The sequence below is a fragment of the Halomonas icarae genome (genome assembly GCF_009901955.1).
Classification (GTDB): domain Bacteria; phylum Pseudomonadota; class Gammaproteobacteria; order Pseudomonadales; family Halomonadaceae; genus Halomonas; species Halomonas icarae.
The window spans coordinates 2,766,172-2,880,903 of record NZ_WUTS01000001.1; the positions used below are offsets into that span (position 1 = coordinate 2,766,172).

Consider the following 114,732-nt stretch of genomic DNA (forward strand, 5'->3'; position numbering starts at 1 on the left):
AGCGGACCGGACGGGACTCGAACCCGCGACCTCCGGCGTGACAGGCCGGCATTCTAACCAACTGAACTACCGGTCCGCGTGGTGGGTGATACCGGATTCGAACCAGTGACCCCCAGCATGTGAGGCTGGTGCTCTAACCAACTGAGCTAATCACCCACGTAAATCGCACTGGATACTACACTTGCCTGGAACTGTACTTACCTGACACTGTCTGCCTTGATGGCGGACCGGACGGGACTCGAACCCGCGACCTCCGGCGTGACAGGCCGGCATTCTAACCAACTGAACTACCGGTCCGCTGCGTGTTGCCTACGTAATCGGGACTGCCGAAGCAGTGGTGGGTGGTACTGGGTTCGAACCAGTGACCCCCAGCTTGTAAGGCTGGTGCTCTCCCAACTGAGCTAACCACCCCCGGTACGTGGCGCTGCATTCTACAGAGGCCGGCCCGAATGTCAACGCCTTTTATCGAACGGCGTCGACTCCATCATACTCACCCATACTCGCCCATGAAGCCGGCAATGGCAGCGGCCGCCTCCTCGATCAGCCGTATCTGGGTCGTGCCGCTGGCGCGTCGTGGCCTCCAGTCATGGTCGCCATCCTCCAGCCAGTGCAGGTGTGCCACCTCGGGCAGCGCATAGCCTGCCACCTCCTTACGGGTGCCGAAGGGATCACGACTGCCCTGCACCACCAGGGTAGGGCAGGCGAGTTGCGGCCAGTGCTCGAGGCGCAGCCGCTCGGGTTTCCCGGGCGGGTGGAACGGGTAACCGCAGAGTACCAGCCCCGGGGCGCCATCGCGGACGGCGAGCAGACTGGCCACCCGCCCCCCCATGGACTTGCCTCCCAGCCACAGTGGTGGCAGCTCTGGGTGTGACAGAAGGTCGCACCAGGCCGCCATCTCCTCCACCAGGGTATTCATTCCCGGTGGCGGACGACGGCGCCCCTCCCGGCGCATCCGCTGAAGATAGTCGAATTCGATGGCCAGGGTCTGGACGCCGGCCACGGCGAGACCGTCGCGCAGCCGTTGTAGGAACGTGGAATCCGGGCCCGCGCCGGCGCCATGGGCCATCAACAGACGACCGACGCGTGCCTCACCCCGCACTTCCAGGGGCCCCTCCGGCAGCTGCCAGAGACCACACTCGCCTCCCAGCAGACGCTCCCGACACTCGGACGAAGCGATCGCCTCGGCATGCTGGTGGATGAGCTCTGACACGATATCTCCTCTGCAAGTTCTCCAAATACGCCCATCGGCGTGTTCAGGATATTGCCCGGCTGGGGTAGAATCCCCCGCGAATTGACCTGCATCATCCTCAGGGAGGCCGCGTCCGTGACACACTGACGCAGCTTTATCTCCTACCGCGTTCGATGGGAACCCGACATGAGCACAGCATTTGAACACCCGACCTACAACTACAAGGTAGTTCGGCAGTTCGCGATCATGACCGTGGTCTGGGGCATCGTGGGCATGACACTCGGTGTCACCCTCGCCGCCCAGCTGGTCTGGCCGCAACTGAACCTCGATCTACCCTGGACCAGCTTCGGCCGCCTGCGCCCGCTGCACACCAACGCCGTGATCTTCGCCTTCGGCGGCTCGGCCCTGATCGCCACCTCCTACTACGTGGTACAGCGGACCTGTCAGGTGAGGCTGTTCTCGGACAGACTCGCCGCCTTTACCTTCTGGGGTTACCAGGCGGTCATCCTGCTGGCGGTGATAACACTGCCGCTGGGCTACACCACCACCAAGGAATATGCCGAGCTGGAGTGGCCGATCAACATCCTGCTGGCGGTGGTCTGGATCGCCTACGCGATCGTCTTCCTGATGACCATCAAACGCCGCAAGGTGTCGCATATCTATGTGGCCAACTGGTTCTATGCTGCGTTCATCCTCACCATCGCCGTACTGCATATCGTCAACAACGCGGCGATTCCTGTCACCGCCTGGTACTCCACCTCCATCTACGCCGGCGCCATCGACGCCATGGTGCAGTGGTGGTACGGCCACAACGCGGTAGGCTTCTTCCTGACCGCTGGTTTCCTGGGCATGATGTACTACTTCGTACCCAAGCAGGCCGAGCGTCCGGTCTACTCCTACCGCCTCTCCATCGTCCACTTCTGGGCGCTGATCATGGTCTACATGTGGGCCGGTCCGCACCATCTGCACTATACCGCCCTGCCCAACTGGACCCAGTCACTGGGCATGGTGCTGTCGATCATCCTGCTCGCACCCTCCTGGGGCGGCATGATCAACGGCATGATGACACTCTCCGGCGCCTGGCATAAGCTGCGCACCGACCCCACCCTGCGCTTCCTGGTGGTCGCCCTCTCGTTCTACGGCATGTCCACCTTCGAGGGTCCGATGATGGCGGTGAAGACCGTCAACGCCCTCTCCCACTATACCGACTGGACCATCGGTCACGTCCATGCCGGCGCCCTGGGCTGGGTGGCGATGATCACCATCGGCTCCATGTATCACCTGATCCCGCGTCTGTTCGGCCGCACCGAGATGTACTCGGTCAACCTGATCGCCGTGCACTTCTGGCTGGCGACCATCGGCACCGTGCTCTACATCGCCTCAATGTGGGTCAACGGTATCCTGCAGGGCCTGATGTGGCGTGCGATCAACCCGGACGGCACCCTGATGTATACCTTCGTCGAGGCCGTCGAGGCCAGCGGCCCCGGTTACATCGTGCGCCTGATTGGCGGCCTGTGTTGGGTCACCGGCATGCTGATCATGGCCTATAACGTCACCCGGACCATCAAGCGCGGCGAAGAGGCCCATCAGCCGCTTCCGCAGACCGCCTGAGCCTACAGGGAACGAGACATCCAATGAGACACGAGATCGTCGAAAAGAACGTCGGCCTGCTCGCCGTGCTGATTCTGGTGGTAATCAGCTTCGGCGGCCTGGCCGAGGTGGTGCCACTGTTCTTCCAGAAGCAGACCACGCAGCCGGTAGAGGGGCTCAAGCCGCTGTCGGCCCTGGAGCTCGAAGGACGCGACATCTATCGCCGCGAGGGTTGCGTCGGCTGCCACTCGCAGATGGTGCGCCCCTTCCGCGCGGAAACCGAGCGCTATGGCCCCTACACCGTGGCCGGTGAAACAGTCTACGACCACAACTTCCTGTGGGGCTCCAAGCGTACCGGGCCCGACCTCGCTCGGGTAGGCGGCCGCTACAGCGACGACTGGCACCGCGCGCACCTCTACAACCCGCGTGATGTGGTACCCGAGTCGGTGATGCCCGCCTACCCGTGGCTGTTCGAGAACACCGTCGATGGCGAGGCCACGCCCAAGAAGATGCGCGCCCTGCGTGCCCTGGGCGTGCCCTACACCGACGAGCAGATCCAGAACGCCACCAGCGAGGTGCGTGGCGAGCAGGAGATCACCGCGCTGATCGCCTACCTGCAGCAGCTGGGCACCGTTCTCAAGGACAACTGATCATGGACAGCGGCACCGTAAGCGGCATCGTCACCGGTATCTTGATCGTGACCTTCATCGGTATCACGGTGTGGGCCTATTCGAAGCGTCGCAAGCCAGACTTCGACGAAGCGGCCAATCTGCCCTTCAGCGACGATGACGAGACACCGAACCATGACACGAGCACCTCGCCGAACGGGGTCGATTCCCGCAAGAGCGATTCTTGCAAGAGCAAGGGAGACAGGAACACATGAACAATCTCTGGGGTGACTCCCTTTCCGGGTTCTGGAGCGCCTGGATCATCGTCATCACACTGGGCTCCATCGGTATTGCCTTCTGGTTGCTCTATGCCAACCGCAAGACCGACAAGACCCCCGATGCCGAAGGCAATGTCGATACCACTGGCCATGCTGCCGACGGCATCGAGGAGTACGACAATCCGCTGCCGCGCTGGTGGTTTCAGCTCTACGTCGGCACCGTGATCTTCGCGCTGGGCTACCTGGTGCTCTACCCTGGTCTGGGCAACTTTGGCGGTCTGCTCGGCTGGAGCCAGGAGAGTCAATGGGAGCAGGAAGTGGCACGTGCCGAGGAACGCTTCACACCGATCTTTGCCCAGTACGAAGAGATCCCGATTCCCGAACTGGCCAAGGACACGGAGGCCATGCAGGTCGCCGAGCGTATCTTCCTCAACAACTGTGCGGTATGTCACGGCTCGGGCGCCAAGGGCGGCTACGGCTTCCCCAACCTGACCGACGACGACTGGCTGTATGGTGGCGAGCCGGAGAACATCCTGGCGACCCTCAACAACGGCCGTAACGGCCTGATGCCCTCCTGGCAACAGCTGGGCGAGGAGAACATCGAGAACGTCACCCAACATGTCCTCGCGCTCTCCGGCAACGAGCATGATGCCGAGCGCGCCGAGAGCGGTGCGGCAACCTTCGCCTCGGTGTGTGCCGCCTGTCATATGCCCGACGGCACCGGTAACCAGGCGCTCGGCGCCCCCAACCTGACCGATGATATCTGGCTCTATCGGCAGTCGGGGCAGAGCGTGGCGGATGCCGTGCGCCAGACCCTGCGTAACGGTCGCAACGGTCATATGCCGGCCCAGGCCGCTTACATCGGCGAGGAGCGCGTTCACCTGGTGGCTGCCTACATCTACAGCCTGCGCAATCAGGAGTGAGACACCTCATCCGATAGACCTAAAAGGGTGCGTCCTCAGGTCGCACCCTTTCTCGTTTGTGCGGCGCATCGATACAATAGCCGCATCATGCCCCAAGCGACCCGGGCCCCTCCTACTGCCGTGAGCCAGCCATGAGCGACAAGATTCCTACTCGCGATGTCACACCGCAATCCGTGCAGCACCATACGCCCCAGGAAGCGGTTACCCAGGAGATGTATGCCAGCCGGCGACATATCTATGTGCGTGAGATCAAGGGCTTCTTTCAGCGCCTGCGCCGCGCCTCCAACTGGTTGCTGATGCTGGCCTTCTTTCTGTTGCCATGGGTGCCCTGGGGCGACCGTCCCGCCATCTGGTTCAACCTGCCCGGGCGCGAGTTCCATATCTTCTCGGCCACCTTCTATCCCCAGGAGTTCATGCTGCTCTCCTGGCTGCTGATCATCTGTGCCTTCGGACTGTTTTTCATCACGGTATTCGCAGGCCGCGTCTGGTGCGGCTACACCTGCCCTCAGAGTGTCTGGACCTTCCTGTACATCTGGGTCGAGCACCGTCTGGAGGGTTCTCGCAACCGCCGCATCAAGCTCGACAAGCAGCCGATGAGCGCCGACAAGCTGTGGCGCAAGACGGCCAAGCACGCTATCTGGCTGATCATTGCCCTGGCCACCGGCGTTACCTTCGTAGGCTACTTCACCCCCATCCGTGACCTGGTGGTCGAACTGCCGACCCTGGAGGCCCACGGCTGGTCCTACTTCTGGACCGGCTTCTTCCTGGTCTTCACCTACCTCAACGCCGGCTGGCTGCGTGAGCAGGTGTGCATCTACATGTGCCCTTATGCCCGTTTCCAGTCGGTGATGTTCGACCGCGACACCCTGATCGTCTCCTACGACGCCGCCCGCGGCGAACCCCGCGGTCATCGCAAGAAGAGCCTCTCCCATGAGCAGGCCCGCGAGGCCGGCCATGGCGACTGCATCGACTGCGACCTCTGCGTGCAGGTCTGTCCCACCGGCATCGACATCCGCGACGGCCTGCAGTACGAGTGCATTACCTGCGCGGCCTGCATCGATGCCTGCGACAGCGTGATGGACAAGATGGGCTACCCCCGCGGCCTGATCCGCTACACCACCGAGAATGCCCTGGAGGGCAAGCCTACCCATATCCTGCGGCCACGCCTGATGGGCTATCTCGCCGCCCTGCTGGTGATGATCGGCCTGTTCGCCTGGACCGTCAGTGATCGCACGCCGCTCTCCTTCGACGTGGAGCGTGACCGCAACCGGCTGTTCCAGACCACGAGCGAGGGCAATATCAGCAACAGCTATACCCTGACGGTGCGCAACATGGACGGCGAGCCTCACGTCTATCGCCTGGAGGCCTCGGGCCTGCCCGGGCTGACACTGGATACCGAGAGCATCCGGGTCCCGGCCAGTGACTCTCGCCAGCGGGTGGTCACCATCACCGTGCCGGGCGACGTCATCGAACAGCCCAGTCACGCCATCACCCTGCGATTGACCGCCGAGCGGTCCCCCGATATCAGCCTGGAGCGCGAGGCACGCTTCCTCGGCGAACTGCGGAGATAACATGCGCGAAGATCTCAAGCCCTGGTACAAGCAGTTCTGGCCCTGGTTTCTGATCGGGCTTCTACTGTCGTCGATCACCTTCAGCCTCATCTACCTGGTCGTCTCGATTCGCTACTACGACGGCTCGGTAGAGGGCGACTACTACAAACGCGGCCTGGCCATCAACGAGCAGCTGGCCAAGCAGGAACATGCCCGGGCACTGGGGCTGGAGGCTCAGGTGCTCTTCGATAGCCGCACCGGCGATGTCGTGGTGGACCTGGAGGGTGACAGCCGCCCGGAGAGCCTGGCTCTGGCATTGGTCTTCCCTACCGATAGCGACTTCGACCGCGCGCTGACCCTGAAGCATGTGCATGAGGGCCGCTATGTCACCACCCTGGAGGAGCCCCTGCGCTATCGCTGGTACCTGCAGCTGCAGCCGGAGACTGGGGAGCAGGCCGAGTGGCGACTCACCGGCGAAATCAGCTTCCCGAGCGATGCTCCCGTCACCTTGAAGCCTGGCCTCTAGCTCGGCGCCCCGACATGAGCGACGACACTGCCGAGAGCCTGAGCATCACCTGTTATCACTGCGGCAACCCGGTACCCACCGGTGCCCCCTGGTCAATCGCCCTGGATGACACTCGCCACCCGCTCTGCTGTCCCGGTTGCGAAGCGGTGGCCCACGCCATCGTCGAGGGCGGGCTGGCCAGCTACTACCGCTTTCGCACCGAGCTGCCGGAGCGTCCCGATGAGCGTGGTACAGCCCAAGCCGAGACCTGGACGGTCTTCGATGACCCCGGGCTGCAACAGCAGTTCGTCCACCCCGAACAGGACGGCAGCGGCCAGGTGCATGTCACCCTGGCGGTGGATGGCATCACCTGTGCCGCCTGCGCCTGGCTGATAGAGCATCGCCTCAATGCTCTACCGGGCATCACCGCCACCGCGGTAAACCTCAGCCATCACCGTCTGAGTGTCACCTGGAATCCCGAACGGCTTCCCCTGTCTCGCATCCTGGCCGAGCTGGCTGCCATCGGCTACCCCTCCCAGCCCTATGAACCGGATGCTGCCCAGCTTCGTCTTCAGCGCGAGGAGCGGGTTAGCATCCGCCGTCTGATCGTCGCCGCCGCCGGCATGATGCAGGTGATGATGTTTTCGATCCCTCACTACTTCGCCGGCGAGGGCGAGATCAGCGCTGACTTCAGTGCCCTGTTCCTGTGGCTGTCCTTTGCCCTGACTACACCGGTGGTGCTGTTTTCGGCGCAGCCCTTTTTCCTGGGTGCGCTGCGCGATATACGCACTCGCCAGCTGGGCATGGATGTTCCGGTATCGCTGGCCATCGGCTCGGCCTATATCGCCAGCGCCTGGGGGGTATTCGTTGGCGGCGATATCTACTTCGACTCGGTGGTGATGTTCACCTTCTTCCTGCTGTTTGGCCGCTATGTGGAGATGCGCGCGCGCCGGCACAGCGGCCGCATCGGCAATGCCCTGGCTCAGGTGCTGCCGCTTTCGGCGACGCGACTGGACGATGGTGGACTGGCTCGGATCGTACCCGCCAGCGACCTGCACGAGGGCGACCGCGTACTGGTCAAGCCCGGCCACGGGGTACCCGCCGACGGTATCATCGAGGACGGCGAGTCCAGCCTCGATGAATCCATGCTGACCGGCGAGACCCTGCCGGTCAGTCGCGCGTTCGGCGACAGCGTGACCGGTGGCAGCCAGAACATCACCAGCCCGCTGATCATCCGTGTGACCCGCGCGGGTAAGGACGCCAGGGCCGCCAGCATCGTCGACCTGACCGACCGCGCCTTCGCCCACCGCCCCAAGATTGCGGAGCATACCGCCCGCCTCGCCCACCACTTCGTGCTGCAGGTGCTGATCCTCTCCGTGGTGGTCGGTACCGTGTGGTGGTTTATCGATCCTCAGCGCGCCTTCTGGGTAACCCTCTCGGTGCTGGTAATCACCTGCCCCTGTGCACTGGCCCTGGCTACCCCCACCGCGCTGACGGCGGCCCATGGCCAGCTGCGTCGACGCGGCGTACTGATCACCCGCGCTGACGCCCTGGAGACGCTGTCGAATCTCGACCGAGTGGTTTTCGACAAGACCGGCACCCTGACCGCCGGTGAAATGACCCTGGTCGAGGTCCGGCGAGTCCGGGACAGCGAAGGTCTTGACACCAACCACCTTGACGAGGAGGCGCTGACCCGCATCGCCGCGGCTCTGGAAGCCCAGTCCGAGCATCCCATCGCGCGGGCCTTCGCCCCCTATCGCGATCACCGCCTGAGCGCCGATGCGATCGTCAACCGTCCGGGCCTGGGGCTGGAGGGCACCCTTCACAATCGTCGGTGGCGACTCGGCAAGCCGGAGTTCGCCGCCCCCGACCAGCCCCTGTCGCTCCCGGGTGATGGCCAGTGGCTGTTGCTAAGTGAAGCCGGAAGCCCCCGGGCCTGGTTCAGCCTGAGCGACCGCCTGCGCGACGACGCCACCGACACCATCACCGCGCTGAGGTCGCTGGGATTGAAGGTGGAGCTACTCTCCGGCGATACCGCTGACGCCACCGCCCGCATGGCCGACAGGCTGGATATCGCCCAGTGGCACGGCGGGGTCAGCCCGGAAGGCAAGCTTGCGCGCCTGCGCCAGCTGCAGGCCACGGGCGAGCGCGTCGCGATGGTCGGCGACGGCATCAACGATGTGCCGGTGCTGGCGGGTGCCGATGTGGCCATTGCCATGAACGGCGCCACGGACCTGGCACGCACCCGCGCCGATGCCGTGTTGCTGGGCCCGCACCTGATGCGTATCGTCGAGGCCGTCGCCGTCAGCCGCGCCACGCGCCGCATCATCAAGCAGAACCTCGGCTGGGCTCTGGTTTATAATATCGGCGCCCTACCGCTGGCCATGATGGGCTTTGTCACGCCCTGGATTGCGGCCATCGGCATGTCGGCAAGCTCGCTGGTGGTGGTCGGCAACGCACTACGCCTGACTCGCCATACCCCCCTGCCACAGGCGGTGGCTACACCGCCGGAAGCCCGCACCGCATGATTATTCTCTACCTGCTGATACCGCTGACGCTGATCCTGCTCGGTCTGGCCTTGTGGGCCTTCTTCTGGGCGGTGAAAAACGATCAGTTCGAGGATCTGGAAGGGCCTGCCTACCGCATTCTGTTCGACGAGGACGAGAATGACCGTCCCCCGGAGGAGCGCAGAGGCGGCGGCAAGGATGACGACGCCCCATCATCGACTTCCGGGCCATCGGACGAGACGCGCTGATGGACCCGACCGCACTCGACCTGCCGCCTTTCGCCGCCGCCTTCGTCTTCGGCCTACTTGGCGGCGCCCACTGCATTGGCATGTGCGGCGGCATCATGAGCGCGCTCTCCTTCGCGGTACCGCCCAGCATGCGCTCCCCGGCACGCCTCTCGGGCCTGATGCTGAGCTACAATCTGGGTCGCATCGCCAGCTACATGATCGCCGGCGCTCTGGCGGCCTCTCTGGGCACCCTGCTCTCGTTGACCGCCCCCGCTCGCTTCATCTTGCAGGGGCTCGCCGCGCTGATGCTGATTCTGATGGCACTCTATATCGCCGACTGGTGGAAGGGGCTGCTCAGGATCGAGGCGCTAGGCAGGCGCCTATGGCGCCACCTGGAGCCATTGGGGCGCCGCTTGATACCGGTGGTCAAGCTTCCCCAGGCGGTGGCGCTGGGGGCCGTTTGGGGCTGGCTGCCCTGCGGGCTGGTCTACTCCATGCTGACCTGGAGCCTGGCCATGGCTGACCCGCTACGCGGTGCCTTGCTGATGGGCGCCTTCGGGCTCGGCACTCTACCGGCGCTGCTGGCCACCGGCTTTGCCGCGCGCCAGATGAGCTGGCTGATCCGCCACCGGGCCACCCGCACCCTTGCCGCGCTCTCCATCATCGCCTTCGCGCTCTGGCAGCTATGGTTGTTGGTTCCCGGGGGTGGATCCTCCCATACCGGCTGAGGACTATTCCACCCGGGGTTGACGCAGCTCAACGCCGGTCTCGGTACCACGTCCTAGCATGGGAGTGGAACCATCAGCGGAGTCCCCCCATGCCCGTTCCTGCCAAGCACATCGTCCCCGCTGGGGTCTCGAGACCTGCTCGAGATCCGTTGCCCGGCGCGGGCGATCTGGTAACGGCCGCGGAGGTCGCCTACCCCGCCCCACACCACTATCGCGACGACATCGGCGCACAGGCACTGGAGATGGCCCTCGCCGAGCGTTCGGTCGAGGTCCCCCTGGCGATCCAGGTGCGCCTGCCCTTCTGCCGCCATGCCTGCCACTTCTGCGCCAGCCAGTGCATCTCTGCCCAAAGCAGTCACCAGGCGGTTCCCTCCTATCTGACGCGCCTCGACCGCGAAATGGTACTGGCTCGGCGCCGGCTCAGCGGCCTGCCGGCGGTATCTCGCCTGCACTGGGGGGGCGGCCCCCCGGCCTTTCTTGCCCTGGACCAGATGAGTGACCTCTTTGATCGCCTGGATGCCCGTTTCGGCCTCTCCGGTGCCAGAGAGCGGGACTTCAGTATCGACCTCGACCCACGAGAGGCCGATATGCTGACCCTGCGCCATCTTCAGGCGCTGGGCTTCAACCGCCTGAATCTGGGTGTGCAGGAGCTGGATCCACGCGTCCAGCAGGCCATCAACCGCGTACAGCCGAGAGCCCTGACCGAGTCGCTGGTCGACGAGGCAGACCGTCTCGGTTTTCGGGAGCTGACGATGTCGCTTATGCTGGGGCTCCCCTTCCAGACGCTTCGAGGCCTCGTCGATACCCTCGAGCAGGTCATTGGCATGGCCCCGGCTCGCATCCGTCTCTATCGCTACCGGCATCGTCCGGAGCACCATCGGGCCCAGCGTGCCATCCACCGTGACTGGCTACCCGATGCGGCGACCCGGCGACAGCTGCTGGCCGAGGCTCGAGCACGCCTCGACGCCGCCGGCTACCTCCATATTGGCCTGGGTCTCTACACCCGCCGCAACGATCCCCTGGCACAGGCCCAGGCCAACGGCACTCTGAGGCACGGCCCGCTTGGCTTTACCCGGGGGCATGCGGGTGACTTGCTAGGGCTCGGCATGAGTGCCACCAGCCGTATCGGCAACCTCTGGGTTCGCAACGCCGATACGCTGGGGACGTACGAGTCGGCCCTGGATGACAGCCATCTGCCAACCGCACGCGGCGCCCGACTGACAGCCGATGAACGACGCCACCGCGCGACCCGCGAGACTCTGCTATGTGGACGTGGCGCCGACCCTGCCGACCTGCCGCCAGGCCCACGCCTCGAGAGTCTTCACGCCGAGGGGCTGATCGAGCTGACGACAGGGGGCGTGTCGCTGACCGCAGAGGGACACTGGCGACTGCCCTATATCATCGAGGCCCTCGCCCTTCCCTAGCCCCCGAGCCCCGGATAGTTTGCCCTGCCTGCACTTTGCTCCATAATGGGACCATGACCACGATCAAGAAGGAAAGGGCCATGGCGGACACTCTTATCGGTCGGCGGCGATCCATACTACAGGAGACGCGCTGTCAGACGTGCAGTCTCAGCTCTCTCTGCCTGCCTCTGGCACTCGAGGTGGACGACATGGACCAGTTCGACGCCATCATCCGGCGTCGTGCACCACTCAAGAAGGGCGAAGCGCTATTCCGCCAGGACACCCCCTTCTCCAGCGTCTTCGCGGTTCGCTCCGGCAGCCTCAAGCAGGTCACCACCGAAGGCAGTGGCGAAGACCAGTTGACCAACTTCTATCTGCCCAGCGAACTGGTGGGCCTCGACGGCATCGACGAACAACACTACCCGGGTACCGTGGTGGCACTGGAGACCACCACTGTCTGCGAGATTCCCTTCGACCGCCTGGACCACCTCGCGGAATCGATGCCGGAGCTGCGCGGACAACTCTACCGCAGCATGAGCAAGGAGCTGCGTGATGACCGCCGCATGATGCGCCTGCTCTCGCGCAAGACCGCCGACCAGCGCCTGGCCAGCTTCTTCACCAGCCTCTCCGAGCGTTTCCGCCGCCGCGGCTACTCGCCCTACAGCTTCCGCCTCTCCATGGCACGTGCCGATATCGGCAACTACCTGGGCCTGGCGGTGGAGACGGTAAGCCGCATCCTCGGCCGCTTCCAGACCCAGGGCCTGGTCGCCGTCTCGGGGCGCGAGGTGAACATCCTCGATCTGCCGGCGCTCACTCGCCTGGCCGAGGAAGAGGGGGCGCACTAAAGCTGGAAGCTGGAAGCTGGAAGCTGGTAAAGCAGCATGACTTTGCTGCCAAAGGCGTCAAGTCCTGTTCTTCAAGCTTGAGCCAGCGAAGCAGGTGCTCTTCCAGCTCCGGCCGAAGCCCGGCTCTTCCAGGCGCAAAGCGCCGCTCGTCAAGCTTATAGCTCTTGCTGGATATCGATCCGGCTGGCCTGCATCCTGGCCTGCTTCTCCTCCAGCCCGGCGAAGTCAAACAACTCACGGTCGGCCAGCTGTGAAGGCGCCACGTTGGTCACCGCCTTGAACATGCTTTCCAGGCGCCCGGGATGCTTCGCCTCCCACTCCGCCAGCATCTCCTTGACCACCTGACGCTGCAGGTTGGGCTGAGAGCCACACAGGTTGCAGGGGATGATCGGAAACGCCATCTGCCGAGCAAACTCGGCAATGTCCGCCTCCCGACAATAGGCCAGCGGCCGAATCACCATGTTCCGGCCATCGTCGGACAGCAGCTTCGGCGGCATCGACTTGAGGCTGCCGCCGAAGAACATGTTGAGGAACAGGGTCTCGAGGATATCCTCGCGGTGGTGCCCCAGGGCGATCTTGTTGGCACCGATCTGCTCGGCGAACCCATACAGGGAGCCGCGGCGCAGCCGCGAGCAGAGCGCACAGGTGGTCTTGCCTTCCGGGGTCTTCTCCTTGACCACCGAATAGGTGTCGCGCTCGAGGATATGATAGTCGACCCCGGTAGTCTCCAGGTACTCGGGCAGCACATGCTCGGGAAAGCCGGGCTGCTTCTGATCGAGATTCACCGCCACCAGCGAGAAGTCGACCGGGGCGTTGCGCTGCAGATTGCGTAGGATCTCGAGCAGGGTGTAGCTGTCCTTGCCACCGGACAGGCACACCATCACCCGATCTCCCTCATGAATCATGCCGTAGTCGATGATGGCATTGCCTACCTGGCGCCGCAGCCGCTTCTGCAGCTTGTTGAATTCACGCTTATCCTGGGTCGCAGGCTGCTGCTGGGGCGTGGCTGGCCGGGGGTAGATAAAGGGCGCGCTATCGCGTTCGCAGGGGTCGAAGGTCACGGCGTCTTGCATAGGTCTTGGCGCTGCCAGTGCGGGCAAAAATGGAAAGGCGCCCATCCTACCATCGGCGACCGCGCCAGGCGACGCCAGATGCCACTCGCGCCGGCTAACTCCCGGCGGCGACAGTACGCTCCAGGCGCAGGAACATCAGCGCGGTGGTCACCGCATCCCCCAGGGCGGTATTGCGTCCCATGACCGGCACCCCCAGGCGCTCGGCGGCACTCTCGAAACGCGGCAGGCTATCAATTTCCGGGTGCCGACGTCGCAGTCGGCGCCGCCACAGCTGGGCCACGTCCACGGTGGCGTTGGGCAGCTCGAAGCCGAAACGCGGGCGCAGCTCACGGTTGAGAATCGCCAGGTCAAAACCCAGATGCCAGCCCACGATAGGGCGATTGCCGACGAAGTCGAGCAACCGTGCCAGGGCGCTGTCGATGCTCTCGCCATTGTCGAGGTCCATGCCACGCAGGCCATGGATGCGGATGGAGTCGCCGGTCAGCGAGTCGGGGCGGCGAAGACGCAGATCCAGGGACTCACTGGTGAGAACATGGTCACCACGCACCCGCACCGCGGCGATCGACACCAGCTCGGCGCTACGGGTATCCAGGCCGGTGGTCTCGGTGTCGATCACCACCATCTCGTCACCGGTATAGGGGCGAAACAGCCAGGCGTACTCGCCGTTGGCATGGCGCCGCTGATCCGCGACGCGCCTCAACATCTTGAGCATGACGGGCTCCTTGTGTCGTTGTCGTTCCGTCGGTTCATGAGTACTCCAGATGAAAGCGGTGGGAGAGGCGCTGTTTGAAGTCCTTGACGATATGCAGCGCCTCGCGCAATAGGTCGCGCTCGAGCGACGAGAGCTCCTGCACCACGACCCGGTCGGTGCTGTGCTGCTCGCCCTCCTCCTCGCCCTCACGCCTCGCCAACTGCTGCTTGAGGCGCAGCTCGGTGAACAGCGCCAGCGCCTCGGCCAGATCCTCGGCGAAGCGTGGCTCCAGCCGGCCATCGGCAGCCAGAGCCTCCAGGCGCTCCAGGGTCGAGGTGGGGCGGATGCCACGCTCCAGCGCCATCACCCGTACGCCATGCACGATGGGGAAGATGCCCCCCTTCTTGATGTCGATGCCGTGCTGGGGTCGCTTGAGTGAGCCGAACAGGGTCAGCGGTGTGGAGAAGCGCAGGATGATGCGAGCGAAGTAGGAGAGCAACAGATCGTTTCCACTGCACCGGGCAAAGAGGTCGTCGCGTACCCGGTCGAGAAGCGCCGGGTTGCCCGCCATCGCATGGGAGTCGAGCATGATCGCCAGCCTCATCAAGCTATCGCCATCCCGGGCCTCGGCCCAGCGCGCGATGCGCTGCTTCCACTGGCTGACCGTACCTACCCACTCCGGGTTGGAGACCATGATATTGCCCGGGCAGAGTGGATAACCCAGTTTAACCAGGGTCTCGGTCAGGCCCTGCATCTGCTCGGCGCAGTCGGGCCACTCGAGATCATCGGCCAGGATCAGACCATTATCCTGGTCGGTCTTGAGGATCTGCTCACCACGCCCCTCGCTGCCCATCACCATCAGGCAGCTATCGGCATGGTAGCGTTCGTCGATCACGAAGCCCCAGGCCTTGTTGATGATCCGACCATTGAGAGCCGCCAGCAGGCCCATGGAGAAGCGCAGCTTGACCCCCTGGGCCATCAGCGCACTGACCAGCTCGGGGGTACGCTTGCTGGCGGCGATAAGAGCAGCGAGGCTATCGGCCTGTTCAACTTGCAGACTGACCACATAGCTACGACTGGAGAAGTAACTGAGCACATCGGTCAGTTCCACCACCCCCACCGGTTGATGCTGATCCATCACCACCACCCGCTCCACCTTGTGCCGGGTCATGATCACCAACGCCTCGAAGAGGTACTTTTCCGGTGTCACGGTGATTAGCTCGGCATGCCCCAACTCCTCGAGCGGAGTGTCTCGGCCACGTTCGTCCACCACCAGGGCATTGAGCAGATCGGTCTTGGTGATCATGCCGTGACGACCACTATGCTTCACCAGCAGCGAGTCGGCATGCCGCTCGTTAATGGTGACCACCGCCTCGGCGATGGTGGTGGCAGCCGGTACCTCCAGGGGCTCACGCATGCACTCCTTCACCATCGCCAGCATGAAGCCGGCCATGGTCACTCCGCCCTCGGCACGCTGCTCGGTCAGCAGGCGTGCCTTGTGGGCCAGGCTCTGACGGAAGAACTCGGCAAAGGGGAGATAGGCGTCGCACAGCTCCAGGAACAGTGCCTTGGGCATCAGATAGCAGAGGCTCTCCTGCTCGGCACGAAAGCGATAGCGACTCTTTCCGTTGAGAATGCTGATCGCCCCGAAGAGATCCCCCTGGGTGTAATGCCCGATCCGCTCCCTGGCCGCCGGCTGGGTGGTATCGATCTCGGCCACCTCACCCTTGTGGATCAGGAAGACATACTCACCAGGCTGGCCAGCCTCGAGAATGATCTCGTCACGGTCGAAGTAGGCCAGATCGACCCCCTGACGCACGCGTTCGCGACCGGGTTCATCGAGCAGCGTAAACGGTGGCTGAGAAAGATCGAGATCGATCATGGCGGGCCCTCACGGATCACCCTCACTTGAAGGAGCGTCCCGGCACCGGAGTTTGCCCATCGGTCTCAGGGGGGACACCTTCGGCGAAGACATTGTTATTGGTTTCCGCAGGCGTGATCGGCAGACGACAAGGCCGACGACACATCGGTGCTCCTGTGGAGCATAACAACGACCATGCCTCGCCGATAAGCTAGACGAACGTATCGATTCAGGACCGCTTAGACCATGGTCCTATCCGACGTCACATCACTAGACAAAGGTCCAAGATGAACGAGATATACCATGGTGTTAACCAGCCGCCTTTGTTCTTGGAACCCCACAGAATTACCTAACACAGCACATTGATTTTAAATATTTTTTCTATCAAAGCTGAATCACTTTATTCTCATGATACGAAAGTCTGGGATTCATTTCTTGCACTCATTGACCACTATTCACCTGCATCATGCAGGGCAATCGCACGCCACCATGGCGTCTGCCCGCCCGGAGACATGCGATTGCCCTGATGATTTCACTATCAACGACTGCACAAGTTCCCTATCTCAACAACAAGTGGAGAACACGACATGGCAGAAGAGAAAGTCGACACAACCGAGTACTGGAAGGCCAACGTACGCCTGATCGTAGGCTGTCTGGCCGTCTGGGCCTTTGTCTCCTACGGCTGTGCCATCCTGTTCCGCCCTCTGCTCGCCGGCATCCCGGTAGGCGGAACCGATCTTGGCTTCTGGTTCGCCCAGCAAGGGTCGATCTTGACCTTCATTTGTCTGATCTTCTTCTACGCCTGGCGCATGAACAAGCTCGACAAGAAATTCGGCCTCGGGGAGTAACCAAGAATGAGTCAATTTGCCATCAACCTGCTATTTGTAGGGGCGTCATTCGCTCTCTACATCGGCATAGCGATCTGGGCCCGCGCCGGCTCGACCAAGGACTTCTATGTGGCGGGCGGGGGTGTCCACCCAGTCACCAACGGCATGGCCACCGCCGCCGACTGGATGTCCGCCGCATCGTTCATCTCCATGGCTGGCCTGCTGGCCTCCGGTGGCTACGCCAACTCAACCTTCCTGATGGGATGGACCGGCGGCTATGTCATCCTGGCCATGCTGCTGGCCCCCTACCTGCGCAAGTTCGGCAAGTTCACGGTGCCCGACTTTATCGGTGAACGTTTCTACAGCAATACCGCTCGCCTGGTAGCCGTCGTCTGCCTGATCGTTGCTTCGGTGACCTACGTCATCGGCCAGATGACCGGCGCCGGCGTGGCCTTCTCGCGCTTCCTCGAGGTCTCCAACACCTGGGGCATCTGGATCGCGGCCTTTATCGTGTTCCTCTACGCGGTATTCGGCGGCATGAAGGGCATTACCTATACCCAGGTGGCTCAGTATGTCGTGCTGATCGTCGCCTACACCATCCCGGCGGTATTTATCGCCCTGCAGCTGACCGGCAACCCGATCCCCATGTTCGGCATGTTCAGCACCCACACCGAGTCCGGTGTGCCTCTGCTGGCAAAGCTGGATAGCGTGGTCAATGCCCTGGGCTTCCGCGACTACACCGCCGACGTGGACAACAAGCTCAACATGGTGCTGTTCACCCTGTCGCTGATGGTGGGTACCGCGGGTCTACCCCACGTCATCATCCGCTTCTTTACCGTACCCAAGGTGGCCGACGCACGTTGGTCTGCCGGCTGGGCCCTGGTCTTCATCGCCCTGCTCTACCTCACCGCACCGGCAGTTGGTTCCATGGCGCGACTCAACCTGATGACCACCGTCTACCCGGAGATGGCCGGTGAGGTGGAGGACTATACCGACGAGCTGAACAACCCGATTCTCTACGAGGAGCGCCCGGGCTGGATCCGCACCTGGGAAGAGACCGGTCTGATCAACTTCGAGGACAAGAACGGTGACGGTCGCATCCAGCTCTATAACGACAACAATCCCGAGTACGCCGAGATCGCCGAATCCCACGGCTGGGAAGGCAGCGAGCTGACCGTCAACAACGATATCCTGGTACTCGCCAACCCCGAGATCGCCAACCTGCCACCCTGGGTCATCGGCCTGATCGCGGCCGGCGGTATCGCTGCGGCACTCTCCACCGCCGCCGGTCTGCTGCTGGCCATCTCCTCAGCGATCAGCCACGATCTGATCCGCAACATGATCAACCCCAACATCACCGAGAAAGGCGAGATGCTGGCGGCGCGGATCTCCATGGCCGGCGCCATTCTGCTGGCGACCTACCTGGGTCTCAACCCGCCGGGCTTCGCTGCCCAGACGGTGGCCCTGGCCTTCGGCATCGCCGGCGCCTCGCTGTTCCCGGCGCTGATGATGGGGATCTTCTCCAAGCGGGTGAACAACAAGGGCGCGGTCGCCGGCATGCTGACCGGTCTGGTCGCGACCCTGCTCTATATCTTCACCTACCTGGGCTGGTTCTTCATTCCCGGCACCAACATGCTGCCCAACACGCCGGATAATTGGGTCCTGGGCATCTCGCCGCTCTCCTTCGGCGCGCTGGGGGCGATCTGTAACTTCACGGTGGCCTATCTGGTTTCCAGCGCCACCGAGGAGCCCCCGCAGGAGATCCAGGACCTGGTGGAGAGCGTCCGCTATCCCAAGGGGGCTGGCGTGGCGACCGGCCACTGATCTCCAGGCCATTCTGGGTCATAATGGCCCCCTGGCCCGGTTCGCCGGGCCAGGCGACTTTCTACCCATCGGGCTTCCTCAGGGAAGCCCGATCGCTTTGCCACCGATTTATTTACAAGATGTCTTACAAGGGTGAATCATGATTTGGCACTTGATTGCGGCGATCTTCGCCGGCCTCGGTGCGGCGGGCATCGGGCTTCTGCTGCGCACGCTCAGTGGCAAGCGGCTGCCACGTTGGATCATCCCGGTCCTCGGCGGCCTGGGGATGCTCGGTTATCAGATCAACGTCGAGTACAACTGGTACGAACACAAGCGCTCGTTGCTGCCGGAGACCGCCCGTATCGTTCAGGTACAGGAGGACGCCATGTTCTGGCGCCCCTGGACCTACCTCTTTCCGATGACGACCGCCTTCAGCGTGGTCGATGAGCAGGGCATGACGACCCGGGTGCAGGAGGGCGAGAAGCATGTCGAGTTTCTACTCTACCGCTTCGAAAAACAGCTTCAGGACAGCGTCAGCCACCAGACCTGGCTGATGAACTGCGCCACCCGCGAAACCCTGCCACTGGAGGGTGAGGAGCGCCGGCCCCGTCTGGATGCCATGCGCCGACTGTCGTCTGAGGCGCCGCTCTATCGTGCTGTCTGCACCGAGGCCTGATAGCCCATGAGCCTGCCCCCGAGCGCGTCATTGCCCTAGAATGGGCGGCGACACCGAGGGAGGAAGTTCATGTTTTCAGGCTGGCTGCTGGTCGCCGCATCGCTGCTCTACATCGCCATACTGTTCGGCATCGCCTGGCGTGGTGACCGTCATGCCCGACGCCACGGCGCCAGCCAGCGACGGCCGATCATCTACTCCCTGGCGCTGGCCATCTACTGCACCTCCTGGACCTTCCATGGCGCGGTAGGCCAGGCCGCCAATGGTGGCTGGTCATTCGCCAGCATCTTCGTCGGCCCGATCCTGACCTTCCTGCTGTTCTGGCCGGTGCTGGCCAAGATGATCCGCGTCGCCAAGCATCAGAATGTCACCTCCATCGCCGACTTCATCGCCTCGCGCTACGGCAAGACCCAGTCGCTGGCGGCCTTTGCCAGCCTGGTGGCCCTGATCGGCACCCTGCCCTATATCGCTCTGCAGCTGAAGGCCGTATCCACCTCCTTCAGCCTGCTGACCGTCGATAGCGATATCACGCGGGCGCCCCTCTTTGCCGACACCGCCTTCTATGTGGCGCTGGTGATGGCGATCTTCGCCATCCTCTTCGGTACCCGCCATACCGATGCCACCGAGCACCATGAGGGAATGATTCATGCCGTGGCCTTCGAGTCACTGATCAAGCTGATCGCCTTTCTCGTGCTGGGGGCCTATGTCACCTGGGGAATGTTTGACGGTCTGGGTGATCTGCTGGTACGTGCCGAGAGCCATCTGGAGCTCCAGCAGCAGCTGGCGGAACAGGATTTCGGCCAGAGTTTCTGGGCCCAGACTCTGCTGGCGATGCTGGCGATTCTCTGCCTGCCACGCCAGTTCCATGTGGCGGTGGTGGAGAACACCCATCGCGATGATGCCCGTACGGCACGCTGGCTATTCCCCCTCTACCTGCTGGCCTTCGCCTTCTTCGTGGTGCCACTGGCGGCCGCCAGCCTGACCCTGTTCGCCGACAGCCAGGTGGCACCCGACAACTTCGTGCTGGCGCTCCCCATGGCCGCCGACAGCGCCTGGCTGACCCTGCTGACCTTTATCGGCGGATTCTCGGCGGCGACCGGCATGGTGATCGTGGCCGCCGTGGCGGTCTCGATCATGATCTCCAACGAGATCGTGATTCCGGCGTTGTTCCGGCTACGCTGGTTCGATACCAAGGCCCGCGACTACGGTCGCCTGGTGCTGCGCGCGCGTCGCATTACCATCGCAGCCGTACTGGCCATGGCTTATGGCTTCTATCATCTGATTGGCGAGTTCGCCTCACTGGCCTCCATCGGCATGCTTTCCTTCGCCGCCGCGGCCCAGTTCGCCCCAGCGTTGATCGGCGGGCTCTACTGGAAGCGCGGCAACCGCCTCGGCGTGATCGTCGGCATGAACGCAGGCTTTGCCATCTGGGCCTACAGCCTGCTGATGCCGGCCATGATCGGCGCCAGCGTGCTGCCCGCCGACTGGCTGTCCGGCGGCCCCTTCGGCGTCGCCTGGCTCTCCCCCACCTCACTGTTCGGCCTCAACGTCGGTGACAGCTTCACCCACGGCGTGATGCTCTCGCTGGGGGTTAACCTGTTCTGCTACATCTTCGTCTCCCAGGTCACCCCCCAGCGAGTGGTGGAACGCATCCAGGCCTCTCTGTTCGTCGATAGCGTCGAGACCCGCCAGACCTCGGTCAATCGGCCCTGGACCGGCGCCACCACCGTGGGCGACCTCAAGGTGCTGTGCGAACGTTTCCTGGGCGCCAGCCAGGTAAGCCGAGCCTTCGATGACTATGCCCGGCGCAGCGGCAAGCCATTGGAGGACGGCACCCGTGCCTCCATCGACGTCATCCAGTTCACCGAGCGTTTTTTGGCCTCGGTGCTCGGCGCCTCCTCGGCGCGCATCGTGGTCAACTCAGCGTTGCAGGGGCGCGGCATCGGTATCTCCGATGTCATCTCCATTGTCGACGAGGCCTCCCAGGTGCTGGAGTTCAACCGCGCCCTGCTCCAGGCCACCATCGAGAACATCAACCAGGGCATCAGCGTGGTCGACCAGAACCTGCGCCTGGTGGTCTGGAACCAACGCTATCTGGAGCTGTTCCGCTTCCCCGATCACCTGATTCGCGTCGGTGCGCCGATCGACAAGATCTTCCGCTACAACGCCCATAACGGTGAGTACGGCCCCGGCGATCCCGAAGAGCATGTCCAGTTGCTGCTCGACAATATCCGTCAGGGACAGCCCCATCGCTACGTCCGCTATCGCCAGGATGGCAGCGTCCTGGAGGTGCAAGGCAATCCCATGCCGGGCGGCGGCTTCGTCTACACCTATCAGGACATCACCCAGCAGAAGCGCATCGAGGAAGCCCTGATCCGATCGGAAAACAATATCCGCATCTATACGGATAACGTGCCCGCGCTGATCGCCTACTTCGATAAGGAGTGCCGCTACCTCTTTACCAACCGCGCCTACGAACAGGCCTTCGGCATCGATCGCAACGCGGTGATCGGCAAGCGAATCCACGAGGTCATCTCCCCCGAGATGAGCCAGGAGCGGGAGCAGTGGATCGAGCTCGCCCTGGCCGGCGAGCGGGTCAGCTTCGAGGTCTCGTTCAGACTACCCGAGGGGCGGCGCTACATGCTGGTGACCTACACCCCCCACTTCGGCGACAGCAGTGCGATCCTCGGGTTCTTCGCCCTCTATCAGGACATCACCGAGAGGCGCCTGGCGGAGGTCGCCCTGAAGGAGACCAACGAGACCCTGGAAGAGCGCGTTCGCGAACGCACCCAGGCCCTCTCCGAGGCCAACGCGGCACTGCGCCAGGAGAACCGGGTACGCGCCGAGGCGGAGCAGGCCCTTCGCCAGGCCAAGCAGGTGGCCGAGGATGCCAACGCCTCCAAGACACGCTTCCTGGCCGCTGCCAGTCATGACCTGCTGCAGCCACTCAACGCCGCTCGCCTGTTCACCTCGGCCCTCGCCCAGGAGATGGACGCCGCGGACATGAAGCGCACCATCGGCCATATCGATGGTTCGCTGCAGGCCGCCGAAGAGCTGCTCGGCACCCTGCTCGACATCTCCAAGCTGGATGCCGGCGCCCTTACTCCAAGACGCAGCCACTTCGCCCTGGCCGATATCATCCGGCCGCTGCGTGCCGAGTTCGAGGTGATGGCCGAGAATCGTGGCCTCGACTTGATGGTGGTGCCGACTGCCGTCTGGGTCGACAGCGACCCTCAGATGCTGCGTCGTATCGTGCAGAACTTCCTCTCCAACGCCATTCGTTACACCCAGGAGGGTCGGGTGCTGCTGGGCTGCCGACGGCACGCCGGCCGACTCTCCATCCAGGTGTGGGACTCCGGCCCCGGCATTCCCGCCTCCAAGCAGGCCGAAATCTTCCAGGAGTTCCGCCGCCTCGACCAGGCCTCACGTCACAAGGAGAGCGAGAAGGGGCTCGGCCTGGGCCTATCCATCGCCGACCGCATGAGCCGGGTGCTCGATCACCCCATCACGGTGCACTCCCGGGAGGGGTACGGCACCATGTTCGCGGTCAGCGTGCCGGTGGTCGCCGCCCAGACGTCGGCCCAGCAAGGCGAGGAACCGACGCCAACGCGCCGTGCCGGCAACAAGCTGGCCGGCACGCGAATACTCTGCATCGACAATGAAACCCTGATTCTCGAAGGCATGAAAGCGATGCTTACCGGTTGGGGCTGTGAGGTATTCACGGCCACCAGTATAGGCGGTGCCAAGTCGGTGTTGCGCCATCTCGACGGTGATCCGGATGCGATTCTTGCCGACTACCATCTGGACAACGAGGTCACCGGGCTGATGGCCCTGGAGGCTCTGGGCGAGCGGCTCGAGGGTGAGGTGCCCGGCATCGTGATCACCGCCGATCGCACCGAGGAGGTGGCCGATGAGGTTCGGCGCACCGGCTACCAACTGCTGCTCAAGCCGGTGCGACCCGCCGCCCTGCGCGCCCTGCTCACCCGTACCCTGCAGGCCAGCCGCGCGCCTGGCGGTTAGCCGTAAGCCGTAAGCCGTAAGCCGTAAGCCGTAAGCCGTAAGCCGTAAGCCGTAAGCCGTAAGCCGTAAGCCGTAAGCAAAGCAGCATGACGTCATGACATGAATAGCAAAGCCCCACGATCGCATGATCCGTGGGGCTCTATTCTTATAGCTTACAGCTTAAGGCTTACAGCTCCTGAACCGGCTCAGGAGTGGACCTTCGGCGGCTCGACCTCGAGCTTCTGGGCAGCAATCACCGCCTGGGTGCGGGAGTGCACACCGAGCTTGCGCAGAATGGCGGTAACGTGTGCCTTGATGGTGGCCTCCGAGACATTGAGCTCATAGGCGATCTGCTTGTTGAGTAGCCCCTCGGTGAGCATGTTGAGCACCCGGAACTGCTGGGGGGTCAGCGAGGCGATGGCCTCGGCGAAGCGGGTCTCCTCTTCGTCGGCATCGCCGATGACATCGGCCAGTTCCGGCGGCAGCCACACTTCCCCGTCGAGGATCTCGCCTACCGCCTCGGCGATCAGCTGAAGCGAGGAGGACTTGGGAATGAAGCCCGAGGCACCGTAATCGATGGCCCGACGAACCACATGCGGCTCATCGCTGCCCGAGACCACCGCCACCGGGATATCGGGGGTCTGACCACGCAGCTGGATAAGCCCCGAGAAGCCATGGGCCCCCGGCATATGCAGATCGAGCAGGATCAGGTCGGCGTCGGGGTGGCGGGTCACCACCTCGGCGGTTGCCTCCATGGTATCGGACTCGACGATCTCGGCCTGAGGCGCCAGCTGCCGCAATGCCTGGGTCAAGGCTGCACGGAACAGCGGATGATCATCGGCAACGATGAATTTCTGGGCAAAGGCCATGGATTCTCCTCCGGTTCCTCTGGCAGCGGATCAAGGGCCGCCACTCGGGCTCATCTGCGTTTCATTGCATGTTACCCCATGGCGGACGAGATCCCCAAACACCATCACAAGCATTGTCGACAACACTGACACAACTCAAAAAGAAGCCGGCCCCTCGGGGCCGGCTCGGTAGACCATACAGCGTCAGCTGGGTTGCAACACCTCAGCGGTTGGCACGATGCTCGATCAACTCATCGACTACACTCGGATCCGCCAGGGTGCTGGTATCACCCAGGCCATCGGTCTCGTTGGCGGCGATCTTGCGCAGGATACGCCGCATGATCTTGCCTGAGCGGGTCTTGGGCAGGTCGGCGGCCCACTGAATGACGTCGGGAGAGGCGATGGGGCCGATCTCGGTGCGAATCCACTTGACGAGCTCCTTCTGCAACTCCTCGCTGGGCTCGTGTCCTTCGGTGAGGGTCACGTAGATGTAGATTCCCTGCCCCTTGATATCGTGGGGGAAGCCGACCACCGCCGCCTCGGCGACTGCATCATGGGCCACCAGCGCCGATTCGATCTCGGCCGTCCCCATGCGGTGGCCGGAGACGTTGAGCACATCATCGACACGACCGGTGATCCAGTAGTAGCCATCCTCGTCGCGACGGCAGCCGTCCCCGGTAAAATACATCCCGGGGTAGGTGGAGAAGTAGGTCTGGGTGAAGCGTTCGTGATCCCCCCAGATGGAGCGCGCGATGCCCGGCCAGGAGTCGAGAATCACCAGGTTACCCTCGGCCGCACCCTCCAGCAGATTGCCATCGTTATCGACGATGCCCGGCCGCACACCGAACAGCGGCAGCGTGGCGGAGCCAGGCTTGAGGTCGGTGGCACCCGGCAGAGGCGCGATCAGGATGCCGCCATTTTCGGTCTGCCACCAGGTGTCGACGACCGGACACTTGGAGTTCCCGATCACACGGTAGTACCACTCCCATGCCTCGGGGTTGATGGGTTCGCCCACCGAACCGAGCAGACGCAGGCTCTCCCGGGTGCTCGAGGCCATGACATCATCGCCATGGGCGCGCAGGGCGCGAATCGCGGTGGGGGCGGTATACAGGATATTGACCCGGTGTTTGTCGACGACCTCTCCCATCCGGCCGGGTGTCGGATAGTTGGGTACTCCCTCGAACATCAGGGTGGTGCCACCATTGGCAAGCGGTCCGTAGACGATATAGCTGTGCCCGGTGACCCAGCCCACATCGGCGGTGCACCAGTAGATATCGCCGTCGTGATAGTCGAAGACATACTGGTGGGTCAGGGAGACGTAGGTCAGGTAGCCGCCGGTGGTGTGCTTCATGCCCTTGGGGGCACCGGTGGAGCCGGAGGTATAGAGGATAAATAGCGGATCCTCGGCCCCCATCTCCTCGGCGACACACTCGGTGGACTGGCCGTCGACCTGCTCGTGGTACCAGAGATCGCGCCCCGCGTGCCAGTCGATTTCGCCACCAGTGCGTTTGACCACCAACACCTTCTCGCACACCTCGGCGCCCTGGCGGGTCAGGGCCGCATCGACATTATCCTTGAGCGGCACCTGCTTGCCACCTCGCACGGACTCATCGGCGGTGATGATCAGCTTGGACTGCGCCCCGATCACGCGCTGGGCCACGGCATCCGGAGAGAAGCCACCGAACACCACCGAGTGCACCGCCCCGATGCGGGCACAGGCCAGCATGGCCACGGCTGCCTCGGGGATCATCGGCATGTAGAGCGTGACCACATCTCCCTTGCCGATACCAAGCGCCTTGAGGGCATTGGCCAGCTGACAGGTTCTGGCATGCAGTTCACGATAGGTGATGTTCTGGGACTCGCTCGGGTCGTCCCCCTCCCAGATGATGGCGGTCTGATCTCCCCGCGTCTCCAGGTGACGGTCGAGGCAGTTGGCACTGGCATTGAGGGTCCCGTCCTCGAACCAGCGAATGTCGACACTCTTTGGATCCAAGGAGGAGTTCTTGATCTTGGTCGGCGCCTTGATCCAGTCGAGGCGCTTGGCCTGCTCCGCCCAGTAGCCTTCAGGGTCCTCGATCGACTGGCGATAGAGTGCCTCATATTTTGCCTTGTCGATCCAGGCATTCTTCGCCAGCGCCTCGGGAACCGAGTAGGTGTTCTTGTGCAGCTCCGTCATACAAAAGACCTCTTGATCAGGGAGAGAGTCGGGCAAACCGTCTCCAATCGCGTGCGAGTTGGGTGTGCCGGCTCCATGAAAACCACTTCCAGCATATAGGTCTCGGCGCGGCCTTCCATTTAGACCTTGGTAGAAATAAAAAACTCTTTAATTACATTGACTTAAATGACAATTTTGGGCGAATCGCCCGAAAGATAGACCAACGTCTGAGCACAGTGGCGGCAGCGATATACTCGTCCGCCACGCGCCAGGGCGTGGCGTCGAGGCGTGAAGCGGTGTTCGCGACAACCACAGCCATAACGGTAGGGAGCGGGGCTCGACCGTCCGGTATCGAAGCGGTGGGTGGTGCGCGGCTCGAGCCCAAACAGGCGACGCATCACCGTCTGCCACTCCCGGCCATGAGGCCGTGCCCGTGGGCCATCCTTCAGGTGATGAACCAGCCAGTGGGCCATCTCGTGAGGCACCACCTCGACCAGAAACTCGACACGATTCTCGGCATACAGCACCGGGTTGAAGCGAAGCCCACCGCGACCGAAATGCGCCTGACCCGCACTCCTGCCGCGCAGATCGAGCCACACCCGGGGCCTGGGCAGTTCGGGGTGGACCTCGCGGCACAGCGAATAGGCCTCCTCGACCCGCTCCCCCAGTACGCAGGCGAGTTCAGGCTCAGCCAGGGAGGCCAATGTTTCGGGGTCGGGATGGGGCAACGCGGCGTGCTTCATGAGTGCTAGAATGGCGTCTTGTCCCCGAGGCGTAAAGCCCCTGGCTGCCAGCGCAAGCCCGTGAATCAGTGTGAGAGAGCCACGATGTCCGACACCCCACTGCCCGAACCCCTGCTCGACGATGACCAGCTCGACCGGCTCGACGACTTTCTGGCCTCGGAGCGGGTTTCCGAGGATGCCCTGGACCTGATCGGCACCCATGGCTTTCTGGTAGCCCTGGCCGTCAGTCCTCGTGAAGTGCCGCCGGCGACCTGGGTGGCGGAGCTGTTTCAGGGGGAGCCATCCTTCACCGATGACGGCGAGCGCGAGACGATCCTCGGGCTACTGGAGCAACTGCGTCATAACGCCATCGCCGCCCTGGAGCAGGGCCTGCTGCCGGAGCTGCCCTTCGAGCTGAGCCTGGATGATATCTCCCCGGAGGAGACTCCTATCGGCGACTGGTGTGCCGGCTTCATGGAGGGGGTATTCCTCGATGAGCCTGGCTGGTTCGAGGAGGACGAGGAAGCCGCCGCCACCCTGTTGCTGCCCTTCATGGCGCTCTCGGGGCTGTTCGACGATGAGCCGGACATGGCCGAGTTCACCACCGATACCGCCCGGCTAGAGGGACTGGTCCGCCAGCTGCCGGAGCTGGTGCTGGACCTCTACCTTCACTATCGCGTCCCCCCGGAGACCCCAAAGCCGATGCCGCGCAAGAAGAAGCCCGCCGGCCGCAGAAAAGGCGGTAAGCGGTAGCCACAAGCCCATGGGATCAGACACTGGCCAAAATTCCGCCGGGGTCTGCCCCCTGAAGGTGACCCTTGAAGGCGCAACCAGGCTCCTGCCGCTTATCCAAGTTACCTAAGCCGGGTCAGCATGCCGTCGAGGGTGCCGAACAGCCACTCCTTGAGGCGCTGCAGCAGGGGACGACGTGACCACTCCCGGGGCTCGATCTCGTGACTATCGGCGAAGTGCTGCTCGAACAGCAGCGCCACTTCGCCGGCAAAACGCCGATCACTCACCTCCTGGTTGGCCTCAAGATTCCAGTGCAGGCTCCAGTGGTCAAAGTTGCAGGACCCCAGACTGACCCAGTCATCGACCAGCGAGAACTTGGCGTGGATAAAGGTCGGCTGGAACTCATGGATATGCACCCCGGCCTTGAGCAGACGACCGTAGAAGCGCTGCCCAGCATAGCGTACCCCAGGGTGGTCATGGCGCTTGCCGGGCAGCAGCAGGCGTACCTCGACGCCCCGGCGCGCCGCCCGTGCCAGACGCAGGCGCAGGCTGAAGGTGGGCGCGAAATAGGGAGTGCAGATCCAGATGCGCTGACGAGCGGATGCCACACGATCATGCAACGAGTGGCGAATCGCCTGGTAGCGGTAACCCTGGCCCCAGATCGCCCGACCGCGCATGCCACGATAACCGCTCTCCGCATGAGCCGCGGTGGAGAGCCCGCGCACCAGCGACGCCGGCCCCCGGCCCCGGGTGAGCGGAGAGTCCCACAGGCGGCAGAACAGACGTACCCAGTCGGCCACCACGGGCCCCTGGATGCGCACCGCCACCTCGTACCAGGCGTCGAGAAACTCGTCCACGGCTCCGAAACCGCCGGTAAAGGCGACCCGACCATCGACGACCACCAGCTTGCGGTGGTCGCGAGTCAGGTTTCGGGTCAGGGAGTGCAGCCCCAGCGGATTGAAGAAACGCAGGGCAACCCCGCCCTCCTGCAGGCGCTCGCGATCATGACGGGAAAGGCCCATGGCGCCATAGCCGTCGAGCAGTAGCAGTACCGTCACACCGCGCTGGGCGCTACTGACCAGCGCATCGATCAGGGCCGTGGCCAGCCGTCCCGACTCCATCAAGTAGAGCTCGATCAGTATCGAGGCGCGTGCCTGCTCGATGGCCTCGAACATGGCCGGAAGGAAGCGGCTCGCCTCCGGCAGCAGTTCGAAGTGATTGCCGTCTCGCCAGTTCCCGTGCATGGCCATATCCCTATCCGCGTCACTACATCCCCCCGAAACGGTTGCCGTGACACCGAACCGCCACTGACCCGAGGACTCGCGACGACTATACTGGCGTTTCCTTCTTCTTTCCCGCGTTCGAGGCAAACGGATGGCCTTGCTGCACACCCTGACCACTCCCCTGCGTGCGGTGATGACCCGCATGATCGCCGCCTGGGTCCGGCCGCGCCTGATCGAGCCGCTTCCCGCCGAACTGGGGATCAACGCCGAGCTGCCGGTATTCTATGTCCTGCCTCGCACCGCCTGGAGCGATACCTGGCTGCTCGGTTCCCTCACCTCACGCCATGGCCTGCCCGCCGCCGACAGCCGCCGCCGCTTCGCGGGCCTGAGTCTCCCAGGCTGTCTGGCGCTGCCACGCCGACGCCAGCGTCATCCCGCAGGCCACGCGCCCCCCTTCGAGGCGCTGATCGAACGCCTCGAGGCCGATCCGGCGCTTGCGGTGCAGCTGGTGCCGGTCAGCATCTTCTGGGGGCGTGCTCCCGGCAAGCGATTCGGCTTCTGGCGCATGGTCGCCGCCGACAGCTGGCAACTGACCGGGCGCCTGCGCCGGCTGCTGGCGGTACTGGTCAATCGTCGCAGCGTGGAGATCCACTTCGGCGCCCCGCTGATGCTGCGCGACCTCTGTGACGGCCGCGAACCGGCCCTCACCAATCGCAAGGCGGCCAGACTGCTGCGTGTACACTTCCGCCGGGTGCGTAGCCGGGTGCTGGGCCCTGACCTCTCCCATCGCCGCACCCTGATCGAGGGCGTGGCGTCGAGCCCGCACGTAGGCCAGGTGATCGATGAACTCGCCGGCGAAGGGCGCCAGTCGCGGCCTCGCCTGGAGCGTCGCGCCCGTCGTTATGGTCACGAGATAGCCTCCAACATGACCTATCCGGTGTTGCGGTTCATGGATGGCTTGCTGCGCCGGCTGTGGAACCGCCTCTATGACGGTGTCGACGTGCGCGGACTCGAGGCGATCAAGCCACTGGCCGAGGACCATACCCTGGTCTATGTGCCGTGCCACCGCAGCCATATCGACTACCTCCTGCTCTCCTACGTGCTCTATCAGGAGGGGCTGATGCCGCCGCATGTCGCCGCCGGACGCAACCTGGACATGCCCCTGGTCGGACCACTGCTGCGGCGTGGCGGCGCCTTCTTCCTGCGCCGCAGTTTCCGCGACAACCGGCTCTATGGCGCGGTATTCAACGAATACCTGCATCGTCTGATCGCCCGTGGGCATCCGCTGGAGTACTTCATGGAAGGCGGTCGCTCCCGCAGCGGTCGCATGCTGCCCGCGCGTCCTGGCATGCTGGCCATGACGCTGCGCTCCTTCCTGCGCAGCCACGCCGCAGGCCAGCCCCAGCCGCTGGCCTTCATTCCGGTCTATATCGGCTACGAACGGGTGATCGAAAGTGCCAGCTATCAGCGCGAGCTGCGCGGCGGCAGGAAACGCAAGGAGACCCCGCTCTCCCTGCTTCGAGTCCTTGGCAAACTACGCCAGCCCTTCGGTCGCGTGAGCCTTAACATCGGCGAGCTACTGCGTCTGGCCGACTACCTGGATCATGAACTGGGCAGGCAGTGGCGAAGCGAGCCCGGCCCTCAGCCGGCATGGCTCAACGACCTGGTACCACGGCTGGGAGAGACGCTTAATCGGCGCATCAATGCCACCGCCGCCCTCAATCCGGTCAATATGGTGGCCCTGGTGCTACTGGCCACCCCTCACCATGCCATCGAGGAGCGGCTGCTGGTGCGCCAACTTTCGCTGCTGGCCAAGCTGCAGCGGCGAATGCCGGGTCCCACACGAGCCAGCCTGCCGGAGGGTGACCCCGAGGCCTGGGTCGAGCAGGCACTGGTGCTGGGCATGATCCAGCGCCGTGATCAGTCACTCGGTGATATCCTGCTCGCCGACACCCAACAGGCCAGCCAGCTGGGCTGGTATCGCAATAACGTGCTGCACCTCTTCGCCCTTGCCGGGCTCACCGCTTTCGCCTTTCGCCACCAGCCGAGACACTCCCTCGATGAGCTCGAGGCCCTGTTGGCCCCCGGCTGGCCGATTCTCGCCCGCGAGCTGATGGTGACCCCGCCCCCCGATCTGCGCGAGGCGCTGGCGGCGATGCTCGAGGTGCTGGTCGAGCAGGAACTACTGGAGCCGGATGGCCAGGGGGGTTGGCAGCGCTTCGAGGAGCGCCTGGAGGCGGGCGAAAGCCTCGACCTGCTGGGTCAACTGATGCAGCCATCACTGGAGCGTGGCTACCTGCTGCTGGCGGTGCTGATCCACACGGGCACGGGCCGTCTGACGGCCGAATCGCTGGCCGAACACAGTCGGCTGCTTGCCGAACGACTGGCGGTGCTGTCGGGACTCGACGCACCGGAGTTCTTCGATACCCGGCTGTTCGTCAGCCTGGTGGAGAGCCTGGAGCTGGAGGGCTGGCTGTGGCGCGACCCCGAAGACCGACTCACCTTCGATGATCGACTGCGTGACGCGGCCAGGCGCTCAAGCAAGCTGTTCGACCCGGCCCTGCGTCACCGCCTGCAGCTGATCACCCGCCGCACGGAGTGATCATCCTGTCTTCAAGCTGCGATGCACATAGAGGTCATAGCGACTGGTCTTGCCCTCGATCACATGGCGCGGCGCGGGCCCCTCGATCGCCGGTGCCTTCCTGGGTCGCTTGACCACCACCCGGTGGGTAGCGACATCCAGCGCCGCCTCCAGCAGACGCGGCGCATCCGCATCGTCGCCCGCCAGGGTGCGGAACAGGCGCATCTCCTTCTTGACCAGCGCCGACTTCTCGCGATGGGGAAACATTGGATCCAGATGGATGACCTGAGGCGAGAAGCCCGATTCGGCTACCCGGGCCTCGAGATCACGGACGGCATCGCCATGCACCAGCTGCATGCGCATGGCGATCTCGGCGGTATCGGCATCGGCCAGGGCCCTGGCGAGACCATCCTCGAGCAGGGCGAAGATCGCCGTGACTCGCTCCATCATCAGCACCCGGGCGCCCAGGCTTGCCAGCACGAAGGCATCGCGACCCAGGCCAGCGGTGGCATCCACCACCGTCGGCGTCACACCCTGGGTGAGCCCGCAGGCGCGAGCGATCAGCTGTCCGCGCCCACCGCCGAAGCGTCGCCGATGGGCGGCGCGCCCGGCGGTGAAGTCGACCGCCAGCGGCTGGCCGAAGCGCACGGGCTCGCCCTCCAGGACCAGGCGAGCCTCTCGCCGCGCCAGCAGGAGCTCGGCATCCTGTGCGAAGGGAAGGCCCAGGCGCTCGGCCAGCGTTGCCAGCGCCGGGTCACTTACCGCCACCGGCAAGCGCTCACTCATTTCGCCGCGCCTGCATCCATCTTCTTCCAGGCCACCTCGTTGCGCAGGTAGACCGGCTGGGCGAGGTGGGCCGGTTGCCCCCTTCCCGCCTCCAGCTTATGCATGGCCAGCAGCGCCATATCGGCGGCATCTGCCTCCATCTCGGGCAGTTGCCGACTGACCCCTGCCTGCACCTGGGCAGGCATCCGCTCGCTCAGGCTCCAGCCGGACCCCACGCCGACCCAGCCATGGTCATCTTCCCTCACCGGCAGGCAGAACCGCTCGGGGGCCATCACGGCCTCGTCGAGAAGCGGCTCCGGCAGCCCCTCGACGCACTGCCAGGCGGCCACGTAGATCTCGCCCATGCGGGCATCCAGGGCGGTAACCACGCTGCGAAACTGGTAGCGACGATAAGCGCCCAGCGCCAGGGCCGCCAGGGTCGAGACCCCGATCAGCGGGCGGTCGAGGCCGAAGGCGAGTCCCTGGGCGGCGCCAGCGGCAATGCGCAGGCCGGTAAAGGAGCCAGGACCGTGCCCATAGGCCACGGCGTCGAGCTCGCCGGGACGCACCCCCGCCTCGGCCAGCACCTCGTCGACCATGGGCAACAGGCGCCGGGTGTGCTCTCGGGGAGTCAGGGCGAAGCGGGAAATCAGCTCATCATCGGCACCGGAGCGCCGACGCAACAGGGCAGCAGAGCAGGCGCTCGAGGAAGCATCCAGGGCCAGCAGGATCGACATGGCACCACCATCTCGGGTAAACGGGTCGCCATTATACGCGCCCGGCCCCCAGACGACGATGGCCCGCTTTACGCGGGCCATCTCTCGGCGGAAACCACCCACCACCTACAACGTGTGCGACGCTTTCCCGGCGACAGGCCTACAGGGAGGCGCTGTAAATCCCTCCCTGGACGCTACCTCGGCCCTCCCTGGTCCTCGGACCTCCCTTTCGACCTGCCCCCGGCGCGCCGCTGTGGGTAGCTCGATCAGCCCTCGAGTGCCTTGATCACCTGGGCCTTGATCTCGTCGACGCTGCCGACGCCTTCCACCCGATGGTAGGTCGGCGCGCTCTCGGCATCCTGCTCGGCCCAGGCCTGGTAGTAGTCGACCAGCGGCGCGGTCTGCTCATGGTAGACCGCCAGACGGTTGCGCACGGTTGACTCGCGATCGTCCTCACGCTGGATCAGCGCCTCGCCGGTCACGTCATCCTTGCCCTCTTCCCTGGGCGGGTTATGGTCGACGTGGTAGACGCGTCCCGAGCCCGGGTGCACACGACGGCCGGCCATGCGGCTGACGATCTCCTCGTCATCCACGGCGATCTCGAGCACATGATCGAGCTTCACCCGGGCCTCCTTCATGGCGTCGGCCTGGGGGATGGTGCGCGGGAAGCCGTCGAACAGGAAGCCGTTGGCGCAGTCCGGCTGAGCGATGCGCTCCTTGACCAGGGCGATGATGATATCGTCTGAAACCAGGCCGCCGCTGTTCATGATCTCCTTGACCTTGACGCCCAGCTCGCTGCCCTCCTTGACGGCAGTACGCAGCATGTCACCGGTCGAGATCTGCGGAATCTTGAAGCGTTCGCAGATGAACTGGGCCTGGGTGCCCTTGCCGGCACCGGGGGCGCCCAACAGGATCAAACGCATGTTAGTGTCCTCGTGTTCAAGTGGTTGTCAGATTTGAAGAAATAGTGGGGGAGGAACGATAACCGCGGCCCACGGCCAGCACAAGCGCCGGACATTGCCGAGCCCCCTTCGCCACAGGAAAGCGCCTTTTATTTCAAGGGCATCGACTCAAGTTGCACTTTGGTCTTGGCATTCCTGCAGAGAGCGGAAATGACGACGGCGCCCGCAGGCGCCGTCGTGTGGCGGGTCGCAGTCTCCGCCCTACAGCAGCAGCCGACGGATATCGGTCAAAAGCTGTCCCAGCAGTGCGGTAAAGCGTGCCGCATCGGCACCGTTGACGGCCCGGTGGTCATAGGAGAGGCTCAGCGGCATCATCAGTCGCGGCTGGAAGCTGGCGCCATCCCAGACCGGCTTCATCGATGCCTTGGAGACCCCCAGGATAGCCACCTCAGGCGCATTGACGATGGGGGTAAAGGCGGTACCACCGATGGAACCCAGGCTGGAGATGGTGAAGCAACCGCCGGTCATCTCCTCGCGCTTGAGCTTCTTCGACTGCGCCTTCCCCGCCAGCTCCACCGACTCCTTGGCCAGGTCGATCAGCGATTTCTGGTCGGCATTGCGAATCACCGGCACCATCAGACCATCCGGGGTGTCCACGGCGATGCCGATATGCACATACTTCTTGTGCACCAGGGTCTCACCGTCGCTCTTCAGGCTGACATTGAACTGCGGGTACTGACGCAGCGCGAAGGCACACGCCTTGATCAGGAAGGGCAGCGGCGTGAGCTTGGCCCCCTGGGCCTCCGCCTCGGCCTTCATCGACTTGCGGAAGGCCTCCAGCTCGGTGATATCCGCCTCGTCGAACTGAGTGACGTGGGGCAGATTGACCCAGCTGCGATGGAGGTTGGTGGCCCCCATCTTCATGAGGCGCCCCATGGGCTTCTCTTCCACCTCGCCGAACTGACTGAAGTCCTGATCAGGAATCGGCGGAATGCCTGAACCAGCCGCCGCCGGGGCGGCGCTACCTGCCTCGGCCTTGCCCTGGTTGGCCATCACCTGCTTGACGTAGGCGTGGACATCCTCCTTGAGAACTCGCTTCTTGGGTCCGCTAGGCTTGACCAGAGCGAGGTCGACGCCCAGCTCGCGGGCCAGCATACGCACCGCGGGACCGGCATGTACCAGCTTGCCATCGCGGGGTTGGTGGGCCGCCATCTCGGCTTCCGGGCTCGGCGTGCCTGGCGCCGTCGTCGCGGGCTTCTCGGCCTTGGGCGATTCGCTCCGGGTGGACTCGGGGCTCTTCCTGGACGCCTGGCTGGTCGCGGGCTTGGTGGCAGCCGTCTCGATATAGCCGATCAGGTCGCCCTCGGAGACGCTGTCGCCCTCCTTGACCATGAGCTCCACCAGCTTGCCCTTGAACGGGCTCGGCACATCCATGGAGGCCTTGTCGGACTCCAGGGTGATCAGTGGCGCCTCTTCTTCCACCTCATCGCCGGCGGCCACGGCCACCTCGATGATCGGCACGTCGCTGGCACCGCCCAGATCCGGAACGCGGACCTCCTGACGCTCGGGCTCACCCGAGGAGGCCTGCTCTTCCGACTCCTCCGGCTCTTCGGCAGTCTCGCTAGCCGCGGCCGTCGGAGTGGCATCACGGGATGAGTCCGCTGCCGCATCGCCCGCCTCGCCGGCGATCTCCATGGTGCCGATGACATCGCCCTCCGAGACGGTATCCCCCTCCTTGACGGTCAGGGACACCACCTTGCCCTGGTGCGGGCTGGGCACATCCATGGAGGCCTTGTCGGACTCCAGGGTGATCAGCGGTGCCTCCAGGTCGATCTCGTCGCCCTCGGACACGGCGACGTCGATCACCTCGACATCGCTGTCACCCCCCAGGTCGGGCACGGTGATGTCCACGATGCGCTTGCCACCGCCGCTGCCCGCCGGCTTCTCGGCGGCGGGTTCCGGCTCCTTCTCGGGCGCCGGATCGCTCTGCTTCTCGCTCTCGGCGGCCGGCTCTGACTCGCCGCCACCCTCGAGTTCCAACTCGACAATAGCGTCTCCCTCGGAAACGGTATCGCCCTCCTTGACCAGCACCTTGGCCACCTTGCCGCCCTTGGGCGACGGCACATCCATGCTGGCCTTGTCGGACTCCAGGGTGATCAGGGTGTCCTCGGCCTCGATGACGTCGCCTTCCGACACCGCGATCTCGATGATCTCCACATCGGTATCGCCGCCGATGTCCGGTACTTTGATGATTTCGCTACTCAAGGTCGCGCTCCTTCCAAATCGTGCCTGGAAGGGGCGGGCATCCGCCCGCCCCACCGGATCAGTCGGTCAGCGGATTCGGCTTGGCCGGATCGATGTTGTACTTGCTCAGCGCCTCGCCGATCACCTTGCGATCGAGCTCGCCGCGCTCGGCCAGCGCCTTGAGCGCCGCCACCACCACGAAGTGACGGTCAACCTCGAAGAACTCGCGGAGCTTCTCCCGAGTGTCCGAACGCCCGAAGCCGTCGGTACCCAGCACATGGAAGTCGGTGGGCACCCAGGCTCGCACCTGATCGGCGAACAGGCGCATATAGTCGGTAGAGGCGATGGCCGGCCCCTGACGCCCCTCGAGACAGCGCGTCACATGGGGCTTGGCCGGCTCGGCCTCGGGGTTGAGGAAGGCCTGGCGATCCAGCGCCAGCGCCTCACGGCGCAGCTCGTTGAAGCTGGGTACACTCCAGATGTCGGCGCCCACGCCCCAGTCGTCGCGCAGCAGCTCGGCGGCGGCCTCCACCTCACGCAGGATGGTGCCGGAGCCCATCAGCTGAACCCGGGCCTTGTCTCCCTGGGTCTCGCGCAGCAGGTACATGCCCTTGATGATGTCCTCGGCGGGTACCTCCTCCATCTCGGGATGCTCGTAGTTCTCGTTCATCACCGTCAGGTAGTAGAAGCAGTTCTCCTTGTCGACGAACATGCGCTTCAGGCCATCCTGTACGATGACCGCCAGCTCATGGGCATAGGTCGGGTCGTAGCTGCGGCAGTTGGGAATCATCGCCGCCTGCAGGTGGCTGTGGCCATCCTGATGCTGCAGCCCCTCGCCATTGAGCGTGGTGCGTCCGGCGGTTCCCCCGACCATGAAGCCGCGTGCCTGCATATCGCCGGCGGCCCAGGCCAGGTCCCCGATGCGCTGGAAACCGAACATCGAGTAGTAGATATAGAACGGCAGCAGCGGCAGGCCATTGTTGGCGTAGGAGGTTGCCGCGGCGATCCACGAGGACATGGCGCCCGCCTCGTTGATGCCCTCCTCGAGGACCTGACCGGCCTTGTCCTCGCGATAGAACATCAGCTGGCCCTTGTCCATGGGCTCGTACTTCTGACCGCCGGGACTGTAGATACCCAGCTGGCGGAACATGCCCTCCATGCCGAAGGTGCGGGCCTCGTCGGGCACGATCGGCACCACCTGCTTGCCGAACGACTTGTGTTTCACCAGACCATTGAGAATCCGCACGAAGGTCATGGTGGTGGAGACCTCGCGCCCCTTCGTCCCCCCCAGCTGGCTGGCGAAGATCTTGTCGTCCAGGCCAGGGATATCGAGCGGCTCGAAGTCGTGCTGGCGTGCCGGCAGATAGCCACCGAGGCGCTCACGCTGGAGATGCATGTACTTCATCTCCGGGGTGTCGTCGGCCGGCTTGTAATAGGGGATCTCGTGCTCGATCGCTTCGTCGGAAACGGGAATGCCGAAGCGATCGCGGAAGCGCTTGAGCACCTCGGGGTCGTCGATGGACTTGACCTGGTGCGCCTCGTTGTCCGCCTCGCCGCCATCGACACCCAGGCCGTAGCCCTTGACGGTATGCGCCAGCACCACGGTGGGACGCCCGTTGGCGTTGTTCACCGCCTCATGGTAGGCCGCATAGACCTTGAACGGGTCATGGCCACCACGGTTGAGCTTCCAGATGTCGTCATCGGACATGTCCTTGACCATCTCGGCGGTCTCGGGGTACTTGCCGAAGAAGTGCTCCCGGGTATAGCCGCCACCCATGGCCTTGCAGTTCTGGTATTCGCCATCGACGGTCTCATCCATGACCTTCTGCAACACCCCCTTCCTGTCCTTCTCGAAGAGCGGATCCCACAGGCGCCCCCAGACCACCTTGATCACGTTCCAGCCGGCACCTCGGAACACACCCTCGAGCTCGTCCATGATGCGCGAGTTACCCCGCACCGGACCGTCGAGGCGCTGCAGGTTGCAGTTGACCACGAAGATCAGGTTATCGAGCTTTTCACGGCTGGCCAGGTGAATCGCGCCCAGGGATTCCGGCTCGTCACACTCGCCATCGCCGAGGAAGCACCAGATCTTGCGGTCCTGCATCGGCTGCAGGCCACGCTGATCCAGATACTTCATCACGTGGGCCTGATAGATGGCCATGATCGGGCCCAGGCCCATGGAAACCGTGGGCAGCTGCCAGAAGTCGGGCATCAGCCAGGGGTGCGGGTAGGAGGAGAGACCGTTGCCGTCAACCTCCTGGCGATAGCGGTCCATCTGCTCCTCGGTAAGGCGGCCTTCGAGGAAGGCGCGGGCGTAGATGCCCGGGGAGCTGTGGCCCTGAATGAAGACCAGGTCGCCCTTGAAATCGCCGTTGGCAGCGCGGAAGAAATGGTTGAATCCCACTTCATAGAGAGTTGCGCTGGACATGTAGCTGGCCAGGTGGCCACCGATGCCCTTGTGCTTGCGGTTCGCCCGGGTAACCATCGCCGCCATGTTCCAGCGGATCATCGAGCGGATCTTGCGCTCCATGAAGAGATCCCCCGGCATCGGCGCCTCGCGATGCACAGGAATCGTGTTGCGATGAGGCGTGGTCGCCGAGAAAGGGGGCTGGGTACCGTCACGGCGCAGGCGGTCGGCCAGGCGGGTCAGCAGGTGCCGGGCACGCTCCTCGCCCTCGTACTCCAGGACTGATTCGAGGGCTTCCAACCACTCTGCGGTCTCGACCGGGTCGAGATCCTCTCTTGCCTCCAGACTCATAGACGTCTCTCCGAATGACGATGGATGTTGCATGCCCGCTGCTGCGCGGAAGGCAGGGCGTTCTACTGCCAGAGAGGCATCACACCCCGGGATTTTGTGTAATTTTATTACGTCACGACGCGAAAAAACCGTCGTTTCTTTGCGAAAGATACAGTAAACCTCGCCAACTGCCAAAGCAAGCACAAATGGAAATGGTTTCCAAATCAACCATACTGCACCGCAGCACAAGGAGTTAGCATTTGAACCAGAAAGAAAATCGACGAAGGTCAAGGGGATGTAGTTAAACTACCGTATGAAGCAAGCGAGCGCCCTAGCGTTGGCGCTAGTCTACGATCAGACCGGCAGCTTGGCACTCGTGTAGCCGCTGATGAAAGTAGGCCCAGTCGAAGGCGGGCCCCGGGTCACTCTTGCGCAGCGGAGCCACCTGAGCATGTCCTGTGATACGCGACGCGTCCAGTTGAGGGTAAGCGCCGAAAAGGTCGAGCGTCACCTCGACCAGGCGCTGATACTGGGCACCGGTATAGGCAGAGACCTCGTTACCCTCCAGCTCGATGCCAATGGCAAAGTCATTGAGCGCGGTGCGCAAACGCGCACCGTCGTGCCAACTGGAACGCCCGGCATGCCAGGCCCGGCGCTGGAAAGGCACGAACTGTACGCACTCGCCACTGCGACGAATCAGCAGGTGAGCCGACACGCGCAGCCCCTGGAGGGAAACGAAGAAGGGATGCGCCTCGGGGTCCAGCCGGTTGGTGAAGAGGTGCTCGATATGCGCTCCACCATACTCACCCGGCGGCAGGCTAATGGAGTGCAGCACCAGCAGCGACACTTCATCATGCGGCCGCTCGTCACAGTTGGGCGATGGCACTCGCCGCGCCTCGGCAAGCCAACCCTCTTCAATCGCCATGCGTCTCCCCTGACGTCGCCGGTGTGGATTCCCTATAATGGACCTCCTTGACCACTCCGGCCACCCCGCGCCGGCGCCAACCCCACGAGTGACCCGCATGGACTTCCAGGACGCCCTGCCTTACCACAACAAGCTCGTCGAAGAGATTCGCGATGCCGCCGCCCGCCTGCTGGCCGAGGACGTTGGCCCGGGCGATATCACCGCCCAACTGATTCCTGCCGAGCAGTTCGCCAGGGCTCGCGTCATCACCCGCGATGACTGCGTGCTGTGCGGGGTGGCCTGGGTCGATGAACTGTTCCGCCGCCTCGATGCCACGGTGACCCTGCGCTGGCTGGCCGCCGACGGAGACACCCTGAAGGCCGGCCAATGCTTCCTCGAGCTGGAGGGGGCGGCGCGCAGCCTGCTGACCGGCGAGCGCGCGGCACTCAACCTGTTGCAGACGCTATCCGCTACCGCCACTCATACCCGCCACTACGTCGACCTGATCGCCGACACCGGCGTGCGCCTGCTCGACACCCGCAAGACCCTGCCCGGGCTGCGCCTGGCGCAGAAGTATGCGGTGGCCTGCGGCGGAGGTCATAACCATCGCATCGGGCTATGGGATGCCTTTCTGATCAAGGAGAACCATATCGCCGCCTGCGGTGGTATCGAGGCGGCGGTGAGCGAGGCCCGCCGCATCGCGAGCGACCTGCCGGTAGAAGTGGAGGTGGAGAGCCTCGACGAGCTTGACCAGGCCCTGGCGGCCGATGCCGACATCATCATGCTCGACAATTTCGGCCTCGACGAACTACGGGAGGCCGTACGCCGCAACGCCGGCAAGGCGATCCTGGAGGCTTCCGGCAACGTCGACAGGAGTACGCTGCGCGCCATCGCCGACACCGGGGTCGACTGCATCTCCAGCGGCGCCCTGACCAAGGATGTCAAGGCGATCGACCTCTCCATGCGCCTGGAAGACTAGGTCTGCAGCGCGACCAGCGACTTCTCCAGCCGATGGCGAGACAGCCGCTCACCGTTGCGCTCCACATACTCATGACCAAGGTCGCGCCAGCCGCGCCGTTCCAGCCCCACGGCCAGCATCAGGCTCGCCTCGATGCTGGCACGAGACACTCCGCGCTCGATCAGCAGTCGCTCGGCGTGAATCAATAGCGTTGAACCGATGCCGCGACGCGCCAGCGAAGGCCACACATAGAGCGTCACGATGCGGCCGGCAAGGGGCTCCAGCTCGAGAAAGCCGACGCAGCGGCCGTCACACTCCGCCACCAGAGTGGTATAGAGGGCCTGTCGCGCCGCCCAGGCACACGCCTCTCGCGGCAACGCCGAGACCCAGGCGTCACGCTGTGGCCTGGTGTAGTGCGCGGCTGCACCCTGCATCACCGCATGATGAAAGATCTCGGCCTGGTCGCCGGCGTCTCGCGCCAGGGCCTCGCGGTAGCGTATTCGCGGTGCGGGGCAGCGCGGGGCCTCGCTCTTCGGCACAGCAGCCGTTTCACCCATGGGATGTCTCGCAACGTTGATGACTGCCGAGAGACTACACAACCCAGAGCCGACAGGCCAACCACGGTCGCCGGCCTGTGCGGGGCCAGGCATAATGACCTCCATGAGCGATCACTCCTCCCCCCCGGCCATCAGCCTGTCGCCCATCGGCATTATCGAGAGCGACTTCCCCGACAAGTTCGGCGTACCCCGGCAGCCCGGTCTCGCCCCATCGGCACGCGCCGCCCTCCAGCTACTCCCGCCCTATGACGACCCGCTGACGGTCAGGGGGCTGGAGGCCTTCAGCCACCTGTGGCTCACCTTTCTCTTCCACCACAGCCCCGAACGCTGGACACCACTGGTGCGGCCGCCACGCCTTGGCGGCAATCGTCGGGTCGGAGTCTTCGCCAGTCGCAGCACGCATCGCCCCAACCGCCTGGGGCTCTCGCTTGTCGAACTGATCGGGGTCGACACCCGGGACGGTGTCAGGCTGCGGCTCGCCGGTGCCGACCTGGTGCACGGCACTCCGGTGCTGGATATCAAACCTTACCTGCCCTGGGCAGAAGCCAGGCCTGAGGCCCGCGCCGGCTTCGCTCCCGAGGCTCCTCTCCAGCTTCCAGTATGCTTCGCTCACGCAGCCGAAGCGACGCTAGCCAAGCGTGATGACGCGGCCTCGCTGCGCTCACTGATCGAGGAGGTACTGAGCCAGGACCCACGACCGGCCTATCGAGACGACGATGAGACACGCCGTTATGGCGTTCGCCTGCGCGAGCTGGATATACGCTTTCGTGTTGTGGCTACACCCGATGGCAGCAGGCTTCTGGAGGTACTGGAGATCGTGCCTGAATGAACGATCAAGGGCCCCGCAGGGCCCCTGGTGACGCCAATGTGACGGCTCTGCTTCAGTCGAAGCTGACCCCGATACGACGACCGACTTCCTCGTAGGCCTCGATCACGCCACCGAGGCCCTGGCGGAAGCGATCCTTGTCGAGCTTCTCGCGCGTCTTAGCGTCCCACAGACGGCAACCGTCCGGGGAGAACTCATCGCCCAGCACGAGCTGCCCCTTGAAGAGACCGAACTCCAGCTTGTAGTCCACCAGCAGCAGGCCGCCATCGGCAAACAGCTGCTTGAGCACCGCGTTGACCTTGAAGGTCAGTGCTTTCATCTCGGCCAGCTGGTCGGCGGTCGCCCAGCCGAAGGTTTCGGCCAACGACTCGTTGATCATGGGATCGTGCAGGGCGTCATTCTTGAGAAACAGCTCGAAGGTGGGCGGCGAGAGCGCCTCCCCCTCGGTCACGCCCAGCCGCTTGACCAGGCTGCCCGCGGCAATGTTGCGCACCACGCACTCCACCGGAATCATCTCCAGCGTCTTGACCAGGCTTTCGGTGTCGGAGAGGCGCTTCTCGAAGTGGGTGGGCACCCCCGCTGCGGTCAACGTCTCCATGATGAAGGCGTTGAAGCGGTTGTTGACCATCCCCTTACGGTCCAGCGACTCCATGCGCTCGCCGTCGAAGGCGCTGGTGTCATCGCGGAATTGCAGTATGACGCGATCCGGGTCATCGGTGGTGAAGACCGACTTGGCCTTGCCGGCGTAGAGTTCTTGACGCTTTTCCATGGAAGCCTCCGGAGGGCTTGGTCAGTTGGAAGGTTGCAGCTCAGGCGATGGCCTGCCATGCCAGGCCATCGTCCTGGCAGGCTACCATCAACCGCGATGTGTCACCGTCGAGCAGTGGCGTCAAAGCCTCCAGCGCCAGCTCGGGGCGATTGTTGTGTTCAGATAGATGCGAACAGGCGATTCGCTGCAGGCGGTCGAGGCCGAGCCGGGTCAGCAGTGTTGCCGCCTGAGTATTGGCCAGATGCCCCCAGTCGCCTCCCACTCGCCGCTTGAGGCGTGGTGGATAGGGGCCCTCGGCAAGCATCCGGACATCATGGTTGCACTCAAGCACCAGGGCATCGCAGCCGGCAAAGGCCTGGGCGACATGCTCGGTGGGGTGTCCGAGGTCGGTAAGCAGACCCAGGTGTCGCTCACCGCCCTGGATACGAAACTGTACCGGCTCGCGGGCATCATGCGGCACGGTCACCGGGTCGATAGACAGCCCCTTCACGGCGAAGCGCGCCTGGGGAGTGATCCAGTGGCGTTTGGGCAGTTCACCCAGACGGCCGCTGCCCCAGGTACCTGGTGTCAACCATACCGGCACCCCATAGCGACGAGCCAGGGGGCCAACTCCACGAATATGGTCGCCATGCTCATGGGTCACCAGTAGGGCATCGAGCTGCCGTGGGTGCAGGCCCATACGGGCCAGGCGATGCTCTGCCTCGCGCAGCGTGAAGCCACAGTCCACCAGCAGGTGAGTCTCGCCGTCGCTGACCAGGGTCGCATTACCCTTGCTGCCACTGCCCAGCGATGCAAAATGCAGCCGCCCGCGGTGCCGCGCGACGGTGTTATCGGCCTCTCCCATCAGCGCAGCAGGCTCGCCACCCGCTCCAGCAGTTCACGCCGGTCCTCGGCACTGAAGTCACGCTCGCTGACATTTATCGCCCGCAGTAGGGTCCTATCGGAGTCCTCGCGCTCCAGCTCCAGGCGAATCTGCTGATGCATCTTACGAACGTCGGCACTGAAGACGATTTGAAGCGGGTTACGGTTTCGCTCCGTCACCGTCATGTAGCTCACGAGAAAGCTGTAGTCTCTCGAGTTGCTGTTCAGCAGCTCACGGCGATCCTCGACGGTGAAGTCCTGCTCGAGCTGGTGGTTGAGCTCGGCCCAGGTGCGATCGATATCCAATGGCACATCGACCATCCACTCGTCGCCCCGCTGAACCAGGCGCAGACGCTCCCCGCCGGCCAATCGCTGGGCCTGCAACGAGGCGGTGCTCGACGCCGTGGCGCTACGTGCACTGAAATACTGCTCGAGAGCATCCAGGCAGGCCTCCACAGATCGCCCTGCCTGGTCGCAGCGCACCTCGCTGTCCCCGGCGCGCAGCCCCTGCCGAACACTCAATCGCCCTTGGCGTGTCTCGACCACCCCGCGACTCGAATCGCTCGTGACCACTCCCAGGCCACGGCTACGCGCGAAGCTCTCCAGTTGTGGCCAGACGCTGTCTGGCGCGGCTCCCACCACCAGCCAGGCGTCATCGCCCACTCGGCGGGATTCTACGAATTCTCGCTGAATGCGCCCCATCCCCAGTGGCTGTGGTGCCGGCGCCTCGAAGCCTTCCGTCGAGCCGCGAAAGTCGCCTGCAATCTCGGGTATCGGCATGACATCGCGATAGCGTTCGGCCGCACGACTCTTGGGCAGCGCCAGAGGCGCCGCCTGACGGGCATCGGCATAGTCGATATTACGATCGTGATAATAACCGCCATCACGGGCACAGCCAGCCAAGGCGACGAGCATCGCCAGCGGCAGCCATTTCAGCGCTGAGTTCATGGGTCTACCTTGCATCCAGTTGTCCAAGGGCCGGCGCAGCGCCGATCAGTCGTCGATCAGACCGGCCAGCTGCAGGGCTTCGCTGATGGTGGAGTGGTACTTCTCGGATAGCCAGGTGAGCGGCAGACGAATACCCGGCTCGAGCAGCCCCATGCGATTGAGCGCCCATTTAACCGGAATCGGGTTAGCCTCGATGCCGAGATTGGTATGCAGCGGCATCAGGCGGGTATTGAGCTGATGCGCTCGCTCGGCATCTCCAGCCACCGCGGCGACACATAGGTCGTGCATGGCCTGGGGCGCCACATTGGCCGTCACAGAGATATCTCCGTGTCCGCCCATCAGCATGAAGTCGCAGGCGGTGCCATCATCACCCGAGTAGAGCATGAAGCCACTGCCCGCTAGACGATTGATCAGGTCCTCGGCACGCTCCAGATTACCGGTGGCATCCTTTAGCCCGACAATATTGTCGACCTCGGCGAGACGCAGCACGGTCTCGTTGTAGAGATCGGAGCAGGTGCGGCCTGGTACATTGTAAAGGATCACCGGAAGCTCACTACCTTCGGCAACCGCCTTGAAGTGGCGGTAGAGCCCCTCCTGGGTTGGCTTGTTGTAGTAGGGACAGACCGAGAGGCAGTAGTCTGCACCAACCTCGCTGGCATAGCGAGCCAGCTCCACGGCCTCGGAGGTAGCATTGGCACCGGTACCGGCAATCACCGGAATCCGTCCGTCAACCTCTTCCACCACCGCCCGAATCACATCGAAGTGTTCGGCAAATGACATGGTGGTGGGCTCGCCGGTGGTACCGGCGGCGACGATGCCATCGGTGCCATGGTCGAGATGGAAGTTCACCAGGCGACGCAGCGCCTCCCAATCGATATCGCCATTGACCTTCATCGGCGTCGCCAGGGCGACGATGCTTCCCGTGACCATCCTCTCTATCCTCTCGGTTCGACTGCTGCCGGCTCGATTGCCTCTCGGCGCCCCGGCCCTAGCGGCGCCCAAAAAAGGGCAGGTCGCTGCCCCCAAGGTTCAAATGGTACTCAGGCGGCCCAGGCCTGTACAGCGACGCAACCAGATTCCACCGACCTCTTTGACAGACGATCGGGGGTTGCGTGTAATCGACGCTCCGTGACTTACTCACCCAGGAGATCTTCATGAGCGTCAGCATCGGTCAGCCGGTTCCCGACTTCACGGCCCTCGCCACCGGGGACACGAGCGTTACCCTGTCCGAGATCAAGGGCCGCCAGGTTGTAATTTTCTTCTACCCCAAGGCCAGCACCCCCGGCTGCACCACCGAAGGCGGTGACTTCCGCGATCGCCTGGAGGAGTTCGAGGCTGCCAATACCGTGGTGCTCGGCGCCTCCCGGGACGGCATTAGGGCTCAGGAGAACTTCAAGGCAAAGCAGGCATTCAACTTCCCCCTTATCTCCGACAAGGAGGAGACACTCTGCCGGCTGTTCGACGTAATCAAGCTCAAGAAGATGTACGGCAAGGAGCACCTCGGCATCGAGCGCAGCACTTTCCTGATCGACAGCGAGGGCAAGCTGGCTCACGAGTGGCGCGGGGTCAAGGTCAAGGGCCACGCCCAGGAAGTCCTGGAGAGGGCCCAGGCCCTGAACAAGAGCACCGGCGACACCGAGTAACAGCGGGCAGGGCCGCCTGGAGCGGCCCTCACTCCCCTGCCATCACCTCCCCCCCTTCGTCCTGCCGAAGACGCTTGACTCCACGGGGCCAGGCATAGACCAGCGCCTTGATCAGAGTTGCCAGCGGAATGGCAAAGAAGACACCCCAGAACCCCCAGACGCCGCCGAAGAACAGCACCGCCACGATGATCGATACCGGATGCAGGTTGACCGCCTCGGAAAACAGCACCGGCACCAGTACATTGCCATCCAGCGCCTGAATGACGCCATAGGCGATCAGCACATAGAGGAACTGGTCGCTCATGCCGAAATGAAAGCCCGCCACGGCGGCCACCGGCAGGGTCGCCACCGCGGCGCCAATATACGGCACCAACACCGAGAACCCCACCAGTACCGCCAGCAATGCGGTATATGGCAGCCCGAAAAAGGCAAAGGTCAGGAATGCCGTCGTGCCCACGATCATGATCTCGATAAACTTGCCGCGCACATAGTTGGCAATCTGGCTGTCCATCTCATGCCAGATACGGGTCATCAGGGTGCGTTTGCGAGGAAGCAGCGACAGGATGAAGTCGACCAGTCGCTCACGATCCTTGAGCAGGAAGAACACCAGAATCGGCACCAGCACAAGATAGATGATCAGCGCCAGGACGTTACCCAGCGAAGCCAGAGAAAGGGTCAATGCGCGCTGCCCGAACTGGGTCATCTCGCGGCCGGCCACGGCGATCCAGTTCTGTATCTGATCCGGGGTGACCAGCTGGGGGTAACGCTCCTGCAGATCGTCGAGCAGCTGTTGGCCACTAGCGAACATCCGTGGCGTCTCCTGCACCAGCCCTACCAGCTGATTCCAGATCAACGGCATCAGGATAAGGGCCATTGCCAGCAACAATCCAAGGAAGAAGAGGAACACCAGGATCACGGCCAGAAGATGGGGAACGTGTCGCCGTTCGAGCCAGCTCACCGCCCCCTGAAGCAGAAAGGCGATCACCAGCGCCGTCAGGAAAGGTGCCAGCATACGCCCCAGGAAGACCACCACCGCGATGCCGAGCACCAGGACCAGCAGCAGGATTACCGCCTCCTCATCGGATAGATAGCGATCGACCCACCCCCTGAGCACGGAACGCAGGGTCATGAAGCGCGCCCCTCGCCCTTGCGGATCCAGTAGTGGTAAATACTGTCGCGCTCCTCCCTGGCGGGCATTTCGTGAGCGCTCTGCGCGATATAGGTGGCAAAGTCCCCCCAGGAGCCGGCGTCGGTGGCCCTTACCTCGAGAAGCTGACCAACCTCGAGCCGGGAGAGCGCCTGTTTGGCCTTGAGCAGGGGGAGCGGGCAAGGCAGTCCGCAGACATCGAGTACTTGGTCGGGTTGCAGAGACATGTAGACTCCCTGAAGAATGCGGGATATCGCCACCTGGCTTGACCAGCGGCGGGAAACCCTAGGATTTAAAGGCACTTTGCGAGGCGAATCAATGTCAGAGTGTGGGCCCGCCTCGCCCCAAGGAGAGCTTGCCCATGCCGTCACGCCCCTTCCCTCGTGCTATCACCCTGTTGGTGGGGCTGTCCCTGGCACTGCCTGCCAGCGGCCAGTGGATCGAGCCCGGCTGGGAAGGCAGCGCCGACCTGCCCAGCCTGTCAGCTCCGGACCATCGGGCCGCCAGCAGCGAAGAGTATCGACTGGGTCGCGCCTGGCTGCGCCAGTTTCGCGCCCGGGTCCCCGAATGGCAGGACCCCATCGCCCAGGGCTATGTCGAGGCGCTGCTCGCTCGCCTCGCCTCCCATGGCGGAATCGGGACCAATGAGCTGATTGTGACGCTGGTCGACAGCCATCGCCTCAATGCCTTCGCGGTGCCGGGCGGGGTGGTCGGCGTCAATGCCGGACTGTTCGCCTTCGCCGAACAGGAGGCGGAGCTGGTCTCGGTGCTTGCCCATGAACTCGGTCACCTGGCCCAACGCCACTTCGCGCGCGGCCAGGCTCGCGCCGAACAGACCCAGGTTCCGGCCATGGCCGCCATGCTGGCTGGCATGCTGATCGCCGCCGCCGGCGGGGGAAGTGCGGGCATTGGCGTCGCCATGGGTTCCCAGGCCGCCTTTATCCAGGATCAGCTGACCTATTCGCGACGCTATGAACAGGAAGCCGACCGGCTGGGCCTGCAGATCATGACGGAAGCCGGCTACGACCCCGAGTCCATGGTCTCGATGTTTCGCGCCATGCAGCAACTGGCCAGCCTGCAGGGCGGCACTCCTCCCGAGTTCCTGCTCACCCACCCGCTGACCGAGTCACGCATCAGTGATACCGCCTCTCGCGCCGCCAAGCTCTCGGTGCAGGGACAACGAGATGGCCTGCAGTACCACCTGGTGCGCGCCCGTGCCCTGCTGGCGATCCATCAGGGGGACCCCGGCCGGGCGCAAACTCGACTGAGCCAGGACGGCGCTCCACGACTGGCGGAGCGTTATCTGGCGGCCTTGATCAGCGCCGAACACGGCGATACGGATGAGGCGCTGCGCCAGCTCGATGCCCTGGCGCGAGAGCAGCCTGACCTCACCCTGATCCCCGCTACAGCGGCCGAAACGGCCTTCGCCGCGGGACGCACCGATGACGCCATTGAACGCAGCCGGCGCCTGTTGCGCCTGGTTCCGGGTCATGTGCCGACCAGCCTCACCCTCGCCGAAGCACAACTCCAGCGTGATCCTGAGGCGGCCTGGCGACTCCTGCGCGACCTGGCCGAGAGGCGCCCCGAGGACCATCGCGTGTTTGCACTACTCGCCGAGGCGGCGGGACGTAGCGGCCGCGAGGCCCTGGGCCACCTGGCCCGCGCCGAATACCAGCAGCTTACCGGACGCATCACCGATGCCATCCGCCAGCTGGGCGTGGCTCGTAGGGTAGCCGAACGAGAAGGCAATATGACCGCGGCGGCACGCATCGAGCAGCGTTACGAGGCATTCCTCGGCTATCGCGAAACGCTCGAGAAGTTTCAGTAGCCTAGCGCTTGAAGTTGAGCATCCTCTCCAGCGGCTTCAGCGCCGCATGGCGGAGCCCTGTATCGACCTGGATTTCACCGAGCCCATGACGCAGGGCATCGGCCAGGTTATCCAGCCCGTTCATCGCCATCCAGGGGCAGTGGGCACAACTCTTGCAAGTGGCACCATTGCCAGCCGTAGGTGCCTCGAACAGCGTCTTTTCCGGCACCGCCTGCTGCATCTTGAAGAAGATGCCACGATCGGTGGCAACGATCAGCTTGTCATTGGGCAGCTCCTTGGCCGCCTGGATCAGCTGAGACGTCGAGCCCGCCACATCGGCCAGCTCCACCACCGCCGCCGGCGACTCCGGGTGCACCAGCACCGCGGCCTCCGGATAGAGCGCCTTGAGGTCCTCAACCCCCTTGGACTTGAACTCTTCGTGGACGATGCAGGCACCGTCCCACAGCAGCATGTCGGCACCGGTCTGCTTCTGGATATAGCCCCCCAGGTGCTTGTCCGGCGCCCACAGGATCTTCTCGCCACGGGCCTGGAGGTGCTCGATCACCTCCACGGCGATGGAGGAGGTTACCACCCAGTCGGCACGCGCCTTTACCGCCGCCGAGGTGTTGGCGTAGACCACCACGGTGCGGTCGGGGTGCTGGTCGCAGAAGGCGCTGAACTCATCGGCCGGACACCCCAGATCGAGCGAACAGGTCGCCTCCAGGGTCGGCATCAACACTCGCTTCTCCGGGGAGAGTATCTTGGCGGTCTCTCCCATGAAGCGTACACCGGCCACCACCAAGGTATCGGCCGGATGCCGGGCGCCGAAGCGAGCCATCTCCAGGGAGTCGGCCACGCAGCCTCCGGTCTCCTCGGCCAGCTGCTGGATGGCATCGTCGGTGTAGTAATGGGCCACCAGAACGGCGTTGTTGGCCTCGAGAAGCCGCTTGATCTCCTCGATGCGCGCCTGATCCTGGGCGGGTATACGGGTGGGACAATAGGTGCGGGCCAGGTGCTCACGCACCTCGGCACGGGAAGTCATGATCGTCATCGTGTCTACCACTGTGACCGGCAGGGGCTCCCCCTGCAGAGGATGGGAGCATCTCTTCCACGCCCTCCGCGTGGCGAGATGCGCCAATGAGCTCGGCTGCGTCTGTCGCCTGCCGGCTCGCCCTCTATTCTAGACCATATCGCCGGTGTATTGACCAGCGCCGGCCGAAAACCTCTCGCCACCCCCTCGCACCAACAAAAAACGCCCCGGTCTCTGGGAGACCGGGGCGTCTGAATTGGTGGGTCGTGTAGGATTCGAACCTACGACCAATTGGTTAAAAGCCAACTGCTCTACCAACTGAGCTAACGACCCGAGCTTGCAAGCAAGCCAGTGTCCGGAGTGGTGGGTCGTGTAGGATTCGAACCTACGACCAATTGGTTAAAAGCCAACTGCTCTACCAACTGAGCTAACGACCCTTCCGAACGGGGGCAGATAATACTGATACACCTGCGGCCTGGCAAGACTTTTTTTACTTCTTTTGGCCTCTGCTGACTGAGTCCGCCGTCAGCGACGCGCCCTCGGCTTGCGCATCGCCTGAACCGGCTTGCGCTTGTGCTTGTCGCGGCTCCAGCGGTTCTTCTCGTCCGGCGTCAGCTCCGGCACCTTGCGGGCCGGCAGGCTTGCCAGTTCGGCCAGATCATCGACCTCTTCCTGAGAGAGCTCCACCCACTCGCCGGCCTTGGCACGCTTGTCGAGAAAGATATTGCCGTAGCGCACCCGCTTGAGCCGACTGACGGTAAGACCTTGCGACTCCCAGAGCCGACGCACTTCGCGATTGCGCCCCTCCATGATCACCACGTGAAACCAGGTGTTGATGCCCTCACCGCCAAACTCTTGCACGTCGGTGAAGCGCGCCGGGCCGTCGTCAAGCATCACGCCTTCGACCATGGCCACCACATGCTCCTGGGTCACCTCCCCCATCACCCGCACCGCATACTCCCGCTCCACCTGAGTGGAGGGGTGCATCAGGCGGTTGGCAAGCTCACCATCGGTGGTGAACAGCAGCAGGCCACTGGTGTTGATATCCAGGCGACCGATGGCGATCCAGCGCTCGCCCTTGAGGCGCGGGAGCCGGTCGAACACGGTACGACGCCCCTCGGGATCCTTGCGAGTACACAGCTCACCCTCGGGCTTGTTGTACATGATCACTCGCCGCGGCACCTCCTCGGCGGCACGCAGGGTCACCGGTCGGTTATCGAAGAGCACCCTGTCGCGGGTCTCGATACGATCGCCCAGAGTCGCCACCTGGCCATTGACCTGGACGCGACCGGCGGCGATGGCAGCTTCCATCTCGCGGCGCGAGCCAAGCCCCGCTCGTGCCAGGACCTTCTGCAGTTTTTCGCTGGTATTGCTCATGAATCTTCATTCTCACTGGATGTGTATTCCGCCCCCGCAGCAGCGTCATCAGCGACGCGGCTCCGGGCACGTTCGGACAGACGCGCCTCGAGATCGGCGAAGCTCAGATCTGTCCGCTCGGACGCCTTCTCGGCGTGATCGAGGCCGCCCTCTTCGGCGGGCTCGCTGGAGGAATCGATCGCGATCGACGCCTCGGATAGTGTAGCGCCCTCGGACGCCTCACCGTCACCCTCATCTTGCACCCTATCCGCCTGGGCCAGAATGTCGGTCTGGTCGGGCGGCGACGCCTCTTCATCGAAGGCGTCCATCTGCTCCGCCCCCTCGAACGCCTTGAGTTCATGCATGGGGGGCAGCTCATCGAGCGTCTTGAGACCGAAGTCGTCGAGAAAGCTGCGAGTGGTCGCATAGACCGCGGGTCGCCCCGGCACGTCACGATGGCCCACCACGCGAACCCAGCCACGCTCGAGCAGGGTGCGCATGATCGAGCCGCTCACCGAGACCCCACGCACCTCCTCGATATCGCCACGGGTAACCGGCTGGCGGTAGGCAATCAGCGCCAGGGTCTCGAGCAGGGCCCTGGAGTAGCGTTGGGGCCGTTCATCCCATAGTCGCGACACCCAGGGAGAGAGCCGTGGGCGGATGCGCAGCTGATAGCCCGAGGCCGTCTCGATCAGCTCCATGGCACCCCGTTCATGGCGGCCACGCAGGCGCTCCAGCGCCTCGCGCAGGGCGCGGCGAGGTGGCCGCTCATGGTCGTCAAACAGGGCCTCCAGGCGCTCCACCGCCAATGGCTCTCCGGCGGCCAACAGCGCAGCCTCGAGGATCTCATCCAGCCCGCCGGGCGCTTCCTCGGCCATCATGGCCCAACCTCCTCGCCTTCCTCCTCGAAGGGGCTCTCTCCCCCATCTTCGGAATCACCCTGTTCGACACCCTCGACTGGGGCGACTCGGGCGCGGACATGAAGGGGCGACAATGGTGCGTTCTGCACGACCTCGATCATCGACTCCTTGGCCAACTCGAGAATCGCCATGAAGGTCACCACGACACCGGCACGCCCCTCCTCCAGCGCGAACAGCGCCTCGAAGGGCACGAAGCGACCGCCCTCGAGCCGCTCCATGATCGCCAACATGCGCTCGCGGGTCGACAGCACCTCGCGGCTGACCTGGTGGGTCTGGTTGAGCTCGGCACGCCGCAGGATACCGGTCAGGGCGCCCAGCAACTGATCCAGTCCGACATCGGGGTGGATCACCCGGCTCTCCAGCGGCGGCAGTGCCGCCCGAGCCGGGAACCAGTCCCGCCCCAGCCGAGGCAGTTCGGCCAGCGACTCGGCGGCACTCTTTAACCGCTCATACTCCTGCAGGCGGCGAATAAGCTCGGCGCGCGGATCCTCCTCCTCGTCGTCGCCTCCCTCCTTGGGTGGGCGTGGCAGCAGGGTGCGCGACTTGATCTCGGCAAGCATCGCCGCCATCAGCAGGTATTCGCCCGCCAGCTCGATCTCCATGGCCTTCATCAGCTCGACGTATTCGATGTACTGCCGGGTGATGGCGGCCACATCGATGGCCAGAATATCCAGGTTCTGTCGGCGAATCAGGTAGAGCAGCAGGTCGAGCGGCCCCTCGAAGGCTTCGAGAAAGACCCGCAGCGCCTCCGGCGGGATATAGAGGTCCTCCGGCAGCTCGGTAATCGGCTCATCGAACAGCCTGCCGAGCACCTCGGCCTGGCCGGCGGGGGTCTGTTCGAGGCTGGGGGTATCGGGGGTAGCACTCACGCGGCGTGCCTCTCCGGGGACGCAGAATCAACGGCGCAGTCTAGCAAGAGCGCACCCATGGAAACAGCGTCTTGAGGTTGCCCACAGCCCGCGCGGTGATGGCGCCATCCGCGCCGTCCCTCAACGGCTGCGGAACCGGCTGGGCCGGCTCCTTCGACGAGCCCACCAAAAATAAATCACGAAAGTCTTTGACCCGGAGCCACAACAATGAGACCGTAGCGCCAGTTGGTTGGCAAGCAGCATGGTTTCAGCAGCATTCGAATTCTTTCGACCGCCTGTCAGATCATTCTTGTTTTACCCGCTATACATCTGGGTGACACCAGGAACTTTGCAAGGCGCTAAGCGCGAAAGGATTTATTATGACGACTGGTACCGTAAAGTGGTTCAACGACTCCAAGGGTTTTGGCTTCATCTCTCCGTCTGACGGCGGTGATGACGTGTTCGCCCACTTCTCCGAGATTCAGGCTGAAGGCTTCAAGTCCCTGCAGGAAGGTCAGAGCGTCTCCTTCGACGTGACCCAGGGCAAGAAGGGCCTCCAGGCCTCCAACATCAAGCCGCTCTGATCTCCGGATCATGAACGCGCACGAACCTCACGGTTCGTGAAACAGGGCTCGCTTCGGCGAGCCCTGTTTCGTTGTTGCCCTCCTCAAGGTTGTTGCCCTCCTCAAGGTTTCTTCGGGCTTATGTAGCCCTTTTCCAGATACCCCTCTTCCAGGCTGACACCCTTCCGCCTCTTCCGCAGTGACCAGCCCTCAATAGCAAGAAAGCCCACCAGCATCACACTGGCAGGCCTGTGAAACGCGTAGGCAAACCTGAGCCGAGATTAGCGATGCTGGGCAGGGTCGGTAGCTTTGACTGCCTGTGAAGCCATCGACGAGGGGCTCCGACTACGTTCGCTGCGGTCGATGACCGCCGTGCCAACGAGGTCGCCGGTCACGTTGAGTGCGGTACAGCCCATGCCCACCAGAGCATCGATGGCGGTCAGCAGCGCCACGGCCTCGATAGGCAAGCCTACCTGAGAGAACACCGTCGCGATCATCACGATGCCGGCCCCCGGTACCCCGGCGGCACCCACCGAGATCAGCGTGCCTACTACAACGATCTGCAGCATGCTCGCCCAATCCAGTGGCACGCCCATCACGTTGGCGGCGAACACCGCCGAGATGGCGATGCGGATCGCCGCCCCATCCATGTTCAGCGTCGCACCCAGTGGCAGGCTGAAGCCGTAGAGGCTACGCGGCAGGCCCAGGCGGCTCGCGGCGCCCAGGGTCAGCGGCAGGGTGCCGGCGCTGCTCTGGGTGGCGAAGGCGGTGGCCATGGGGGTGCGCGCCTCGCGAAAGAAGGCGCGAGCCGGCACACCGAAGCCCTTGAGCAGGCCGAGATAGACCAGTAGCTGCGCACCCAGCGCCAGATAGAGCACCACCACCATATCGCCCAGCGACAGCAGGGTCGCGAGGCCCTGGTCGGCGACGGTATTGGCCACGATGGCGAAGACCCCGGCCGGCACGACGTGAAGAATTCCATCCATCACCCTGAGCGTGGCGGTGTTAAGCGCCTCGATCAGGCCGTAGAGCCGTTCACCCAGCTCCGACTGGGATTCGGACTGACGCATCTTCGACACGGCCAGACCAAAGACTAACGCGATGAAGATGATGCCCAGTAGATCCTGCTCGGCGAAGGCGGCAACGATATTGTTCGGCACGATGCCGAGCACCACCGAGAGGATACCGGGATTGTCGGGCACCGAGACGGAACCGGCCCCCTGCAGTGACATCCCCTCCCCCGGCGACAGCAGGGTCGCCACGGCAAGCCCCACGGCGATGGCCAGGGCCGAGGTGGCCAGGTAGTAGAGAAACACCTTGCGGCCGATGCGCCCGAGGCTACCGGAAGCGCCCTGATTGACCCCCGACATCAGGGTGAATAGCACGATGGGCAGGATGATAAACTTCAGCAGTCGCATCAGCAGCTCGCCCAGTGGGGCCAGCCATTCGGCCACGGCAGGCCCGCCGACCAGGCCGACCACCACGCCCAGCACCAGGGCGATGCTCACGCGCAGGATCAGCGAGGTATCGCGATAGCCGTGCCACAGGGATGTCAGGAGCGTCGACATAGGGACCTCGTCAAAATGAAAGAGCGCCGCGGACCATAGACACACAGAGCCCGGTGTGCAAAGACTGTAAAGTTAATAGCTTATAACGCTATGTGCCTTGTGCTCGACATCACTGCCATCGTGGCGTTGGACCCAAGGCTCGCCGAAGCATGCACCAGGTAGCGCAAGATCGGGACGGGGCCGAACACCTGAATCACATCATTCTCGCACCAGCCGTGTCAGTCGCACGTCCACGGTGAGGGCGAGCGAGGTCAGGGCCGCGGCCTTCTCGCGCCCCTCGGCACTGGCACGATGCAGATGCGGCGTCATCGCCAGCAGATCGGCAATGGGCTCGGCACCCTCGAGCTCGATGGCGAAGCGTAGCGTCTCGCCGAGTCGCCGGGCGAACCCCTCGGGCACGATCTCGCCGCCCTCTCGGGGTGGCTTGAGGCTCGGGTAGATGATCTCGCGCAACTCACGCAGATGGTCCGGCCCGGCCTCGACCATCAGCAGCTCGCCGCCCGGCTTCAGCACGCGGGCGAACTCGGCATAGACGGGGAAGCCGAACAGGCACAGCACGCGATCAACGCAGCTAGTCTGGACCGGCAGGTGGGCGTTGGTACCCACCACCCAGGTGGCGCTCCCCTGGCGCTTGGCGGCGGCGAGCACCGCCCACTTGGAGATATCTACGCCCAGTAGCGCTAGCGCCGGCGCCTTGCCTGGCGCCCCCTCGATCCCGGATGCGACATCGGCCAGTTTGCGCAGGTAGTAACCTTCGCCACAACCGGCATCCAGGCAGCAAAGAGTACCCTCACCCGGCACTTCGGCCAGCACGGCGCTAGCGACGGCCTCGGCGATGGGCCGATAGTGGCCGGCCTCAAGAAAGCGCCGCCGCGCCGACACCATCGCCTTGCTGTCGCCGGGATCCCCGGAGCGCTTGTTCTGCACCGGCAGCAGGTGAACGTAACCCTGGCGGGCAATATCGAAGCTGTGTCCGGCCGCGCAGCACCAGGTGCTGACGCCCTTGTGCAGGACATTGCCGTCCAGCGGGCAAGCCAGCGCCTCGAACGATGTGGTGCTCATGGGTCACCCCTCCTCTGCTACATTCATTCCGCGATGCTTCATTCCACGATGCATGGCGCCCCTACACCGCGGCTGTATTCACGGTCGCTCCATCGAGCCCTGCCCAATGCCGTACCAAGTGAGGACATTATACGCGGGTGACCAGGCCAGTAACGATCCACTAGTCGGTCTGGCCAACCGCCGCTCTTTTGTCGACACCGCCGCCGAGACCTCGATCGACGCCGACGATCTCCCCTTCCGTTTCACGGTGAGCATCGGCGTCACCCGCTTCGGCCGAATGATGCCAACGCCCAGGCCGCGACCCAGCGGGCCGATGCCATCATGTGCCGGGCCAAGCACGCAGGCAGAAACCGCTGTGCGGTTCGCTGGTAGCCTCGGCGCCGCTCAGCGCAGCGTCGGGTAGCCCTCGACGAATACCCAGTCGGTCTGCTGCGCCGGTACATGGCAGCCCTTGCAGGTGCCCTCGAAGCTCTCGGACACGTTCTGCTCCGGCGCGTCGGCCTTGAACAGCGCCCAGCCCCAGCCTTCGCCCCAGTGGGGGCCGTCAAAGCGCCCCCGGCTGTCCTTGACCATCACGAACCAGATCTGCGGCTCGCCGGCCCACAGGGCCGGTCCGGTGGTCTTGTCACCGGCCTCGACGCTGCGGATCTCCTTGACCAGGACGGTGCCATCGGCGAACTCACCGCTCTCCTGATAGGCCCGCGCGGCCTCGGGCTGGGTATAGACGTCGTGGAAGCCGGCCCCGGGGGCCTCGGCGTCATTGATCACCCAGGAGCCGAGGTGAACCCAGCGGCCCCGGACCTCCGCCGGGAGCGAGATGCCGCCCTCGCCGTCCACGTGTTCGCGGTAGGTCGTCGTCGCCAGATCGGCGGCGAGGGCGGGAAGGCCGGTCAGCGCCAGCAACGTCGCCAGCCCAAAAGCATTGATGGTTGTCATGATCCGCTCCTCCTGTTCGGGTGCCGGGACGATCGCCGGCAATTGACAGTGTAGGCGGCACACTGGAACTGACGCTGGCGGAGATGCGGGAGGAGCGCTGCGGCCGACAGGCCGCTCTGGATCGGCTATGTGAACTGCTGGCAATCCAGTTACTGCGCTATCTGATGGATGCCGGCGAAGTGGAATCGGGGCTGCTGGCGGGGATGGCTCACCCCAAGCTGGTCAAGGCGCTGATCGCCCTGCACGACCGGCCGGAGGCCGACTGGACGCTGAACGGGCTGGCCCGCGAGGCGGGCATGTCCCGGGCCCGCTTCGCCAGCCTGTTTCGCGACACCGTCGGCCAGGTGGGCTAGAGCAGCCCCTCGGCGCTGACCAAGGTATTCCGCCGGCATACCGGCTGCTCGCCGCGGGGATGGCGCAGCGCCGACGCCGCGAGGGACGGGAACGGGAACGGGAACGGGAACGGGAACGGGAACGGGAACGGGAACGGGAACGGGAACGGGAACGGGAACGGGGTCTAATTGTAATGCCGGTCAGCGTTAACTGACTGGCATTAGCCGATAACGGCAGGCTTTCGTATGACCCGGATGATGCGGCGGGGCTAGGCGACTCTTATCCGCCCTGCCCCGGCGATCACTCCCACTCGATGGTGGCCGGCGGCTTGCTGCTCACGTCGTAGGTCACGCGGGAGACGCCGGTGATCTCGTTGATGATGCGGTTGGAGACCTTCTCCAGCAGCTCGTAGGGCAGGTGCGCCCAGCGGGCGGTCATGAAGTCGATGGTCTCCACGGCGCGCAGGGCGATCACCCACTCGTAGCGGCGGCCGTCGCCTACCACGCCAACCGATTTGACCGGCAGGAAGACGGCGAAGGCCTGGCTGGTCTTGTGGTACCAGCCGGCGTTGTGCAGCTCCTCGATGAAGATGGCGTCGGCCTCGCGCAGGATGTCGGCGTACTCCTTCTTCACCTCGCCGAGGATGCGCACGCCCAGGCCCGGCCCCGGGAAGGGGTGACGGTAGACCATGTCGTAGGGCAGGCCGAGCTCGACGCCGAGCTTGCGCACCTCATCCTTGAACAGCTCGCGCAGCGGCTCGACGAGCTTGAGCTTCATGGTCTCGGGCAGGCCGCCCACGTTGTGGTGCGACTTGATCACGTGCGCCTTGCCGGTCTTGGCGGCGGCGGATTCGATCACGTCCGGGTAGATGGTGCCCTGGGCCAGGAAGTCCACGCCCTCGATCTTGGCGGCCTCGGCATCGAACACGTCGATGAAGGTGTTGCCGATGATCTTGCGCTTGGCCTCGGGCTCGTCGACGCCCTTAAGCTTGTCGAGGAACAGGTCCTCGGCGTCGACGCGGATCACCTTGACGCCCATGTGCTTGGCGAAGGTCTCCATCACCTGGTCGCCCTCGGCCTTGCGTAGCAGGCCGTTGTCGACGAACACGCAGGTCAGCTGGTCGCCGATGGCCTTGTGCAGCAGCGCGGCGACCACGGAGGAGTCGACGCCGCCGGAGAGGCCGAGCAGCACGTGACGATCGCCTACCTGGTCGCGCACGCGGGCGATCTGATCCTCGATGATCTGCGCCGGGGTCCAGTTGCGCTCGCTGCCGCAGATGTCGAGCACGAAGTGCTCGAGGATACGCTGACCCTGCAGGGTATGGGTCACCTCGGGGTGGAACTGCACCCCGAAGAAGCGCTTCTCCTCCCAGGCCATGGCGGCGATCGGGCAGCTCGGGGTGGAGGCGGTCACAATGAACTCGTCGGGCACCCGTGAGACCTTGTCACCGTGGCTCATCCAGACATCGAGCAGGCTGTTGCCGGTGTCGTGATCGATGTGATCCGAGATGTCCTTGAACAGCGCCGTTTCAGCGTCGAGACGAATCTGCGCATAGCCGAACTCATGAACATGAGAGCCCTCGACGGCACCACCAAGCTGCTCGGCCATGGTCTGCATGCCGTAGCAGATGCCGAGCACCGGCAGCCCCATCTCGAACACGCACTGCGGGGCACGGGGCGAATCCAGCTCGGTGACCGACTCGGGGCCGCCGGCGAGGATGATGCCGTTGGGGGCGTACTCGCGAATCTCGGCCTCGCTGATATCGAAGGCGCGAACCTCGGAGTAGACACCGATCTCGCGCACGCGGCGGGCGATCAGCTGGGTGTACTGGGAGCCGAAGTCGAGGATCAGGATCTTGTGGGCGTGAATATCGGTCATGAAAGCATCCGCTAGGGCATCTAGGCCAAGGCTGAAAATACGTAGAAAATCCTGCGAGCGTTGCTGGATGAGCGTCAGGCTAGGCGAAAACGGCCGAGGCAGCGGAGTTGACGAGTCTGTCAATGAGCATGCCGAGGCCGTTTTCAACAACGCATGGCGCCATTCCAGCGGCGCTTTTTAACCAGCCCGATAGTTGGGGGCTTCCTTGGTAATTTGCACATCGTGCACATGGGACTCGTTGAAGCCGGCCCCGGTGATCTGCACGAACTGCGGCTTGGTGCGCATCTCCTGGATGTCGCGGCAGCCGGTGTAGCCCATGGAGGCCCGCAGGCCGCCCATCAGCTGGTGGACGATGGCGCTCATCATGCCCTTGTAGGGCACGCGGCCTTCGATGCCCTCGGGCACCAGCTTCTCGGCGCCGGCGTCCTTGTCCTGGAAGTAGCGGTCGGCGCTGCCCTGGGTCTGGGACATGGCGCCCATGGAGCCCATGCCGCGGTAGGCCTTGTAGGTGCGGCCCTGGAAAAGCTCGATCTCGCCCGGAGCCTCCTCGGTGCCGGCCAGCAGGCCGCCGGCCATCACGGTGCTGGCACCGGCCGCCACGGCCTTGGCCAGGTCGCCGGAGTAGCGCACGCCGCCGTCGGCGATCAGCGGAATGTCGTAGGGCACCAGGGCCGCGGCGACGTTGGAGACGGCGGTGATCTGCGGCACGCCGACGCCGGCCACCACGCGAGTGGTGCAGATGGAGCCCGGGCCAATGCCGACCTTGACGGCGTCGGCGCCGGCTTCCGCGAGCGCCTTGGCGGCCTCGGCGGTGGCGATGTTGCCGCCAATCACCTGGATCTGCGGGAAGTTCTCCTTCACCCAGCGCACGCGCTCGATCACGCCCTTGGAGTGGCCGTGGGCGGTGTCAACCACCACCACATCGACCCCGGCCTCGGCCAGGGCGGCCACGCGGTCCGGCGTCTCGGGGCCGGTGCCCACCGCGGCGCCGACCAGCAGGCGGCCGTCGGCATCCTTGGCGGCGTTGGGGAAGGTGCGAGCCTTCTCGATGTCCTGGAAGGTGACCAGGCCGCGCAGGCGGTTCTCGTCATCGACCACCAGCATCTTCTCGATGCGGTGCTCCTGCATCTTGCCCTTGATCACGTCGAGGGTGGTGCCCACCGGCACGGTGACGAGCTTCTCGCCGGGGGTCATGATGTCGGCGACGCTGTCGCCGTGGTTGGGCTGGAAGCGCATGTCGCGCTCGGTCACCAGGCCCACCAGGGTTTCCCCCTCCACCACCGGGAAGCCGGAGAAGCCGTGCTCCTCGGCCATCGCCAGCAGGTCGGCCAGCTTGGCCTTGGGGCCAACGGTGACCGGATCCTTGACGATCACGCTCTCGTGCTTCTTGACCTTGCGCACCTCGGCGGCCTGCTGCGCCATGGTCATGCTCTTGTGAATAATGCCGATGCCCCCTTCCTGGGCCATGGCGATGGCCAGTCGCGCCTCTGTCACCGTGTCCATGGCGGCGGAGACCAGCGGGATGTTCAGGTGGAGATCCCGTGTCAGCCGGGTCCGTAGGCTGACGTCGTTGGGCAGGACCTCGGAATACCCGGGGACGAGTAATACGTCATCGAACGTAAGAGCTTCTTGGGCCATACGTAGCATATCGGCAACACCCAGTGAGCTGGTGGGAGAAGGGAGGTAAGTTAATCCACCATTATAACGGGCGAAGGCGGGCCACGTCACGAACCAACACGACTCCATGCTACCCTGCCCCTGATATCCGAGGAGCCCGCGCCATGAGCCACCCCGATGCCCCACCCCTATCCGTCAGCGAACTCAACCATAGCGCCCGGCAGCTGCTGGAGGGGCGCTTCGGCGATATCTGGGTCGAGGGCGAGCTCTCCGGGGTCTCGCGCCCCAGCTCCGGTCATGTCTACTTTACCCTCAAGGATGAGCATGCCCAGCTGCGCGGCGCCCTGTTTCGGAGCCGTGCACGCTTCGTCGGGGCGCCGATGCGCGACGGTGACCGGGTCAAGGTACGCGGGCGGCTGTCGGTCTTCGAGCCGAGAGGCGACTATCAGCTGATCGCGGAAGCGGTGCAGGCCGCCGGCCTGGGCGAGCTGCTGGCGGCCTATGAACGGCTCAAGTCACGACTCGACAGCGAAGGCGTGTTCGCCAACGCCCGCCCTCTGGCCTGCCCGCCACGCCACCTGCTGATCATCACATCGCCTACCGGTGCGGCGATTCGCGACGTACTGGCGGTGCTTGCCGCACGCTGGCCCATGGTGAACGTGACGCTGATTCCAGTGGCGGTACAGGGGCGCGAGGCGGTGCCGACAATGATCTCGGCGCTAGGATTACTCAATCGCCAAGCGAATCTCGCCCCGGACCGCGACGTCATCCTCCTCACCCGGGGCGGCGGCAGCCTTGAGGACCTGTGGGCCTTCAACGACGAGCACCTGGCCCGGGCGATCTTCCATTCGCGACTGCCGATCATGTCGGCGGTGGGCCACGAGGTGGATGCGACCCTTGCCGACTTTGCCGCCGATGCACGCGCCCCCACCCCCTCTGCGGGAGCGGCACGACTGGTGCCGGATCGCCACGATCTCGGCCACCGTCTGGCGATGCTCCAGGCTCGCCTGATGCGCGCGATCCAGTCTCGCCTCGATGGCGAGGGTCAGCGCCTGGATCACCAGCGGGCGCGACTGCGTCATCCTGGCGAGAAGCTGCAGCACCGGCGCCAGGCGCTGGCACAACTGACCGGACGACTGACGCGAGCCCTTCAGGCGCGCCTGACCGAGGCCAGCCGGCACCAGGCCCAACTGCAGCGCCGCCTGACGGCACACCCGCCCGGCCGCCAACTGGCACTGGCCGAACGCCGCCTCGAGACGGCAAGCCAGCGTCTGAGCATCGCGGCACCGCGGGTGCTGGCGCGTCATCGCGAGCGTCTGACAGCAGTCGCCAGGGAGCTGCATGCCGTCAGTCCCCTGGCGGTGTTGGGCCGTGGCTATGCGATACTCGAGGATGAACAGGCGCGCGTGGTACGACGAGCCGACGACGCCGCCCCCGGCGACCGTCTGTCCGCCCGCCTGGGGGATGGACGCCTGACACTCGAGGTACTTCCTTATGACGCCGATATTCCGACCGGCAAGCGGTCGAACCGATAGCGCAGAAAGCTCACGCCCCTGCGCTATCTAAGCTTAGTCGCAAGTCGTCTTGACGTTCCGGGCCAGATGCCGTTTCGTCGACTGTTCTTGCGACACTCCCGCCATGGGCGGGACTTCATCAGCATGTATAAAGGAGTCACACATGTCTCTGCGCATCAATGACCTCGTACCGGACTTCGAGGCCGACACCAGCCAGGGTGCCATTCGCTTCCACGAGTGGCTGGACGGCAAATGGGCCATCCTGTTCTCCCACCCCAAGGACTTTACCCCGGTCTGCACCACCGAGTTCGGCGCCGTGGCCAAGCTCAGAGATGAGTGGGAAAAGCGCGATACCAAGGTCATCGGCATCTCGGTGGATGGCGTGGAGGAGCACAAGGGCTGGATCAAGGACATCGAGAGCTTTGCCAGCAGCGATGTCGGCTTCCCGATCATCGCCGACGAGGACCTCAAGGTCGCCAAACTGTTCGACATGCTGCCCGCCGAGGCTTACCTGCCCGATGGCCGGACTCCCGCCGACAGCGCCACGGTCCGCTCGGTGTTCATCATCGGTCCGGACAAGCAGCTCAAGCTCTCCATGACCTACCCGATGAACGTCGGTCGCAACTTCGCCGAGGTACTGCGTGCCCTGGATGCCCTGCAGACAGCCAACGGCAAGGGCGTCGCCACCCCGGCGGACTGGACCGTGGGCGAAGACGTGATCATTCCCCCGACGGTCTCCGACGAGGATGCCAAGGCCAAGTTCGGCGAGTTCGAGACCGTCTTCCCCTACCTGCGTCGCACCAAGCTTCCCCAGCAGTAAGCGGAGCACGATGCGATCCCCTGGCCCCCGCCACATGGCGGGGGACAGTCGTTTCGTGAGCCCTCAGCGCTCCGGCTTGAAGGTGGCAGGCTCCAGGTCGTGACGCCCCAGCAGCTTGTAGAAGTCGGTGCGATTGCGCCCGGCGATACGCGCCGCCTGGGTCACGTTGCCCGCGGTGAGCTTCAGCACCTTGATCAGGTAACGACGCTCGAAGGCCGCCCGAGCATCGTTGAACGTCGGCAACACGCTCTCTTCGGCCGCCAGCGCCTGGGCCACCAGCGCCTCGGGGATGATCGCGGTCCCGGTCAAGGCCACACACTGCTCGACCACATTGACCAGCTGACGCACGTTACCCGGCCAGGCACTGGCCGCCAGCAGCTTCAGGGCCTCCGGCGAGAAGCCCTTGACGAAGGGCTTGTGACGCTCGGCGGCCTGGACCACCAGGTGCTTGGCCAGCAACGGCACATCCTCGGGGCGTTCCTTGAGCGATGGCAGACGCAGGTTGACCACATTGAGGCGGTAGTAGAGGTCCTCGCGAAACTCGCCCTCGCCCATGGCACGATCGAGGTCGCGGTGGGTTGCCGAGATGATTCGCACGTCCACCGGCACCTGAACAGTGGAGCCCAGCGGGCGAACGTGACGCTCCTGGAGGGCACGCAGCAGCTTGACCTGAAGCGGCAACGGCATGTCGCCGATCTCGTCGAGAAACAGGGTGCCGCCGTCGGCGGCCTGAAACAGGCCACGATGTTCGCTGATCGCCCCGGTAAAGGCTCCCTTGGCATGCCCGAACAGCTCACTCTCCAGCAGCTGTTCAGGCAGGGCACCACAGTTGATCGCCACGAAGGGCTTTTCGGCCCGCGGGCTGGCACGATGAATGGCTCTGGCCATCAGCTCCTTGCCCGAGCCTGAGGGGCCGCTGACCAGCACGCTGACATCGGAGGCGGCGACCATGCGCGCCTGCTCCAGCAGGCGCTCCATCTCGGGGCTATGGGTGATGATCTCGGCACGCCAGGCTTCATCGCCATCCGTCAGCCCGCCCGGGACCTGGGTCAAGGCATCCTCGATGGCAGCGAACAGTTCGTCTCGATCCACCGGCTTGGTCAGGAAACTGAACACGCCCTCGCGAGTCGCCGCGACCGCATCGGGTATCGAGCCGTGGGCGGTGAGCAGGATGACCGGAAGCCCCGGCGCCGCCCGCTGTACCTCGCGGAACAGCATCAGACCATCCATCTCGTCCATGCGCAGGTCGGTAATCACCAGGTCGGGACGATTGACCTCCAGCGACCTGAGCGCCTCACGGCCGCTCGCCGCGGTGGTCAGCCGGTAGCCGCGACTCTCCAGTCGCATGCCCAGCAGCCTCAGCAGGCTGACGTCGTCATCCACCAGCAGGATATGGGCAGGCTGCCGGCGCCCGGCACTCCCGGCGGCTGCCATCCGGGTCGATTCAGCACGCGTTTGCAGGGGGGGCAGGGTCTTCACATCGAGGCCTCCATCACTCTTCGTTCTGCTGTCGCAGGTTGATACTTCGTTCGATGGCGGTCAGCGCCTCGAGCTTCTCCGTCAGGGCGGCCTTCTCCCCCTCCAGGGCGGTGATCCGGGCCTCGCTATCCAGCTGGGAGGAGTGCGCGGCATTCAGTCGCCCAAGCATGGCGCGGCGACGCTCCAGCTCGTTGAGCCAGTAGCGTAGCAGCGGCTGCAGGGTCACAGGCGCGGCACCCAGGTCGGCCTTGTAAAGCTCCGAGGCAAGCACCCACTGCCGGTGGTTCCCCCATGAGAGCGCCACGGCGCGGGCCAGGCGTTGCTCCGCCTCCTCACCTTCCAGGCGCTTGAGCATGGCATCACGCCAGGTGCGATCACCGCGCTGCGACGCCAGCCCGAAGTCGACCCACTCCCTCAGCAGGCACGCCTCGTTGGTGAAGCTCGGCAGTTCGGAGCGGCAGTGGGCGGCAGACTCCACGACACTGGTCGGCTCGGCGGAGTGCTCCATCAGCCCCTGCGACAGACTCTCGCAACCGACCAACCAGGTGGCCAGTAGACAGGTCAACAGGGGACGCAGCGTCATCACATCAGCTCCTTGCTTGTGGGTCTGCCAATTCGGCAGGCGTGTCAGTAGGATCACCCCTCGAGGGGGCAGTGTGCGGCAGCGTCAAGCGGAAGCAGACTGCCAGGCGTGGATCTGTCACCAGCGCCAACTCGCCCTGCTGCAGGCGGGCGCAATCCGCCGCTACCGAGAGTCCGATGCCGGAGCCCTTGAGCGGCCCCTTGCGACGCGTGCCGCCCTGATAGAAGGCCTCAAACAACCGCGGGCGATCCGCCTCGGCGATGGGTTCGCCGCTATTGGCCACTTCCAACTCAAGACGACCTCGACGCTGTCGAGCCCGGATCTCCAGCACACCTCCGTCCTCACCATAGGCGATGGCGTTGGAGACCAGATTATCGAGGATATGCTCAGTCGCGGCACGATCCAGTGGCCACACCACCGGGCCATTGAAGCCCTCGACCCGCATCCCCTTGTTGGCCAGCGCTAGACGGTGCTTGGCCAGCACTTCGTGCAGCAGGGTGGCAACGTCGAGCCGCTCAATCTTCACTCGGCGGTTCTGCTGCAGCAGATTGTAGTCGAGCAGCTGCTCGATCAGCCGCTGCAGCTCGCGGCCGCTGCCATCGATCAGCTCGAGAATCTCCTGCTGCTGTGGGGTCAGCTTCCCGGCCACTCCGTCGCCCAGCAGCGCAGACCCTTCACGCACGCTGGCCAGCGGGGTCTTGAGTTCATGAGACATATGGCGCAGGAAGCGCTGCTTTTCTGCCTCAAGCTCATCGAGACGCGAGGCGAGCCAGTCGAGGCGTTCATCCAGCTGAATCAACTCGGCGGGGCCCTGTACCGGGCGGGGTGGCGCATCACGGGAACCACTGCCGATCCCCAGGATACGGCGTTCCAGCTGGCGCACCGGACGAATGATTAGCCATGAGAACAGCAGCATCAGCACCAGGCTGGCCGACACCAGAGCACCGGTCTGCCACCACAGCTGTCTCTGTACCCCTCGCGCCCCTTCACGAATCGCATCAATGCGCGTATCGATGCGCTGATTGGTGGCCTGGCGCAGCGCTTCGGTATGCTCAGCGAGTGCCGGGAAAGCCTCGAGCCGATCCTTGAACGCGGCCAGCTCCAGGCCGGGCAGATCGCTCAAGCGCTCGAGAAGCGCCTCCAGCTCCACCATGACAGGAGCTTCCGGCAGCAGCTCCTGCTGCCGACCCAGCAGTTGACGATACTCCTCGAGCCGGGCGGCATAGATCTCCAGCAGGCTCTCCTGTTCCAGAACGGCATACTGCCGAGCACTACGCTCCATCTCCAGGGCCAATACCCCCAGGGTCCGGGCGCGCCGCGTCTCCTCCACCGCCTGGCGTGCGCTGATGTCGGCCAAACGGGTGAGCTCGGAGAGGGCCTGACCCGCCTGGAACATCAGCACGCCCAACGGCAGCATCACCACCACGAAGGCGATCAGCACGAGTTGCAGCAGGGAGCGGGGGCGCCAGCGACGGGCGACTCGGGTGGCCATGTCCAGCGTTCTTTGCAGATAACCAAGGGGCGGGGTGGCGGATGGGGTTGCCATCATGTCGAACCTTCAGGATACCAGAGTTTGCCTGGGCGCCGTGCCCTCTAGATCGCGGCATGCGAGCGGTAAAAAACATGCGAGTGGTAAAAAAAAGGCCGGCAGAGCCGGCCCAAGTACGCAGGGAACTGAAGGGTCTGGAAGGATCACCGGTGGCGGCCTGGTCCAGCCAACGCCCACCCTTCCAAACGGGCCGGGGAAGGCCCTCGAAGCCATGGGCGAGCCATCTGCCACCAGGGGCTGGCCCTCCTCATGCGGATGGCAAGCCATCGAGGGCCGACCATCCCGCTTCGTTTCTGGCGGTGTCGCCCGGCTTGGTCGTAACCAATGTGGCCGCGGCGCCACTGCGCGATTCTATCCCCCGCAAGGGGGAGAGGCATCCATGCCGGGGCATCCTTGCCCTTGGGTACACATCCCTGACCATGTCGGTACCCGTCTCATCGCAACCTAAGTCACACATCGCTAGGAGCAGACGTTGATCGCTTTGGAGGCGAGGCACAGGGCAGTGTCGTTCCGCCCCCGCCGCGATCGAAATGGCTCGAGCCGTAATGAACCACTCCCGTCGCTCACTTCACATATTGCGAACTTCGTGCCAAAATTAAATAAATAGCTAAAATTCAATTACTTACATACGCGCCTTTACTCAGGATGTGTTACAACCCGGGCGGCGGGGAGGCTTGCGACCGGGATTATGTCGCAAGAAAAAGACACAAGCGGAGAGGATCTCTAAACAGTCATACTTATCAATAGCTTAGAGAGTCGCCAAACCGCGACGACCGCACAGGAGGTGACACCTCACGGCGACAGGACATGGCTTGCCACATCGTTGCAAATGGCAGGCGAGATCGTTGCGATAACACGCCGGCATGCTCAGCCGAGTGACTTGATCAGCACCTTGGACTTGCGGGCATGGTTATAGGTGTCCCGGCGCAACGGAGGCAGCGCCTCGAGGTCGGCCAGGCGAAAGCCGTGCTCGAAGAACCAGTGAGTGGTGTGGGTGCTGAGGGCAAACAATGCAGACAGCCCCTGCCGCCGGGCACATCGCTCGAGCTCAGCGAGCAGTAGCTCGCCGCGAGCACCGCCACGATAGTCATCGTGAACCGCCACGCAGGCCAGCTCGCCCATCTCGGCATCATCGAACCGATGCAGGGCGGCACAGCCGATGATCATGCCGTCGCGCTCGATCACCAGATAATCGTCGATCTCGTGCTCCAGCCGTTCACGGGAGCGAGGCACCAGCATGCCGCGCTGCTCCAGCGGTTCGAGCAGCTCCAGCAGGCCACCGATATCCGCCAGCTCCGCCGAGCGCAGCTGCTCGTAACGATGCCGGGTGATCATGGTGCCGACCCCGTCGCGGGTGAAGAGCTCGCCAAGCAGGGCATCATGGTCATGCCACGAGAGCAGGTGCGTACGCGCCACCCCGTGACGGGCGGCCTGGCAGGCGGCCTCCAGATGACGTGCAAGCTCGCTGCCGGGGGGAGCCTGATTCAGCAGCGGCCCGGCCTCGGCGGGCGTCAGCTGACGCTGCAGCTGACCACTGGCATCGCAGAGGCCACTGGCCTCGCCGAGCAGGATCAACTTGTCGGCCGACAGCGCCATGGCAGCATGCTGGGCCACATCCGAGGCGTCGAGGTCGAAGACCTCTCCGGTGCTGGAGAAGCCCAGTGGAGGCAGCACCACCAGCGCTCCCTGCTCCAGCAACCCCTCGATGGCCTGGGTACGCACCCGACGCACCTCTCCGCTATGATCGAAGTCGACTCCCTCCCGCACCCCAAGCGGCTTGGCCATCACCAGGTTGCCGGAGATCGCGGAGAGCTCCACGCCATGCATCGGCGTATTGGGCAGGCCCAGCGAGAAGCGCGCCTCCAGCCATAGCAGCTGCTCGGCGGCCACACGCTCGATGCAGGCCATCACCTCACCCTCGGCAACACAGCGTCCCTGATGCTGGCCCGGCGTGATCCCTGCCGCATCCAGAGCCTGGCGTACCTGAGGACGAATGCCGAACACCACCACCAGCCGTACCCCCAGGGTATGCAGTAGCGCCAGATCCTGGATCAACTGCTCACCACGCCCCCGCGCCATCGCCTCGCCTTCGATCAGAATGACGAAGGTTCGTCCGCGATGAGCATTGATATAGGGCGAGGAGTTGCGAAACCAGTCGACGAAGGGGAAGCGTTTATCCAAGAGCCGCTCTCCGGCTGCGGGTGATCGAAAGGAGGGTCCACGACTATAGCAGAGCAACGGAAACGGCGGCACCACTAACGTGGTGCCGCCGCTCGGGGCTCCGTGCAGAGGATGGCCTGGGGCTCGTGGCCCCCGCCCCCCCATATGAGCTAGCCGAACATGCCCTTGAACATGAAGAAGAACAGGATGGCCAGCCCCGCACCGGCAGGCAGGGTGATCAGCCACGACATCGCGATGGTACCGATCACGCGCAGGTTGAGGGCCGCCATGCCGCGGGCCAGGCCAACACCCAGCACGGCCCCCACCAGGGTGTGGGTCGTGGAGATCGGTAGGCCGGTACCCGACGCCAGCACCACGGTGACAGCGGCGGCCAGGGTAGCCGCGAAGCCACGGCTGGGCGTGAGCTCGGTGATGCCGGTACCGACGGTGGCAATCACCTTATGCCCATAGGTGACCAGGCCGACAACGATACCGCCGCCGCCCAGCACCAGCACCCACCAGGGCACCAGGGCGGCCCCCTCGATCTCGCCGCCGCTATTTACCACGCCGATTACCGCCGCCAGGGGACCCACCGCGTTGGCCACATCATTCGAGCCATGGGCGAAGGCCATGGCACAGGCGGTGAAGATCATCAGCACTCCGAACACCCGCTCGACTCCGCTGAAGCCAAAATGATCGGTCTTGCGACTACTGGCCTGCACCCGCCGCTCCATAAGAACGCCCATTACGGCAAACAGCAGGCCGGCGAGTATCGCCAACAGCAGGCTGGTGCCGAAGTTAAGATCCAGACCAACATGCTTGAGCCCCTTGGTCAGAGTCACCATGGTGACCGAAAAGCCCACCAGGAAGACGTACATCGGTACGTAACGCTTGGCGGCGGCGAAGGGGTCGCGGGCCTCGAAGATCAGATGCTGTACCGATTTAAACAGGGTAAAGGCGATGGTGCCGGCGAGCAGCGGCGAGACGATCCAGCTGGCAGCGATCTTGCCGACACTGCCCCAGTCCACCGCCGCGGCTCCCAGGCCAGCCACGGAGAAGCCGACGATGGCACCGACGATGGAGTGAGTGGTGGAGACCGGCCAGCCCTTCAGGGAGGCGATCAATAGCCAGGTAGCGGCCGCCAGCAGCGCTGCCAGCATGCCATAGACCAGCAGCTGCGGGTCACTCTGGAGAAGCTCGGGGTCAATGATCCCTTTGCGAATCGTATTGGTCACTTCGCCGCCGGCTAACCAGGCGCCGAGAAACTCGAAGATGACGGCGATCAGGATCGCCTGCTTGATGGTGATGGCGCGAGAGCCCACCGAGGTGCCCATGGCGTTGGCGACATCGTTGGCCCCCACCCCCCAGGCCATAAAAAAGCCAAATAGGCAGGCCAGGATGATGAAGATCTCGCCGTGCTGCGCAATGATCGACATGAGGATACGTCCCCTCGTTACGGTCGTTTGATAGCATGTTCACAACGGCCCTGGCAGTGCCAGGGCCGTGGCACTCAGTTGGCAGTCATGATCTGCAGGCGGCTTCCCACACGCTCGGCACGATCGGAGAGCTGACCGACCCAGTCGATGATGGTGTAGAGGAACATGACATCGACCGGGGGCAGACGATCCTCGAGACCGAACAGCTGACGGCGAATGGCGACCTGCTGGGCATCGGCCTGATGCTCCAGGCGGTCCAGCTCACGAATCAGTTTCTGCATCACATCGCTGACGTTTCGCCCGAAGCCGGAGTCAAGTAGATCCCTGAGCTCCTCCAGGGCGTGACGTGCCTGGGCCACGCAAGCCACAGCGGTATGCATGTAGTCGCGCATCGGCTGGGCCAGCTCCTCGGGCACCTGCATGCGCCTGCCGAGCATGATGCCGGTGATATCGCGAACCTTGTTGGCGATCTTGTCCTGCACGCTGATCAAGTCGAGCAGATCCGAGCGCGACACTGGCAGGAACATGGTGTTGGGAAGATTCAGACGCAGCTCGGTCTTGAGCTCATCGGCCTCGTGCTCGAGGCGAGTCACCGTTTCGCGGTGAGCAGCGGCCGCCTCCCAGTCACCCACGAGGGTCGCTTCGAAGAAAGGCAGCAGCTGGTCGGCGCACTCGCTCGTCTTGACGATATGGGTCAGCAACGGCTCGAATGGCGAACGACCGAACATCGCGGAGAAGGGGTTGGATGTCACCATAGGGCATCTCGAAACCTTGAAAATGGCGGCGACAGTATAGTGACCCCTGCCGCCATCGTCATGGACTATTCATCCAATTTGCGAATCCCCACCTGATCGAGGCTGTCGACGCATGAGTCAAGAGATCGAACTGAAACTCGCCCTGGGCCCCGAAGGCCCCGACGCCCTGCGTCGTCATCCCCTGCTGAATGAGTCTTCATCAAGTGCCACCCTCCTCGGCAACACCTACTTCGACACTGCCAGGGGTGAGCTCGAGGCGGCACGCATGGCGCTGCGCCTGCGTCGGGTCGACGGCCGCCTGCTGCAGACGGTAAAGACCCGCGGCGAGGGCAGCGGCGGCCTGTCACGACGCGGCGAGTGGGAGTGGCGAGTTCCGGGGCCGGGACTCGATCTGGCCGGTCTGGAGGGGCTGCCACCGGCCGAACTGGGCAAGGACGTGCTGACGCGACTGGAGGCACGTTTTACCACGGACTTCCGCCGCGAAACCTGGCACCTCGAGCATCGCGGGGCCCGTATCGAGCTAGCCCTGGATGAGGGTGAGATCTCGGCGGCGTGTCGTCATGTCGCAATTCGTGAGCTGGAGCTGGAGCTCGTGGAGGGCGAGCCGGCGGCGCTATGGTCGCTGGCCGAGACGCTGGCCGAGCATGTGGCGCTGCGCCCCTCGGATACCAGCAAGGCGGCTCGCGGCGGAGCACTGCTGACGGGCGAATGGCGGCTCCCCCCGGGCGACTCACCGTCTTCGTGGCTGCACCGCGCCGTGGTGGCACTGGATGCTCACACCGATAGCGGCCATGGCGCCTGGCGAGAAGCGGCAGCCGACGCCTTTCGCCAACTCGCAGACCTGGGCGACACTCCTACGAGAGAGGCAGCACATTCACTTGCGAGGGCCCTGACAAACGAAGCCTGGTTGACGCCCTCTAACGGCCGATGCCTGTTGTGGCTAGCGCACCGTCTGTCGGGCCGGATACGCCTGGCCTGATCTCAATCACAAGGAAACCGTCCGTGAACTACCTCCCCAAACCCGCCGGCGCGGGCCTGCGCACTCGGGTCTTCCAGGTTATCTTCGAGTCCGACACCCCGCTGGCCAAGGGCTTCGATATCGCCCTGATCGTGGCGATACTCGCCAGCGTGCTGGTGGTGATGCTGGAGAGCATCGAGAGCCTTCGTGCCGACTACGGCACCCTGTTCTTCTGGCTGGAGTGGGGGTTCACCATCACCTTCACCGTGGAACTGGCGGTGCGCCTCTATTGCCTGGAGCGCCCCCTGCAGTACCTCAGGAGCTTCTACGGCATGGTCGACCTGATCGCCATCCTGCCCACCTGGCTGGCACTGATTGTCCCCGGGACCCAGACGCTGGTGATGGTGCGTCTGTTACGCACCCTGCGCATCTTCCGGGTTCTGCGGCTGATGGAGTTCGTCGGCGAGGGACGCCTGCTGATAGGGGCGCTGAAACGCAGCAGTCATCAGATCTTTCTGTTCCTGTTTACCGTCTTCATGCTGGTCTCGATCTTTGCCTCGATCGTCTACCTGATCGAGCCCGCCTCGGCCGGCTTCACCAGCATCCCCACGGCAATCTACTGGGCCATCGTCACCCTGACCACGGTGGGCTTCGGCGATATCGTGCCGGTGACCCCTCTGGGTCAGGCGATCTCGGTAATGGTGATGCTGATCGGCTACTCGATCATCGCCGTGCCCACCGGAGTCTTCTCCGCCGAGGTGATCCGCTCGATCCGCGCCGACCGCTACTCCGACGAGGCATGCCCGGGGTGCGGCCATGACCGCCACGAGCAGCGCGCCAAGTACTGCCTGCTGTGCGGCACCTGGCTCGACGAGGACACCCCCGACCCGCAGCTCTCCGAGGAGGAGCAGGAGGCCTGGTGGGAGGAGCATGGCGGCAAGGAGGAGGATGGCGACACCGACAAGGCGCCGCCGTCGGGCTGAGCCGTCGAGGTCAGTCGCGGAAGGGAGCGACGTCGCCTCGACCCTCGCGCAGGACCACCGGCGGAAGCTCGCGCAGGTCCACCACGCTGGTAGGCTCCAGATGACAGGCGCCACCGTCGATGATCAGATCGAGGTCGGCGCTGAAGCGCTCACGAATCTCTTCGGCATCGGTCATCGGCAGCTCCTCGCCCACCGGGATCAGGGTGACGCTCATCAGCGGCTCGCCGAGTGCTTCGAGAAGGGCGTAGGTAATGGCATGGTTCGGTACGCGGACCCCGATGGAGCGACGCTTGGGGTGCAGCAGCAGCCGCGGCACCTCGGTGGTCGCATTGAGGATAAAGGTGTAGGCACCAGGGGTATGCGCTTTGAGCAGGCGAAAGACGGCGTTGTCCACCTTGGCATAGGTACCGATCTCGGAGAGGTCGGAACACACCAGGGTAAAGTTGTGCTTGTCATCCAGGGCACGCAGCCGCTTGATCCTGTCGATGGCCTTCTTCTCGCCCAGGTGGCAGCCCAAGGCGTAGCCCGAGTCGGTGGGATAGGCCACCACACCGCCGGAACGGATGATGCCGATCGCCTGCTCGACCAGGCGCTTCTGGGGGTTTTCGGGGTGAATCTGGAAGAACTGGCTCATGGTCACGCTCCTGAATTGAACCGCGGCGCCAGCCGCGGATGGGTCCATACCGGCAGCGTGGCGGTGCGCGGCACCAGGCTCATGCTGCCCGGCGCCAGGTGGCCGCCGGAGAAGTGAAAGTCGCTGCCCAGCGAGGCATAGAGCCCGCGCTCCTGGAGCTGACGCGACAGGTCGCGGGTCACATCGGGATTCTGGAAGCCACTGACCAGCTCGGCGGCCTGGCCGCCGGCGACCCTGAAGTCGTCGAGCAGCAGGCCACGCTTGCGCCGCGTGAGGGAGTAGCGAAGGGGATGCGCCAGCACCGCCACGCCCCCCGCCGAAAGCACCCAGCCCACCGCCTCAGCCATATCCGGCCATAGCGCCTTGACATCACCCGGCTTGCCGGCCCCCAGGTATTTCTTGAAGGCGGTCGCGACGTCGGGCACCACGCCCGCCGCTACCAGCGCGCGGGCGAAGTCGGGACGGCCCAGGGGGCGCTCGCTACCGGCCTGCTCCCGTGCCCGGGCAAGGGCATCATCGAGACCAATTTTTTCCATGCGGGAGGCGATGGTCCTGGCGCGCTTCACGCGAGCCACGGCCTGGGCCTCGAGCCCCTCGACCAGCGCCCCCTTCACGCCCTCGGGCAGCAGGCCTACCACATGGATGCCGATGCCGCGCCACTGGGTGGAGAGCTCGGTACCGGGAATCAGTACGAGGCCCTCGTGGCGGGCCGCCTCGGCCGCCTCTGCCACACCGTCCAGGGTGTCATGGTCGGTCAGCGCCATGTGCGTCAGACCCTGGGCGGCGCAGAGCGCCACCAGATCCATGGGGGACAGGGCTCCATCCGAGGCGGTGGAGTGCATATGTAGGTCGATGCTGAGCGGCGCGGGGTCGCCCTCGAAGCGCAGGGGAAGTGGAGACATTGGCATGACGCCGATCGGCGACTTTGTCAGAATGGTCTATCATGGTGCGCCTCTGGCCAATGCCGGTCAATGGCGCCACTACCCGACCCTGCCGCCCCATAGAAGGAAGCCAGCCAATGCTCTACGCGATCATCAGTGAAGATGTGGACAACAGCCTGGAGCGCCGTCTCGCCGCCCGCCCCGATCATCTGGCGCGCCTGGAGGCGCTACGTGACGAGGGTCGCCTGGTCCTGGCGGGTCCCCACCCGGCGGTCGACAGCGAAGACCCGGGCGAGGCCGGCTTCTCCGGCAGCCTGGTGGTCGCCGAGTTCGACAGCCTCAAGGCGGCCCAGGCCTGGGCCGATGCCGATCCCTATGTGATCGCCGGCGTCTACGCCAGGGTGGCGGTGAAGCCTTTCAAGAAGGTTCTCCCCTGAAGAAGGCTTTCTGAACCAGCCAACTTATCAACAGCCGGTTTTTACACAATCACTGTGGACAACCCTGTTGAAACGCCGCGGATGCCTGTCGCCAGCCCCCTGATACCGGCTCCGCGGCGCAATCGATCAAATATTGAACACGCCTCCGGAGCTTCCCGTGACTGCCGCCCCCGATGGCCTGCCGCCTCTCGCCGCTCTCGATAACGCCTGTCTCGACTGGCGAAACGACGCAAGCGGCGAGGCAGCCCCTCACTCTTCCGCCTTCGACGATGTCTACTTCTCTCGCCATGATGGACGCGCCGAGACCGAACATGTCTTCGTCGCCGGCAATCGCCTGACGGAGCGCTTCAGGGAGTGGCAGGAGCCGCGCCCCTTCGTGATTGGCGAAACCGGCTTCGGTACCGGGCTCAACATGCTGTGTGCCTGGGCCTGCTTCGATGCCCACGCGGCGCCGGAGGCTCGACTGCATCTGGTGTCCACCGAGAAGTTCCCACTCGACCGCGCCGATCTGGCCCGGGCGCTGGCCGCCTGGCCCGATCTGGCAAGGCGCAGCGAGAGCCTGGTGGCGCAGTGGCCCGAGCCGGTGACCGGCGTGCACCGGCTCTGGCTCGATGAGCGCGTCACCCTCGACCTGCACCTGGGCGATGCCGCCGAGCGGCTGTCACTGCTCGACGGCCGGGTCGACGCCTGGTTCCTGGATGGCTTCGCCCCGGCGAAGAACCCCGAGATGTGGCAGCCGGCACTGTTCCAGGCGATGGCGGCTCGCTCCCGACCAGGGGCTACCTTTGCCACCTTCAGCTGCGCCGGCGTGGTCAAGCGCGGCCTGGCGGCGGCCGGCTTCACCTGGCACAAGTCACCGGGCTTCGGGCGCAAGCGAGAGATGCTCTACGGAGAGATCGCCGAGCCCCCCCTCGATGAACGCCGGCGACAGACTCCCTGGTTCACCCCACCGGCGCCCCGGCCACCTCGCCATGTCGCGATCATCGGTGCCGGCATCGCCGGCGCCAGCGCCGCCGCCGCCCTGGCCAGGCGCGGCATCGCCGTGACCCTGATCGACCGCCTCGAGCGTGCCGACCTGGAAGCCACCCATCTGCAGGGCGCGCTCTACGTCAAGCTGGCTGCCGACACCAATCGGCAGAGCCGTATCTACCTGGCCGGGCTGCTGCATAGCCGCCGCTGGCTGGCCTGGCTCGACCCGCGGCAGTCGCTATGGCGGAAGAGCGGCGTGCTGCAGCTGGCCCTGAACGACAAGGAGCAGGCGCGCCAGACGCGTTTCCTGGCCAACCACCCCCTACCGGAGAGCGTGGTGAGAGGGGTGGACGCCGCGGGAGCCAGCGCCGCCGCCGGCGTCAGGGTCGATGCCCCGGCCCTGGACTACCCCAATGCCGCCTGGGTCAGACCCATGGAGCTCTGCATACGACTGGCGGAAACGTCGGGTGTCAGTTTCCTTCGGGGAGAGGTCACGGCACTGCGGCGACTGGAAACCGGCTGGAGACTGGAGATGCGCGACGGCGAGCCCATCGAGGCCGACCAGGTCATCGTCGCCGGCGCTGCGGAAACCGTCGCCTTCGAGCAGACCACCCCTCTCCCCCTGCAGCCGGTTCGCGGGCAGCTCAGCCAGCTCGAGCTACCCTCGGGGGCACCCAGGCTGGGGCGTGTGGTCTGCGCCGGAGGCTATGTGCCCCCGGCAGCGGATGGCGTGCTCAACATCGGCGCCACCTTCGCTCCTGACGATACCGACACGACACCTCGCGAGGGCGACCATCGCGCCAACCTGGAGGAGCTGGAGCGTGGCCTGCCCCACTTCGTCGCCGCCCTGCGCGACGCCGGCACCGACCTCTCCCCGGAGCGGCTCCGTGCCCTGGTGGGGGTGCGTGCGGCGAGCCCGGACAAGACCCCCTACTGCGGCCCAGTGCCCGACGCCGATGCCTGGCGGGAGGAGTATGCAGTATTGGCCAAGGACGCCACCCGCATTCCCGAGGCACTCGGACGGCACCATGCGGGGCTCTGGATCAGCACCGCCCACGGCTCTCGCGGCCTGGCCAGTGCCCCGCTATGTGCCGAGCTACTGGCCTCGCGGATCTGCGACGAGCCACTACCCCTGGAGCAGCCGCTGGCGGACCATCTACATCCCGGCCGGCGCCTGATACGCGACCTGATTCGTGGAAAGTGATCGCCCATCCTCTTGGACGCCGGGGGCCTCGCAAGGCCCTCGCCGATGGAGGGCCGCACCTAGAGTCGGAGACTATCCCTCCTCGTCGTCGGCGAGATCTCGACCGAAGGCCCGCCACTGGGCCAGGGTCATCACCTCGGTGCTCTCCGTTCTGAGGTCATGGGCGATGATCAGCTCGCTGCGTTCCAGCTGGCGCTTGAGTTCGGCCACCCAGCCACGCATGCCCTCGCCGGTGTCGGTGGTGTCGTAGCCCTGGCGAGTGACGAAGGCCTCCAGCAGGGCATCCAGGGTCTCCCCCGGCAGCATCCGGTAGGGCACCTCGATAAAGCGGTCGCCGCTCATGTCTCGCCCTCCTCGTTCTCATCCGTGGCGACGTCGCCGGCTTCCCAGGCGGCCAGCTGCGCCAGGAAGGCCGCCTCATCCAGTACCGGCACACCCAGCTGCAGCGCCTTGTCGAGCTTGCTGCCGGCGGCCTCGCCTGCTACCAGGCCGGCGGTCTTCTTCGACACGCTGCCCGCCACCTTGGCCCCCAACGCCTGCAGGCGCTCCTTGCCCTGATCGCGGGTCATGCTCTCCAGGGTGCCGGTCAGCACCCAGGTCTGCCCGACCAGGGGCTGAGGACGCTCGACGACGGCCTGCTCCTGCCAGTGCAGACCACAGGCGACCAGGTCATCGATGGTCGCGCGGTTGTGCGGCTGGCGAAAGAAGGTGTGGACATGGGCGGCAACGATGGGCCCGACATCATCGACTCCCTCCAGGGCCTCCCGTTCAGCCGCCATCAGCGCCTCCAGGGTGCCGAAATGCCGCGCGAGGCTGGCCGCGGTGGCTTCGCCCACCTCGCGGATGCCCAGGGCGTAGATAAAGCGAGTCAGGGTCGTCGCCTTGGCCCTCTCCAGGGCCGCGACCAGGTTCTCGGAGGACTTCTTGCCCATGCGCGGAAGCGTGGCCAGCGTCTCGGCCTGCAGGCGAAAGAGGTCCGCTGGGGTGGCGACCCAGTCCCGCTCGACCAGGCCATCGATCAGCTTCTCCCCGAGACCATCGATATCCAGCGCCCGGCGTGAGGCAAAATGCTTTAGTGCCTCCTTGCGCTGGGCGGGGCAGTAGAGCCCCCCGGAGCAGCGCGCCACCGCCTCGTTCTCCAGGCGTTCGATCTGCGCATCGCACACCGGGCAGCGCTCGGGGAAGACAATCGCACAGGCATCCGCCGGTCGCTTCTCCTCGATCACCCGTGCCACCTGCGGGATGACATCACCGGCACGCCGGATAACGACGGTATCGCCGATCATCACCCCGAGCCTGGCGATCTCGTCGGCGTTATGCAGGGTGGCGTTGGAGACGGTAACTCCCGCCACCGAGACCGGCGCCAGGCGGGCCACCGGGGTGATGGCACCGGTGCGCCCGACCTGAAACTCGACATCGTTGAGCCGCGTGGTCTGCTCCTGGGCCGGAAACTTGAAGGCGATCGCCCAGCGTGGCGCACGGGCCACGAACCCCAGCTCACGCTGCAGACGTAGCGCATCGACCTTGATCACCACGCCGTCGATGTCGTAACCGAGCGAGTCACGCTTCTCGCCGAGCCGGCGACAGTAGTCGACCACCCCCGCGGCGCCCTGCACCACCTCAAGCTCACTACTGGTGCGGAACCCAAAATCGCCCAGGTGGGCCATCAAGCCGCTATGGGTAGCGTCACCCGGATCGGGCTCGACGCGGGCCACCTGATAGGCGCTGAAGGTCAGCGGACGAGTGGCGGTCACCTTGGGGTCGAGCTGGCGCAAGCTACCGGCGGCGGCGTTGCGTGGATTGGCGAAGACCTTGGCGTCATCCGACCGGGCGCGCTCATTCATCGCCTCGAAGTCGGCATGGGAGATGATTACCTCGCCACGCACCTCGAGCAGGGCTGGCGGTGTATCACCACGCAGCCGCAACGGTACCGAGCGCAGGGTGCGCAGATTGGAGGTGATTCCTTCGCCGGTGCGGCCATCGCCGCGGGTGGCCCCGCTGACCAGTTCTCCCGCGGTGTAGACCAGGGATACCGCTGCACCGTCCAGCTTGGGCTCGCAGCAGAAGGCGATCGAGGCGACGTCACGCTCCAGGCGTTCGGCTACTCGCCTGACGAAGGCCTCCAACTCCTGTTCGTCGAAGGCATTGTCCAGCGACAGCATGGGCACCGCATGCTCGACTTCGGGAAATCCTGCTTCCGGGGGGGCCCCCACCCGCTGGGTCGGCGAGTCCGCCGTCACCAGCTCGGGATGCTTGCTCTCGATCTGCTGCAATCGACGCAGGCGGTGATCGTAATCGGCATCGGTCAGGTGTGGATCGTCGAGAACATAGTAGCGATAGTTGGCATCATCGAGTTCGGCGCGCAGCCGCTCGACCTCTTCGCGTCGCTTCGAGTCAAGCTGGGTCATGGAATTCCGTGTCTGGGTCTATCGCAGGGCCTCAGCTCGCGAGGCGGAAATGATCGCCTAGCTTACCAAAGCAACAACCCTCGTGGGGCCTACCTCACGAGGGTTGTCTTTGGGTTGTGCGGCGAGCGCCCAACGGCATTAATTCACCTGATAGCGATGCAGGCGGTTGCGGCGCACGAAGTCCTGAACACGCTGTCGAGCGAACTCCACCGTCTGGGCGGTCATCACGCTCTGGTGTTCGTCCTTCAGCTCGCCGCCCAGGTGTCGCACGATGACCATGGCGGTCTCGACCATCGCCTCGAAGGCGGCACCGCTGTCCTCGGCTCCCGGCAGCGGCATCAGCAACGTGATGCCCGGCGTGCGGAAATCATCGATCGCCTCAATGGGGAAGGTCCCGGGCTTGACCACATTGACCATGGAGAACTGCAGACGGCTCTCGGGGTCCTCGGTCTCGAAGCGATGGAAGATGCCCATCTCGCGATCGTAGCGCAGGCCACAGGCAAGCATCAGATCGAGTAGAGCGGTTCCGGAGAACCCCTCCTCGTCACGGGCCATGACCGAGATGACGATAATCTCCTCGGACTGGCTGAGCGTCAGTCGGGCATGTTCCGCACTCACATCGTGGCGTAGCGCCTTTTCCAGCACCGGATGGACACGTACCTTGTCGCTGTGGCGGGGTGCCTCGAAGGCCTTCTCCTCGGCGGATACCGCCGCCGCTTCGTTTGCTTCCGCTTCGGACGCCAGGCGACGGCGCTCGGCACCACGGGCAGATTCCGCTTCGGCCTGGGCCTGACGCTTGCGTTCGGCCTCATCGGCCAGCTTGCGTGCCTTCTCTTCCTTGCGCTCCTCCTCACGTCGCGCCCTGTCCACACGCTTCTGCTCACGGCGCTCGGCCAGATTCTTCTGCAGCGAAGCACCGAAGCGCTGAACCGAGCTCCCCATGCGCTTCGAACCGCTCTTCAGGGAGTCACCCATGCCGTCGAAATCCACCAGGCGATAGTGCTCATCTTCGTCGACACTGTCATGATCCTGTGGGTCGGCAACCAGCGGCTCGGTAGAACGATGCGAAGGGCCAAACTCTGCCCTCCCCTCATCGGACGCAGGCGCAGAAACGTCCTGGGACGTGTCATCCAACGAGGCAAGCGTTGGTTCAAGACGCTCCTCCGCATGAAAATCACCCTGTGTGGCGAAACTGCTGGCTGGCGACGTCATCGGCTCGGCAGACTCTGACGCGGCCTCTCCCTCCCGAGAGGTAGAGGCCTTCCAGCTGGAAAGCACCCGCGATGGACCAGGATGTTCCTGGCGCTCCAACTTGGGTTTGGGCTGCACATGGCCGTAGTCTGCAGGTCTGACGACCCGCGCCCCTCCATTGGGCAATTCCCAGTTAACCTCGGCCTTGCGGGCCGCTTCGTCGGGGTCGGTGCCAAGGGCGTCCTCCGCCACCTCATCGAGGCGTGGGGTTCGTCGTTGACGCTGCAGACGCCGCACTCCATCCACCACGATAAGGGTTACCAACGCCAACCCCAGGATGATCAGCCACTCTCTAAGTTCCATGGATCGTCAGCCTTTCGCTAGGGCGCCATGCCAGATGCGTGTTTGTCACCAGCATAGCGCGATTGCCGAAAAAGGAGCTAATTTTTTTATTTGTCAAGCATCGGTGATCTATCAAGACAAGCTTGACTCGCCCCTTGCAATCGCCCTTCGATAATTCCCCTGCTTCCATGCACTGCAACATATAATCTTTCCTTGTTACCCCTTTTCGACGCTTCCTTCAAGCGTTCAAGCCTCGGCCAGCGCCGCGGCTTCCTCGACATCCACCGCGACCAATCGTGACACCCCCGGCTCCTGCATCGTCACTCCCATCAACCTCTCGCCGGCCTCCATGGCGATCTTGTTGTGGGTGATATAGATGAACTGCACGCTCTCGGACATCTCCTTCACCAACCGGGCATAGCGCCCCACATTCGCATCATCCAGTGGGGCGTCCACCTCGTCGAGCATACAGAAGGGGGCAGGATTGAGCTGGAAGATGGAGAAGACCAGCGACAGGGCCGTCAACGCCTTTTCGCCACCCGAGAGCAGATGAATAGTGCTGTTCTTCTTGCCCGGGGGCCGCGCCATGATCGCCACTCCCGTCTCCAGCAAATCCTCACCGGTCAGCGTCAACCATGCGGTCCCGCCACCGAAGACTCTGGGAAAAAGCGATTGCAGCCCCGTATTGACCCGTTCGAAGGTATCACGGAAACGACTGCGGGTTTCCTGGTCGATGCGCCGAATGGCGCGATCGAGGGTCTCCAGCGCTTCGCTCAGCTCGGCGTGCTGCGCCTCCAGATAGTCGCGGCGCTCGGCCTGCTGGTCATACTCCTCGATGGCCGCCAGGTTGATGGCACCCAGGCGACGAATGCGCTCGGCAAGCTGCTCCAGGCGTGCCTGCCAGGCGGATTCGGTGGCGGCGGGGTCCAGCGTCTCGGACAGCTGGCGCTCGTCATGCCCCAGCTCCCGCAGCTGTTCATCCTGCCCCTCGGCCTTGAGACGCAGCGCCTGAACCTGCATGCGCGACTCCTGCAGGCGCTCGCGGATACCCTCCAGTGCCCGCTCGTGGGACTGGCGTGCCTGCTCGTCCTCGCGCAGCCGCTCGACCAGCTCGGCGGCACGCGCGCGCACCGCATTGAGACTACGCTCCTCGCGCTCACGCCGGTCGAGCAGCTCCTCCAGGCGCTCACGGCGCTCCTCCTCCGGCTCGCTGAGCAGCTCGCGCTTCTCTTCCAGCTCCGCGAGGCGCTCCTGGAGTCGCTGACGGCTCTCGCCGGCACGCTCCCGTTGCTCGGCCAGGCCGGCTCGCTCGGCCACCAGGCGTTCCTGCTCCAGTGCCAGACGCTGCAACTGCTCGGCCAGGGGGCGCTGCTGCGCGCGCAGGCTACCCAACCGCTCGCGTGCCGCCTGACGCTCTCTCTCCAGCCGCTCACGGTGATCGGCGCCGGCCTCCAGACGCTCCATGGCGGCCTGCCACTGCTCGCGCACCTCGTCGATGGCCAGGCGGGCCTCTTCGCGTGACTCCCCCAGACCGGCGAGCTCCTCCGCCAACTCTGCGAAGCGTCCCTGCAGATGCTCCAGCCGACTGCTCAGGCCACTATCCTGGACGGCGAGCTGCTGATAGCGTCGCTCGAGGTCACGCTCCGCCTGGCGACACGCCTCGAGGTCGGCCTCGGTTCTCTCGGCGCGCTCATTGGCCAATGTCAGGCTTGCCTCATGATCGGCCAGGCGTGCCTCGACCCGGTCGAGCGCCTCGCGGACCTCTCCCTGTCGACGCCGGCTCACCAGCAGGGCATCCGGGCCATCACCACTGACGCGCTGACGCGCCCAGCCACGGCCCAGCCACAGACCATCGGCGGTGATCAGGCTCTCCCCTGGCCCCAGCTCATCACGTCGACTCCAGGCCTCATCGCGACTTTCGACACAGCACACCGCCGCCAGCCACTGGGCGGCAGCCCCGGCACCCTCAACCTTGGCGGCCAGGTTCTCTGATGCGACCCGGGGCTCATTCGCGTCGATCAGCCCAAGCTCCCCCGGTGTGGTCACCAGGGCCTCGAGGCGCCCCTCAAGGGGGGCGACCCGGGCGCGCAGCCAGGGGGCCAACACCCAGGAGACGGCCGCCTCCCAGCCGGGGGCCACCGTGAGGCACTCGCCAAGACGCGGCGCCTCTCCAAGGCCATGTTCGGCGAGATGCGCCTCCAGGGCGTCATCGTGGTCGGCCAGCCCTGCCTCGATCAGCGCCTCCAGCGAGGCCAGCTCACCGGCCAGCTCGCTACGCGCCTGGCGCTCCTCCTCTCGCCCGGCTTCTGCGGCGCGCGATGCCTCACGGGCCAAGTCTCGGGCTTCGGCGAGGGCCTCGCGACGCCCTTCGAGAGCCTCGCGCTCGAGCTCGATCTCGGCCAGCTGTTCGGCGATTTCACCGCGCTGGGCAGTCAACGCCTGGAGATCGGGCAGCTCCTGCTGCTGCTGGCGGCGTCGCATCAGGTCGGCATCGAGCCCCTCCAGACGCGATTCCAGCCCGCGCAGGCGATCCTGGCAACGCTCGGCGTCTCGACTCTGTTCGCGCCAGCGCTCGCCGAACGCCTCCCAGGCGCTGTCGGCCTCCTCCGCTTCGGGCTCGGCCTCCTCCAGTGCGGCTTCGAGCTCCTCGAGACGTTCGGCGAGCTCCTCCCTTTCGGGAACAAGGGTCGCCAGGCGCTCATCCAGGCTGACCAGGCGCTCGCCATCGTTCTCGCCGAGGCGGTCGAGGTCGGCAAGCTCACGACGCCCCGCCTCGAGGTCACGGGCCAGCTGCGCATCACGGGTACGGCCATGCTCCAGATCCTGTTCCAGGCGAGCAATGGCGGTGGTGGTCTCGAAGAATCGCGACTGTTCGGCGTCGAGTTCGGAAGCGAGGCGATCGTGGTCGGCCCGCGCCTCTTCCAGGCGGTTCTCGCACTGGCGCAACCCCAGCACCTCGCGCTCCACGGCGGTCTCGAGCTCGGCGACGCGGCTCTCCTCCTCGCCCTGGCTGGCCCGCAAAGCCCGTGCCCGCAGCAGGGCCAGCTCGCCCTTGACGCGATGTTCGTCATTCTTGAGCTGCTGGTAGCGGCGCGCCGCCTCGGCCTGACGCTTCAGGCGCTCGAGCTGCTTGTCGAGCTCCTCCCGGATATCCTCGAGACGCTCGAGGTTATCCTGGGTGCGGCGCATGCGGTTCTCGGTCTCGCGGCGCCGCTCCTTGTATTTGGAGATGCCTGCCGCTTCCTCGAGGGTGGCGCGCAGCTCCTCGGGGCGCGCCTCGATCAGCCGTGAAATCATGCCCTGGCCGATGATCGCGTAGGAGCGTGGACCGAGCCCGGTCCCCAGGAAGAGGTCGGCAATATCCCGACGACGGCACTTCTGGCCGTTGAAGAAATAGCTCGACTGTCCTTCGCGAGTCACCTGGCGCCTAACCGCGATCTCGGCATACTGGGCATAGGGGCCACCCATGGCACCGTCACGATTATCGAAATGCAGCTCAATGGCGGCCTGCCCCACCGGCTTGCGGCCGGTGGAGCCGTTGAAGATGACATCGGCCATCGACTCGCCGCGTAGAGTCTTGGCCGACGACTCGCCCATTACCCAGCGCACGGCGTCGATGATATTGGACTTGCCGCAGCCATTGGGCCCGACGATGGCGGTCATGTTGCTGTCGAAGGGGACCGTGACCGGATCGACAAAGGACTTGAAGCCCACCAGGCGTATCGATGTCAAACGCATCGTCGGCTACCCCACCGGCTCATTCGACGACGCGATCGATCACGACCTCGACCGGCTCGCCGTCGGTCTCCCCCACGGCCACGTCGGTACGCTCGCCGAACATGTCCCCGGCCTGAGGCGTGGCCTGCCCACTCGACGAGACACGAACCACCAGTCGCGCTTCATCCACCTGGGCGAGATTGGCCTGGGGCGACATGGCATGGCGGCGATCGAGCACCAGCTCGGTCGGCAGCTCGCCCAGTGTCAGTCGTGCCACAGCCAGTGGCGGCAGTTCACCGGCCATGTCTCGGGCCACCACGAACACCGGGGTCGTGTCGTCGAGACGGCCAGCGAGCTCGTCATCCAGGCGAACCCGGGCGAGGATGCCCGGACCCTGCGGCTCGGTGTCGGCCAGCGGATCATCCTCGGGGGCCTGACCGAGGCGCTGCTGGGCGATCTGGATACCCTGGCGCAGGGCCTCGCCGGTAGCGGGGTCGTTCATGCCGGCGATGGCGCGTCGCCAGTTGTTGATGGCTTCCTGGTAGGCACCACGGTCGAAGGCCTCGATCCCCAGCAGGCCAAGCACCGTGGGTTGGCTGGCATTGAGTGCCAGGGTCTCGTCGACCAGTGACTGAACACGGTCGGTCAACTGGCGGCCAGCGACGAAGAATTCGATCTGGGCCAGCTGTGCCAGCAGCGCGGGCTGGCGACCCTCGATCTCGATCAGTCGCTCCAGGGCATCGATGGCCTGCTGGCCCTGGCCGCCATCCCGATAGAGGGGAAAGAGCATGCCCCAGACATTGGGGTTGTCCGGCTGGCGTGCGGCCTGCTCCTCGAGGCGTTCGATTAGCATCTGTGCCGAGCCCTCGGGGTGAGTCATGACCTCCTCCTGCACCGCGAGCAACGCCAGATCGCCCTCGGCACCCTGCCGCTGATACCAGAGCGCACTGGCCACCACGACACCCAGCATCACCAACGGAACTGCCAAGCGCCCGGCGGCCGACGGCTTGAGCGGAGCGCGCTTTAGGCGCTCGGTATCCTCGAGGAGGCCACGCTCGAGTGCCAGGCGATCCTCCTGGTAGCTCGCCTCGTCGGTATCGCCACGCTCCAGAGCCGCATCCAGGGACGCCAGGCGGCGCTGGTAGATGGCCACGTTCTGGTCGGCCGAGCGATCGTTGACCTCATGATCGCGCTGGGCATCGTGCAGCGCGCGAGCTCGCTTCAGCGGCGCTACCAGCAGCCAAAGGGCCGGTAGCAACAACAAGGCAAAGGCGATCCACAGCAGAGTCATTCGGTTCTCTCGCGGTTGGTCAGGGCATCCAGGCGGGCGCGCTCCTCGGCTGAGAGCGCCCTGTTGGAGGCGTTGCGACGGGCGCGCACCAGCAGACCCACCAGCACCAGGCCAAGCAGACCCAGAACTACGGGCAGGCCCCACAACAGGAAGGTGCGGCCCTCGAGGCGCGGGTTATAGAGCACATAGTCTCCGAAGCGCTCCACCATATGGTTCCGGATCTCGATATCGGCCCGCCCATCCATCAACAGCTGGTAGACGCGATCGCGCATATCACCGGCGACCGGGGCATCGGAATCATTAATGGCCTGATTCTGACAGGTCGGGCAGCGCAGGGAGGCGGTGATATCGCGATAACGTTTCTCGAGTACCGGGTCGTCGAACTCGCGCACCTCGATGGCGGCAGCCTGCGCTAGCCCGGCCATCAACAGCAAGAACAGGCCGGCCACCAAAATCAGCGGATCTCGTCGCATCAACGCCATTGCTCCACCTCCGGAAGGATCGTCTCGGCAACATCGTTGGGCGCGATGTAGCCGGTGTGGTGATAGCGAATCACCCCGTCACCGTCCACCAGGAAGGTTTCGGGGGCGCCATAGACGCCGAGCTCGAAGGCCAGCTTGTTTTCGGGATCGAAGATATTGACCTCGAAAGGGTCACCGAACTCCTCCAGAAAGCCCAGCGCCTTCTCCCGGGTATCCTTCCAGCTGACGCCCACCAGGCGTATGTCATGGCGCTCGGCGAGATCGAGCAGCTGAGGCATCTCGCGCTTGCATTCGGGGCACCACTCCCCCCAGACGTTGACCAGGGTCAGTTCGCCGGTGGTCAACAAGTCGCGGTTGACCCGTCGCTCGGGCGCCTTGAGGGTCGCCAGATCGAACTCGGGAAAGTCGCGCGCCATCAACGCCGACTCGCGATGGAAGGGGTTCAGGGAGAGCCCCTGGTAGAGGAACACCGCCAGGGCCAGGAAGCCGGCGAGCGGCAGCAGCAGAAGCAGACGACGATTCATGCATTGGCCTCCCGCCGGGTCGTGCCGAGCGCCCGGGACTCGGGGTCGGGCGCGGTAGCCAATCGGCGATAGCGCTTGTCGGCCACCGCCAGCACACCTCCGAAGGCCATCAGCAGCCCTCCCAGCCACAGCCAGCGAACAAAGGGCTTGTACTGCACCCTCAGTGCCCAGCTACCGTCTCCCAGGTCCTCGCCCATGGCCACGTAGAGGTCACGCAAAAAGCCGGGGCGCAGCGCCACCTGGGACATCGGCATGCGTGTCGCCAGATAGAGACGCTTCTCGGGATTCATCGTGAAGCTGCGGCGGCTGTCACCCCGCTGTACCGAGATGTTCGCTCGGTCGGCCACGAAGTTGGCTCCCTCACGATGGGAGAGCTCGTTCATGATGAAGGTGTAGCCCGCCACCTCGACGCTGTCGCCCGGCGCCATGCGCACGTTCTGCTCGATGCTGTAGTTGGAGACCACCGCCACTCCGACGATGCTCACCGCGACACCCAGGTGGCCAAGCTGCATGCCCCAGTAGGCCAGTGACAGCTTCTTCAGCCCGGCCCCCACGGAGCTTGCGTTACGGGTCTTCTCGAAGAGGTCACGCAGCATCGGCAGCACGATCCATAGCGCCGCCACCAGGCCCAGGGCAACCGCCGGGCTCCACCGCTCGGCAAACAGCAGCGGCAGTGTTACCCCCAGCACCACAGCACCCACGGCGGCGAGCCATAGCCGCCTGACCAGCAGGCGAACCGGCGTCTGCTTCCAGCGCGCTACCGGCCCCAGCCCCATAAACAGCGCCAGCACCAGCGTAAGCGGTACGAAGAGTGCATTGAAATAGGGAGGGCCGACGCTGATCTTGCCCAGGTCCAGGGCGTCGAGCAGCAGCGGATAAACGGTGCCCATCAGTACGGTGATCGTCATGATCACCAGCAGGATGTTGTTGATCAGCAGCAGGGCATCCCGGGAGAGCCAGGTGAAGCCCACCTTGTGGCCGACTCGCGGCGCCCGCAGCGCGAACACCAGCAACGACAGGCCCACGGTGATGCCCAGCAACATCAGGATGAACTGACCACGGGTGGGGTCATTGGCGAAGGCATGCACCGAGGTGAGCACCCCAGAACGCACCAGGAAGGTGCCCAATAGCGACAGCGAGAAGGTGAAAATCGCCAGCAGCAGGGTCCAGCTCTTGAAGACGCCACGCTTCTCGGTCACCGCCAGCGAGTGCATCAGCGCCGTGCCGGTCAGCCAGGGCAGTAGCGAGGCGTTCTCTACCGGATCCCAGAACCACCAACCGCCCCAGCCCAGCTCGTAGTAGGCCCACCAGCTGCCCAGGGCGATGCCCACGGTCAGGAAGGCCCAGGCGAGGTTGGTCCAGGGGCGGGCCCAGCGTGCCCAGGCGGCATCCAGACGCCCCCCCAGCAGGGCGGCAATGGCGAAGGCAAAGACCACCGAGAAGCCCACATAGCCCATGTAGAGCATTGGCGGGTGCATGATCAGACCAATATCCTGAAGCAGCGGATTGAGGTCGGCACCATCGGCCGGAACGCCGGGTAATAGCCTTTCGAAGGGATTCGAGGTGATCAGCACGAAGGCCAGAAAGCCCATGCCGACCAGGCCCAGCACCCCCAGCACCCGCGCCATCATATCGCGGGGCAGTTCGCGTGAGAAACGCGCGGCGAAATAGCCCCAGGCCGCCAACATCAGGCTCCACAGCAATACCGAGCCCTCATGGTTGCCCCATACGGCGCTGAGCTTGTAGTACCAGGGCAGCATGGAGTTGGAGTTGTTGGCCACGTTGGTCACGCTGAAGTCATCCAGCATGTAGCTGGCCGTCAGGCAGGCGTAGGCGATGGCCACGAACAGCAGCTGTCCGGCCGCCATGGGCCGGGCATAGGCCATCCATAACGGGCGGCGAGTGGCCGCACCCGCCAATGGCAACACACCCTGCACGGTGGCCATCAGCATGGCGATCACCAGGGCATAGTGGCCGATCTCGGGGATCATCAGAATCTGCATGGGGTCTCCGCTCGTTACTGGCTAGCGCCTTGCTGCTTGGCGTCCATACGCGCACCCACTTCGGCGGCCTTGGCCTGGTAGTCCTCCGGCGAGTAGCCGGCCTCTTCCAGGGCCTGGGCCACCTCGGGGGGCATATAGTTCTCGTCGTGGCGCGCCAGCACCTGGTCTGCGCGCAGCCACCCTTCGGGCTGCAGCTCACCGACCACCACCACCCCCTGCCCCTCGCGAAACAGGTCGGGAAGAATACCGCTATATCGAACCTCGAGATCATCGACATAGTCGGTCACCATGAACTCGACGTCGAGGCTCTCAGGATCCCGGGCCACGGTGCCCTCCTTGACCATGCCACCGGCGCGAATCTGACGCTCGAAGGGCGCATCTCCAGCGGCGATCTGGACCGGGCTGAAAAACAGGTTGATATTGCTGCGCAGGGCATAGAGGGTCAGCCCCACGGCGATGGCCGCCAGTGCGATCAACCCCAGCGACAGATAGAGTTTCTGTCTGCGTTTAGGCCTCATGGCGTTCTCCCCCCGTTCGGTGTGAAGTCTGGTTTGTCGCGGCCTGACGGCGACGGCGACGCTGGAGCAAGCGCAGCAGTCGGCGGCGCTCCGCCCTGGCGTGCAGCACAATGCCGATCAGCAGGGCACCGGTCACGCCCCAGCTGGCCCATACATAGGGGGCATGCCCCCCCATCGCGAGAAAGTCCTGGAAGGAATCGAAAGCCATCAGCCCTGGTCTCCGGCGAGTTCGCGCACCCAACGCTTGTTCGATTCACGACGCAAAATCTCGCTGCGCGTGCGCATCAGGGTGACGGCGATAAAGAAACAGTAGAACCCCAGTACCATGATCAGCAGCGGCGCCCACATCTCCACCGGCATCGCCGGACGCGAGGTCACGCTGAAGGTGGCCGGCTGGTGCAGGGTGTACCACCAGTCCACCGAGTACTTGATGATCGGGATATTGATCACCCCGACCATGGCCAGCACCGAGGCCGCCCGCGAGCCGCTGTCACGACTGGAGAAGGCGCCACGCAGAGCGATGACGCCCAGGTAGAGGAACAACAGGATCAGCATCGAGGTCAGGCGTGCGTCCCACATCCACCAGGTCCCCCAGGTGGGCACGCCCCACACCGCCCCGGAGAACAGCGCGATAAAGGTCATGGAGGCCCCCAGCGGCGCCATCATCGCCGCCGCCATGTCGGCGACCTTGATCTTCCAGACCATGAAGATCAGCCCCGCTACCGCCATGCTGACGAAGATCGACTGGGCGAGGAAGGCCGCCGGCACATGCACGTAGATGATGCGGAAGCTGTTACCCTGCTGATAGTCCTGAGGAGCGAAGACCAGCCCCCAGACGCTGCCTGCCAGGAGTAATATCACGGCGGCGGTCCAGAACCACGGCATCAGGCGTGCACTGATGCCGTAGAACCATTTGGGCGAACCAAGCTTGTGAATAAAGGACCAGATCTTGCCCATTGATTGCGTCTCTCGCTTGAACGTTCAACCGTTGATGCTGATGCGCAGCGATGCCGCGATCGCCCAGGGAGCCAGCATCAGTGACAGGGCCAGCAGGGCCCCCAGGATCGCCAGATGCGCCGCGGCGCCATCCCCCATGATTGCCGCTTGTACCGCTCCGGCACCGAAGATCAGCACCGGGATATAGAGTGGCAGCACCAGCAGTGACAGCAGCACCCCACCACGTGACAACCCCACGGTGAGTGCCGCGCCGATGGCGCCGATAAGACTCAGGCTGGCAGTGCCCAGGGCCAGGGAAAAAGCCAGAATCAGATAGCTCCCTGACGGCAGCGCCAGCATGATGCCCAGCAGTGGTGCCATCAGCGCCAGGGGCAGGCCGGTCAGCAGCCAGTGCACCGCCACCTTGGCGAGCCCCAGCATGGCCAGCGGCTGCGGGGTCAGCAACAGCTGCTCGAGGGAGCCATCCTCGTAATCGCTGCGAAACAGACTGTCCAGTGACAACAGTGCCGCCAGCAGCGCCGCCACCCACAGCAGCCCGGGGGCGATGGTCGCCAACAACTCCGGGTCCGGCGAGATGCCGATCGGAAACAGCGTAATCACCAGGGCGAAGAACACCAGCGGGTTGAGTACCTCGCTACGCCGACGCATCAGCAGGGTCAGATCACGCTTGAGTGTTGCCCAGACTGCGACCAGCAGACCGCCGCGAGGTTCCCCGTCGCTGCCTTGACGCCCCTCGCTCATACGCGTGTCAATGCTCGGCATCCTGTCCTCCCCGACCGAGACGAATATGCCGCAGCTGATGTGAAGCCTTGAGTTCATGGTGGGTGGTCACCAACACACACCCGCCCGAGCGGGCATGTGTCACCAGGCGAGCCTCCAGCGCCTCGACGCCTTCGCGATCGATGGCGGTGAAGGGTTCATCGAGTACCCATAGTGGCCGCGGCGTCAGTTCCAGTCGGGCCAGCGCCACCCGGCGCTGCTGACCGGCAGAGAGCTGACCTGCGGGAAGATCCTCGAAGCCAGCCAGCCCCACCGCCTCCAGGGCCGCCAGTCGCGTTGGCTCCTGAACCGGCTCACCGGCCAGCGCCTGATACCAGGCGAGATTCTCCAGCGGCGTCAGGGCCGCCTTCACACCTGGGGCATGGCCCAGATAGAGCAGATTCTCGAGGAAGGCCTGGCGCGCTTGGCGCATCGGACGCTCGTTCCAGAACAGCTCACCCTGATAGTCGGCGAGCTGCCCGGAGAGGATCTTGAGCAGGGTGGTCTTGCCGCTGCCGTTGGGGCCCTCAACGCGCACGATCTCGCCCCCTCGAATATCGAGGTCGAGGTCCTTGAACAGCCACCGGTCATCCCGTTCACAGGCCAGGTCACTAGCTTGCAGGCGCAGGGTCAAGACACACTCCGGTGGATGGGTAGTTTGGCCCGAGACTCTACACGTAAAGCCCTTTTCCTGCCAGAGAGGGGTACCGCGTCGGCCGGTCGCAGTTGACGTGCATCAAGCGCATCGTCGATTACTCACCTTGCCAGATTTGGCGTCCCTGCTATGCTCTCTAAACACTGTATGTTTCAACAGGAGGTATGCCATGTTCGAGGCCAGCACGCGGTACATGATACGTCACCCCAACCGGCGCCTCGCCGAGGCGTGGTCGCCCTGCCCTCTTCCCGGCGATCCCCAGGACGCACTCGAGGAAATGGTCGACATCCCCCTGCTGGGCAGCATCGCGGCGGGGATGCCTATCGAGGCCTGCCCCAGCGTCAGCCATATTCGCGTTCCTCGTCGCATGGTGCGTCGCAACACCTACGCCCTACGGGTGTGTGGCGACTCCATGATCGATTGCAACATCTTCGATGGAGATGTGATCATTATCGAACAGTGCGAAAGCGCGGAGAATGGCGAGACCGCGGTGGTAATGATCAATGGCCAGGAGGTCACCCTGAAGAAGCTCTATATCGAAAAGTCCGGCGTGCGTCTGCAACCCGCCAACCGGCAGATGGCCCCCATTTTCCTGAAGAACAGCGATATCCAGGTGCTGGGGATGGTGATGGGCGTGGTACGTCAGGGCGAGCTGGCCGCCTGATGCGTTACCCGGTACCCGATCTGCCCCCCGGCGAATGGCAGGAGAGCGAACTGGAGGTGGAGAGGAGCCGCTTTATCACCTGGCTCTGCCATGCCCCGACCATCGCCGACTTCGAGGCGCTGCTGGAGCAGGCGCGCGAGCGCCACCCCAGCGCCAGCCACCACTGCACCGCCTTTATCGCCGGACCTCCCGGTGAGCAGGCGGCCATTGGCTTCTCCGATGATGGCGAACCCGGCGGAACCGCCGGGCGCCCCATGTTTCAGGTGCTCGAGGGCTCCGGGCTGGGTCAGGCGGGCTGCGTGGTCATTCGCTACTTCGGCGGCACCAAGCTAGGCACCGGCGGACTGGCCCGAGCCTACGCCCAGGCCGTCTCCCAGGCACTGGAGGTGCTGCCCCGTCGCGAGGTGGTCGAGCGCACCTCCCTGAGGCTCCGGGTCGACTTCTCGGGCGAGGCCGAGGCGCGCGGCTGGCTGAGCGAGCGCCGGACCCCGGTGGAAGAGGCCGATTACGCCGCCGATGGTGTCTGGCTGACCGTTGGCTGGCCAAGCGATGTCGAGGTCGACCTGAGTCCGCTGGCCTCGCGGCTGCGTGGCAACCTCGAAATTCTCGCCGACGATTAGTCAAGACTCGGAAAGGCATGCAGAAAGGCATCCGAAAAAAAGAAAGGCGCCCGCAGGCGCCTTTCACTCGCATGGCCGATGCCATCATCAGCCGAGGTACTTGATCATCACCCCCGCGGCCACCGCCGAGCCGATCACCCCGGCCACATTGGGCCCCATGGCATGCATCAGCAGGAAGTTGTGCGGGTTGGCCTCGAGCCCCACCTTGTTGGAGACCCGGGCCGCCATCGGTACCGCCGAGACACCCGCCGAGCCGATCAACGGGTTGATCGGTACACGGCTGACCACGTTCAGCAGCTTGGCCATCAGCACGCCGGCGCAGGTGCCGATTCCGAAGGCCACGATGCCCAGGGCCAGGATCCCGAGTGTCTCCACGGCCAGGAAACTGTCGGCCATCAGCTTGGAGCCCACCGAGAGGCCCAGAATGATGGTGACAATATTGATCAGGGCATTCTGTGCCGTGTCCGAGAGGCGCTCCACTACCCCGCACTCGCGCATCAGGTTGCCGAAGCAGAACATCCCCAGCAGCGGCGCCGCATCGGGCAGGAAGAAGGCGACCAGCAGCAGGATGGCGATGGGGAAGGCGATCTTCTCGCGCTTCGACACCGGCCGCAGCTGGGTCATGGTGATCTCGCGCTCCTTCTGGCTGGTCAGCAGCCGCATGATCGGCGGCTGGATCAGCGGCACCAGCGCCATGTAGGCGTAGGCCGCCACGGCGATCGCCCCCAGCAGCTCCGGGGCCAGCACGCTCGACACATAGATCGAGGTGGGGCCGTCGGCGCCACCGATGATGCCGATGGCGGCGGCCTGGTTGAGCGAGAAATCCATCACCCCCAGCGACGAGAGCCCCACCGCCCCGAACAGGGTGGCGAAGATGCCGAACTGCGCGGCCGCCCCCAGGAAAAGGGTACGCGGATTGGCCAGCAGCGGCCCAAAGTCGGTCATCGCCCCCACGCCCATGAAGATGATCAACGGAGCGATACCGGAGGCGATGGCAACCTTGTAGAAGCTGTAGAGCATGCCGTCACCGTAGCCGACGCTGGCTGCCACATCGCGACCCGCGCGCAGCGCATCCGCCGTGGCCTCCTCCTCGACCACCCCCTTGAGGAGCTCGCGCCACGCCTCGACGCTCGCCTGAGGGTCGAGGGCCACCCCGAGGGCCCCGGCGATCCGCTCCAGCACCGCCGGTTTGGCCACCTCGATGGCCTGGTCCAGCGCCGACAGCGCCAGGCCCGCCTCGGGAATATTGGCCAGAATGCCACCGAAGCCGATCGGTACCAGCAGCAGCGGCTCGAACTTCTTGGCGATGGCCAGATAGAGCAGCAACATGCCGACCAGAATCATCACGGCCTGGCCCGGGGTCAGGTTATAGACCCCCGAGCCGTACCAGAGTGTCAGTAGTTTCTCCATGACGGGTCCCTTAGAGCTCGATCAGCACGTCACCGACGGCGACGCTGTCGCCCTCGCCGACCTTGACGGCGGAAACGGTGCCGGCGCTCGAGGCACGCACCTCGGTCTCCATCTTCATCGCCTCGAGGATGATCACCACATCACCCTCGGCGACGCTGTCACCCTCACGCACGTTGACCTTGAAGATATTGCCGGCCAGGGGGGCACTGATCGTCTCGCCGGGCGACGCTTCGCCGGGCGACGCTTCGCCGCTCGCAACAGGGGCAGAGGCGGCGGCAGCCGGTGCGGCCTGCTCCTGAATGGCGCCGACCTCGCCGCCTTCGGCGACCTCGACCACGTAGGCCTTGCCGTTGACCTTGACGGTGTAGGTCTCTGGGCCGGAAACCGGCGCCTTGGCCCCTGCCCCGCCCTGCTGTGAAGCGGCCGGCAGGTTGGCACTGGCACCGGGGCTCTCACTGCCTGGTGCCTGAGGGGTCGGTTCGAAGGCGTCGGGGTTATCGCGGTTGGCGAGGAACTTCAGGCCGATCTGGGGGAAGAGCGCATAGGTCAGCACGTCGTCGATCTCGCGCTCGCCTTCGGCCAGGCGGATGCCGTCGGCCTTGGCCTTCTCCTTGAGCTCGGCGGCCAGCCTGTCCATCTCGGGGCTCAGGTTGTCGGCCGGGCGGCAGGTGATCGGCTCGCCTCCCTCCAGGACGCGCGCCTGCAGCTCCTTGTTGAACGGCGCCGGGGCGGCACCATACTCACCCTTGAGCAGCGCCTGGACCTCCTTGGAGATCGACTTGTAACGCTCCCCCATCATCACGTTCATCACCGCCTGGGTGCCGACGATCTGGGAGGTGGGGGTGACCAGCGGGATGAAGCCCAGGTCCTCGCGCACGCGCGGGATCTCCTGGAGGACGTCGTCGAGCTTGTCGCCGGCCCCCTGCTCCTTGAGCTGCCCCTCCATGTTGGTCAGCATGCCGCCCGGCACCTGGGCGATCAGGATGCGTGAATCGATGCCCTTCAGCGAACCCTCGAAGGCGGCGTACTTCTTGCGCACCTCGCGGAAGTAAGCGGCGATCTCCTCGAGCAGTTCGAGGTCCAGGCCGGTATCACGCTCGCTGCCCTGGAGAATGGCCACCACGGACTCGGTGGGGCTGTGACCATAGGTCATGGACATCGAGGAGATGGCGGTATCGACGTTGTCGATGCCCGCCTCGGCGGCCTTGATGGCGGTAGCGGTGGACATGCCGGTGGTGGCATGACACTGCATGTGGATGGGAAGATCCACGGCCTTCTTGAGCCTGGAGACCAGTTCATAGGCATCGTAGGGCTTGAGTAGCCCCGCCATGTCCTTGATGCAGAGCGAGTCTGCCCCCATGTCGGCGATGGTCTTGCCGAGCTCCACCCAGCCATCCAGGGTGTGCACCGGGCTCACGGTGTAGGAGAGCGTGCCCTGGGCATGACCCTCGACCTTGCGCACCGCCTGAATGGCACGCTCCAGGTTGCGCGGATCGTTCATGGCATCGAAGACCCGGAAGACATCGACGCCATTGGTCCTGGCGCGCTCGACGAAGCGATCCACCACATCGTCGGCGTAATGGCGATAACCAAGCAGGTTCTGGCCACGCAGCAGCATCTGCTGGGGAGTATTGGGCATGGCGGCCTTCAACGCCCGTATCCGCTCCCACGGATCCTCGCCGAGATAGCGGATACAGGCGTCGAAGGTGGCCCCGCCCCAGGATTCCAGCGACCAGAAGCCGACACGGTCGAGCTTCTCGGCGATGGGAAGCATGTCATCCAGACGCATGCGGGTAGCAAACAGCGACTGGTGGGCGTCGCGCAGGACGACATCGGTGATGCCCAGCGGGCGAGCGTTGTCAGTCATGGGGAGACCTTGGAGTTGTGGTTGGTGGTGGTAGGAAAGACACCGGAGAAGGAGGGGTCAGCGACGGTGGCGGCGACGATAGCGATGCACCGCGGCAGAAATCGCCACCATGACATCATCGTCCTGACTCGCCTGAGAGGCTGCGCGGCCACGTGTCGGCGACACCGCCGGCGTCACGGGCTCGGGGAAGAAGCGACCGATAAACTTCGACATCAGGGTGGTCACAATGACTAGCAAGGTAAGAAAAACAAAAACAAAGCCCATGCCCAGGGCCATGAGGGAAAGTCCCTCCTCCAGAAGCTGCGTATCCTGCATTGGGCGCCTCCCGTATGAATCATTCGCCACCACCGGCGCGGTTACGCCATGCTGGGTGGCTTGCGTAGAATCTGCAATGCTATAACCTGCCAGATTGTCGACAAATTGCAATGGGGTCATGGTGGAAGTCAGCGTTGTTAATTTACTACAAGATACTCCCGGACGTCTCGGTCTGGCCCCCATGGAGGGCGTCATCGATGCCCACACCCGGGCCCTGCTGACTCAGCAGCCGGGCTTCGACTGGGTGGTCACCGAGTTTGTGCGCGTGGTCGATACCCGCCTGCCGCCACGGGTCTTCTACAAGCACTGTCCCGAACTGCAGCACTCCCCCCGGACGACCCCCTCAGGCGTACCGGTCCAGCTGCAGCTGCTTGGCTCCGACCCCAAGGCCCTGGCCGCCAACGCCGTCCAGGCACTGCGCCTCGGCGCCATTGGCATCGATCTCAACTTCGGCTGTCCAGCCAAGCTCGTCAATCGTCATGATGGTGGCGCCTCGCTGCTGCGCGACCCGCGGCGCGTGCATGCCGCGGTTGCCGCCGTCCACGAAGCGGTCGGCCACCGCATCCCGGTGACCGCCAAGATTCGCCTGGGATACGCCGACCGCCGCCTGGCACTGGCCTGCGGGCGCGCCGCCCAGGCCGGCGGCGCTCGGCACCTGGTGGTGCACGGCCGCACCCGTGAAGAGGGCTATCGCCCACCGGCTCATTGGGAGTGGATCGGCCGCATACGACGCGACCTTTCCATCCCGGTGATCGCCAATGGCGATATCTGGACTCTCGAGGACTACTGGAAGGCGCGTACGCTCTCCGGCTGTCGACATGTCATGCTTGGACGTGGCGTCCTGGCCGACCCCTGGCTGGCGGCCCGCATTCGCCACTGGCATCTCACCGGTGAGCGGCTGGCAGCCACGCCCTGGGCGGCGCGGGCAGAGATCCTGCACGAGTTCGCCACCCTCAAGCGCAAGACCCTTCCCGAACGCATCGTGGCCTCGCTGATCAAGCAGTGGCTCAATCATATGCGCCGGGCAGACGCCGAGGCGGCTCGCCGCTTCCAGCGAGTCAAGCGGCTTACCCTGCTCGACGAGCTACTGGCGGGCCTGCAGGCAGACAGTGCGCAGTCAGCCAGTCCTCCTCCGAGCCTGGCAGGCGCGGCGGCGGGGTAAGCTGACGCCACTGCAGGATAGACAGACACTATTCTCAGGAAAGAACGGCATTAACCGAGGAAAGAAAGGTACTATCGCAGTAAAGAAAGGCACTATCGCAGGAAAGAAAGACACTAGGGCAGGAAAGAAAGACACTGGGGCAGGCAAAAAAAGAGGCGCACGTCGCAATGGCGACGGCGCCTCAAACGATCGCGGAACCGGTGCCCACGCTGGGTACGACCGGTCCGGCTAGCGAGAAAACATCACGAACAAAACAGAAGACCCGCCCTGCGAGAGGACGGGTCGGTATCTGGCGCGCCCGGGAGGATTCGAACCTCCGACCACCTGATTCGTAGTCAGGTACTCTATCCAGCTGAGCTACGGGCGCTGATGCTTCACGGTATCGTTATGGCGGAGAGGGAGGGATTCGAACCCTCGAAGAGGCTATAAACCCCTTACTCCCTTAGCAGGGGAGCGCCTTCAGCCACTCGGCCACCTCTCCCTAACGACACGGCGCATATCTTACCGTTTCCGAAGGGGTTTGTCCAGCACCCCGGCGGTTTTTTTATTAACCGCCCCTGCGCACTACACGTCGTGGTCAGAACCTTCCTCGTCGCTCCTCTCACGCTGAATGCGCTGGTAGATCTCTTCGCGATGGACTGCCACATCCTTCGGTGCATTCACACCGATACGGACCTGGTTACCCTTCACGCCCAACACCGTCACGGTGATGTCATCACCGATCATCAGGGTCTCGCCGACACGGCGGGTCAGGATGAGCATGGCTGATCTCCTTCTCAGACTTGTTCTCTGGCTGGCAACGGGGTGCTGGCCGACGGCATCACGCCGTCTCAGTATGTGGCAGAACGCCTTCCATGACCAACACGGCGGCCCATGAAACACCAGGCCCCCGTTGAAGGGAAGCCCCACCGCGAGATGCAGCGGACCTCCCTACCAGCGTAGAAGGGAATCTGCCCCCGAGGGGTCGACTTATTCCTTGTTCTCGATATCGGCCTTGTCAAGGCCGAAGGCCTTGTGCAGGGCGCGGACGGCGAGCTCCATCTGCTTCTCGTCGATCACCACGGAGATCTTGATCTCGGAGGTCGAGACCATGCGGATATTGATGCTCTCCTCGGCAAGCACGCGGAACATCTTGGAAGCCACACCGGCATGCGAGCGCATGCCAACGCCCACCAGCGAGACCTTGGCGATATTGTCGTCGCTCTTGACCTCACCCTCGCCCAGGTCGGGCAGCACCTGCTCATTGAGGATCTTGAGGGTCTGCTTGTAGTCCCCCTTGGCCACGGTAAAGGTGAAGTCGGTGTAGTCGCCAGCCGGAGCCACGTTCTGCACGATCATGTCGACTTCGATATTGGCGCCGGCGATGGGCCCGAGAATGCGCGACGCCACGCCCGGCACGTCCGGGGTATTGAGCAGCGTCAGCTTGGCCTCGTTGGCAGTGAAGGCGATACCGGAGATCAGTGGTTCTTCCATGGAGTCCTCTTCTTGGTCGGAGTCTGCAACGATCAGGGTGCCGGGGCCATCCTGGAAACTGGACAGCACGCGCAGCGGAACATTGTACTTGCCGGCGAATTCGACGGCGCGAATCTGCAGCACCTTGGAGCCGAGGCTGGCCAGCTCCAGCATCTCCTCGACGGTGATGCGCTCGAGACGCTGGGCCTTGCTGCAGACGCGGGGGTCGGTGGTGTAGACACCGTCGACATCGGTATAGATCTGGCACTCATCGGCCTTCAGCGCCGCGGCCAGGGCCACACCGGTGGTGTCGGAGCCGCCACGACCGAGGGTGGTGATATTGCCCTCCTCGTCGACGCCCTGGAAACCCGCCACCACGACCACCTGACCATCATCCAGATCGGCCTGCAGCTCATCGGTCTCGATGCGCTGGATCCGCGCCTTGGTGTGGGCGCTGTCGGTCTGGATGCCCACCTGTGAGCCGGTATAGGAGGTCGCCGGCACCCCCAGCTTGTGCAGGGCCATGGCCAGCAGCGAGATGGTGACCTGCTCACCGGTGGAGACCAGCATGTCCATCTCTCGCGGAGTGGGCTCGTCATTGATCTCGTTGGCCATGCCGATCAGGCGATTGGTCTCGCCACTCATCGCCGACACCACCACCACGACCTGGTGGCCGTTGTCACGGAAGCCCTTGACCTTCTCGGCCACGGCCTTGATGCGCTCCACGGAGCCCACCGAGGTACCGCCGAATTTCTGTACGTATAGTGCCATCTGCAATTTTCCCTCGTGCGTCGGGCGCGAGCGCCCGGGTGAGTGAAAGGTGACTCCTTGCGAACAGGGCCGGCGCCTCACGGCAACCGGCCCTGTCAGATCCTATTTCAGGCGCTCTTCGACCCAGGCGGCGACACCCTCCAGGGCACCCGGCAGGGCGGCGACGTCGCTGCCGCCCGCCTGGGCCATATCGGCTCGCCCACCGCCCTTGCCGCCCACCTGGCCGGCCACGTGATTGACCAGCTCGCCGGCCTTGATGCGACCGGTGAGGTCGTCGGTGACCCCGGCGATCAGGCTCACCTTGCCGGCAGCCTCATCGCCCACTCCCAGCACGATGATGCCGGAGCCGAGCTTGTTCTTGAGCTGGTCGAGCATGCCACGCAGCTCCTTGCCGGAGACGCCCTCGAGGGACCGGGCCAGGACCTTGACCCCGGCCACCTCGCTCGCCTCGGCAATCAGGTCGCTGCCGGCGGCGCTGGCCAGCTTGGCCTTGAGTCGCTCGAGCTCCTTCTCCAGGCCACGATTGCGCTCCACCAGTGACGCCACGCGCTCCTCGACCTGCTCGGGCTTGGCCTTGAGCCGTTCGCCGATGCGGTTGAGCCGGGCCTCCTGCTCATGGAACCAGGACAGCGCCCCTTCGCCGGTGATCGCCTCGATGCGGCGCACGCCGGAGGCAATGCCCTGCTCGCTGACAATATGGAAGCAGCCGATATCGCCGCTGCGCGCCACATGGGTGCCGCCGCACAGCTCGATGGAGAAATCGTCGGCACCGATGGTCAGCACCCGTACGCTGTCGGCGTACTTGGCCTCGAAGAGCGCCGCTGCTCCCCTGGCCTTGGCCTCGTCAAGGGTCATCTGTTCGACACGGGTCGGGGCATTGGCCAGGATCTGCTCGTTGACCAGACGCTCCACCTCGGCAAGCTGGTCGGCGGTTACCGGCTCGAAATGGCTGAAATCGAAGCGCAGGCGCTCTGGAGTGACCAGAGACCCCTTCTGGGCCACATGATCGCCCAGCACCATACGCAGCGCCTTGTGCATCAGGTGGGTGGCGGAGTGGTTTCGTACCGTGGCGGTGCGCAGGCCGGCATCCACCACCGGGCGCACCCTGTCTCCCAGGGCCAGCGCGCCCTCGAGCAGCACGCCGTGGTGCAGGTGGTGGTCGCCCTGCTTCTGGGTATCCTCCACCAGGAAGCGACCACCGCCGTCGAGATGCAGATAGCCGGTATCGCCCACCTGGCCGCCGGACTCGCCATAGAAGGGGGTACGATCCAGCACCACCACCGCCTTGTGCTCCGGGGTGAGCCGCTCCAGGGCATTGCCCTCGCGGTCGGCCAGCGCGCTGACGGTGGCGTGATCCTCGAGACGCTCGTAACCGGTAAAGGCGGTCTCGCCCTCCAGCTCCAGGGTGCCGCCATAGTCGGCGCCGAACTGGCTGGCCGCTCGGGCACGCTCGCGCTGGGCCGTAAGCGCTCGTTCGAAACCAACCTCATCGAGGGTCACGCCACGCTCGCGACAGACATCGGCGGTCAGGTCGTAGGGGAAGCCATAGGTGTCATACAGCTTGAAAACCGTCTCGCCGGGCAGCACCTCACCGTCGAGACCGGCCAGCGCCTCCTCGAGCAGGCCCATGCCATGTTCCAGGGTGCGGGCGAACTGCTCCTCCTCCTTGAGCAGCACCCGCTCGATCTGGGGGCGCGCCTCACGCAGCTCGGGATAGGCCTCGCCCATCTCGGCATCCAGTGAGCCCACCAGCTGGTGGAAGAAGTTACCCTGGGCGCCCAGCTTGTGGCCGTGGCGGATGGCGCGCCGAATGATACGTCGCAGCACATAGCCCCGCCCCTCATTGGAGGGCAGCACGCCGTCGGCGATCAGGAAGGCGCAGGAGCGGATATGATCGGCGATTACCCGCAGCGAGGGGTTGCGGGTATCCGCATGTCCGGTATGTTGCGCCGCCGCTGCCAGCAGGTTCTGAAACAGGTCGATCTCGTAGTTGGAGTGCACTCCCTGCATCACCGCGGCGATGCGTTCCAGCCCCATGCCGGTATCGATGGAGGGCTTGGGCAGCGGGTGCATGTTGCCCTCGGCATCGCGGTCGAACTGCATGAACACCAGGTTCCAGATCTCGATATAGCGATCGCCATCCTCCTCGGGGCTACCGGGAGGGCCACCCCACACCTCGGGACCGTGATCGAAGAAGATCTCGGAGCTCGGCCCACAGGGACCGGTGTCACCCATCTGCCAGAAGTTGTCTTCGTCGAGCCTGGAGAAGCGCTCGGGGTCGATCCCGACCTCCTCCTTCCAGATGCGCTCGGCCTCGTCATCGCTGACGTGCACCGTGACCCACAGCTTCTCCTTCGGCAGCCCCAGAGTCTCGGTCAGGAACTCCCAGGCGAAGCGGATGGCATCACGCTTGAAGTAGTCGCCGAAGCTGAAGTTGCCCAGCATCTCGAAGAAGGTGTGATGGCGAGCGGTATAGCCGACGTTATCGAGGTCGTTGTGCTTGCCCCCGGCACGCACACAGCGCTGGGAGGATGTCGCGCGCACATAGGGGCGCGGATCGCGACCCAGAAAGACGTCCTTGAAGGGCACCATGCCCGCATTGGTGAACAGCAGGGTCGGGTCGTTGCCGGGAACCAGAGAGCTGGAAGGCACGACGCTGTGGCCGTGCGCCTCGAAGTAACTCAGAAAGGCCTGTCTGATGTCTGCGCTTTTCATGGGGTATCCGTGGCGATGAACGGGAGGACCCGGCGGGCGACGCTGGCTCGAGACGGGCACCGCGACGTGCCTGAACAGGGCACATCGCACTACCACGGGATGCCACCCGGGGCGTTCGCAAAGGGAGTCATTATAGCGCAGTCGTCAAGGGACTGAAGGGGCAGCCGCGTCGGCGGCGAAGGAACGGGTGCACAGCTAGCCTGAGCTAGGCATCGTCAGGGTCAGCACTCCAGGCGTGGGTCAGGGCGTAGCGCACCTGGTCGAAGTCGAAGCCGCGTCCCGCCAGAAAGCGCTCGCGGCGGGCGCGCTCCCGCGGGGAGTCACCGGGACCGGGGAAGCGCCGCGAGAGTGTCTCACAGGCCAGGGCCTGCCAGTCCACCTCACCCGCCGCGAAGGCCTCTCGCACCTCCTCCGGATCGAGGCCACGACGCTCCATCTCCAGGCGAATCTTCACGGGCCCCTGCCCACGGAAGAGGCGCGAGCGCAGGAAGCTCTCGGCGAAACGGGTATCCGACTGCAACCCCTGTGCGGCAAGCTCGTCGAGACACTCGCCGATGTCTGCCTGCGAATGCCCCTTGGCCGCCAACCGCTCTGCCAGCTCGGCGCGAGAGTATTCGCGGCGAGCCAGCAGGCGGAGCGCATCGTCTCGGGGCGTGGAGTCACCTGCGCTGCGCTCGAACATGGCTTACAGCAGATCGCTGCCCTGATCGCCATCGGCCGACAGGGCGGCCTCATTGCCCTCTTCCTTGGCGGGCTCTGCCGTGGCAAGCAGTTGAGCACGAATCTGGCTCTCGATCTCCTCCATCACCGCCGGATTATCCTCGAGGAACTGGGCGGCATTGGCCTTGCCCTGGCCAATCTTGTTGCCCTGATAGCTGTACCATGCACCGGCCTTGTCGACCAGCTTGCACTGCACGCCCAGGTCGACCACCTCCCCGGCATGGTAGATCCCCTTGCCATAGAGGATCTGGAACTCGGCCTGGCGGAACGGTGGCGCCACCTTGTTCTTGACCACCTTGACCCGGGTCTCGTTGCCGGTCACCTCGTCGCCCTGCTTGACCGAGCCGGTACGCCGGATATCCAGACGCACACTGGAGTAGAACTTGAGCGCATTGCCGCCGGTGGTGGTCTCGGGGCTACCGAACATCACGCCGATCTTCATGCGGATCTGGTTGATGAACACCACCATGCAGTTGGCATTCTTGATATTCCCGGTGATCTTGCGCAACGCCTGGGACATCAGGCGCGCCTGCAGACCGACATGGGAGTCGCCCATCTCGCCCTCGATCTCGGCGCGCGGGGTCAGCGCCGCCACCGAGTCGATGATGATCACGTCGACACCACCGGAGCGCACCAGCATGTCGCAGATTTCAAGGGCCTGCTCGCCGGTATCGGGCTGGGAAACCAGCAGGTCATCCAGATTGACGCCCAGCTTTTCGGCATAGCTGGGGTCCAGGGCATGCTCGGCGTCGATAAAGGCGCAGGTCTTGCCCTGCTTCTGTGCCTGGGCGATCACCGAGAGCGTCAGGGTGGTCTTGCCCGAGGACTCCGGGCCGAAGATCTCGACAACCCGACCCAGCGGCAGACCGCCGATGCCGAGGGCGATATCCAGCCCCAGCGAACCGGTAGAGACCGAGGGCATCACCACCCGCGGCGCATCACCCAGGCGCATCACGGTCCCCTTGCCGAACTGGCGGTCGATCTGGGATAGGGCGGCGTCCAGCGCCTTGGAGCGATTGTCTTCCTGAGCCATCACGGATCTCCTCAATCTGGGTCTCTTCATACTGTATGACTGAACAGTATTATGGGGAAAAATGGCGCACTCGGCCAGCGAAAGTTTTCCAGGGCGCCCATGGACTCAGCGCTCCTCAAGACGTTGCACCACGCCGACCAGCGCCTCGCGCACCGCCTGCTCGCGAACGGCTCGGCGATCGCCAGGATAGCGGTAGCATTCGGCCTCGGCCCCCTTGCCGTCGCCCCAGGCCAGCCATACGGTACCTACCGGCTTGTCGGCGCTGCCACCGCCCGGCCCGGCCACGCCACTGACCGCCACGCCGAGATCGGCACCGCTGTCACGGCAGGCCCCCATCACCATCGCTTCCACCGTCTCACGGCTCACGGCACCGTGCTGGTCGAGCAGCGCCTCAGGCACCCCGAGAAGACGGACCTTGGCCGCATTGGAGTAGGTCACATAGCCGGTCTCGAAGTAGTCGGAGCTGCCGGCGACCGAGGTGACCACGCTGGCCACGCCACCACCGGTGCAGGACTCCGCACAGGTGAGGGTGACCCCCTTTTCGCGACACAGTCGACCCAGGCGCTCGGCCAGGGTAGCGAGGTCGAGATTGGCAAGGCTCGCGGCTGAGTGGGACATGCTGAAGACTCCTGCTCGGTGGATCGAAGGCAAGCCTGACGAGGCGAGACCATCTGCGTAGAATACTGCCTTTGCCGCGGGGTTGCAGGCACCGCCACCCTGTGTGCGTCTCTGCCGACCGCTCAACGAGACCATCGACAAGACCTTCTACAAGATCAGGAGCCCAGCAATCGCCATGTCCCAGGCCAGCACCCAGCATACGCCGATGATGGCCCAGTACCTGAAGATCAAGCGCGAGCATCCCGAGGTGCTGCTCTTCTATCGCATGGGTGACTTCTACGAGCTATTCTTCGACGATGCCAGGCGCGCCGCGGCACTGCTCGACATTACCCTGACCCAACGCGGCCAGTCTGCCGGCCAGCCGATTCCCATGGCCGGGATCCCCTACCATAGCGCCGAGGGCTACCTGGCGCGCCTGGTGGCCGCCGGCGAATCGGTGGCGATCTGTGAGCAGATCGGCGACCCCGCCACCAGCAAGGGGCCGGTAGAGCGGCGCGTGGTACGCATTGTCACCCCCGGCACCCTGTATGACGAGGCGCTGCTCGATGCTCGCCGCGACAACCTGCTGGTGGCTGTGCATGCCACCGCCGAGCGTATCGGCCTGGCCTGGCTGGAGCTCTCCAGTGGACGCTTCAGCGTGCTGGAGGTGGAGGGTGAGAGCGAACTGCTCGCCGAGCTCCAGCGTCTCGACCCGGCCGAGCTGCTGGTGGCCGAGGGTCTGAATCTGCCGCCGGCCCTGGAGGAGCGTCGGGGGCTGCGTCGCCAGAGCGACTGGCTGTTCGACCCGGAGAGCGCGACCCGTCTGCTCTGCGACCAGTTCGGCGTCCAGGATCTGCGTGGCTTCGGCTGCGCGCACCTCTCCGCGGCCATCACCGCCGCCGGCGTGCTGGTGGAGTACGCCCGAGATACCCAGCGCTCGCGCTTGCCCCATGTCACCGCCATCGGCGTGGAGAGCCGCGACGACGCCGTGGTCATCGATGCCGCCAGCCGTCGCAATCTGGAGATCGACACCAACCTCGCCGGCAGCGGCGACAACACCCTGGCGAGCGTGCTCGACACCACCGCCACCGCCATGGGATCACGCCTGCTCAAGCGCTGGCTCAACCGTCCACTGCGTGACCGCGAGCGTGTCCAGGCTCGCCAGTCCGCCGTGACGCTGCTGCTGGAGGCGGATGGCTTCGTGGCACTCGGCGACTCGCTCAAGGCGATCGGCGATGTGGAGCGCATCCTCGCCCGGGTGGCCCTCTTCAGCGCCCGCCCGCGTGATCTGGCCCGGCTACGTGACGCCTTCAATGCCCTGCCCGACCTCGAGGCCCGGCTCGCCGACTTCCCCGAGGGCTCCACCCTGGACGAGCTGAAGCACCATATTCGGCCCTACCCCGAGCTCGCCGACACCCTGAATCGCGCCCTGGTGGAGAACCCCCCGGTGGTGATCCGCGACGGCGGGGTGATCGCCGAGGGCTTCGATGCCGAGCTCGACGAGCACCGCGGCCTCGCCGAACACGCCGGCGATTACCTGGTGAGACTGGAGACCCGGGAGCGCGAACGCACCGGCCTGCCCGGCCTCAAGGTCGGCTACAACCGGGTGCACGGCTATTTCATCGAGATCCCCAGGGCACAAGCCAAGGATGCTCCGGCGGACTATGTCCGTCGTCAGACCCTGAAGAATGCCGAACGCTTTATCATTCCCGAGCTCAAGGAGTTCGAGGACAAGGCCCTGTCGGCGAAGTCCCGCGCCCTGGCACGCGAGAAGCTGCTCTACGAGGGGCTGCTCGAGACCCTGAACAGCGAACTCGACACCCTTCAGGCCAGCGCCCGGGCCCTGGCGACGCTTGATGTGCTGTGCGCCTTCGCCGAGCGCGCCCATGCGCTGGAATTCGTGCGCCCACACCTTGCCGAGGCCCCGGGCATCACCATTCATGGCGGCCGCCACCCGGTGGTGGAGCGGGTCAGCGACGCTCCCTTCGTACCCAATGACCTGATCATGGAAGAGGGTCGCCGCATGCTGGTGATCACCGGCCCCAATATGGGTGGCAAGTCGACCTATATGCGCCAGGCCGCGCTGATCGTGCTGCTCGCCCACACCGGCAGTTTCGTGCCTGCCAGCGCGGCCGACATCGGCCCGGTGGATCGCATCTTCACCCGCATCGGTTCATCGGACGATTTGGCCGGTGGCCGCTCCACCTTTATGGTGGAGATGACCGAAACCGCCAGCATCCTGCACAACGCCACCGATCACAGCCTGGTGCTGATGGATGAGATCGGTCGCGGCACCAGCACCTTCGACGGCCTCTCCCTGGCCTGGGCCAGCGCCGAGCACCTGACCCGCACCCGTGCCTTTACACTGTTCGCCACCCACTACTTCGAGATGACCGCCCTGGCCGAGCAGGCCGAGGGGGTGGCCAACGTGCACCTGACCGCGGCGGAACACAAGGATGGCATCGTCTTCATGCACCGGGTTGAGGAAGGCCCCGCCAGTCAGAGCTACGGCCTGCAGGTGGCTCAGCTGGCCGGTGTTCCCCAGGGGGTGATCGCCCGGGCCCGAGAGAAGCTTGCCCAGCTCGAGCAGCAGGAGGTCGACCAGGGCAGTCGGACCCGACTGGCTGGCACAGACGATGCTCAGACACCGCTGCAGAGCGACCTCTTCGCCAGCCCGCCACACCCGATGGTGGAAGAGCTCGACGGGCTTGCCCTCGATGACCTGACGCCACGCCAGGCGCTCGAGATGCTCTACCGCTGGCGCGAGATACGATGAGGCCATTGCCGATGCCGACGGCACCTTCGCTCGAGGGGGCGCCACCTCCGGATCGGCCAGGCCTTTGCTTGCGACGGTCAGGCAGCGGCGACTAGAATGGACGAATCCCCGGACTCCTTAGAATAAGAGGCCTGGTTTTTATTACTTTTTAATATTTACATAGGTCGGGACCCGCCACGACAGCGCGAGCCAGGCCATGAGGGAGGAAAAAGCGGCATGACATTCGTCGTCACCGAGAACTGCATCAAGTGCAAATACACAGACTGCGTCGAAGTATGTCCCGTGGACTGCTTCTACGAGGGCCCCAACTTCCTGGTGATCCACCCCGACGAGTGCATCGACTGCGCCCTGTGCGAGCCGGAGTGTCCCGCCGAGGCGATCTTCTCGGAGGATGAGCTACCCGAGGGTCAGGAGGCGTTCATCGAGCTCAATGCCGAGCTTGCCGAGGTATGGCCCAATATCAGCGAGAAGCAGGACCCGCTGCCCGACGCCGAGGAGTGGGATGGCAAGCCGGGCAAGCTGGAGCAGCTGGAACGCTGAACCGCACTCGCTTACTGCCGCGGCTTCAGTCGGCAGGAAGCGATCAGCGAGGCACCAGATACAGCAGCGCCGACCGCCACAAGGCGGTCGGCGCTGCTGTATCTATCCGGTGAGTGGCGAGACAACGATAACGCCACGCAAGAAAAAAGGCGGCCCAGGGGCCGCCCGCTCCAAGCCACTCCATGAGCGACTCCTTCCGCTCAGACTCCCGTGATGACATCCCTGCCCGGAAACAGCATCCTGCCGTACCGGGCGCATCACCTGACTACATCCCATTGCATCCTGCCGAGGCTACATCCCGTGGGCCCCTGTGCTGCGTGGCTGATTGTCTCAGAATTGCGCCACGGCACAATCTGACATAAACGACGACATATCTAACGCCGGCACGCTCGACCGGCATGCAGACAGGAAACTTATCTTTTTATTTTCAACAAGATAAAACAAAGGCCGGCACCCTGGGTGCCGGCCTTCTCATTCAAATGGCGTCAATCACGACGCCACCTTGTCAGCAATCTCCTACACGCCACTACTGACCCTTGATGGCCGACAGCCCCGGGTAGGTCGCCCCTTCGCCCAGCTCACTCTCGATGACCAGCAGTCGGTTGTACTTGGCGACACGATCGGAGCGACACAGCGAGCCGGTCTTGATCTGGCCGGCGCAGGTACCCACGGCCAGGTCGGCGATGGTGGTGTCCTCGGTCTCGCCGCTGCGATGGGAGATCACCGCGGTGAAACCGGCATCCTGGGCCATGCGAATGGCATCCAGGGTCTCGGAGAGGGAGCCGATCTGGTTGAACTTGATCAGGATGGAGTTGCCAATCTTCTCGTCGATACCACGCTTGAGGATGCGGGTATTGGTCACGAAGAGATCATCCCCCACCAGCTGCACCCGGTCGCCGAGCCTGTCGGTCAGCGCCTTCCAGCCGTCCCAGTCGGACTCATCCATGCCATCCTCGATGGAGACGATGGGATACTCATCGCAAAGGCCGGCCAGGTAATCGGCGAAGCCCGCGGCATCATACTGCTTGCCCTCGCCGGAGAGGTCGTACTGGCCATCCTTGAAGAATTCGGAGGAGGCGCAGTCCAGCGCCAGGGTCACATCGCTGCCGAGCTTGTAGCCGGCGTCTTCCACCGCCTGCTTGATCACCGCCAGGGCCTCGGCGTTGGAGGCGAGGTTGGGTGCAAAACCGCCCTCGTCACCTACCGAGGTGGACAAGCCACGCGACGAAAGCACCTTTTTCAGGGCATGGAAGATCTCGGCACCCATGCGCAGACCTTCACGGAAGCTCGCGGCCCCCACCGGCTGCACCATGAACTCCTGGATGTCGACGTTATTGTCGGCATGCTCTCCACCATTGAGGATATTCATCATCGGCACCGGCATGGAGTATCGGCCCGGCTGACCATAGAGCTCGGCGATATGGGCATAGAGTGGCACACCCTTGGCGTTGGCTGCCGCCCTGGCGGCGGCCAGCGATACGGCCAGGATGGCGTTGGCGCCAAGCTTGGCCTTGTTGTCGGTGTCATCGAGCGCCAGCATGGCGTCATCGAGGCCACGCTGATCACGCGCATCCATGCCGACTAGCCTGGCACGAATGTCGCCATTGACGGCGTCGACGGCCTTCAGCACGCCCTTGCCGAGGTAACGGGCCTTGTCGCCGTCGCGCAGCTCGAGGGCCTCGCGGGAGCCGGTAGAGGCACCGCTGGGAGCACAGGCCACGCCCACGGCACCGCTCTCCAGGCGCACTTCGGCCTGGACGGTGGGGTTGCCGCGGGAGTCGAGCACCTCAAGGGCACGAATATCGACGATCTTGGTCATGCGAATCTTCCTCAGTCGTGTCAGCGTTGGAGTGTTATGAGATTTCGAGCGGCGCGAAGCCCTTTACCAGGTCATCGAGAGCCTTGAGCTGGGTCAGGAACGGCTCGAGCCGGTCCAGCGGCAAGGCGCAGGGGCCATCGCACTTGGCGTGATCGGGGTCCGGATGGGCCTCCAGGAAGAGACCGGCCAGCCCCACGGCGACACCGGCACGCGCCAGCTCCGCCACCTGTGCCCGGCGGCCATCGGCACTGTCGGCGCGCCCCCCCGGGCGCTGCAGCGAGTGGGTCACATCGAAGAACAGTGGCAGGCCGCTCTGCTTCATCTCGCCGAAACCAAGCATGTCGACCACCAGATTGTTGTAGCCGAAGCTCGAGCCTCGCTCGCAGAGGATCACCCGGTCATTGCCGGCCTCCTCGCACTTGCGGACGATATGACGCATCTCGTGGGGCGCCAGAAACTGGGGCTTCTTGATATTGATCACCGCCCCGGTCCTGGCCATGGCCACCACCAGATCGGTCTGGCGGGCCAGGAAGGCCGGCAGCTGGATCACATCGGCTACCTCTGCTACCGGCTCGACCTGCCATGGCTCGTGAACATCGGTGATGATCGGCACACCGAAGCGCTCTTTCACCTCGGCCAGGATCTCGACGCCCTTCTCCAGGCCGGGGCCACGGAAGGAGTGGATGGAGCTGCGGTTGGCCTTGTCGAAGCTGGCCTTGAACACATAGGGCATGCCGAGCCTGCCGGTTACCTCGACATAGGCCGCGGCCACCTCCAGAGCAAGCTCGCGGGACTCCAGCACGTTCATGCCGCCAAACAGCATCAGCGGCAATGAATTGCCGGCCTTCAGGCCGGCAATCTCGATGGCTCTTTCGGGAGCACTCATCCGACTCACTCCTGGTAAGAGGACTGGGCGCGGCCGCGTGCTGCCTTTTGCTCCAGCGCCGCGTTGACGAAGCCGGTGAACAGCGGGTGACCGTCTCGGGGAGTGGAGGTGAATTCCGGGTGGAACTGGCAGGCCACGTACCAGGGATGATCGGGAAGCTCGACCACCTCGACCAGGGAGTTGTCCACACTCTTGCCCGAGACGACCAGGCCCGCCTGCTCGAGCTGCTCGACGAACTGCTCGTTGACCTCGAAGCGGTGACGGTGACGCTCGACGATCTCATCGGCGGCATAAGCCTCGCGGGCCTTGCTGCCGGCCTTGAGCTGGCAGACCTGGCCGCCAAGGCGCATGGTACCGCCAAGATCGGAGGCCGCGTCTCGCAACTCGATCTTGCCCTCGGGGCTCAGCCACTCGGTGATCAGGCCAACCACCGGGTGCTGGGTGTCGTGGGTGAACTCGGTGGAGTTGGCGTCCTCCCAACCGGCGACGTGTCGGGCGAACTCGATCACCGCCACCTGCATGCCGAGACAGATGCCGAGATAGGGAATGCCGCTCTCACGGGCGTAGCGCGCCGTGGCGATCTTGCCCTCCACGCCACGCTCGCCGAAGCCGCCAGGCACCAGGATCGCATCCTTGCCGGCCAGACGTTCGGTGCCGTGACGCTCGATATCCTCGGAGTCGATATAGTCGACATTGACCTTCACGCGGGTCTGGATACCGGCGTGGATCAGCGCCTCGTTGAGCGACTTGTAGGCATCGAGCAGCTCCATGTACTTGCCGACCATGGCGATATTGATCGACTTGAGCGGATTGAGCTTGGCATCGAGTACATGCACCCACTCTCCCAGGTCGGCCTCGTCGGCCGTCAGGCGGAGCTTGTCGCAGACGATCTCGTCGAGCCCCTGCTCGTGGAGCATCAGCGGGATACGGTAGATGGTATCGGCGTCCTGCAGCGGAATGACCGCGCGCTCCTCCACATTGGTGAACAGGGCGATCTTGCGACGCTCGCTCTCCTCGAGCTCCACCTCGCTGCGGCAGATCAGGATATCCGGCTGGATACCGATGGAGCGCAGCTCCTTGACGCTGTGCTGGGTCGGCTTGGTCTTGGTCTCACCGGCCGTCTTGATGTAGGGCACCAGCGTCAGGTGCATGAAGATCGCGCGGCTCGCACCGAGCTCACTCCTGATCTGGCGGGTCGCCTCGAGGAAGGGCAGCGACTCGATATCGCCCACGGTGCCGCCGATCTCCACCAGCGCCACGTCGAAACCCTCGCCACCCTCATAGACGCGACGCTTGATCTCGTCGGTGATGTGCGGAATCACCTGTACGGTACCGCCCAGGTAGTCGCCGCGGCGCTCCTTGCGCAGCACGTGCTCGTAGACGCGCCCGGTGGTGAAGTTGTTGCCCTGGGTCATCTTGGTGCGGATGAAGCGCTCATAGTGGCCCAGGTCGAGATCGGTCTCGGCACCATCCTCGGTAACGAACACCTCGCCGTGCTGGAATGGGCTCATGGTGCCCGGATCCACGTTGATATACGGGTCGAGCTTGAGCATGGTGACCTTGAGGCCGCGAGCCTCGAGAATCGCCGCAAGCGAGGCCGACGCAATGCCCTTGCCCAAAGAGGACACAACGCCGCCGGTCACGAAGATGTATCGTGTCATGAGGAACCTGTCGAAGCGTGATCGGTAGGCACGACAGAAAGCCGCGCCAGGATGGGATGACAGAGTAGCAGAATACGACCAACGGCTCAATTTGAGCGTCATGCTGCAAGCCAGCGGTATAAGACCGCCCCATCAATAGCCAATCCCTGACGCCCGAAGCCCTGGGGTCTGCTTGTAGCTCGGCGCTTGTAGCTCGAGGCTTATACCCCCAGATAGTCCAAAATGCCCTCGGCGGCCTGCCGCCCCTCGTGGATGGCGGTGACCACCAGATCGGAGCCGCGCACCATATCGCCGCCGGCGAAGATCTTCTCGTGAGTGGTCCGGAAGGCGAACTCACCCTGCTCCGCTGCCTTGACCCGATCTCGTTCATCGACCTCCACGCCGGTCTCGGTGAGCCAGGCCGGCGGATCGGGCTGAAAGCCGAAGGCGATGACCACGGCATCGGCGGGAATCACCTCCTCGGAGCCCGGCACCACCTCGGGGCGGCGGCGACCGTTTTCGTCGGGTTCGCCCATCCGGGTGCGCACCACCTTGACCCCCTCGACCTTCCCCTCGCCCACCACGGCGACCGGCTGGCGATTGAACAGGAACTCCACGCCTTCTTCCCGGGCGTTGGCCACCTCCTTGCGTGAGCCAGGCATATTCTCCTCGTCACGGCGGTAGGCGCAGGTGACGCTGGTGGCGCCCTGGCGAATCGAGGTGCGATTGCAGTCCATGGCGGTGTCGCCGCCACCCAGCACCACCACCCGCTGCCCCTTGAAGCTGATGTACTCGCTGGGATCCTTCTCGAAGCCCAGGCAGTGATTGACGTTGGCGATCAGAAAGTCGAGCGCCTTGTGAACGCCCGGCAGGTTCTCGCCAGGGAAGCCCCCCTGCATGGACTTGTAGGTCCCCATGCCCAAAAACAGCGCATCGTACTCCTCGAGCAGGGTGTCGATGGCGATGTCGCGGCCGATCTCGACCCCCAGGCGGAACTCGAACCCCATCTCCTCGAACACCGCACGCCGACGCTCCATGACGTTCTTCTCGAGCTTGAACTCGGGGATACCGAAAGTCAGCAGGCCACCGATCTCCGGGTT

The 114,732-nt window shown here is 64.5% G+C and carries 98 protein-coding genes and 8 tRNA genes (1 of these 106 only partly in view); 34 read left to right on the plus strand and 72 right to left on the minus strand.

What is annotated here, in order from left to right; genetic code table 11:
• Positions 1 to 2: 2 nt before the first annotated feature.
• The 5 genes from GRB80_RS12625 to GRB80_RS12645 all read right to left on the minus strand — a co-directional run bounded on the left by GRB80_RS12625 (position 3) and on the right by GRB80_RS12645 (position 1,210).
• Positions 3 to 76, minus strand: a tRNA-Asp gene (locus GRB80_RS12625).
• A 3-nt stretch (positions 77 to 79) separates the two neighbouring features.
• Positions 80 to 156, minus strand: a tRNA-Val gene (locus GRB80_RS12630).
• A 64-nt stretch (positions 157 to 220) separates the two neighbouring features.
• Positions 221 to 297: transfer RNA gene (locus GRB80_RS12635), tRNA-Asp, on the minus strand.
• Positions 298 to 335: 38 nt separating this feature from the next.
• Positions 336 to 411 (minus strand) — tRNA-Val (locus tag GRB80_RS12640).
• A 79-nt stretch (positions 412 to 490) separates the two neighbouring features.
• The gene (locus GRB80_RS12645; protein ID WP_309663449.1) at positions 491 to 1,210 is read right to left on the minus strand and encodes an alpha/beta family hydrolase; all 720 of its coding nucleotides are present in this window, start codon (positions 1,208 to 1,210) and stop codon (positions 491 to 493) included.
• Between the two features lie 165 nt (positions 1,211 to 1,375).
• Here GRB80_RS12645 and ccoN point away from each other — a divergent pair, with 165 nt between their 5' ends.
• The 11 genes from ccoN to fnr all read left to right on the plus strand — a co-directional run bounded on the left by ccoN (position 1,376) and on the right by fnr (position 12,353).
• Positions 1,376 to 2,800, plus strand: coding sequence for a cytochrome-c oxidase, cbb3-type subunit I (ccoN, locus tag GRB80_RS12650; protein ID WP_161423805.1), 1,425 nt, complete (start codon positions 1,376 to 1,378; stop codon positions 2,798 to 2,800).
• Between the two features lie 23 nt (positions 2,801 to 2,823).
• Positions 2,824 to 3,429, plus strand: coding sequence for a cytochrome-c oxidase, cbb3-type subunit II (gene ccoO / locus GRB80_RS12655; RefSeq protein ID WP_161423806.1), 606 nt, complete (start codon positions 2,824 to 2,826; stop codon positions 3,427 to 3,429).
• Positions 3,430 to 3,431: 2 nt separating this feature from the next.
• Positions 3,432 to 3,662 (plus strand): cbb3-type cytochrome oxidase subunit 3, encoded by a 231-nt coding sequence (locus GRB80_RS12660; RefSeq protein WP_161423807.1) that lies wholly within the window; start codon positions 3,432 to 3,434, stop codon positions 3,660 to 3,662.
• On the plus strand, positions 3,659 to 4,588 hold the full coding sequence (ccoP, locus tag GRB80_RS12665; RefSeq protein ID WP_161423808.1) for a cytochrome-c oxidase, cbb3-type subunit III: 930 nt from the start codon (positions 3,659 to 3,661) through the stop codon (positions 4,586 to 4,588). Before GRB80_RS12660 ends, ccoP begins: the two co-directional genes overlap by 4 nt.
• A 131-nt stretch (positions 4,589 to 4,719) precedes the next feature.
• Positions 4,720 to 6,159, plus strand: a complete 1,440-nt coding sequence (gene ccoG, locus GRB80_RS12670; RefSeq protein WP_237561991.1) for a cytochrome c oxidase accessory protein CcoG — start codon at positions 4,720 to 4,722, stop codon at positions 6,157 to 6,159.
• Position 6,160: 1 nt separating this feature from the next.
• Positions 6,161 to 6,664 (plus strand): FixH family protein, encoded by a 504-nt coding sequence (locus GRB80_RS12675; protein ID WP_161423809.1) that lies wholly within the window; start codon positions 6,161 to 6,163, stop codon positions 6,662 to 6,664.
• A gap of 14 nt (positions 6,665 to 6,678) precedes the next feature.
• A complete protein-coding gene (locus GRB80_RS12680; protein ID WP_161423810.1) occupies positions 6,679 to 9,171 on the plus strand; it encodes a heavy metal translocating P-type ATPase in 2,493 nt (830 codons plus the stop codon).
• Positions 9,168 to 9,398 (plus strand): cbb3-type cytochrome oxidase assembly protein CcoS, encoded by a 231-nt coding sequence (gene ccoS / locus GRB80_RS12685; RefSeq protein ID WP_161423811.1) that lies wholly within the window; start codon positions 9,168 to 9,170, stop codon positions 9,396 to 9,398. Before GRB80_RS12680 ends, ccoS begins: the two co-directional genes overlap by 4 nt.
• Positions 9,398 to 10,105 (plus strand): sulfite exporter TauE/SafE family protein, encoded by a 708-nt coding sequence (locus tag GRB80_RS12690; RefSeq protein WP_161423812.1) that lies wholly within the window; start codon positions 9,398 to 9,400, stop codon positions 10,103 to 10,105. The genes ccoS and GRB80_RS12690 overlap by 1 nt, the downstream gene beginning before the upstream one ends.
• Before the next feature lie 89 nt (positions 10,106 to 10,194).
• On the plus strand, positions 10,195 to 11,529 hold the full coding sequence (locus tag GRB80_RS12695; RefSeq protein WP_161423813.1) for a radical SAM protein: 1,335 nt from the start codon (positions 10,195 to 10,197) through the stop codon (positions 11,527 to 11,529).
• 80 nt (positions 11,530 to 11,609) lie between these two features.
• Positions 11,610 to 12,353 carry a fumarate/nitrate reduction transcriptional regulator Fnr gene (gene fnr, locus GRB80_RS12700; RefSeq protein WP_161423814.1) on the plus strand — a complete coding sequence of 248 codons (744 nt, stop codon included), beginning with the start codon at positions 11,610 to 11,612 and terminating at the stop codon, positions 12,351 to 12,353.
• A 155-nt stretch (positions 12,354 to 12,508) separates the two neighbouring features.
• On the opposite strand, the gene ttcA is transcribed toward fnr, so the two are convergent.
• From ttcA to GRB80_RS12715, 3 genes are all read right to left on the minus strand, one after another.
• The gene (gene ttcA, locus GRB80_RS12705; protein WP_161423815.1) at positions 12,509 to 13,426 is read right to left on the minus strand and encodes a tRNA 2-thiocytidine(32) synthetase TtcA; all 918 of its coding nucleotides are present in this window, start codon (positions 13,424 to 13,426) and stop codon (positions 12,509 to 12,511) included.
• 94 nt (positions 13,427 to 13,520) lie between these two features.
• A complete protein-coding gene (locus tag GRB80_RS12710) occupies positions 13,521 to 14,138 on the minus strand; it encodes a 3'-5' exonuclease (protein WP_161423816.1) in 618 nt (205 codons plus the stop codon).
• A gap of 34 nt (positions 14,139 to 14,172) precedes the next feature.
• Positions 14,173 to 15,999, minus strand: coding sequence for a DUF294 nucleotidyltransferase-like domain-containing protein (locus tag GRB80_RS12715; RefSeq protein WP_161423817.1), 1,827 nt, complete (start codon positions 15,997 to 15,999; stop codon positions 14,173 to 14,175).
• 566 nt (positions 16,000 to 16,565) lie between these two features.
• Here GRB80_RS12715 and GRB80_RS12720 point away from each other — a divergent pair.
• The 4 genes from GRB80_RS12720 (at position 16,566) to GRB80_RS12735 (ending at position 23,301) form a co-directional block, all read left to right on the plus strand.
• Positions 16,566 to 16,826: a DUF4212 domain-containing protein gene (locus tag GRB80_RS12720; protein WP_161423818.1), complete on the plus strand. Its 261-nt coding sequence runs from the start codon at positions 16,566 to 16,568 to the stop codon at positions 16,824 to 16,826.
• A gap of 6 nt (positions 16,827 to 16,832) precedes the next feature.
• Positions 16,833 to 18,629 (plus strand): sodium:solute symporter family protein, encoded by a 1,797-nt coding sequence (locus tag GRB80_RS12725; protein WP_161423819.1) that lies wholly within the window; start codon positions 16,833 to 16,835, stop codon positions 18,627 to 18,629.
• Positions 18,630 to 18,768: 139 nt separating this feature from the next.
• Positions 18,769 to 19,284 carry a hypothetical protein gene (locus GRB80_RS12730; protein ID WP_161423820.1) on the plus strand — a complete coding sequence of 172 codons (516 nt, stop codon included), beginning with the start codon at positions 18,769 to 18,771 and terminating at the stop codon, positions 19,282 to 19,284.
• 69 nt (positions 19,285 to 19,353) lie between these two features.
• Positions 19,354 to 23,301: a hybrid sensor histidine kinase/response regulator gene (locus tag GRB80_RS12735; protein ID WP_161423821.1), complete on the plus strand. Its 3,948-nt coding sequence runs from the start codon at positions 19,354 to 19,356 to the stop codon at positions 23,299 to 23,301.
• 185 nt (positions 23,302 to 23,486) lie between these two features.
• Here the strand turns inward: GRB80_RS12735 and GRB80_RS12740 are convergent, their stop codons facing one another.
• The 3 genes from GRB80_RS12740 to GRB80_RS12750 form a co-directional block, all read right to left on the minus strand.
• Positions 23,487 to 24,149 carry a LuxR C-terminal-related transcriptional regulator gene (locus GRB80_RS12740; protein WP_161423822.1) on the minus strand — a complete coding sequence of 221 codons (663 nt, stop codon included), beginning with the start codon at positions 24,147 to 24,149 and terminating at the stop codon, positions 23,487 to 23,489.
• Between the two features lie 202 nt (positions 24,150 to 24,351).
• Positions 24,352 to 26,304, minus strand: a complete 1,953-nt coding sequence (gene acs / locus GRB80_RS12745; RefSeq protein ID WP_161423823.1) for an acetate--CoA ligase — start codon at positions 26,302 to 26,304, stop codon at positions 24,352 to 24,354.
• 161 nt (positions 26,305 to 26,465) lie between these two features.
• On the minus strand, positions 26,466 to 27,026 hold the full coding sequence (locus tag GRB80_RS12750; protein ID WP_161423824.1) for a SprT family zinc-dependent metalloprotease: 561 nt from the start codon (positions 27,024 to 27,026) through the stop codon (positions 26,466 to 26,468).
• Positions 27,027 to 27,110: 84 nt separating this feature from the next.
• On the opposite strand from GRB80_RS12750, the gene GRB80_RS12755 reads away from it, so the two are divergent.
• Positions 27,111 to 27,758 carry a YecA/YgfB family protein gene (locus GRB80_RS12755; RefSeq protein ID WP_161423825.1) on the plus strand — a complete coding sequence of 216 codons (648 nt, stop codon included), beginning with the start codon at positions 27,111 to 27,113 and terminating at the stop codon, positions 27,756 to 27,758.
• Positions 27,759 to 27,859: 101 nt separating this feature from the next.
• On the opposite strand, the gene GRB80_RS12760 is transcribed toward GRB80_RS12755, so the two are convergent.
• The gene (locus tag GRB80_RS12760; RefSeq protein WP_161424349.1) at positions 27,860 to 28,981 is read right to left on the minus strand and encodes a phospholipase D-like domain-containing protein; all 1,122 of its coding nucleotides are present in this window, start codon (positions 28,979 to 28,981) and stop codon (positions 27,860 to 27,862) included.
• Between the two features lie 130 nt (positions 28,982 to 29,111).
• Between GRB80_RS12760 and plsB the strand changes: the two genes are divergently transcribed.
• Positions 29,112 to 31,562, plus strand: a complete 2,451-nt coding sequence (gene plsB, locus GRB80_RS12765) for a glycerol-3-phosphate 1-O-acyltransferase PlsB (RefSeq protein ID WP_202597225.1) — start codon at positions 29,112 to 29,114, stop codon at positions 31,560 to 31,562.
• Here plsB and GRB80_RS12770 read toward each other — a convergent pair whose 3' ends face one another.
• From GRB80_RS12770 to ampD, 6 genes are all read right to left on the minus strand, one after another.
• Positions 31,563 to 32,327, minus strand: a complete 765-nt coding sequence (locus GRB80_RS12770) for a class I SAM-dependent methyltransferase (protein ID WP_161423826.1) — start codon at positions 32,325 to 32,327, stop codon at positions 31,563 to 31,565.
• A complete protein-coding gene (gene tsaB / locus GRB80_RS12775) occupies positions 32,324 to 33,043 on the minus strand; it encodes a tRNA (adenosine(37)-N6)-threonylcarbamoyltransferase complex dimerization subunit type 1 TsaB (RefSeq protein ID WP_161423827.1) in 720 nt (239 codons plus the stop codon). The genes GRB80_RS12770 and tsaB overlap by 4 nt, the downstream gene beginning before the upstream one ends.
• Positions 33,044 to 33,288: 245 nt before the next feature.
• Entirely contained in the window at positions 33,289 to 33,945 is a 657-nt protein-coding gene (gene adk / locus GRB80_RS12780; RefSeq protein ID WP_132044983.1) for an adenylate kinase, read from the minus strand.
• A gap of 240 nt (positions 33,946 to 34,185) precedes the next feature.
• Positions 34,186 to 36,189, minus strand: coding sequence for a pyruvate dehydrogenase complex dihydrolipoyllysine-residue acetyltransferase (gene aceF / locus GRB80_RS12785; protein WP_161423828.1), 2,004 nt, complete (start codon positions 36,187 to 36,189; stop codon positions 34,186 to 34,188).
• A 58-nt stretch (positions 36,190 to 36,247) separates the two neighbouring features.
• Positions 36,248 to 38,926 carry a pyruvate dehydrogenase (acetyl-transferring), homodimeric type gene (gene aceE, locus GRB80_RS12790; protein WP_161423829.1) on the minus strand — a complete coding sequence of 893 codons (2,679 nt, stop codon included), beginning with the start codon at positions 38,924 to 38,926 and terminating at the stop codon, positions 36,248 to 36,250.
• Positions 38,927 to 39,248: 322 nt separating this feature from the next.
• The gene (gene ampD / locus GRB80_RS12795; protein WP_161423830.1) at positions 39,249 to 39,830 is read right to left on the minus strand and encodes a 1,6-anhydro-N-acetylmuramyl-L-alanine amidase AmpD; all 582 of its coding nucleotides are present in this window, start codon (positions 39,828 to 39,830) and stop codon (positions 39,249 to 39,251) included.
• A gap of 97 nt (positions 39,831 to 39,927) precedes the next feature.
• On the opposite strand from ampD, the gene nadC reads away from it, so the two are divergent.
• The gene (gene nadC, locus GRB80_RS12800) at positions 39,928 to 40,788 is read left to right on the plus strand and encodes a carboxylating nicotinate-nucleotide diphosphorylase (protein ID WP_161424351.1); all 861 of its coding nucleotides are present in this window, start codon (positions 39,928 to 39,930) and stop codon (positions 40,786 to 40,788) included.
• Here the strand turns inward: nadC and GRB80_RS12805 are convergent.
• Complete coding sequence (locus tag GRB80_RS12805; protein WP_132044991.1) at positions 40,785 to 41,324, minus strand: GNAT family N-acetyltransferase; 540 nt, start codon at positions 41,322 to 41,324, stop codon at positions 40,785 to 40,787. The genes nadC and GRB80_RS12805 overlap by 4 nt on opposite strands.
• Positions 41,325 to 41,427: 103 nt before the next feature.
• Between GRB80_RS12805 and tsaA the strand changes: the two genes are divergently transcribed.
• The gene (gene tsaA, locus GRB80_RS12810; RefSeq protein ID WP_161423831.1) at positions 41,428 to 42,153 is read left to right on the plus strand and encodes a tRNA (N6-threonylcarbamoyladenosine(37)-N6)-methyltransferase TrmO; all 726 of its coding nucleotides are present in this window, start codon (positions 41,428 to 41,430) and stop codon (positions 42,151 to 42,153) included.
• Positions 42,154 to 42,205: 52 nt separating this feature from the next.
• On the opposite strand, the gene purC is transcribed toward tsaA, so the two are convergent.
• Genes purC through dapA form a run of 4 tightly spaced genes read right to left on the minus strand, consistent with a single transcriptional unit; the run spans position 42,206 to position 45,658 of the window.
• Positions 42,206 to 42,919 (minus strand): phosphoribosylaminoimidazolesuccinocarboxamide synthase, encoded by a 714-nt coding sequence (purC, locus tag GRB80_RS12815; protein WP_161423832.1) that lies wholly within the window; start codon positions 42,917 to 42,919, stop codon positions 42,206 to 42,208.
• Positions 42,920 to 42,959: 40 nt separating this feature from the next.
• Complete coding sequence (locus GRB80_RS12820) at positions 42,960 to 43,763, minus strand: MBL fold metallo-hydrolase (RefSeq protein ID WP_132044997.1); 804 nt, start codon at positions 43,761 to 43,763, stop codon at positions 42,960 to 42,962.
• On the minus strand, positions 43,763 to 44,728 hold the full coding sequence (locus GRB80_RS12825) for a lipoprotein, NlpB (RefSeq protein WP_132044999.1): 966 nt from the start codon (positions 44,726 to 44,728) through the stop codon (positions 43,763 to 43,765). The genes GRB80_RS12820 and GRB80_RS12825 overlap by 1 nt, the downstream gene beginning before the upstream one ends.
• A 45-nt stretch (positions 44,729 to 44,773) precedes the next feature.
• Complete coding sequence (gene dapA, locus GRB80_RS12830) at positions 44,774 to 45,658, minus strand: 4-hydroxy-tetrahydrodipicolinate synthase (RefSeq protein WP_132045001.1); 885 nt, start codon at positions 45,656 to 45,658, stop codon at positions 44,774 to 44,776.
• A gap of 224 nt (positions 45,659 to 45,882) precedes the next feature.
• On the opposite strand from dapA, the gene GRB80_RS12835 reads away from it, so the two are divergent.
• Positions 45,883 to 46,371, plus strand: a complete 489-nt coding sequence (locus GRB80_RS12835) for a peroxiredoxin (RefSeq protein WP_132045003.1) — start codon at positions 45,883 to 45,885, stop codon at positions 46,369 to 46,371.
• Positions 46,372 to 46,399: 28 nt separating this feature from the next.
• Here GRB80_RS12835 and GRB80_RS12840 read toward each other — a convergent pair whose 3' ends face one another.
• Complete coding sequence (locus GRB80_RS12840; RefSeq protein ID WP_132045005.1) at positions 46,400 to 47,500, minus strand: AI-2E family transporter; 1,101 nt, start codon at positions 47,498 to 47,500, stop codon at positions 46,400 to 46,402.
• Entirely contained in the window at positions 47,497 to 47,745 is a 249-nt protein-coding gene (locus tag GRB80_RS12845; protein WP_132045007.1) for a sulfurtransferase TusA family protein, read from the minus strand. Before GRB80_RS12845 ends, GRB80_RS12840 begins: the two co-directional genes overlap by 4 nt.
• Before the next feature lie 134 nt (positions 47,746 to 47,879).
• Here GRB80_RS12845 and GRB80_RS12850 point away from each other — a divergent pair, with 134 nt between their 5' ends.
• The gene (locus GRB80_RS12850; protein WP_161423833.1) at positions 47,880 to 49,346 is read left to right on the plus strand and encodes a M48 family metalloprotease; all 1,467 of its coding nucleotides are present in this window, start codon (positions 47,880 to 47,882) and stop codon (positions 49,344 to 49,346) included.
• Between the two features lies 1 nt (position 49,347).
• Here the strand turns inward: GRB80_RS12850 and nadA are convergent, their stop codons facing one another.
• The 6 genes from nadA to GRB80_RS12880 all read right to left on the minus strand — a co-directional run bounded on the left by nadA (position 49,348) and on the right by GRB80_RS12880 (position 53,500).
• A complete protein-coding gene (nadA, locus tag GRB80_RS12855; RefSeq protein WP_161423834.1) occupies positions 49,348 to 50,376 on the minus strand; it encodes a quinolinate synthase NadA in 1,029 nt (342 codons plus the stop codon).
• 236 nt (positions 50,377 to 50,612) lie between these two features.
• A tRNA-Lys gene (locus GRB80_RS12860) sits at positions 50,613 to 50,688 on the minus strand.
• 28 nt (positions 50,689 to 50,716) lie between these two features.
• Positions 50,717 to 50,792: transfer RNA gene (locus GRB80_RS12865), tRNA-Lys, on the minus strand.
• An 88-nt stretch (positions 50,793 to 50,880) separates the two neighbouring features.
• The gene (gene rluB / locus GRB80_RS12870; protein ID WP_161423835.1) at positions 50,881 to 51,732 is read right to left on the minus strand and encodes a 23S rRNA pseudouridine(2605) synthase RluB; all 852 of its coding nucleotides are present in this window, start codon (positions 51,730 to 51,732) and stop codon (positions 50,881 to 50,883) included.
• On the minus strand, positions 51,729 to 52,592 hold the full coding sequence (gene scpB / locus GRB80_RS12875) for an SMC-Scp complex subunit ScpB (protein WP_161423836.1): 864 nt from the start codon (positions 52,590 to 52,592) through the stop codon (positions 51,729 to 51,731). The genes rluB and scpB overlap by 4 nt, the downstream gene beginning before the upstream one ends.
• Positions 52,589 to 53,500, minus strand: a complete 912-nt coding sequence (locus GRB80_RS12880; protein ID WP_161423837.1) for a segregation and condensation protein A — start codon at positions 53,498 to 53,500, stop codon at positions 52,589 to 52,591. Before GRB80_RS12880 ends, scpB begins: the two co-directional genes overlap by 4 nt.
• A gap of 359 nt (positions 53,501 to 53,859) precedes the next feature.
• Between GRB80_RS12880 and GRB80_RS12885 the strand changes: the two genes are divergently transcribed.
• Positions 53,860 to 54,063, plus strand: coding sequence for a cold-shock protein (locus tag GRB80_RS12885; RefSeq protein WP_027960243.1), 204 nt, complete (start codon positions 53,860 to 53,862; stop codon positions 54,061 to 54,063).
• A 260-nt stretch (positions 54,064 to 54,323) separates the two neighbouring features.
• Here the strand turns inward: GRB80_RS12885 and GRB80_RS12890 are convergent, their stop codons facing one another.
• The 3 genes from GRB80_RS12890 to GRB80_RS12900 form a co-directional block, all read right to left on the minus strand.
• Positions 54,324 to 55,610, minus strand: a complete 1,287-nt coding sequence (locus GRB80_RS12890; RefSeq protein WP_161423838.1) for a dicarboxylate/amino acid:cation symporter — start codon at positions 55,608 to 55,610, stop codon at positions 54,324 to 54,326.
• A 198-nt stretch (positions 55,611 to 55,808) separates the two neighbouring features.
• Positions 55,809 to 56,672 carry a putative RNA methyltransferase gene (locus tag GRB80_RS12895; RefSeq protein WP_161423839.1) on the minus strand — a complete coding sequence of 288 codons (864 nt, stop codon included), beginning with the start codon at positions 56,670 to 56,672 and terminating at the stop codon, positions 55,809 to 55,811.
• A gap of 384 nt (positions 56,673 to 57,056) precedes the next feature.
• Complete coding sequence (locus GRB80_RS12900) at positions 57,057 to 57,608, minus strand: cytochrome P460 family protein (RefSeq protein WP_132045021.1); 552 nt, start codon at positions 57,606 to 57,608, stop codon at positions 57,057 to 57,059.
• 20 nt (positions 57,609 to 57,628) lie between these two features.
• Here GRB80_RS12900 and GRB80_RS12905 point away from each other — a divergent pair, with 20 nt between their 5' ends.
• Positions 57,629 to 57,961 carry a cupin domain-containing protein gene (locus GRB80_RS12905; protein ID WP_161423840.1) on the plus strand — a complete coding sequence of 111 codons (333 nt, stop codon included), beginning with the start codon at positions 57,629 to 57,631 and terminating at the stop codon, positions 57,959 to 57,961.
• Positions 57,962 to 58,241: 280 nt separating this feature from the next.
• On the opposite strand, the gene guaA is transcribed toward GRB80_RS12905, so the two are convergent.
• Positions 58,242 to 59,819, minus strand: coding sequence for a glutamine-hydrolyzing GMP synthase (gene guaA, locus GRB80_RS12910; protein WP_132045025.1), 1,578 nt, complete (start codon positions 59,817 to 59,819; stop codon positions 58,242 to 58,244).
• 177 nt (positions 59,820 to 59,996) lie between these two features.
• Entirely contained in the window at positions 59,997 to 61,466 is a 1,470-nt protein-coding gene (gene guaB, locus GRB80_RS12915; RefSeq protein ID WP_161423841.1) for an IMP dehydrogenase, read from the minus strand.
• Between the two features lie 134 nt (positions 61,467 to 61,600).
• Here guaB and xseA point away from each other — a divergent pair, with 134 nt between their 5' ends.
• Both xseA and GRB80_RS12925 read left to right on the plus strand, forming a co-directional pair.
• The gene (gene xseA, locus GRB80_RS12920; protein WP_161423842.1) at positions 61,601 to 62,971 is read left to right on the plus strand and encodes an exodeoxyribonuclease VII large subunit; all 1,371 of its coding nucleotides are present in this window, start codon (positions 61,601 to 61,603) and stop codon (positions 62,969 to 62,971) included.
• Between the two features lie 142 nt (positions 62,972 to 63,113).
• Positions 63,114 to 63,770 carry a peroxiredoxin gene (locus GRB80_RS12925; protein ID WP_161423843.1) on the plus strand — a complete coding sequence of 219 codons (657 nt, stop codon included), beginning with the start codon at positions 63,114 to 63,116 and terminating at the stop codon, positions 63,768 to 63,770.
• Positions 63,771 to 63,833: 63 nt separating this feature from the next.
• On the opposite strand, the gene glrR is transcribed toward GRB80_RS12925, so the two are convergent.
• From glrR to GRB80_RS12955, 6 genes are all read right to left on the minus strand, one after another.
• The gene (gene glrR, locus GRB80_RS12930; RefSeq protein WP_132045063.1) at positions 63,834 to 65,204 is read right to left on the minus strand and encodes a two-component system response regulator GlrR; all 1,371 of its coding nucleotides are present in this window, start codon (positions 65,202 to 65,204) and stop codon (positions 63,834 to 63,836) included.
• A gap of 58 nt (positions 65,205 to 65,262) precedes the next feature.
• Positions 65,263 to 65,832 (minus strand): hypothetical protein, encoded by a 570-nt coding sequence (locus GRB80_RS12935; protein WP_132045033.1) that lies wholly within the window; start codon positions 65,830 to 65,832, stop codon positions 65,263 to 65,265.
• 4 nt (positions 65,833 to 65,836) lie between these two features.
• Positions 65,837 to 67,324: a sensor histidine kinase gene (locus tag GRB80_RS12940; RefSeq protein WP_132045065.1), complete on the minus strand. Its 1,488-nt coding sequence runs from the start codon at positions 67,322 to 67,324 to the stop codon at positions 65,837 to 65,839.
• Positions 67,325 to 68,248: 924 nt separating this feature from the next.
• Positions 68,249 to 69,562 (minus strand): amino-acid N-acetyltransferase, encoded by a 1,314-nt coding sequence (argA, locus tag GRB80_RS12945; protein ID WP_161423844.1) that lies wholly within the window; start codon positions 69,560 to 69,562, stop codon positions 68,249 to 68,251.
• A 149-nt stretch (positions 69,563 to 69,711) separates the two neighbouring features.
• Positions 69,712 to 70,977 carry an inorganic phosphate transporter gene (locus GRB80_RS12950; RefSeq protein WP_132045037.1) on the minus strand — a complete coding sequence of 422 codons (1,266 nt, stop codon included), beginning with the start codon at positions 70,975 to 70,977 and terminating at the stop codon, positions 69,712 to 69,714.
• 74 nt (positions 70,978 to 71,051) lie between these two features.
• Positions 71,052 to 71,732 carry a TIGR00153 family protein gene (locus GRB80_RS12955; RefSeq protein ID WP_132045039.1) on the minus strand — a complete coding sequence of 227 codons (681 nt, stop codon included), beginning with the start codon at positions 71,730 to 71,732 and terminating at the stop codon, positions 71,052 to 71,054.
• Positions 71,733 to 71,844: 112 nt separating this feature from the next.
• Between GRB80_RS12955 and GRB80_RS12960 the strand changes: the two genes are divergently transcribed.
• Together GRB80_RS12960 and GRB80_RS12965 are read left to right on the plus strand one after the other, a co-directional pair.
• Complete coding sequence (locus GRB80_RS12960) at positions 71,845 to 72,711, plus strand: CYTH domain-containing protein (RefSeq protein ID WP_161423845.1); 867 nt, start codon at positions 71,845 to 71,847, stop codon at positions 72,709 to 72,711.
• A 23-nt stretch (positions 72,712 to 72,734) separates the two neighbouring features.
• Positions 72,735 to 73,673, plus strand: coding sequence for an ion transporter (locus tag GRB80_RS12965; protein WP_132045043.1), 939 nt, complete (start codon positions 72,735 to 72,737; stop codon positions 73,671 to 73,673).
• Positions 73,674 to 73,683: 10 nt separating this feature from the next.
• On the opposite strand, the gene GRB80_RS12970 is transcribed toward GRB80_RS12965, so the two are convergent.
• Entirely contained in the window at positions 73,684 to 74,307 is a 624-nt protein-coding gene (locus GRB80_RS12970) for an L-threonylcarbamoyladenylate synthase (protein WP_132045045.1), read from the minus strand.
• Between the two features lie 2 nt (positions 74,308 to 74,309).
• Entirely contained in the window at positions 74,310 to 75,215 is a 906-nt protein-coding gene (locus GRB80_RS12975; RefSeq protein WP_161423846.1) for a PHP domain-containing protein, read from the minus strand.
• A 110-nt stretch (positions 75,216 to 75,325) separates the two neighbouring features.
• On the opposite strand from GRB80_RS12975, the gene GRB80_RS12980 reads away from it, so the two are divergent.
• Together GRB80_RS12980 and mnmC are read left to right on the plus strand one after the other, a co-directional pair.
• Positions 75,326 to 75,625 carry a YciI family protein gene (locus GRB80_RS12980; RefSeq protein WP_132045049.1) on the plus strand — a complete coding sequence of 100 codons (300 nt, stop codon included), beginning with the start codon at positions 75,326 to 75,328 and terminating at the stop codon, positions 75,623 to 75,625.
• A gap of 157 nt (positions 75,626 to 75,782) precedes the next feature.
• Positions 75,783 to 77,798: a bifunctional tRNA (5-methylaminomethyl-2-thiouridine)(34)-methyltransferase MnmC2/FAD-dependent 5-carboxymethylaminomethyl-2-thiouridine(34) oxidoreductase MnmC1 gene (gene mnmC, locus GRB80_RS12985; RefSeq protein ID WP_161423847.1), complete on the plus strand. Its 2,016-nt coding sequence runs from the start codon at positions 75,783 to 75,785 to the stop codon at positions 77,796 to 77,798.
• A 72-nt stretch (positions 77,799 to 77,870) separates the two neighbouring features.
• On the opposite strand, the gene GRB80_RS12990 is transcribed toward mnmC, so the two are convergent.
• The 13 genes from GRB80_RS12990 to ccmA all read right to left on the minus strand — a co-directional run bounded on the left by GRB80_RS12990 (position 77,871) and on the right by ccmA (position 92,624).
• Positions 77,871 to 78,140 carry a YheU family protein gene (locus tag GRB80_RS12990; RefSeq protein ID WP_132045053.1) on the minus strand — a complete coding sequence of 90 codons (270 nt, stop codon included), beginning with the start codon at positions 78,138 to 78,140 and terminating at the stop codon, positions 77,871 to 77,873.
• Positions 78,137 to 80,206 carry an NAD-dependent DNA ligase LigA gene (gene ligA, locus GRB80_RS12995; protein ID WP_161423848.1) on the minus strand — a complete coding sequence of 690 codons (2,070 nt, stop codon included), beginning with the start codon at positions 80,204 to 80,206 and terminating at the stop codon, positions 78,137 to 78,139. Before ligA ends, GRB80_RS12990 begins: the two co-directional genes overlap by 4 nt.
• A 138-nt stretch (positions 80,207 to 80,344) precedes the next feature.
• A complete protein-coding gene (zipA, locus tag GRB80_RS13000; protein ID WP_161423849.1) occupies positions 80,345 to 81,760 on the minus strand; it encodes a cell division protein ZipA in 1,416 nt (471 codons plus the stop codon).
• Between the two features lie 225 nt (positions 81,761 to 81,985).
• Positions 81,986 to 85,477, minus strand: a complete 3,492-nt coding sequence (gene smc / locus GRB80_RS13005; protein WP_161423850.1) for a chromosome segregation protein SMC — start codon at positions 85,475 to 85,477, stop codon at positions 81,986 to 81,988.
• A gap of 19 nt (positions 85,478 to 85,496) precedes the next feature.
• Positions 85,497 to 86,747 (minus strand): c-type cytochrome biogenesis protein CcmI, encoded by a 1,251-nt coding sequence (gene ccmI, locus GRB80_RS13010; RefSeq protein WP_161423851.1) that lies wholly within the window; start codon positions 86,745 to 86,747, stop codon positions 85,497 to 85,499.
• On the minus strand, positions 86,744 to 87,229 hold the full coding sequence (locus GRB80_RS13015; protein ID WP_161423852.1) for a cytochrome c-type biogenesis protein: 486 nt from the start codon (positions 87,227 to 87,229) through the stop codon (positions 86,744 to 86,746). The genes ccmI and GRB80_RS13015 overlap by 4 nt, the downstream gene beginning before the upstream one ends.
• Positions 87,220 to 87,753 (minus strand): DsbE family thiol:disulfide interchange protein, encoded by a 534-nt coding sequence (locus GRB80_RS13020; protein ID WP_132042717.1) that lies wholly within the window; start codon positions 87,751 to 87,753, stop codon positions 87,220 to 87,222. Before GRB80_RS13020 ends, GRB80_RS13015 begins: the two co-directional genes overlap by 10 nt.
• A complete protein-coding gene (locus GRB80_RS13025; protein ID WP_161423853.1) occupies positions 87,750 to 89,756 on the minus strand; it encodes a heme lyase CcmF/NrfE family subunit in 2,007 nt (668 codons plus the stop codon). Before GRB80_RS13025 ends, GRB80_RS13020 begins: the two co-directional genes overlap by 4 nt.
• Positions 89,757 to 89,770: 14 nt before the next feature.
• A complete protein-coding gene (gene ccmE / locus GRB80_RS13030) occupies positions 89,771 to 90,274 on the minus strand; it encodes a cytochrome c maturation protein CcmE (protein ID WP_161423854.1) in 504 nt (167 codons plus the stop codon).
• Complete coding sequence (gene ccmD / locus GRB80_RS13035) at positions 90,264 to 90,482, minus strand: heme exporter protein CcmD (RefSeq protein WP_161423855.1); 219 nt, start codon at positions 90,480 to 90,482, stop codon at positions 90,264 to 90,266. The genes ccmE and ccmD overlap by 11 nt, the downstream gene beginning before the upstream one ends.
• On the minus strand, positions 90,482 to 91,222 hold the full coding sequence (locus GRB80_RS13040) for a heme ABC transporter permease (RefSeq protein WP_161424352.1): 741 nt from the start codon (positions 91,220 to 91,222) through the stop codon (positions 90,482 to 90,484). Before GRB80_RS13040 ends, ccmD begins: the two co-directional genes overlap by 1 nt.
• 33 nt (positions 91,223 to 91,255) lie before the next feature.
• Entirely contained in the window at positions 91,256 to 91,993 is a 738-nt protein-coding gene (ccmB, locus tag GRB80_RS13045; protein WP_374708586.1) for a heme exporter protein CcmB, read from the minus strand.
• Positions 91,980 to 92,624: a cytochrome c biogenesis heme-transporting ATPase CcmA gene (gene ccmA, locus GRB80_RS13050; RefSeq protein WP_161423856.1), complete on the minus strand. Its 645-nt coding sequence runs from the start codon at positions 92,622 to 92,624 to the stop codon at positions 91,980 to 91,982. The genes ccmB and ccmA overlap by 14 nt, the downstream gene beginning before the upstream one ends.
• Before the next feature lie 190 nt (positions 92,625 to 92,814).
• On the opposite strand from ccmA, the gene lexA reads away from it, so the two are divergent.
• Both lexA and GRB80_RS13060 read left to right on the plus strand, forming a co-directional pair.
• Positions 92,815 to 93,309 (plus strand): transcriptional repressor LexA, encoded by a 495-nt coding sequence (gene lexA, locus GRB80_RS13055; protein ID WP_161423857.1) that lies wholly within the window; start codon positions 92,815 to 92,817, stop codon positions 93,307 to 93,309.
• On the plus strand, positions 93,309 to 93,929 hold the full coding sequence (locus GRB80_RS13060) for an IMPACT family protein (protein ID WP_161423858.1): 621 nt from the start codon (positions 93,309 to 93,311) through the stop codon (positions 93,927 to 93,929). The genes lexA and GRB80_RS13060 overlap by 1 nt, the downstream gene beginning before the upstream one ends.
• An 87-nt stretch (positions 93,930 to 94,016) precedes the next feature.
• On the opposite strand, the gene GRB80_RS13065 is transcribed toward GRB80_RS13060, so the two are convergent.
• The 3 genes from GRB80_RS13065 to GRB80_RS13075 are packed head-to-tail and all read right to left on the minus strand — an operon-like array spanning position 94,017 to position 97,521.
• Positions 94,017 to 95,339: a sodium ion-translocating decarboxylase subunit beta gene (locus tag GRB80_RS13065; protein WP_161423859.1), complete on the minus strand. Its 1,323-nt coding sequence runs from the start codon at positions 95,337 to 95,339 to the stop codon at positions 94,017 to 94,019.
• Positions 95,340 to 95,349: 10 nt separating this feature from the next.
• Positions 95,350 to 97,206, minus strand: coding sequence for a sodium-extruding oxaloacetate decarboxylase subunit alpha (gene oadA / locus GRB80_RS13070; RefSeq protein WP_161423860.1), 1,857 nt, complete (start codon positions 97,204 to 97,206; stop codon positions 95,350 to 95,352).
• 57 nt (positions 97,207 to 97,263) lie between these two features.
• Complete coding sequence (locus GRB80_RS13075) at positions 97,264 to 97,521, minus strand: OadG family protein (RefSeq protein WP_161423861.1); 258 nt, start codon at positions 97,519 to 97,521, stop codon at positions 97,264 to 97,266.
• Between the two features lie 181 nt (positions 97,522 to 97,702).
• Between GRB80_RS13075 and GRB80_RS13080 the strand changes: the two genes are divergently transcribed.
• Complete coding sequence (locus tag GRB80_RS13080; protein WP_161423862.1) at positions 97,703 to 98,683, plus strand: tRNA dihydrouridine synthase; 981 nt, start codon at positions 97,703 to 97,705, stop codon at positions 98,681 to 98,683.
• A gap of 290 nt (positions 98,684 to 98,973) precedes the next feature.
• On the opposite strand, the gene GRB80_RS13085 is transcribed toward GRB80_RS13080, so the two are convergent.
• From GRB80_RS13085 to GRB80_RS13120, 8 genes are all read right to left on the minus strand, one after another.
• Positions 98,974 to 99,050 (minus strand) — tRNA-Arg (locus GRB80_RS13085).
• Between the two features lie 21 nt (positions 99,051 to 99,071).
• Positions 99,072 to 99,164 (minus strand) — tRNA-Ser (locus GRB80_RS13090).
• An 83-nt stretch (positions 99,165 to 99,247) separates the two neighbouring features.
• Positions 99,248 to 99,445, minus strand: coding sequence for a carbon storage regulator CsrA (gene csrA, locus GRB80_RS13095; protein WP_132042736.1), 198 nt, complete (start codon positions 99,443 to 99,445; stop codon positions 99,248 to 99,250).
• A gap of 207 nt (positions 99,446 to 99,652) precedes the next feature.
• Positions 99,653 to 100,906, minus strand: a complete 1,254-nt coding sequence (locus GRB80_RS13100) for an aspartate kinase (RefSeq protein WP_161423863.1) — start codon at positions 100,904 to 100,906, stop codon at positions 99,653 to 99,655.
• Positions 100,907 to 101,008: 102 nt separating this feature from the next.
• A complete protein-coding gene (gene alaS / locus GRB80_RS13105; protein WP_132042740.1) occupies positions 101,009 to 103,621 on the minus strand; it encodes an alanine--tRNA ligase in 2,613 nt (870 codons plus the stop codon).
• 205 nt (positions 103,622 to 103,826) lie between these two features.
• On the minus strand, positions 103,827 to 104,303 hold the full coding sequence (locus GRB80_RS13110; RefSeq protein ID WP_161423864.1) for a regulatory protein RecX: 477 nt from the start codon (positions 104,301 to 104,303) through the stop codon (positions 103,827 to 103,829).
• Between the two features lie 3 nt (positions 104,304 to 104,306).
• Positions 104,307 to 105,374 carry a recombinase RecA gene (gene recA / locus GRB80_RS13115; RefSeq protein ID WP_161423865.1) on the minus strand — a complete coding sequence of 356 codons (1,068 nt, stop codon included), beginning with the start codon at positions 105,372 to 105,374 and terminating at the stop codon, positions 104,307 to 104,309.
• Between the two features lie 105 nt (positions 105,375 to 105,479).
• Entirely contained in the window at positions 105,480 to 105,992 is a 513-nt protein-coding gene (locus tag GRB80_RS13120; protein WP_132042746.1) for a CinA family protein, read from the minus strand.
• A 175-nt stretch (positions 105,993 to 106,167) separates the two neighbouring features.
• Between GRB80_RS13120 and mutS the strand changes: the two genes are divergently transcribed.
• Both mutS and fdxA read left to right on the plus strand, forming a co-directional pair.
• Positions 106,168 to 108,747: a DNA mismatch repair protein MutS gene (mutS, locus tag GRB80_RS13125; protein WP_161423866.1), complete on the plus strand. Its 2,580-nt coding sequence runs from the start codon at positions 106,168 to 106,170 to the stop codon at positions 108,745 to 108,747.
• Positions 108,748 to 108,963: 216 nt separating this feature from the next.
• Positions 108,964 to 109,287: a ferredoxin FdxA gene (gene fdxA / locus GRB80_RS13130; RefSeq protein ID WP_132042749.1), complete on the plus strand. Its 324-nt coding sequence runs from the start codon at positions 108,964 to 108,966 to the stop codon at positions 109,285 to 109,287.
• A gap of 526 nt (positions 109,288 to 109,813) precedes the next feature.
• Here the strand turns inward: fdxA and eno are convergent.
• The 4 genes from eno to GRB80_RS13150 all read right to left on the minus strand — a co-directional run.
• On the minus strand, positions 109,814 to 111,106 hold the full coding sequence (gene eno, locus GRB80_RS13135; protein ID WP_132042751.1) for a phosphopyruvate hydratase: 1,293 nt from the start codon (positions 111,104 to 111,106) through the stop codon (positions 109,814 to 109,816).
• Positions 111,107 to 111,140: 34 nt separating this feature from the next.
• Positions 111,141 to 111,992: a 3-deoxy-8-phosphooctulonate synthase gene (gene kdsA / locus GRB80_RS13140; RefSeq protein ID WP_161423867.1), complete on the minus strand. Its 852-nt coding sequence runs from the start codon at positions 111,990 to 111,992 to the stop codon at positions 111,141 to 111,143.
• Between the two features lie 5 nt (positions 111,993 to 111,997).
• The gene (locus tag GRB80_RS13145; RefSeq protein ID WP_132042755.1) at positions 111,998 to 113,653 is read right to left on the minus strand and encodes a CTP synthase; all 1,656 of its coding nucleotides are present in this window, start codon (positions 113,651 to 113,653) and stop codon (positions 111,998 to 112,000) included.
• Positions 113,654 to 113,853: 200 nt separating this feature from the next.
• Positions 113,854 to 114,732: the 3' portion of an FAD-dependent oxidoreductase gene (locus GRB80_RS13150; protein WP_161423868.1), read on the minus strand. It continues 540 nt past the right edge of the window; only the last 879 of its 1,419 coding nucleotides appear in the window; its start codon lies beyond the right edge, outside the window; its stop codon occupies positions 113,854 to 113,856.

Bases quoted from the DNA above. Each gene is read 5' to 3' on its own strand.
- ccoN (WP_161423805.1), top strand. From the start codon at position 1,376: ATGAGCACAGCATTTGAACACCCGACCTACAACTACAAGGTAGTTCGG.
- ccoO (WP_161423806.1), top strand. From the start codon at position 2,824: ATGAGACACGAGATCGTCGAAAAGAACGTCGGCCTGCTCGCCGTGCTG.
- GRB80_RS12660 (WP_161423807.1), top strand. From the start codon at position 3,432: ATGGACAGCGGCACCGTAAGCGGCATCGTCACCGGTATCTTGATCGTG.
- ccoP (WP_161423808.1), top strand. From the start codon at position 3,659: ATGAACAATCTCTGGGGTGACTCCCTTTCCGGGTTCTGGAGCGCCTGG.
- ccoG (WP_237561991.1), top strand. From the start codon at position 4,720: ATGAGCGACAAGATTCCTACTCGCGATGTCACACCGCAATCCGTGCAG.
- GRB80_RS12675 (WP_161423809.1), top strand. From the start codon at position 6,161: ATGCGCGAAGATCTCAAGCCCTGGTACAAGCAGTTCTGGCCCTGGTTT.
- GRB80_RS12680 (WP_161423810.1), top strand. From the start codon at position 6,679: ATGAGCGACGACACTGCCGAGAGCCTGAGCATCACCTGTTATCACTGC.
- ccoS (WP_161423811.1), top strand. From the start codon at position 9,168: ATGATTATTCTCTACCTGCTGATACCGCTGACGCTGATCCTGCTCGGT.
- GRB80_RS12690 (WP_161423812.1), top strand. From the start codon at position 9,398: ATGGACCCGACCGCACTCGACCTGCCGCCTTTCGCCGCCGCCTTCGTC.
- GRB80_RS12695 (WP_161423813.1), top strand. From the start codon at position 10,195: ATGCCCGTTCCTGCCAAGCACATCGTCCCCGCTGGGGTCTCGAGACCT.
- fnr (WP_161423814.1), top strand. From the start codon at position 11,610: ATGGCGGACACTCTTATCGGTCGGCGGCGATCCATACTACAGGAGACG.
- ttcA (WP_161423815.1), bottom strand. From the start codon at position 13,426: ATGCAAGACGCCGTGACCTTCGACCCCTGCGAACGCGATAGCGCGCCC.
- GRB80_RS12710 (WP_161423816.1), bottom strand. From the start codon at position 14,138: ATGCTCAAGATGTTGAGGCGCGTCGCGGATCAGCGGCGCCATGCCAAC.
- GRB80_RS12715 (WP_161423817.1), bottom strand. From the start codon at position 15,999: ATGATCGATCTCGATCTTTCTCAGCCACCGTTTACGCTGCTCGATGAA.
- GRB80_RS12720 (WP_161423818.1), top strand. From the start codon at position 16,566: ATGGCAGAAGAGAAAGTCGACACAACCGAGTACTGGAAGGCCAACGTA.
- GRB80_RS12725 (WP_161423819.1), top strand. From the start codon at position 16,833: ATGAGTCAATTTGCCATCAACCTGCTATTTGTAGGGGCGTCATTCGCT.
- GRB80_RS12730 (WP_161423820.1), top strand. From the start codon at position 18,769: ATGATTTGGCACTTGATTGCGGCGATCTTCGCCGGCCTCGGTGCGGCG.
- GRB80_RS12735 (WP_161423821.1), top strand. From the start codon at position 19,354: ATGTTTTCAGGCTGGCTGCTGGTCGCCGCATCGCTGCTCTACATCGCC.
- GRB80_RS12740 (WP_161423822.1), bottom strand. From the start codon at position 24,149: ATGGCCTTTGCCCAGAAATTCATCGTTGCCGATGATCATCCGCTGTTC.
- acs (WP_161423823.1), bottom strand. From the start codon at position 26,304: ATGACGGAGCTGCACAAGAACACCTACTCGGTTCCCGAGGCGCTGGCG.
- GRB80_RS12750 (WP_161423824.1), bottom strand. From the start codon at position 27,026: ATGAAGCACGCCGCGTTGCCCCATCCCGACCCCGAAACATTGGCCTCC.
- GRB80_RS12755 (WP_161423825.1), top strand. From the start codon at position 27,111: ATGTCCGACACCCCACTGCCCGAACCCCTGCTCGACGATGACCAGCTC.
- GRB80_RS12760 (WP_161424349.1), bottom strand. From the start codon at position 28,981: ATGCACGGGAACTGGCGAGACGGCAATCACTTCGAACTGCTGCCGGAG.
- plsB (WP_202597225.1), top strand. From the start codon at position 29,112: ATGGCCTTGCTGCACACCCTGACCACTCCCCTGCGTGCGGTGATGACC.
- GRB80_RS12770 (WP_161423826.1), bottom strand. From the start codon at position 32,327: ATGAGTGAGCGCTTGCCGGTGGCGGTAAGTGACCCGGCGCTGGCAACG.
- tsaB (WP_161423827.1), bottom strand. From the start codon at position 33,043: ATGTCGATCCTGCTGGCCCTGGATGCTTCCTCGAGCGCCTGCTCTGCT.
- adk (WP_132044983.1), bottom strand. From the start codon at position 33,945: ATGCGTTTGATCCTGTTGGGCGCCCCCGGTGCCGGCAAGGGCACCCAG.
- aceE (WP_161423829.1), bottom strand. From the start codon at position 38,926: ATGAGTCTGGAGGCAAGAGAGGATCTCGACCCGGTCGAGACCGCAGAG.
- ampD (WP_161423830.1), bottom strand. From the start codon at position 39,830: ATGGCGATTGAAGAGGGTTGGCTTGCCGAGGCGCGGCGAGTGCCATCG.
- nadC (WP_161424351.1), top strand. From the start codon at position 39,928: ATGGACTTCCAGGACGCCCTGCCTTACCACAACAAGCTCGTCGAAGAG.
- GRB80_RS12805 (WP_132044991.1), bottom strand. From the start codon at position 41,324: ATGGGTGAAACGGCTGCTGTGCCGAAGAGCGAGGCCCCGCGCTGCCCC.
- tsaA (WP_161423831.1), top strand. From the start codon at position 41,428: ATGAGCGATCACTCCTCCCCCCCGGCCATCAGCCTGTCGCCCATCGGC.
- purC (WP_161423832.1), bottom strand. From the start codon at position 42,919: ATGGAAAAGCGTCAAGAACTCTACGCCGGCAAGGCCAAGTCGGTCTTC.
- GRB80_RS12820 (WP_132044997.1), bottom strand. From the start codon at position 43,763: ATGGGAGAGGCCGATAACACCGTCGCGCGGCACCGCGGGCGGCTGCAT.
- GRB80_RS12825 (WP_132044999.1), bottom strand. From the start codon at position 44,728: ATGAACTCAGCGCTGAAATGGCTGCCGCTGGCGATGCTCGTCGCCTTG.
- dapA (WP_132045001.1), bottom strand. From the start codon at position 45,658: ATGGTCACGGGAAGCATCGTCGCCCTGGCGACGCCGATGAAGGTCAAT.
- GRB80_RS12835 (WP_132045003.1), top strand. From the start codon at position 45,883: ATGAGCGTCAGCATCGGTCAGCCGGTTCCCGACTTCACGGCCCTCGCC.
- GRB80_RS12840 (WP_132045005.1), bottom strand. From the start codon at position 47,500: ATGACCCTGCGTTCCGTGCTCAGGGGGTGGGTCGATCGCTATCTATCC.
- GRB80_RS12845 (WP_132045007.1), bottom strand. From the start codon at position 47,745: ATGTCTCTGCAACCCGACCAAGTACTCGATGTCTGCGGACTGCCTTGC.
- GRB80_RS12850 (WP_161423833.1), top strand. From the start codon at position 47,880: ATGCCGTCACGCCCCTTCCCTCGTGCTATCACCCTGTTGGTGGGGCTG.
- nadA (WP_161423834.1), bottom strand. From the start codon at position 50,376: ATGACGATCATGACTTCCCGTGCCGAGGTGCGTGAGCACCTGGCCCGC.
- rluB (WP_161423835.1), bottom strand. From the start codon at position 51,732: ATGAGCAATACCAGCGAAAAACTGCAGAAGGTCCTGGCACGAGCGGGG.
- scpB (WP_161423836.1), bottom strand. From the start codon at position 52,592: ATGATGGCCGAGGAAGCGCCCGGCGGGCTGGATGAGATCCTCGAGGCT.
- GRB80_RS12885 (WP_027960243.1), top strand. From the start codon at position 53,860: ATGACGACTGGTACCGTAAAGTGGTTCAACGACTCCAAGGGTTTTGGC.
- GRB80_RS12890 (WP_161423838.1), bottom strand. From the start codon at position 55,610: ATGTCGACGCTCCTGACATCCCTGTGGCACGGCTATCGCGATACCTCG.
- GRB80_RS12895 (WP_161423839.1), bottom strand. From the start codon at position 56,672: ATGAGCACCACATCGTTCGAGGCGCTGGCTTGCCCGCTGGACGGCAAT.
- GRB80_RS12900 (WP_132045021.1), bottom strand. From the start codon at position 57,608: ATGACAACCATCAATGCTTTTGGGCTGGCGACGTTGCTGGCGCTGACC.
- guaA (WP_132045025.1), bottom strand. From the start codon at position 59,819: ATGACCGATATTCACGCCCACAAGATCCTGATCCTCGACTTCGGCTCC.
- guaB (WP_161423841.1), bottom strand. From the start codon at position 61,466: ATGCTACGTATGGCCCAAGAAGCTCTTACGTTCGATGACGTATTACTC.
- xseA (WP_161423842.1), top strand. From the start codon at position 61,601: ATGAGCCACCCCGATGCCCCACCCCTATCCGTCAGCGAACTCAACCAT.
- GRB80_RS12925 (WP_161423843.1), top strand. From the start codon at position 63,114: ATGTCTCTGCGCATCAATGACCTCGTACCGGACTTCGAGGCCGACACC.
- glrR (WP_132045063.1), bottom strand. From the start codon at position 65,204: ATGGCAGCCGCCGGGAGTGCCGGGCGCCGGCAGCCTGCCCATATCCTG.
- GRB80_RS12935 (WP_132045033.1), bottom strand. From the start codon at position 65,832: ATGACGCTGCGTCCCCTGTTGACCTGTCTACTGGCCACCTGGTTGGTC.
- GRB80_RS12940 (WP_132045065.1), bottom strand. From the start codon at position 67,324: ATGGCCACCCGAGTCGCCCGTCGCTGGCGCCCCCGCTCCCTGCTGCAA.
- GRB80_RS12950 (WP_132045037.1), bottom strand. From the start codon at position 70,977: ATGTCGATCATTGCGCAGCACGGCGAGATCTTCATCATCCTGGCCTGC.
- GRB80_RS12955 (WP_132045039.1), bottom strand. From the start codon at position 71,732: ATGGTGACATCCAACCCCTTCTCCGCGATGTTCGGTCGTTCGCCATTC.
- GRB80_RS12960 (WP_161423845.1), top strand. From the start codon at position 71,845: ATGAGTCAAGAGATCGAACTGAAACTCGCCCTGGGCCCCGAAGGCCCC.
- GRB80_RS12970 (WP_132045045.1), bottom strand. From the start codon at position 74,307: ATGAGCCAGTTCTTCCAGATTCACCCCGAAAACCCCCAGAAGCGCCTG.
- GRB80_RS12975 (WP_161423846.1), bottom strand. From the start codon at position 75,215: ATGCCAATGTCTCCACTTCCCCTGCGCTTCGAGGGCGACCCCGCGCCG.
- GRB80_RS12980 (WP_132045049.1), top strand. From the start codon at position 75,326: ATGCTCTACGCGATCATCAGTGAAGATGTGGACAACAGCCTGGAGCGC.
- GRB80_RS12990 (WP_132045053.1), bottom strand. From the start codon at position 78,140: ATGAGCGGCGACCGCTTTATCGAGGTGCCCTACCGGATGCTGCCGGGG.
- ligA (WP_161423848.1), bottom strand. From the start codon at position 80,206: ATGACCCAGCTTGACTCGAAGCGACGCGAAGAGGTCGAGCGGCTGCGC.
- zipA (WP_161423849.1), bottom strand. From the start codon at position 81,760: ATGGAACTTAGAGAGTGGCTGATCATCCTGGGGTTGGCGTTGGTAACC.
- smc (WP_161423850.1), bottom strand. From the start codon at position 85,477: ATGCGTTTGACATCGATACGCCTGGTGGGCTTCAAGTCCTTTGTCGAT.
- ccmI (WP_161423851.1), bottom strand. From the start codon at position 86,747: ATGACTCTGCTGTGGATCGCCTTTGCCTTGTTGTTGCTACCGGCCCTT.
- GRB80_RS13015 (WP_161423852.1), bottom strand. From the start codon at position 87,229: ATGGCGTTGATGCGACGAGATCCGCTGATTTTGGTGGCCGGCCTGTTC.
- GRB80_RS13020 (WP_132042717.1), bottom strand. From the start codon at position 87,753: ATGAATCGTCGTCTGCTTCTGCTGCTGCCGCTCGCCGGCTTCCTGGCC.
- GRB80_RS13025 (WP_161423853.1), bottom strand. From the start codon at position 89,756: ATGCAGATTCTGATGATCCCCGAGATCGGCCACTATGCCCTGGTGATC.
- ccmE (WP_161423854.1), bottom strand. From the start codon at position 90,274: ATGAGGCCTAAACGCAGACAGAAACTCTATCTGTCGCTGGGGTTGATC.
- ccmD (WP_161423855.1), bottom strand. From the start codon at position 90,482: ATGGCTTTCGATTCCTTCCAGGACTTTCTCGCGATGGGGGGGCATGCC.
- ccmB (WP_374708586.1), bottom strand. From the start codon at position 91,993: ATGCCGAGCATTGACACGCGTATGAGCGAGGGGCGTCAAGGCAGCGAC.
- lexA (WP_161423857.1), top strand. From the start codon at position 92,815: ATGTTCGAGGCCAGCACGCGGTACATGATACGTCACCCCAACCGGCGC.
- GRB80_RS13060 (WP_161423858.1), top strand. From the start codon at position 93,309: ATGCGTTACCCGGTACCCGATCTGCCCCCCGGCGAATGGCAGGAGAGC.
- GRB80_RS13065 (WP_161423859.1), bottom strand. From the start codon at position 95,339: ATGGAGAAACTACTGACACTCTGGTACGGCTCGGGGGTCTATAACCTG.
- oadA (WP_161423860.1), bottom strand. From the start codon at position 97,206: ATGACTGACAACGCTCGCCCGCTGGGCATCACCGATGTCGTCCTGCGC.
- GRB80_RS13075 (WP_161423861.1), bottom strand. From the start codon at position 97,521: ATGCAGGATACGCAGCTTCTGGAGGAGGGACTTTCCCTCATGGCCCTG.
- GRB80_RS13080 (WP_161423862.1), top strand. From the start codon at position 97,703: ATGGAGGGCGTCATCGATGCCCACACCCGGGCCCTGCTGACTCAGCAG.
- csrA (WP_132042736.1), bottom strand. From the start codon at position 99,445: ATGCTCATCCTGACCCGCCGTGTCGGCGAGACCCTGATGATCGGTGAT.
- GRB80_RS13100 (WP_161423863.1), bottom strand. From the start codon at position 100,906: ATGGCACTATACGTACAGAAATTCGGCGGTACCTCGGTGGGCTCCGTG.
- alaS (WP_132042740.1), bottom strand. From the start codon at position 103,621: ATGAAAAGCGCAGACATCAGACAGGCCTTTCTGAGTTACTTCGAGGCG.
- GRB80_RS13110 (WP_161423864.1), bottom strand. From the start codon at position 104,303: ATGTTCGAGCGCAGCGCAGGTGACTCCACGCCCCGAGACGATGCGCTC.
- recA (WP_161423865.1), bottom strand. From the start codon at position 105,374: ATGGCTCAGGAAGACAATCGCTCCAAGGCGCTGGACGCCGCCCTATCC.
- GRB80_RS13120 (WP_132042746.1), bottom strand. From the start codon at position 105,992: ATGTCCCACTCAGCCGCGAGCCTTGCCAATCTCGACCTCGCTACCCTG.
- mutS (WP_161423866.1), top strand. From the start codon at position 106,168: ATGTCCCAGGCCAGCACCCAGCATACGCCGATGATGGCCCAGTACCTG.
- fdxA (WP_132042749.1), top strand. From the start codon at position 108,964: ATGACATTCGTCGTCACCGAGAACTGCATCAAGTGCAAATACACAGAC.
- eno (WP_132042751.1), bottom strand. From the start codon at position 111,106: ATGACCAAGATCGTCGATATTCGTGCCCTTGAGGTGCTCGACTCCCGC.
- kdsA (WP_161423867.1), bottom strand. From the start codon at position 111,992: ATGAGTGCTCCCGAAAGAGCCATCGAGATTGCCGGCCTGAAGGCCGGC.
- GRB80_RS13145 (WP_132042755.1), bottom strand. From the start codon at position 113,653: ATGACACGATACATCTTCGTGACCGGCGGCGTTGTGTCCTCTTTGGGC.